Source organism: Aeromicrobium sp. YIM 150415 (assembly GCF_016918125.1).
Lineage (GTDB): Bacteria > Actinomycetota > Actinomycetes > Propionibacteriales > Nocardioidaceae > Aeromicrobium > Aeromicrobium piscarium.
Genome location: NZ_JAERWM010000018.1, coordinates 1 through 106,806, shown reverse-complemented (window position 1 = coordinate 106,806; position 106,806 = coordinate 1). Strand labels below are relative to the sequence as shown.

The window sequence follows — 106,806 nt, the reverse complement described above, 5'->3', positions numbered from 1 at the left end:
AACGCCCAGGACAGCCTGAACGCACGTCCCCGACCTACCCTTGACCTCGACACCCCAGCCACCCGGCTGAACAGGCTCCTCACCCAGGCAGCCTGACCACCCGTTGCTTCGACCACTAGAACCAGCCGGCGGCTGGTACGTGATAGCTCACCTCCGAGTCGCGCGCACCACCTCGGGCGGTGAGTCTTCCCGCACCCAGTCGCCTGGAGTGCGTGATGGCTCACCGCCCCGCGCGTTGGGTGCCGCGATGTCGAACGCCCCCGAGCTCGAGCTCGGGGGCGTTCGCCGTGCTGGTCGGGTCAGCGGCCGGTCCACTGGGGATCGCGCTTCTCCACGAAGGCGCGAGCCCCCTCCTTCGCATCAGCGGATTCGCGGATCGGGTTGACGATCGCCTCCTGGCGGTCGAACTTCTCCGGCAGCGGCCAGTCCACGGACTCCACGAGGATGCGCTTGGAGGCGGCGAGCGCCAGCGGCGCGTTCTGGGCGATCTGTTCGGCGAGCTCGAGCGCCGTGGCCAGCGCCTCTCCGGGGCCGGCGAGGCGGCTCACCAGTCCGGCCGTGTGGGCCTCCGGCGCCGGCCACATCCGTCCGGTCAGCACCAGCTCCATCGCGAGGTGATAGGGGACGCGGTGCTGGAGGCGCAGCAGTCCGCCCGCCGCGGCGGTCAGCCCGCGTTTGACCTCGGGGAGCCCGAAGGTGGCCTCGCTAGAGGCGACGATGAGGTCGCACGAGAGCACGATCTCGAATCCGCCCGCGAGCGCGTAGCCCTCGACGGCGGCGATGATCGGCTTGCGCGGCGGGCTCTTGACGATGCCCGCGAAGCCCCGTCCCTCGACCACCGGTCGCTCGCCCCGCGCGAAGCCCTTGAGATCCATACCCGCGCAGAACGTGCCGCCACCGCCGGTGATGACCGCGACGCTCAGATCGTCGCGCCGGTCGAAGTCCTCGAGCGCCTCGGCGATCTGATAGGCCATCGCCATCGACATCGCATTGCGCGACTCGGGACGGTGCATCGTCAGCACGAGCACACGTCCCCGCTCCTCGACGAGAAGCTCGCGATCGGTCATGGGGGTCTCGGTCATTTCGGGGCCATCCTGATCGCGCCGTCCAGGCGAATCGTCTCTCCGTTGATCATCGCGTTGTCGATGATGTGCAGGGCCGTGCTGGCGTACTCCTCGGGCCGGCCGAGGCGACGCGGGTGCGGGGTCTGTGCCGCCAGCTTGTCGCGCACCTCCTGGCCGAAGCGCGCCAGGATCGGGGTGTCGAAGGTGCCGGGCGCGATCGTCGCGACGCGGATCGCCTTGCTGGCCAGGTCGCGGGCGGCGACGAGCGTCATGCCCACCACGCCGGCCTTCGCCGAGGCATAGGGGATCTGCCCGATCTGCCCCTCGTAGGCGGCCACCGAGGCGGTGAGCACGATGACCCCGCGTTCGTCGTCCACGAGGTCCAGGCGGGCCATGCGGGCGGCGGCCAGTCGCAGCACGTTGAAGCTGCCCACGAGGTTGAGTCGCACCAGCTGCTCGTAGGTCTCCAGCGAGCCGGGCTGCCCGTCGCGTTCGACCACACGGACCGTCCCGCCCTTGCCTGCGCAGTGCACGACGGCCCGCAGTGGGGCCGCAGCCTCGGCCGCGTCGAGGGCGGCGTCGACGGCGGTGGTGTCGGTGACATCGGCGAGCGCGAATGTCCCGCCGATCTCCTCGGCGACGACACGTCCGAGGTCCTCGTTCAGATCGACGATGACGACGTGAGCGCCGCGTGCGGCCAGAGCGCGGGCGGTGGCTTCACCGAGACCGGATGCTCCTCCCGTCACGACCGCCGAACCGTGGGCGATGTCCATGGGCGTCCCTTCTCCTCGCGTGATGGGTCGGGCGCCTAGAGGCGCTCGATGATGGTGGCGTTGGCCATGCCGCCGGCCTCGCACATGAGCTGCAGCCCGTAGCGGCCGCCGTCATCCTCCAGTGCGTGCAGCATGGTGGTCATCAGTCGCGCTCCGGAGGCCCCGAGCGGATGACCGAGCGCGATCGCGCCGCCCCGGGGGTTCACCCGCGCGGGGTCGGCGTCGCCGAACTCGGCCATCCAGGCGAGGGGCACCGAGGCGAAGGCCTCGTTGATCTCGATGTGGTCGATCGCGTCGAGGGCGAGCCCCGAGCGGGCGAGGACGCGATGGGTCGCGGGGATGGGAGCGGTGAGCATCAGCAGCGGATCGTCGCCCACGACCGACATGGTGTGCAGACGTGCTCGCGGCGTCAGGCCCAGGCTCTCGGCCCGTTCGGCGCTCATCAGTAGCAGCGCGCTGGCGCCGTCGGTGATCTGGGAGGAGTTGCCCGCAGTGGTGTGCCAGCCGACCTCGGGGAAGCGCTCCGCGAGCGCATCGGTGCCGAAGACGCTGCGCAGTGTCGCGAGCTTCTCGACCGTACTCCCGGCACGGACGGTTTCGTCTCGGTCGAATACGCCGAAGCGGGTGTCGATCGCGATCGTCTCGCGGGCGAAGGAGCCGCTCTCGAGGGCGACTCCGGCGCGGCGATGCGACTCGGCCGCATAGCGGTCGAGGTCCTCGCGGTCGAGCTTCCACCGCGCGGCCACGAGATCGGCGGCGACCCCCTGCGAGACCAGGCCGGGTGCGTAGCGCTCGGCGACCATCGCGCCGTACGGGTCGGCACCCATGCGCGCCGACCCCATGACCACGCGACTCATCGACTCGACGCCGCCGGCGATGGCGATGTCGTAGGACCCGGCGGCGATGCCCTGGGCGGCGAAGTGCACTGCCTGCTGGCTCGACCCGCACTTGCGGTCGATCGTCGTGGCGGGCACGTGCGCCGGGAAGCCGGCGCCGAGCCAGGCCATCCGGCCGGGGGTCGCGGATTGCTCACCGACCTGCGACACGCAGCCGATGAGCACATCGTCGACCTCGCCGGGATCGAGCTCGGGGGTGCGCTCGGCGAGCTTGATGAAGGTCTGTGCCAGGAGGTCGACCGGGTGCACCTCGGCGAGTCCACCTCCGTTGCGACCCTTGCCGCTCGCGGTGCGGACGGCGTCGACGATCACGATGTCGCGGGGCTGGAGTGACATAGCTAACTATTATCATGATAGTCATCTGTGTGTCACGCCGTCCGGTTGCTGGTTGACCGGGGTCGGCTAAATCAGGATAATCATTACCACTAGAGGAGGTGGTCGTCGTGGCTCACGATGATCTGGCAGAGATCCGGTCGCTCGCGGCGCAGGTGGCACGCGAGCGGTACGCGCCGATCGCAGAAGAGCTGGACGTGCAGCGTAAGGCGATCACACGCGAGCAGCGCATGGAACTGGGAGCGCTGGGATTTCTCGGCATCGCGCATCCCGAGGCCTACGGCGGATCGGGGGCGCCGCTGGAACAGGCGCTCGCCGTCGTCGAGGAGTTCGGCAAGGTCTGCCGTCCGGCGGCCTTCCAGGTCTTCGAGGCCAACACCGGCCCGGCGCAGGTCATCTCGCATCTGGGCACCGAGGAACAGAAGCGACGCTGGCTCCCCGATATCGTCAGCGGCGCCAAGACCATGGCGGTCGCGATCTCCGAACCGGACGCCGGCTCGGCGGCCACCGACATGGTCACGGCCGCCAAGCCCGAGGGTGATCATCTGATCATCAACGGTGCGAAGCGCTGGATCTCCAACGGCGGCGAGGCCGATCAGTATCTCGTCTACTGCCGCCTCTCGGATGCGCCGGGCTCGAAGGGCATCGGTGCGGTCCTGGTCGAGAAGGGCACCCCGGGCCTGAGCTTCGGCGCGGGTGAGCGCCTCATGGGCTTCCGCGGCATCCCGTCGGCCGACATCTACTTCGACAATGTCCGGGTGCCGGTCGAGAACACGGTCGTCCCCGCGGGCGACTTCTCCAAGCTCTTCGGCGTCTTCTCGGTCGAGCGCCTCGGCAACACCACCATGAGCATCGCGATCGGACAGGCGGCCCTCGACAAGACGGTGCAGTACGTCCAGGAGCGCGAGCAGTTCGGCAAGCCGCTCGTGGAGTTCCAGAGCGTGCAGGTGCTCTTGGCGGACATGGCGCTGCAGGTCGAGGCGGCACGCCTTCTGCGGGATCGCGCCGCCGCCTCGGCGGGGGTGGGGCTCCCGGACTCCTATGAGGTCTCGCTGGCCAAGTGCACGGCGAATGAGATGGCCAAGCGCGTCACCGATATCGCCATGCAGTTGCATGGTGGCAACGGCTACACCGAGGAGTACGGCATCGAGCGGCTGCACCGTGACGCCCACGGCTGGGCGATCGCCGGCGGCACGCCGGCGATGCAGCGCATCCGCATCGTTTCCGAGCTGTTGGGCCGCAAGTTCGATCAGCGAGCCTGAGGAGGACCATGTTCGACCTGACACAAGAGCATCGAGACATCCAGGCGCGTGCGCGCGCCGTCGCCGAGGCGGTCGCCCCGTACGCCGCCGAGGCCGACGAGTACACCCAGGTGCATCCCGGCGTGCTCGCCGAGCTGCGCGAGAGCGGACTGGCGCGACATGTGGTGCCGGCGGCCTATGGCGGTGCGAGCGAACGGCTCGATCCGCTGGCGATCGCCGTGGTGCGCGAGGCGCTGATGTACTCCTCGGCGCATCTGGACTCGCTGTTCGGGATGCAGGGGGTCGGCAGCTATTCGCTGTCGGTCGGCGGTTCGGAGGAGCTCAAGGATCAGTGGCTGCCCCGGGTGGCCACCATGGACGCCATCGCCGGCCTGGCGCTCACCGAACCGGACGTCGGATCGGATCTGCGCGCCGTCACCACGACGCTCAGCGCCGACGGCGACGAGGTCGTCATCGACGGCCACAAGTCGTTCATCACCAACGGCGGGGCCGCCGATTTCTATTGTGTCCTCGCGCGTGAGGGCGACGGCTACTCGATGGTGCTGGTGCCGGCCGACAGCGCGGGCCTGAGCATCGAGCCCGGGGCCGACCTGATGGCTCCGCACATCCTCGGTGAGCTCGCCTTCGATCAGGTGCGGGTGCCCGCGACTCATCGTCTGGGCGTGCCGGGGAAGGCCTTCTCGCTCATGCTGCAGACGCTCGCGGTCTTCCGGGTCACGGTCGCCGCCTCGGGCGTCGGCCTGGCTCAGGCGGCCCTCGACGAAGCGGTGCGGCACGCTCAGGAGCGCTCGCAGTTCGGGCGCCCGCTGGCCGAGCTCGGTGCGGTGTCCCAGTCGCTCGCGCTCTCCTGGACCGAGACCGAGGCGGCTCGCTCCTTCGTCTACCGGGCCGCGGCGCTGGCGACCGAGGACCCGCTGGGTCACCTGGACTTCTCGTCCATGGCCAAGGTCAGTGCGACCGAGACCGCTGGCCGCGTCGTCGACCGATCCGTGCAGACCATGGGGCGCTTCGGCCTGGTGCGCGGCAGCACGATCGAACGCCTCTACCGCAATGCGCGGCCCCTCCGGGTCTACGAGGGCGCCACGGAGGTCCTGCTGGACTCGCTGGCGCGACGTCTCGTCAAGAAGGGACGCTGAGATGGAGCTCGGACTGCGCGACACCGTCGTCCTGGTGACCGGCGCGAGCCGAGGGCTCGGCGCGGCCATGGCGATAGCGCTAGCGGAAGAGGGGGCCCATGTCATCGCCGCGGCGCGCTCCGTGGGCAGCCTGGAGGAGGTCGCCGCTCAGGGACACGGCCGGATCAGCACGATCGAGGCCGATATGAGCGACGAGGCCTCGGTCGCCGCAGTCGTGCCCGAGGTCATCGCCCGGCACGGACGGATCGACGGACTCATCAACAATGCCGGCATCGCCCCGGCCGGCAGGTTCGTCGACCAGGACCCGCAGATCTGGAGGGACGCCCTCGCCGTCAACGTCGTGGCGCCGATGCTGCTCGCCCAGGCGGCCGGCCGTCACATGATCGAGCAGGGCGGCGGCCGCATCGTCAACATCGCCTCGACCACCGGTGTGCGGGGCAAGCCCCACCTCGTCGGTTACTCGACGTCCAAGGGCGCCGTCGTCCGGATGACCGAGGCGCTGGCGGCCGAGTGGGCCCGGCACAACGTCCAGGTCAATTGCATAGCGCCGGGTGCCTTCGTCACGGAGGCTCAGAAGGCCGTCACCGAGTCGGCCGACCTGCATGCTCGCCGAGTCGCCAAGATCCCCGCCGGCCGGATGGCCGATCCGGGCGAGCTCGTGCCGCTGGCGGCCCTGCTCGTCTCGCCGGCATCGCCGTTCACCACCGGCGGCATCTTCGTCGTCGACGGTGGAGAGTCAGGAAAGCTGTGATCCGATGATCATCGACGCCCATACCCACGTCTGGCCCGACAAGATCGCCCACGCCGCGCTCAGCGGCAACCGTCTGCCGGGCCTGGTGGCCCGCGGTGACGGGACTGTCGACGGTCTCATGCAGGACATGTCCGGCAGTGGCGTCGACGCATCGTGCTGTCTCGGCATCGCGAACGAGGCCCGGCACGTCGACCGGGTCAACGAGTTCGTCGCCGCGCTGCGCTCACCGGAGCGCTTCGGCTTCGGCACGGTGCACGTCGAGCTCTCGGTCGAGGACAACCTGGCGAGTCTGCGCCGGCACGGCATCACCGCGGTCAAGATCCACCCGTTGTTCCAGCGCTATGCGCTGAACGATCCGCGGCTGTGGTCGATCTTCGAGGCCTTCGGCAGCGACATCGCCGTCATCACCCATGTGGGCGAGGGCGGGTCAGTCGAGGCCAACGCGCTCTCGAATCCCGGCATGATCCGCGACATCGCCCGGCAGTTCCCCGATCTGCGGCTGATGGCGTGCCACTTCGGCGGCTACAAGCTGTTCGACGACGCCCGCGAGATCCTCGAGGGGGTTGATGTCGTCCTGGAGACCTCGTGGCCGCCGAGCCTGGCGACGCTGCGTCCCGAACGCGTCCGCCAGCTGATCCAACGACACGGCGCCGAGCGCATCGTCTTCGGCTCGGACTGGCCGATGACGAGTCCCGTGGAGGAGATCGCGGCCATCGAGGCGCTGGGTCTGAGCGATGACGAGGTCAAGCTCGTGCTCGGCGGCACGATGGCGCGCATGCTCGACATCCCCTCTCCCTGGCGCCGCTGAGTCCCGCCCCTCGGTGATCGCGCTCCGTGGAGGCTATCTCCCTTGTGCCACGGCTCCATCGCGACGTGCTCGCAGAGCTCGCGGTCGCACTCGATCACCGAGTTGCGGCTCCCGGCCCTCGGTGGTCGAGTGCGAGGGAGCGCTAGCGACTGAGCGTATCGAGACCACACCAGGTTGAGGTGATCGCGATACGGCACAAGCTCGCTGTGCTCGCGGTGGCCGCGGAGCTGCTGGAGCGGGGGCGCTGGGGTCAGTGGGCCCAGGTGATGGGCTCGTTGAGCACATCGGGGAACTTGCGTTCGGCGTAGCGCATGTACTGGTCGATGTGATCGGTCATCGCCTCGGTGGCCGCCAGCGGGTCGCGCGCGGCGATCGCCTCGTAGATCTGCGCGTGCGCGTCCTGGACGGCCTCGCGGCGCACCTCGGGATAGTCGATGCCGATGGCGGATCCGTCCAGGATGTCGAGCAGAGCATCGACGAGATAGCCGAACATCGCATTGCCCGAGCCGTGGGCGATCACATCGTGGAAACGCTTGTTCTCCTCCAAGAACACCCGCTGGTCTCCGAGATGGAGCTTCATGGTGTCGACACTCGCCTTGAGATCGGCGAGCTGTTCCTCGCTCATGCGCTCGGCCGCCAGTCGCGCCATGATCGGCTCCAGGCCCACTCGCGACTCGGCGATGGTGCGGAACGGCGCATTCTCGAACTGCAGCAGCAGGGTCAGGGACGTGGCCAGGGCCGTGGAGTCGGGCTGCTGGACGACCGGCCCGCCGCCAGGGCCGGGACGCAGGCGGATGACTCCCTGGAGCTCCAGGAAACGTAAGGACTCGCGGAGCGTGCCGCGTCCGACGTTGTACTCCTCGAGCATCAGACGCTCCGGAGGCAGGCGGTCGCCGACGCGGTTGCCGCGCCGATTGATATCCGCCACGATCTGCTGCGCGAGCAGCATCGCCGTCTTGGGCGGTCGTGAGTTGGCCACAGACACTAGTGTTCTTCCTCCGTTGGACCCTGATATCGAACTGCCGACGGCTGGTCGCTCATCGAATCATATGCATCAATCCGCTCTGGAGGCGAACTATTCGTCGCTCGAGGAACACGGAATCATGCAGGGGACTGCGGATCGGCCGCCGACGGTGACCGGTCGAGGGCGACGAACCTCGCGATGTCCGCGACCAGCCGGTCCCGGGCGGCGCGCACACCCGACGAGATCCGCGAGGAGCGGAGGAACCCGTGACACAGGGTGGGCTCGTGCCGGTGCTCCACGAGGACGCCACGTTCGGTGAGCACCTCGGCGTAGGCGAAGCCCTCGTCGCAGAGCGGGTCGTGTCCGGCGGTGAGCAGATAGGTCGACGGGTGGTCGTTGCGGATGGCCCGCAGCGGACTGATCCGGGGGTCGGTCCGGGCCTCCGGCGGTGCGTAGTGATCGAAGAACCAGGCCATGTCAGAGGCGCCGATCGGGAAGCCCTGCGCGTGATGGCGATAGGACGGGCGCGTGGGATCGTGGTCGACGACCGGATAGATCGCGACGAGCCCCGCGATGCCCGGATGTCGCTGCGCCGCCGTCGCAGCGAGATTGCCGCCGGCGCTGTCGCCGCCCACGAAGACCGGATCGCCATTGGCCAGCGCCATCGCCCACTCGACCGCCGCATCGATGTCGTCGACAGCGGCAGGGAAAGGATGCTCCGGCGCCAGTCGGTAGTCGACGCTCACCACCCGAAGCGACGCCGTCGCGGCGAGATGCCGGCAGAGCTCGTCCGCGTACTGCAGATCCCCGGTGACCCAGCCGCCCCCGTGGGCGTACACCAGGGTCGAGTGCGACGCGCCATTGTCATAGGACCGGATCCGCACCCCTGGAGCGTCGCCGATCGAGAGGTCCTCGACCTCGCGCACGACCGGGCCGCCGTCGCACGCCACGTCACCCCCGCTGACCCGCTCGCGTGCTTCGTCGGGGGTCAGCGCGACCAGCGGCGCGGCGCCGGCGGCCCGGACCTGATCGCGGAGGGCCGCGAGATCGGGGTCGAGGGTCTCACTCCGAGATGACATGGCGCTCGGTGAGGTCGTGCAAGCGGTCGTCGTCGTAGCCGAGCGACCGCAGGATGTCGGCCGTGTGCTCGCCGACGGCCGGCACGCCGTCGTATTGCGGTCCGTCGTATCCGGCGACATGCAGCACAGGGCCGGGCACGAGCGCCGGACCGAGAACGGTGTCGCTGAGGTGCTGCAGTGTGCGTTCGAGGAAGTGCGGGTCCTCGCTGATGTCCCTCGAGTCGTTGACCGCCGCCGCGACGACCTCGTGATCGTCGAGGATCTTCAGCACTTCGTCGCGATCGCGCGAGCGTACCCAGTCGCTGACGATCGTCTGCAATGAGGTGTTGTTGGCCATCCGGGCCGTATTGGTGGCGTAGCGCTCGTCGGTCTGCAGCTCCGGCCGGCCCATCGCCTCGAACAGCCGCATGGCGATCGCCTGGTTCGAGGCGGCGATGGAGAGCCAGCCGTCGTCGGCGGCCTGGTAGATGCCGCGCGGTGACGCGGCGCCCGAGGCATTGCCGTGGCGCTCCATGATCGTTCCGCTGGCGGTGTAGTTGAGCACCGCATCGCCGAGGATGAACATGAGCGGCTCGTACAGGGCGACGTCGACCTCCGAGCCGATGCCCCCGGACATCTCCCGGCGGAACAGCGCCATCGTCGTGCCGAAGGCCGCCGAGATGCCCGCGATCGAGTCGGCGAACCCGAAGGGCGGTGCCGTGGGCGGAGTCTCGGGCCATCCGTTGAGGAAGGCGAAGCCGCTCGCCGTCTCGGCCACCGTGCCGAAACCTGGTCGCTGGCGGTAGGGGCCGGTCTGCCCGAAGCCGCTGACCCGCGTCATCACGAGTCCCGGGTGGTCGGCGCTCAGCTCGGCGTAGGACATGCCCCACTCCTCGAGCCGTCCCGGTCGGAAGTTCTCGATGAGCACATCGGCCTCGCGGACCAGGTCCCGAACGATGTCGCGGCCGGCATCCTCGCGCAGGTCGATGCCGATCGACCGCTTGCCGGAGTTCAGCCGGGCGAAGCCGATCGCCATCCCCTCGTGCGCGGGCTGCCACTGGCGGGCGAAATCGCCCTGGCGCGGGTCCTCGACCTTGATGACCTCGGCACCGAAGTCGCGCAGCATGCGCCCGGTAGTGGGGGCGGCGTACATCGATCCGAGCTCGACGACGCGCACACCGGCGAGGGGTGCGGCGGAAGTAGGGGCGGACATGGGAGCTCCTTGTCAGGTGGTCGCGAAGCCGGCGTAGTCGCGGGCGGCGACGTCATCGCACACCTCGCGATAGCGTCCGACTCCGCCGAGGTACAGCGAGAAGACCCGCGGCTTTCCGGGGACATTGGCACCGAGATACCAGCTATTGCCCTTCATGAACAGGGTCGGCGCGGCGGTCTCGTAGACGTGGTGGGTCCACTCGTCCTGTGCCTCCTCGGTCGCCTCGGACCGGTCGAGATCGTGGTCGCGGAGCCAGGCGATGTGATCGGTGATCCACTCGACGTGCTGCTCGATGGAGATGAGCACGTTGCTGATGACCGATGGACTGCCCGCACCCGCGACGAAGTAGAGGTTCGGGAACCCGTGCGTGGCGACGCCGAGATAGGTTCGCGGACCGTCCTTCCACGCGTCGGGCAGGGTGAGGCCGCCGACCCCGGTGATATTGGCGGAGAACAGCGCCCCGGTCAGCGCGTCGAAGCCCGTGGCGAAGACGAGGGTGTCGAGCTCGATCTCGGTGCCGCTGCGTAAGACGACTCCGTTCGGCGCGATCCGCTCGATCGGATCGGCGCCGACGTCGACGAGGTCGACATTGTCGCGGTTGTAGGTCGTGTAGTAGTCGATCTCGAGGACCAGGCGTTTGGAGCCGAAGGGATAGCCGCGCGGGCAGAGCCGTTCGGCGGTGGCCGGGTCGTGGACGATGCCGCGGATCTTCTCGCGCACCAGCTCGCCGACCCGTTCGGCGGCTCGCTCGTCGGTGCGCAGGTCGGTGTACGCGGCCAGGACATCGGGTCCGCCCCGGTCCCAGTAGGCGTCGAAGGACGCCCGCAGTTCCTCATCGGATACCTCGAGCGCGGAGGAGGTGCCGAACTTGCGGTGCGTGCCACCGGGATGGTGGCGGGCGATCTCGCGATACTCCTCGAAGCGCGTCTTCAGGTCCTCGGCGTACTCCCGATCGAGCGGGTGGTTCTCCGCGGGCATCACGAAGTGCGCGGTGCGCTGGAGCACCGTGAGGTGCCCGGCCTGCTTGGCGAGCTGGGGGATGACCTGCACACCCGAGGAGCCGGTCCCGATGACCCCGACTCGTTCGTCCGTGACGTCCACGCCCTCGTGGGGCCAGGCGCCGGTGTGCAGAGTGCGACCCTCGAAGTCCTCGATGCCGGGGATGTCGGGTAATTGCGGCACCGCGAGCTGCCCGGTCGCCATGATGACGTGGGAGGCCGTGATGTCGTCACCGCGATCGGTGGTGACGTGCCAGCGGCGGTCCTCCTCGTCCCAGGTGACGCTGTCGACCCGGGTGCCGAAGGTGAAGTCCTCGCGCAGCGCGAACTTGTCGGCGACGAAGTTGATGTAGCGCAGGATCTCCGGCTGCGCGGGATAGCGCTCGGTCCAGTCCCACTCGCGGACGAGCTCGTCGGAGAAGGAGTAGCAGTAGTCGACACTCTCGATATCGCACCGCGCGCCGGGGTAGCGGTTCCAGTACCAGACGCCGCCGACGTCCTCGCCGGCATCGATACCGTGTACGCGGAAGCCGAGCTCGCGCAGGCGGTAGACGCTGTACAGGCCGGAGAAGCCGGCGCCGACGACGAGGACGTCGAGATCGCCGGGGACGGCGGTACGGTCGGGAGTGGTCGCCATGGTCATCCTCCTCTAAACATGCATATGAATACTACGGATACCGCGACGTGACGGCAACCATGGGTGTCAGCGGCCCGTGTGGGCGATGTAGACATCGCAAGGTGCGTGGTGTGCGACCGCTGTGGCGATGCTGCCGAGCACCCGTGCCACCGCGCTCTGCACGCGCCGATTCCCGACGACGATGAGGTCGGCTCCCAGTCGCTCGGCCTCGCTCACGAGCGCATCGGCCGGGCGGCCCTTGACCGCGCCCGAGGTGATGTCAGGGGTGATCTCGCGGAGGGCTGTCGCGGCCTCCTGGGCGATCTGCTCGGCCTCGGTCGCGACATCGACCTGGACGTGGTGCTGGCCGTCCTCGTAGTCCACCGTGTCGCGCGGGGTCGCGGAGATGACGTGCAGGCGCGCGCCCGTCGTATGGGCGAGCGTGGCCGCGGTCCGGGCCGCGGCGAGAGCGGTCTCGCTGCCGTCGACGCCGACGATGATCAGGTCCATGTCTTCCTCCTCGGTAAATCTATGACTATCGTATACCTCAAATAGTCTTTGGTGTGAGGAAGGTCTCCTTCAATGCCCTACGTGATCACCCGGAGTTGCTGCAACGACGCCTCGTGCGTGCCGGTCTGCCCGGTCAATTGCATCCACCCGACTCCGAACGAGCCGGACTACCGCACGGCGGAGATGCTGTACATCGACCCGGACGTCTGCATCGAGTGCGGGGCCTGCATGGATGTCTGCCCGGTCTCGGCGATCGCCCCGGACTACGAGCTCCCCGAGTCGATGGAGCGCTATCAGCAGATCAACGCGCGCTACTACCTCGATCCGGAGAATGCCGACTACCCGCAGACCGCCAATGCACCATGCAAGCGTGAGTGGAGCGGTGACTGGGAGGGGCCGCTGCGCGTCGCGGTCGTCGGCTCGGGGCCTTCCGCGTGCTACGTGGCCGAGGAGCTGCTGGAGACACGGGGTCTGGAGGTGAGCGTCGACATGTTCGAGCGGCTGCCCGTCCCCTTCGGCCTGGTGCGGTACGGCGTGGCCCCGGATCATCAGGACACCAAGGTGGTGGCCGAGCAGTTCGGCTCGCTGTTCCGGAGGTCGGGATTCAGGCTGTTCCTCAACGTCGAGATCGGCACTGATATCAGCTTCGAGCAGCTCCAGGATCGCTATCACGCCGTCGTCTACGCGGTCGGTGCGGTGCGCGATCGGCGGCTCGGGATCGAGGGCGAGGACCTGCCCGGCAGCCACGCCGCCACCGACTTCGTCGCCTGGTACAACGGGCACCCCGATGCCGCCGACCGTGAGTTCGATCTGAGCGGTGAACGGGCGGTCATCGTCGGCAACGGCAATGTGGCCCTCGACGTCTCGCGAGTCCTGACGGCAGATCTGTCCACGCTGGAGCGCTCGGACATCGCCGACCATGCGCTGGAGGCGCTGCGTTCGTCGAAGATCCGCGAGGTGGTGGTCCTCGGACGCCGCGGCCCGGCCGAGGCGGCTTTCACCACCCCGGAGCTGCTCGGGCTGCTGGCCACCCGGGGTATCCACGTGCGGGTTGAGGGTGCCGAGGGTGCACTCCGCGAGCCCGCCGATGACATCGCCCGGCTGAAGGCCGAGGTCCTCGATGAGGCGGCGGCCACGGAGCCCGAGGCCGGCGATCGCACGGTCACGCTGCGCTTCCTGAGCTCGCCCGCCGAAGTGCTGGGCGACTCCCGCGTGACCGGCCTGCGTGTCGGCCGCAACGAGTTGGTCGAGGAGGGCGGACGCACGGCCGCACATCCCACGGGGGAGGTGGAGGATCTCGATTGCGGGCTCGTCCTGCGCTCCGTCGGCTACTTCGGCGAGCCGGTGCCCGGGCTCCCCTTCGACGCCGAGCGAGGCGTCGTGCCCAATAGCGAGGGCAAGGTCGTCGACCCGTCGGGCGAATGGGCCGGCCGCGCCTATGTGGTGGGCTGGATCAAGCGCGGGCCCTCCGGGGTCATCGGCACCAACAAGCTGTGCGCCCAGGAGACGGTCGCCGCATTGCTCCACGACGTGCGCGAAGGGGCGATCCCCCGGGAACTGGCCGCCGAGGACGACCTCGAGTCACTCGTGCCCGACCGGCTCGACGCGGCGGCGTGGAAGCGCATCGACCGGCACGAGCGCGCGGCCGGTCGCCCTGAGGGCCGTCCGAGGATCAAGACCGTCCGGGTGAAGGATCTCGTGCAGATCGGACGCGGCGATGCCTGAACCCACTCAGGTGGCGGTGGTGACCGGAGGCGCGCGCGGTATCGGCGCCGCGATCACCCGGCGGGTCGTGGCCGCAGGCGGGTGTGTCGTCCTGGGCGATCTCGCGGCGGACGACGGTGAGCTGTTGGCGCGTGAGCTCGGTCCCGCGGTGCGCTTCGTCTCCGCCGATGCCACCAGCGAGCGCGACACGGTGGCGCTGTTCGAGGCGGCCTCGGCCTTCGGCCCGGTCGACGCCGTCTACGCCAATGCCGGAGCGGTCGGCGTCACGGGACGTGTGGAGGACACTGAGCTGAGCGACGCCCGCGCCACGATGGATCTGCTGTTCACCAGCGTGTTCCTGGCCTTCAAGCACGGGGCGGCGCTGATGCGGCCGCATGGTCGCGGCGCCCTCGTCGCGACCGCCTCGGTCGCGAGCGTGCGCGGCGGACTCGGACCTCATCTGTACACCGCCGCGAAGCACGCGGTGAAGGGTCTCGTGGAGTCCCTGGCCGTCGAGGTCGCGCCCTATGGGCTCACCGTCAATGCCGTAGCGCCCGGAGGCACCGTGAGTTCGCTGTCGGCCGGCCTCGTCGGCAGTGGGCCCGGTGACGTGGAGCGGGCCTACGAACAGTTGGCCTCTCGTTCGTCGTCCGGTGTGCCCACGACGAGCGAGGATGTCGCCGAGGCGGCCTACTTCCTCTCCGGGGCACATCGGATCAACGGGGCGACGCTGGTCGTCGACGGCGGCGATGCGGTCCCCGGATCCGTGGGACGGTCCTACTACGGCTGAGCTCGTCGTGCGACCTGTCGCCGGGGAACTCGTGAGCCGAGGTCATCAAGGTGAGTTGCTGTGCTTGCTCTGACTCGTCACCATGAGCCGGATATCTAATAGATCTAGCGACCTCTAGCGTGTATCGTCATATCTAATAAATCTAATGATTTCTAACGGTGGTTTGATCATGGCGAACCCGTTCACTCCTACTTTCGGGGTCAGTCCGCCGGTGCTCGTCGGTCGCGATGAAGTGATCGAGGATTTCGGCGATGCCCTCGACAGCGGCCCCGGCGACCCGGCGCGGGCGATGCTCTTCACCGGAGCGCGCGGTGCCGGGAAGACGGTCATGCTCAACGCGCTGGAGGACCAGGCGAGACGGCGGAACTGGGTCGTGGTGTCCGAGACGACACGCCCCGGAGTCGCCGAGGAGATAGCTCGCAGTACCCTGCCACGTCTCCTGGCGAAGCACGCTGGTGGCTCCACCGAGTGGCGTGCGACGAGCGCGGAGCTCAAGGTGAGCGGCACCGGTCTCGGGATTTCGAGGGAGTTCACTGAGCGTTATCCGGCCACTGCCACCTTTCGGTCCCAGCTCGAGGATCTCGCCGACCACCTCGCCCCCATTGGCTCTGGCGTCGTCATCTCTCTGGATGAAGTCCACACGGCCGCCCGTGACGATCTACGGGCTATCACTCAGGCAGTGCAGCATGCTTTCCGGGACGGCCGCCAGGTCGCATTCGTTGGTGCTGGTCTCCCGGGGTCGGTCGATGACGTCCTCAGCGATGAGGTCATGACATTCATGCGCCGGGCTGAGCGGTACGGCATGACAAGCGTGTCGCCTGGCGACGTGAGGCGAGCGCTGCGCGAGCCAGTCGAGATGGCCGGCCGAACGATCGGAGACGAGGCCTTGACGATCGCGGCCGATGGCACCCAAGGCTATCCCTTTCTGGTGCAGCTCATCGGGTTTCGCATGTGGGCTGCTACTCCAGACAGCGATGAGATCTCGCCGGAGGATGCCGATAAGGCCGTCGGGGGCGCGATCCGGCGCGTTGGGCAACTGGTCCACGAACCAGCGCTGGCCCCTCTGTCGCCGATCACTCGCTCGTTCCTCCTGGCGATGGCTCAGGATGACGGGCCGAGCAAGATGGCTGACATCGCGCGCCGGCTTGGGGTCGATGCGAACTACGTCAGCCAATACCGGCTCAAGCTCCTGGCTGCGGAACTGATCGTGTCGACGAAGCACGGCTATGTCGACTTCACGCTCCCGTATCTGCGGGACTACCTGCGCAGTCACGTGGCGTCCCGGACATTCGGCACTGGTGAGGGCCACGGCGAGTGAGTGGCAGAGCAACGCGCAGGAACCTGCGTGTTGCTCTCAACGCTGCCGGGCTCAACGGCGGGTGTAGGCCGCGGCTCCGGCGAGCACGAAGTCGACCATCGCGGCGGCATGGCGGGTGAGTGCGGCCTCGGTCAGATGATCGTCCGATACCGCCACGGGATGGAGCATCGCCGCGCCGCACAGGCTGTCGAGGACGAGCGCGACCGGGGCGTCGGTCGCCAGCTCACCTCGCTCGACCGCGCGCCGGACGATCGCGCGCGTGGTGGCGATCTGCTCGGCCCGGACGGTCGCCCATCGCTCTCTCACCGCCTCCGTCACCTCCGATTCGACGACGATGCGCCGCGCCGCCGTTCCGCGCACGCCGTCGGCGTAGAGGGTCAGCAGGAGCGTGGCGAGCTGTTCGAGGTCGCCACGCAGCGTGCCGGAGTCGATATCGGCGATCGGGGCGAACACGGCCGCCATCGCATCGGTCAGCAGCGACTCCTTGTCGCTCCAGCGCAGGTAGATCGAGGCCTTCCCGACCCCGGCTGTCCGTGCCACCGCATCGAGGCTGAAGCCACTCCACCCCTGGCGGCCGAAGACCTCCACGGCGGCCGCGGTGATCCGCTCGCCGACGGCGGGGTCGCGCGGGCGGCCCGGTGACGTGCTCTCCACAGCGTGAGGGTACCGTTTGTATTCCTGACGGCTATCGTTCAGTATCTATTTCATGAACGATAGCCGATCAGGAAATCCCGAGCTACGTGACTTCGCGCGGTCGGTAGGGGGTGCGCTCGACGCTGTGTGGCCCGCCGCCACCGCAGCGCCGACCGCGGACCTGGAGAAGCTCCATGCCGTCGCGGTGCAGCAGGGATGGTTCGAGCTCGGCTCCGCCGGGGCGGTCGACTACCTCGCGGCCGCCGAGGGAGTCCTCGGCGAGCGGGGATGCCCGCTTCCGCTCGCCGACGCCTATGTCGCGGCGCGTCTAGCACCGGGCCTGGCCGTGGGAACCGGCCTCGTCCGTCCCGTCGTCTGCCTCGGCTCGGCCACCGATGCGCTCGTGCCCACCGACGCGACCCACGTCATCGAGCTCGATGTCGCCGGGCCGCGTGCGTGGCTCGTTCCCGTCGCTCGGTCGGTCCCTGCTCCCGGACTCGCCGTGCCGGCCTGGCACCGGTTGACGGCGGGCCTGTCAGAGGAGCTCCACGTCGACGCTCCGCTGATGGAGGAGTGCATCGCCGTGCTGCGGCTGGCGTCCGCCGCGCGTCTCGGCGGCGCCTGCCGTCGGGCGCATCGCCTGGCCGTCGAGCACGCCACCACGCGCCGCCAGTTCGGCAAGGTCATCGGTGCCTTCGGAGCCGTGCAGCAACGGATCGCCACCGGGCAGATCGACGTGCTCGCCCACGATGCCCTCGTGGACGAGGCCGCACGCACCGCGACAGACGGCCCGGCACCGCTCGCCTGCGCCCTCGCCGCACGGCACGCCCGCGATCACGCGATCAGTGTGCTCGCCGGCGCCCAGCACACCCTCGGCGCGATCGGCTACTTCGACGAGCACGAGGTCGCGTGGCTGTTCCGCTTCGTCCACGCCGAGGTGTCGCGGCTGCGGGCCATGGAAAGCGCCGTCGCCCCCTCCCACGGACTCGAACGGCTCCTCCTCGCCGACGATGGCGCACTGCCGCCGCTGGACCTCGGCGAGGACGCCGAACTGCTGCGTGCCGAGGTGCGCGCCCTGCTCGATGCCCACCGACACGATGACGGTTTCGATACGGAGGGCGTACGCGCCGCTGCCGCGGCGGCGGGTCTCTTCGCGCTCTCCTGGCCGGCCGAACACGGAGGCCGCGGAGCCTCCCTGGAGGAGCAGGTCGTCCTCAACGAGGAGATGAAGTACGCCGGTGGCCCTGTCGACCGGGCGATGAGCGCGACGATGCTCATCGGCCACTCGCTGCTGCGGCACGGGAGCGCCGATCAGAAGCAGGAGTTCCTGCCGCTGCTGCGGGAGGGGCGCATGGCCTTCTGCCTGGGCTACTCCGAGCCCGATGCCGGCTCGGACCTCGCCTCGCTCAGCACTCGTGCGGTGCGCGACGGCGATGACTGGGTGATCCGCGGTCAGAAGCTGTGGACCACGCGGGCCCACACCGCCTCGCACGTATGGCTGGCGGTGCGGACCGATCCGGAGGCGCAGCCGCGGCACGCCGGCATCACGATCCTCCTGGTGCCGATGGACACTCCGGGCATCATCGTGCAGCAGCACCGGGCGCTGTCCGGCGAGATCTCCTGTTCGGTCTTCTACGACGATGTCCGTGTCCCCGATGCCGCGCGCGTCGGCGAGGTGAACGGCGGCTGGAGGGTCATCACCGACGCCCTGGCCGCCGAGCGGGTGCTCATGGGTGGCATCGCCGCGACGCTTCTCGGACATCTCGACGCCCTCCTGCGCGATCTCCGAGCCCGCCTGGACATCGATCCGGTCGCGCTCGACCGGCTCGGATCGGTCGCCGCGCGTCTCCAGGCGGCTCGCGTCCTCGTGGTGGAGGCCACCCGCGCGATGGATGGTGACGACGCCCGGATCCTCGGGCCGGTGTCGGCGGTGCTGAGCGGTCACCTCGCCGAGGAGTTCGGCCGGGTAGCCCTCGATCTACTGGGACCGGAGGCCGCCCTCGACGGCCGCTATGAGGCGATGCTGCGCCTGGCGCCGATGTACGTCATCGGTGGCGGCACCAACGACATCCAACGTGGCATCATCGCCCGAGCTCTGGGACTGCCGCGATGAGCGCGATCATCGATACGCGGTTCACGACGATGCTAGGCCTCGATCTCCCCCTTGCCGGTTTCAGCCGATCGCCCGGGGTGGTCGCGGAGGTGAGCGCCGCGGGCGGCCTGGGTGTCCTCGCCGCCACGCCGTACGGGCCCGACGAGCTCGATCGTCACCTGACCTGGATCGCGGAACGGTGCGGCGGAGCGCCCTTCGGGGTGGACCTGCTCGTGCCTCCGGGGCCGATGTCCGCATCGGCGGATCACCCGCTGCCGGCCTCCCATGTGGCATTCGTGCGCGAGCTGCTGGCCGAGTACGGCATCGCCGCTCCCGGACTCGGCGAGCTCGGACACGGTGCCACGACGACCACCTCGCTCTCGGCCGGCGGCGTCGAGGCGCTGCTCGACGTGACCTTCGCCCATCGCCCGGCGCTCGTGGCCAATGCGCTCGGCCCTGCCCCGGCACGTCTGATCGAGCGGGCGCACGCCGAGGACGTGCTGGTGGCCGCGCTCATCGGCTCCTCCACGCACGCCCACCGGCAACTCGACCTCGGCGTCGACGTGCTCGTCGCCCAGGGCACCGAGGCCGGCGGCCACACCGGCTCGATCGCCACGATGGTGCTGACGCCGGAGATCGTCGATCTCGCCGGAGACGTGCCGGTGCTGGCGGCGGGTGGGATCGCCGACGGCCGACAGCTGGGGGCGAGTCTTGCTCTGGGCGCCGCCGGGGCCTGGTGCGGTTCGGTGTGGTTCGCGAGCGAGGAGGACATCACGCCGATGACCGTGAAGCGGCGTCTGCTGCGTGCCGGCAGCGGCGACACGGTGCGTTCTACCGCGCGGACGGGCAAGCCCGCCCGACAGCTCAGGTCGGCCTGGCACGACGCCTGGGCGAGCGCCGATACGCCACCGGTCCTGCCGATGGACCAGCAGCTGCTGTTGTCCAAGGACGCCTGGGCGCTCATCGAGGCCGCCGCCGAGGAGGGGCGGGATGTCGACGAGCTGACCTCCTTCTTCGTCGGTCAGGTGGTGGGCCGGATGACCGAGATCCGACCCACGCGGCAGATCGTCCACGACATGGTCGCCGGCTGCGTCGAGGCGATCGCAGGACTCGGCGGCCGGCGTTGATCGGTCGGCCCCCTGACTCAGTCGTCGACTGCCCGCAGATGAAGCTCCCCGTGTGGTCCACGTCATTGCCTTCGCGGGTCTGCTTCGCCGGGAACGCGCAGAGGACCCAGGTGCGGACGGCCTGACCCGTCGTCGTGCTCTTCGTTGAGCTGCGACCTCCTCGACAGAGTGGACGGACTCCTGAACGAGGAAGATGGCGTCCGCGAGGCCACATTCCGACCTTGCTTTCGGCGGAATGGGAGGCTTATCGGTCGCGGCCTAGCCGCGGACCGTTTTGCTGTATATCGTTAGCATGAATTTAAGGAGGGGCCATATATGCACGGACTGAACGAAGCGGTGGTCGTCGTCACCGGAGGCGCCACCGGGATCGGCGCGGCCACCGTCGCCCGGTTCGTCGAGGAAGGCGCACGTGTCGTCATCGCGGACGTGCAGGCCGAGCCGGCTCGCGAACTCGTCGACCGGCTCGGTGACCGCGCCGAGCTCGTCGTCACCGATGTCACGGACGAGGACAGCATCGCCCGTCTCGTGGACACCGTCGTCGAACGACACGGCCGACTCGACGTCTTCGTCGCCAATGCCGCCGTCTTCGGCGCGATCGGCCCGATCGCCGAGCAGCGCACGGCCGATGTCGATCTGACGATCGCGGTGAACCTGCGCGGCGTCATCCTCTCCCTCAAGCACGCCGCGCGCGTCATGCAGCCCCGGCGCTCCGGCAGCATCATCGTCACCGCCAGCCCCGGCGGGATCGTCGGAGGAGCGGGCCCTCACGTCTACAGCGCCACCAAGGCGGGTGTCATCGGCCTGGTCCGTTCCGTCGCGGCCGAGCTGCGGCCCTTCGGCATCCGTGTGAACACCGTCGTGCCCGGCGCGGTGGTCTCACCCATGACCGCCTCGGCGATCGTCGGCGATGCCCAGGCCCTCGAGCAGACCACCGAGGCGATGACGTCATCGGCCATGCTCGACCGCGCCGGCCAGCCTGAGGACATCGCCGGGGCGATGGCCTTCCTCGCCAGTGACGACGCGCGCTACATGACCGGCAGCGAGATGTTCGTCGACGCCGGCTACACGCATGCCTCGGGATCGGCGGCCTTCGCTCAGCCGACGCACGCCGGCCGCGGCGCTCTGCTCGAAGGCGGACGCACCTCATGACCTCGAAGGGACACGACATGCTCGACGACAAGCGCATCCTCATCACCGGCGCCGCCCAGGGGATGGGACGCGAGATCGCGCTGGAGGCGGCGCGCCAGGGAGCCGCCCACGTGGGGATCGCCGACCGCGATGTGGAGGGTCTGCGCACCCTCGCCGTCGAGATCGAGTCGATCGGCGCGCGGGTCGCCGAGCTCGAGGTGGATCTGGCGCGGGGCGCACAGGTCACCGCGATGGTCGACGACTTCGCCCGGCAGGCCGGCGGCATGGACACCCTCGTCAACAACGCGGGCGTGCTCGACCACGTGTTCACCGATCCCGATCGCGTCCGCGTCCATGAGCTCGAGGAGACGGCCTGGGACGCCGTGATGGACATCAACCTCAAGGCCGTCTGGCTCGCGATCAAGGCCGCCGCGCCCCATCTGATGGAATCCTCCCGGGGTCCGTCCGTCGTCAATGCCGCCTCCGTCGCCGGCATGAACGGATCGCCGATGACCGCGTACTCGGTGAGCAAGGCGGCCGTCCTGCAGCTGACCCGCACGGCGGCCGTGGGCCTGGCCCCGCACGTCCGGGTCAACGCCTTCTCGCCGGGATCGATCCGCACGCCGATGAGCCAGTCGCATCTGGACGCCGCGGACGACAAGGTCGCCCGCGCCCGGGCGATGTACGGCACGCATCTGCTGCCGCGATTCGGCGAAGTGGAGGAGATCGCCGCTGCCGTCTGCTTCCTGGCGAGCGACGCCGCGTCCTTCATCACTGGTGCGAACCTGCCCGTCGACGGCGGCACGACCGCGTGGCGGGGGGTCCGCGACGACGTCGAGGTCGACTGAACGCGACACTGGTGTTCATGCAGAACATCGTCGTGCTCACTGGCGGGGTCGGTGGAGCGCGCTTCCTCGAAGGGATGCGCGCGGCATTTCCGGACGCCCAGATCACCGCCATCGTCAACACGGCCGACGACCTCTGGGTCTTCGGCGTTCGGGTCTGCCCGGATCTCGACTCGGTGATGTACACGCTCGGCGGCGGGATCGACCCCGAGCGGCGCTGGGGACGACAGGACGAGACCTGGAACGCCCGCGAGGAGCTGGAGCGCTATGGCGAGCCCGAGGCATGGTTCGGCCTGGGCGATCGCGATCTGGCGACCCATCTGGTGCGCTCGGACCGCCTGCGCCGCGGCGCCACGCTCTCCCAGGTGACCGACGAACTGTGCGAGCGGTGGCGACCGGGTATCCGCCTCGTTCCGATGACCGACGACGAGGTCGCCACCCGTCTGGTCGTCGAGACGCCTGAGGGTGAGAGTGACGTGCACTTCCAGGAGTACTGGATCCGCTATCGAGCCCAGGTGCCGATCCGGTCGCTGCGATACGAGGGCATCGAGTCGGCCGCCCCTGCTCCGGGTGTCGCCGAGGCCGTAGAGGGTGCCGACGTGATCGTGGTCGCGCCCTCGAATCCGATCGTCTCCATCGCCCCGATCCTTGCCGTGCCGGGCATGCGGGAGCTCCTGCGCACGGCAGCGGCACCGGTGGTCGGGGTCTCCCCGATCATCGCCGGTGGCCACGTGCGCGGTATGGCCGATCAGCTGCTCGGCGGGCTCGGTCTGGAGGTGAGCGCCGCCGGTGTCGCCGAGTTTCACGGCGCCCGATCGGGAGGTGGCGTGCTCGACGCCTGGCTCGTCGACACCGCGGATGCGGGGACGGTGTCGCGGATCGAGTCCGCCGGCATCGCCGCGCGGGCCGTCCCCCTCTACATGAGCGATGACGACACGACCCGAGCGCTGGCCGAGGATGCGCTGGAGCTCGCCCGGCCCCTGGCGGGAGAGCGCTGAGATGGTCGAGTTGATCGCGGTCGACGGTATCGGCGAGATCGCCCCCGGTGATGACCTTGCGGAACTCCTCACCGCGGCCACCGAGCTCGTCGACGGCGATGTCGTGGTCGTGACCAGCAAGATCGTCGCCAAGGCCGCGGGACTGGCCACGCGTCGATCCCGCGATGAGGTGCTCGCCGAGGAGACCGATCGGGTGGTGGCGCGCCGCGGCGGCACATCGATCGTCCGCACCCACCACGGGTTGACGATGGCGGCCGCCGGAATCGACGCCTCCAATGTCGAGGAGGGCTATGTCATCCCCTTGCCCCGCGACCCTGACGGTGATGCGCGACGGTTGCGCGCCCGCATCGTGGAGCTGGCCGGGGTCACCGTGGGTGTCGTGATCGCCGACACCGCGGGGCGGTCATGGCGCAACGGCCAGACGGACATGGCCATCGGCTGTGCGGGTGTCGTCCCGGTCGCGTCCTTCGCGGGGAAGACCGACGGCCACGGCAATACGCTCGTGGTCACCGCCCCTGCCGTCGTCGACGAGATCGCAGGTGCCGCCGAACTGGCATCGGGCAAGCTCGGTGGCCGTCCCTTCGTGGTCGTCCGGGGTCTCGATGCCTCGCTGCTCTCCGCCGATGACGGACCGGGCGCCGCCGCCCTCGTGCGCGACGAGGGCCAGGATCTCTTCGGCCTCGGCAGCCGCGAAGCCGTGCTCTCCGCGGCGCTGCGGGAGTCGAGGCGGGGATTCCTCGACTCCACAGACGAGTGGGAGGGACTCGATGAGGTCCTCGCAGCGGCGTCGGTGCCCTGTCGCCGCGACGGCAGCAGGGTGCTGATCGAGCGTGGTGACGACGATATCGAAGCGGGGGCGACCGCCGAGCGGGTGCGGGCTGTGGCCTTCGCCTATGGGCTCGACGTCGAGATCCTCGTCTCGGCAGATTCGGGGGACTGAGTCGCGGATCGCTTCGGCGACGGACTCCTCGCTGCGGCTATCCGGCCAGCAAGCTCTCGACCTGCGCGCACAGACACTGAAGCCCGAACTCGAACTGCGAGTCCGCCGGAAGGTCGATGATGGAGTCGCGTAGGGCGATCAATCGGGGGAACTCGTCCATCGGCAGGGCAGCGAAGCGATGGCTCTGCTGGCGTCGTCGCTCGTCGCTCTCGGCATCGTCGCCGGCCCAGTTCCTCGGCGCTTGGTAGCTCTCGAAGCCGAGCGTGTAGATGATGATGAACCCATAGCACTGGACGGCGAGCGGGCCGGGGATGCCGCTGGCGATGAGCCGGTCGATGACGGCCTCCATCGCTCCTCGACGGGCCTGCGGGCTCTCGGTGACGCGCGTGACGAGGATCTGCGCGACGGCCGGATGGTCGTGCAGGAGCTGGCGGAAGGCGTTCGCCATCGACACGATCGCCTCGGACGGCGTCTCGTTCGTGCTGCGGTCGGGCAGGACGAGGGACCCGAGCGCGAGATCGGCCATCGCGTCGAGGATCTCCTCCTTCGAGCGGAAGTACCCGTAGAAGGTCATGGTGCCGATCCCGATGCGAGACGCCAGGCGGCGGACGGTGAGCTTCTCCAGCCCGTCCTCGTCGGCGAGGGCGAGCGCGTGAGCGGCGATCGTCTCCGGGGTGAGCCGGGCGCCGTCGGTCGAGTTGGGAGACACCTGCACTGCCTTTCCTCTAGACGTCCGTACGCCGAGTCCGTACATTGTACCGTGTGTGGTTCTTGTGTCGATCACAGGGAACCGTGTGCACCACTCTTGCAGAAAGAGAGCGTCTCATGACATGGAATCAGCCGGTCGAACGGGACAGCGCCAACATGCTGGAGAAGAGCCTGCGCATCCTCCAGGCATTCCGCGCCGGCGATCAGAAGCTTCGGCTCAACGACCTGGTCGAGCGCACCGGGATGCCGAAGTCGACCGTCCACCGGCTCGCGCGGCTGCTCATCGAGCACCAGCTGATCGCTGTCGACGGGGACGGCTACGAGCTCGGCATCGGACTCTTCGAACTCAGCGGCCTGGTGCCGATCAACCGCGGCCTCCGAGAGACGGCGCTGCCGTTCCTGCAGGACCTGTTCCTGAGTACCCAGGAGACCGTGCATCTCGGGGTGCGCGACGGCCTCGACGTGGTCTATGTCGAGAAGATCCACGGTCACTCCGACCTGGGTCTGCCGTCGCGCATCGGCGGGCGGATGCCTCTCACCTGTACCGGCGTCGGCAAGGCGCTGCTGGCCTTCAGCAATGAGCAGGTCCGCCAGAGCGTCCTCGCCCGTCCGCTGCGGCGCATCACCCCCAAGTCGAATACCGACCTGGTCGCCCTCGGGCGGGAGCTGGCCGAGATCCGGGCCACGGGCTTCGCCTTCGAGAGGGAGGAGGCCACCCTAGGCCGGGCGTGTGTCGCGGCGCCGGTCCTCGTGCGGGGCGAAGCCGTGGCCGCCATCTCGGTCTCGGTTCCGGTCACGCAGTACCGTGTTCCACCGCTGGCCGCGGCAGTGAAGACCGCCGCTCTGGGTCTCGCGCGCCGACTCCGGCCCCCCATGGAGGCCGAGCGACTGGCGCCGGCCTCCGCCCGCACGCTTCCGCACCGTGTGGACACGTCGCGCCGCGCACATGCCTTCGGCTAGACGCCCATCCCGCGGCGCGGGATGACGCTTCCGCGGTCGCGAGCGATGCCGTGAGATGGATGCCGAGGCCGCGTGCGCCACGACGACAACTCGCTGTTGACGGGACGGATGCCCGTGACGAGCGCGGCGGCGGTGCGGTGTCTCGCCGCCAGCGACACGAGAGGAAGTCATATCCGTGAGCCAGATCGTCGGCGGTATCGCCGCGTCCCACAGCACGTTGATGAACACCCACTGGGCCGAGGTCGACCACCTGCAAGGACCCCACCGCTTCCGGGAGGGGCTGGACCGAGCGCGCGAGATGGTGGCCGAGCTGCGGCCGGATGCGATCGTGGTGATCGGCTCCAATCACTTCCGGGGCCTGTTCCTCGACCTGATGCCGTCGATCACCGTCGGGGTCGCCGAAGTACTCGGCGCCGGTGAGGCCGGAACCCCCGAAGGGCCGCTGCCGGTGGATCGCGAACTCGCCAAGCGAGTCGTCGACGGCCTCGTCGACGAGGGCTTCGATCCCGCCTTCTCGCTGAGGCTCACCGTGGACCACGGCATCACCCACAGCCTGCAGTACCTCGTCCCCGATCTCGACATCCCGATCGTCCCGGTCATCATCAACATGTTCGCGCCGCCGCTCATCGGTTTGCCGCGCGCCGCCGCGCTGGGTGCCGCGATCGGGGCAGCCACCCGCAGCGACGAGGCGGACAAGCGAGTGCTCGTCATCGCCTCGGGCGGACTCTCCCATCGGCTGCCATGGCCCGACTGGTCGCAGACTCTGTCCGATGACGATCGCTTCCTCGTCGAGGCGTGGCTGCACGGCCGCACCCAGTGGAAGGAGTTCGAGGTCCGCCGGCGGGAGATTATCCGCGCGGCCGAGCCCGATCTCAATCCCGACTTCGATCGCGACTTCCTGGCGCAGCTCGAACGCGGAGATCTCAGCGAGATCCTCTCCTGGTCCAACGACAAGCTCGAGGAGGTCGCGGGCAATGGGGCGCAGGAGATCCGCTCGTGGATCGCGATGACGACCGCGGTCGGCCCCGGCCGAGGACGGACCCTCGCCTACGAACCCATCGATGAATGGCTCACCGGCATGGGTGTCGCCTCCTTCGAGCCCACGCAGCACGATCCCGCCTGAACCGGTACCAGCAATCCGAGGAATGAGAGAGAGCAACGATGACGATCTGGACTGAACTGCGCAATGTCGCGTTCACGGTCGACTATGTGGACGCAGGCGGTCTGCGGACGCGTTCCCTGCGTGCCGGCCAGGGGGAACCGATCGTGATGCTGCACGGCACGAGCGGGCATCTGGAGGCCTTCGTGCGGAATGTCGCGGTGCTCAGCGAGCACTTCGAGTGCCACGCGATCGACATGATGGGCCATGGCTACACCGAGAGCCCTGGAGTGCCCTATCGGATCCCGGGTTATGTGCAGCACGTGCTCGACTACATGGACGCGGTCGGCCTCTCCTCGGCGCACTTCCTCGGAGAGTCGCTCGGCGGTTGGGTCTCGGGCAGGCTCGCGGCCGACCATCCCGAGCGGGTCAAGACCCTCGCCCTGGTCGCGGCAGGGGGCACGGTAGCCAAGCCGGAGGTGATGGAACGCATCAAGGGCAGCACTCGCAAGGCCGTGCTGAGCGATGACATCGCCTTCACCCGCCAGCGTCTCGAACTGCTCATGTTCGACTCGGCCAATGTCTCCGACGAGCTCGTCGAGATTCGACATGACATCTATCACCAGCCCGGCTTCGTGGAGAACATCGACCACCTGCTGTGCCTGCAGGAGATGGAGAACCGCACCCAGGATCTCCTCACGGCCGAGCAGCTGGGACGCATCACCGCGCCGACCCACGTCGTGTGGGGAGCGGAGAATCCTTTCGGCGACGTGCCCGAGGCGCGCGCGATGGCCGATGCCATCGGCGACGCGACGCTCGACATCTACGGCGAGTGCGGGCACTGGCCGCAGCATGAGCACGCGGATCGTTTCAACAAGGAGACCATCGCGTTCATCGAGGCGCACAGCCGATGACCGCACCGTCGTTGGGGATCCGCGTCCCCGCCTGCCGGCCGGCGACCGAGATCGCCGACTTCGCCGCGCGGGTGGAGGAGATGGGCTTCGACGAGCTGTACATCCCGGACTCGCAGCTGCTCTGGCGTGACCCCTATATGGCTCTCTACGGCGCTGCGCTGCAGACCTCGAGGATCAAGCTCGGCACGGCGGTGAGCAATGTCGTCACTCGGCATCCGAGCGTCGTCGCCTCGATCGCCCGGACGATCGCCGAGGTCGCGCCCGGGCGATTCCGGTTGGGCCTCGGGGTGGGCAACAGCTCGGTCGAGCCGGTCGCGCTGCGTCCGAGTAAGCAGGCCGAACTGCGGGCCGGGATGACCCAGATCCGAGGGCTCCTCGAGGGCGCCGAGATCGACTTCGGCACCCGTCGGGGCCGCCTGCGTGATCCCCAGCCTGATGTGCCGATCTACATGGCGGCGACCGGGCCGCGCAATCTCAAGCTCGCCGGCGAGATCGCCGACGGCGTGATCCTCCTCTCCGGTGTGTCGACACCGCTGCTCGAGCGCGCGATCGGTCTGGTGCGTGAAGGTGCGGAGGAGGCGGGGCGCCGACCCGAGGATGTCGGTGTGGTCGTCTCCGCCCACGCGATGGTGACCGATGACGTCGAGCGGGACGCCCGGATCCTCAAGCCGATCTGCGCCGGGATCGCCCAGCAGGGCGGCGGAGCCGCTCTCGCGTCCACGGGCATCGAGATCGACGTCCCGTCCGAGGTGCCGGGGGTCTACCCGGATCTCGTGCATGCGGAGGACTGGGATCTGGCCGTCGAGGTGTGCGGACAGTGGGTGAGTGATGCGGACGCTGTCCGTTTCGCCGAGAATTTCTGTCTCTTCGGCACCGCCGAGCACATTGTCGAGAGGATCGGCGAGGCTCAGCGTCTCGGGGTGACCTCGGTCTTCTTCCAGCACGTGGGCTCCTACCACCTGCCCGAGCAGCTGGCTGCCGACGTGGCCGGTTCGGTGCTTCCCCTCCTGACGGATTGAGAACGTGTCGACGGTCGAGGTCCTGGCCGAGGTCGCTTCCCGCACCGTACGGGAGGCGACCTCGCAGACGCGCGCGGATGCGGCCACGGAACTGCTCGACAGTGTCGGATGCATGATCCGCGGCGGCGACCATGCGATCAGCGGAGAGTTCCTCGACTACGCCAGGTCCTGGCACCCGGGCGAGGACACTGAGGCCATCGCGGTGGATGCCGCGCTTCCGCTCGAGCAGGCGGTGGTTCTCGACGCCCTGGCGTGCCATGTCGACGAGTTCGACAGCCTCCACGCGGGCTCGGCCACCGTCCCGGCTGCGGTCGTGGCGGCTCCGGCTCTCCACCTCGGGCGAGCCATGGGGGTCTCCGGCCGGAAGGTGATCGATGCCGTCATCGCCGGCTATCAGGTGATCGGCACGGTCGCGGCCCGATTCGGCGGATCAGGACTTTACGCGGCCGGGTGGTGGCCGACGTCCACCTTCGGCTCTCTCGGCTCGGCGGCCGCCGCCGCGACATTGCTGGGGCTCGACGAGGAGCGGACCTGCCACGCGCTCGGCATCGCGAGCATCGGCTCCGGCGGGTTGCTGGCCGGGGACCGGCTGGGGGGTGGCCACTATCTGAGCGCGGCACGCGCCGCAGCCGCGGGTGCGGCCGCGGCCCTGCAGGCCAAGGCCGGCGTGCAGGCCTCGTGGAAGGCGCTCGACGATCCGGCTCGTGCCGCCTTCCTCGGTTCCGGCTCGGACCCGTTCCCGGCGCCGAGCTCCACGGCGGTGGTCTCCGAATGCGTGACCAAGTGGTATCCCTGTGCGCGGCCGTTGCACGCGGTCGTGGAGGCGCTGCGATCCCTGCGGGACCGCTACGTCGATCTGTCCACGATCACGCGCGTGGAGATCGGACTGGATCCGGGTGTCCTCGCCTTCGTGACCGATCGGCGGGACGTGGCCGGACCCACCGAGGCGGCCGCGAGCGCGGCCTTCGTCGTCGATGCCGTCTGCGGGGGACACGAGGCCGAGGTCGGCTGGTTCAGGGAGGCGCGGTTGCGTCCGAGCGCGCCCGAGGTCGTCGTCGAGGCCCTGGAGACCGATGGACCGGACACCGCCTGGTCGGCGCGGGTGCGGTGTCGGACATCATCGGGCGCCTGGCAGGAGGTCGCCGCTGCGCCGCGCACGGATGCCGATCGCGAGGGAGTCGGCGCCAAGTTCCTCGCCAATGTCACGGCCGCGGGATTCGACACCGAGGCTGCCGACGACCTCCGTCGCTCACTCGTCGACCTCGACGATGCCGACGATCTCGGCTTCTTCGCTGCGGCCCTGCGCCGGCGACCCTGACGCTCTCGCGACCGGGTCGCCGACGGACGGGGATCAATCGGTCGGACGCGAGCAGACGTCGATCGCGGTGCGAACGAGGTGCCGGGTCAGGCGGGTCATCTCGCGCACATCCACCACGTTCATGCCTGCCGGAAAGTCCAGCGGCATCGGAGCGTCGGCACCGATCCTGTCCATGCCGATGCGCGCGGTGGGGATGCCACGCCCACGCAGGATATTGGCGTCCGTGGCACCGCTATTGGCCACGATGGTCTGATGCGGCCGTCCGTCCTCGGCTTCCCACGCGCTGATCGCTGCCTGCACGACGGGATCGTCGACGGAGGTGCTCGTCCCGGGGATGGCCAGGACTATCTCCCAGGACACCTCCAGCCCCTCATGGCGTCGACGGATGCCGTCGACGGCCTGGCCGAACTCACGGGCCACCTCAGCGGGTGTCACCCCTGGGCTGGTGCGCAGGTCGACCATGAAACGGGCCTGTGAGGCAGAGACCGCCGGCATGTGCATCCAGCCGCTGCGGATAGCCCCGATATTGCCCTGGGGCGCCACCAGGCCACGGGTGTGGCGAGCCGAATACTCGGGGAACCACTCCTCCAGGCCATCGATGACCTTGCCGGCCTCGACGATGGGATTGGCATAGGGCATCCGATGCCGGCTGCCCACATAGTTGAAGGTTCCGCCGACCGTCACCTCGAACCAGCAGAGGCCGACCTCCTCCCAGGCGACGGTCCATCCCGGCTTGGCGATGAGCGCGTGGTCGGGGTAGACACCCTGTTCGATCATGAACGAGCAGCCGGCTCCCTGCCCCGTGTTCTCACGGACGAGGTCCGAGCCTTGGCGCCGGTTCGTCGGCATGCCGCCGGCGCCGAGGCCGAGCCACAGATCTCCGGGCAGTGCGATGCCACTGCGGTGGATGGCCTCGACGGCCGCCAGCACGCAGGCAGCATGCCCCTTGGGGTTGCTGGCTCCGAGGCCGATGACGAACTCCCCGTCGACCGTCGCCGCGGGGCGCATGTCGGGTCGGAGGGTGGCGGCCGCCCACGGTTCGTCCTCGTCGGGGTTGCCCGTCGTCAGCGTGTCGATCGGTGCGTAGAGCAGGAGGCTGCGCCCACCTCCGGTGCCCTCGAGCTTCGCGACGGCATTCGCCTGCCGATCGTCGAGGGGCTGTAGGCGCGCGGGGATCCCCTGGATGTCGAGCTCCTGCACGGCCCATCGGGCGAGCGGCAGCTCCTCGCCGGTGGGGCTCGGGATGTCCACGACGCCGACGGCCAACTCGCGCAGCCGCTCGGGGCGGATCTGGGACAGCGCCGCGTGGGTGAGGTCGTCGAGATCGGGTGCGATGCTCATCGATCGTGCGTCTCTTGGCGGACGACGGTGCTGGTCAGGCGCAACAGCGCGACACGTACGAGGCGGATCGCGAGCAGCGCTCCTCCGATCGCCGCGGCACCGAGGACGGCATCCCTGGGGGTCGGCTTCATTGGTCTTCCTTTCGTTCCAAGAACTCACGGACGATGCGTCCGTAGGCGTGGGGTCGTTCCTCCTGCGGATGGTGCGAGGTGCGTGCGAGCACGGACACGTCGGCGTGCGGCATCGAGGCGGCCAGCGCCACGGCGTAGTCCGGTCCGGCGAAGGGGTCGTGCGATCCCCAGAGCCAGAGGGTCGGATGCTCGATCCCGGCGAGCAGGTCCGAGAGGTCCTGGGGTTCCCCGCGGCCGGAACCATCGGCTCCGGCCATCGCCCAGGGGGTGATGCTGTGCTCGTAGCGCAGCATCACGGTCGAGGAGGGCAGTCGCTCGGGGTGGAACCATTCGAGCCGGGCGATCAGTGCGCGCATTTTCTCCGGCGTCGGGCCCTCACCGCCGTAGTAGCGGCTGCGGGCTTCCCGGACCAGCGCCCCGGCGGTCGCCGCGGAGTCCGGCGCGGGCACGGGCTGGCTCCCGGTGACCACGAGCCGTCCGACCCGATCGGGATGCTGGGCGGCGAGAGTGAGGGCGACTGAGCCGCCCAGCGACTGGGCGACGATGTCGACCTGCCCGAGGCCCTGAAGGTCGAGGGTGTGGAGCAGGCAGGCCGCCTGATGGTCCCAGCCGGGACCGGTGATCGGCCCGTGCGCCGAGTCCCCGTACTGCGCGAGATCGACGAAGAGCCGTCGGCGCTGCGGGGCGGCGATCTCAGCGCTCTGACGGAAGTCGGCCCAACTGGAGCATCCGGGCCCTCCGCCGTGCAGGAACACGACGGGTGGCCCGGATCCCTCCGACCGGACGTGGAGCTCGATGGGGTCAGGCATCGGCCGGGAGAGGACGCTTCGAACCCGGTGTCGTGTCGACCTGCACGGTGGGCTCGACCTGCTCGATGTGGCGGCGGATCGCCGTGAGCGAGAGGTCGGGGCGGTAGAGCTTCTCCGGCGGGGCGTTCATGACATCGACCATCCACGCGTCCTGTCCGGTGAACTGGCCATGGAACAGCCAGCGGATCGCCGCCAGGTACTTGGCCTTGAAGAAGCCGGCCTTCACGCCGTCCTCGAATCTCACCATGATCTGGACATAGCGCACGTGATCCTCGTCCACCGGCACGTACCACTCGTAGTGGATGAACTGCGGGTAGGCGACGCGAAGCAGCCCGGGGAGCCGGAAGGAGACGAAGCCCGGGATGTTCAGCGACTTGATCACCGGGTTGACGTCCTTGCCCTTGCCGGGCGCATCCGGCAACGGCATCCGCTTCCACCAGCGCTTGTTGGTCCAGCGGCCGAGCCCGGGGAAGTCGGCCTCCCAGTGCACGGCGTCCTGGACGCGGATCAGCCAGCCGTCCTCCTCGACCACGCGAGTCTCGTTCCAGGCGGGCATCACCTTGAACAGTCGCCAGAGTGCGGTGTTGTGCAGGTACTTCGCGTGGCCCTCGTCGAAGCCGTTTTCCGCCGCGAAGCGCCAGTTCCCGTCGCGGATGTCCCAGCGACCGCCCATCGCGAAGTCGTGGTCGACCAGTTCGCGCGGGATGTCACGCTCTACCGGTGGCGGGTCCTCGGTGTCGTCGCCGACGTAGACCCAGACCAGGCCCAGCCGCTGTGCCACCGGATAGGTGGACACCGAGACCCGATTGTTGATGGGGGAGTCGGGGCCGTCGGTGAGGGCCGCGCACATCTTGCCGCTGTCGAGGCGGTAGGTCCACCCGTGATACGGGCAGCTGATCGTTCCTTCGTACTGGCGTCGGCCGAGGGACAGGGGGACCCCGCGGTGGGGGCAGCGGTCGTGCAGGGCGAAAATCTCGTCGTTGTCTCGGACGAGCACGATCTTCTCGCCGAGCAGTTCGATCGGCACCGGCTTCTTGCCGACCTGTTCGGCCCACATGATCGGGTACCAGTAGTTCCGGAAGCCGAGTTCGGCCTGGTCGTAGCGGGGCCAGGAGGTCCAGTCGTTGCCGTGCGGGTTGACCTTCTTCTTGCTGCTGGGGCGCGAGCGTGGGGCGCGTCGCTGGGCGACCTTGGGCGCCGGTGCGGCGGATACATCGTTCGTGGTCATCGGGGATCTTCCTTCCTCAGGTGTCAGATGTCGAGGACGAGTTCGGGGGTGCGGGCGCGCGAGACGCAGACCGCCAGGCTGGTGGTGTCCTCGAGCTCGGCGGGTGAGCGGTAGGAGTCGCGGTGGTCCGGTGTCCCGGAGAGGACGGCGACATCACAGGAGCCGCATACGCCCTCGCGGCAGGCGTTCGGTACCCCGAGCCCAGCTCCCTCCAGCGCGTCGAGGATGCTCTCCGCCGCTGAGACGTCGAGCTCGATGCCGGAGCGCTCGCAGGTGACGTGCACGGGTGTGGAGACCAGGTCGGAGAGGTCCTTGGCGACGAAACGCTCGACATTCAGCGAGCCCGTCGGCCAGTGGCCGCTGTGGTCCTCGACGGCATTGATCAGGCCGGAGGGGCCGCAGCAGTAGATGAGCGCGTCCTCCTGGGGATCTCCCAGAAGCGATGCCACGTCCAGTCGACCGACCTCGTCCTCCGGCTGCAGGAGAACCCGGTCGCCGTACTGTCCCAGCTCGTCGACGAAGGCCATCGATGACCTGCGCCGCCCGCCGTAGACGAGGCGCCAGGGCACACCGTCGTTCTCGGCCTGACGCAGCATCGTGAGGATCGGCGTGATGCCGATGCCGCCGGCGAGGAAGAGGTACTCCTTCGCGGGCGCCAAGGCGAAGTGATTGCGGGGGCCTCCGACCTCGACGATCTCGCCGGGATGGGCCACGTCGTGGATATAGGAGGATCCACCGCGCGACTCCTCCTCGAGGAGCACGGCGATCAGGTACCGTTGCCGATCGGTCGGATCCCCGCAGAGCGAGTACTGGCGCACCACGTCGGGCAGTCCCAGGTCGATATGGGCGCCGGGTGTCCACTCCGGCAGCCAGGCTCCGTCGGGGTCGACGAGCTCGATGCTCATCACGCCGTCCGCCTCCAGGCGCATGCCCCGGATCATGAGATCCAGAACGCCGGTCTCCTCGTCCCAGTCGGTCATCGTGTTGTCTCCCCTTCGGTTCGGGTCCAATGTCGTTGCGCGAGCCACAGAGTGGCAGCGGCGAGAAGGGCGGCACCGGCGATCACGGTCCACGAGGGTCCGAAGGGACCCTCGCCGGCGATCGCGGCGAAGACCAGAGGTCCGCAGACGCCGCCGAAGAACACGCCGCCCTGGGTCATCCCGGTCGCCGCGGCGATGCGGTCGGGACGGGCATAAGTGACGCTCAGATTGAAGAGCCCGTTCCAGCCCCAGCCGAGCGCGTAGGCCAGCACGACCCCGGCGACATAGGTCCACGCGACTCCCCAGGCGATCAACAGGTAGCCGACGGAGCCGAGCGCCAAGAGCCAGGCCACGAGTGACAGTGCCCCGGGTCCGTCGCGGCGTCCGCCTCGCCAGGCGACGACGATGCGCACCGAGATACAGGCGAGGCTGCCGGTGATCTGCGCGGCGGCGATCGTGGTCGGCGACAGCGCCAGTTCCTCGCCTGTCACAGCCACGAAGGAAGGCAATGTGGTGGCGGCGAAGGACGCGAGGAAGGCCCCGAGTACGAGACCGATCATCAGCAGCGAACCGCCGGCCTGGATCTGTGCGGGCGCCGGGCCCTCGCCAGGCCGAGTCGCCCGGGCCGGCCGCCGCGGTCCGGCGGGGATGACCAGCTGTGCGACCAGCGTCAGCGCGACGACGATCCAGATCGCCGGTCGCCAGGAGGCCGCGTTCCCGAAGACCGCCAGCAGCAGGCCTGAGGTGAGCGTCGCCAGCGGGATGGCCGACTGGACGAGTCCGAAGGCAAGACCTCGTCGGGGTTGGTCGATGGTGGAGAGCACGTGGTTCGACGATGGCTGCACCAGGCAGTTGGGGAGGCCGAGGAAGGCCAGCGCGATGATCACCGCTTCGGCCGATGAGGCGAGCGCGACGGCCGCGAGGCCGACCGAGCTGCCGGCGGCGGCCAGGCGCAGCGAGTTCTGTGGTCCGAGCAGTGCCACCAGATGGCCGCCGATCGGCGATAACGCGGCCGACACGATGTAGTAGGCCGCGACCGAGAGCCCGAGTTGGGCGGGCGTGAACGAGAAGCTCCGACCGATCTGGATGGCGATCGTGCCGATGAGGAAGGGAGGCAATGATGCGGCCACCATCGTCCAGACGACGCCGGTGACGGCCCTCGTGCCGTTCTGCTGCCGAAGCGCGGACGTTGCCATATCGCACCTCCTCTCGCGACGACGTACAACGTACGGTACGTCACATCACCGGCACGGTAAAGGCGTCCCGCAGTTCAGTCCCGTGTGGTGGAATCGAGGAGCTCTTCCAGCTCGGGTCTCGCCAGGGACAGGGCCAATCCCAGGCTGAGGCCGATCCTCGCCTTCTGCGGGGTCAGGCCATTCGCCCGCAGCGCATCGCCGTCGACCGGTGCCACCGGGCCGAAGGGCGTGCGCGCGGCCCGGCAGATCACCACGCCTGCCTCGCGCGCCTCGTCGAGGGCCTGCTGTTCGGCTCCGGTCACGAAGCCGGCGCCCATCCCCGCGATGACGAGACCCTCCGAGAGCGCGGCGAGCGCTCGTACGCTCGAGCCGTCGCTGTCGAGGTGCGACTCCAGGAGTGAGACACGCGGCAGCGTCGAGGGCAGCTCGCGCCGTGCGAGCGGTGAGGTGGGGGTCGCTCGTCCGGTGATCCGGACCCGGCGATGTGCCTCGATGATGCCCATCGGCGGCGCCGACCGGCTGAAGGTGTCGACCCCGGTGGTGTGCGCCTTGAAGGCTTCGGCCGGATGCAGCACGGTGCCGTCCGAGACCACGGTCACGGGGGACGGCGCCGACCCATCGCGTGCGACGGCGAAGGAGTCCAGGAGATTGGGCAGGGCATCGCTGCCGATGGCGCTCGGAGGTCGCATGGCGGCGGTGACCACGACCGGCACGGGTCCCGGATAGAGCAGCCAGAGCAGATAGGCGATCTCCTCCAGCCCATTCGATCCGCAGCTCACGACGATGCCGGCCGGGGGCGCCGGGTGATCCGCGATCGCCCGTAGATGGGTCACCAGATCCCTCACCTCGTCCCACCCGAGCAGGTGACTCGGGCGGGACGCCCAGGCCTGCACGTCGACGGGTCCGGCGTACTCGGCCACGGGAGCGAGCAGCTCCTCGGGACTGAGGGTCTGTCCGGTGAGGAAGTACCGCTCGGCGTCGAGTGGATCGTGGCCGACCGACTGGATCGTGCCGCCCAGTGCGATCCACCGGACGAGATCCGCGCTCATGGTCGCGACCGGGCGGCGCCGGCGATCTCTGCCACGAACTCCGAGACCAGGCGACCGAACTCCTCCGGTCGGTGATCCACTGCGGGGACTCCGGTGCTCTCGATGATCGCGGTACGGGCGCCGTCGAGGTGTTCGAGGAACCGGGGGATGTCGGGGAGCGAGTAGGAGTCGAGTTCGCCGCAGACCACAAGGGCCTGCGCCGTCACGGAGGTGATCCGCTCCTCCATCCGATAACGGTTCACGGCCTGATGGCCCTCCTCGACCCGGTCGATGACGCGCAGCGCGTCCGCGACGAAGCGATTGACCAGGTCGGGCCGGCCCGGAGGGTAGAAGTCGGCTCGCCGGGCCCATAGCGCGGCGAGGTGGCTGCCGTCGTCGTGGACCTCGACATGGTCGATCGGTGGCGCGAGGCTGACACGGTCCCGCCGTGCCGCGTCGACATAGGGCACGCCGGACAGGACCAGGCCGCGAACCCGATCGGGATGCCGAGCGGCGACCTCCAGGGCGATGACTCCGCCGGTGTGGTGGCCCACGATCACCGGCCGATCGATCGACAGAGCGTCGAGCAGATCATCGACGGCATCGGCGAAGAGCTCGATACTGAAGGGCTCGTCGGTGCGCGCCGAAGCACCGAAGCCGAGGGTGTCCATGGCGATGGCGCGTGCGGAGGAGCCGACCAGGGGGAGGACATCGCGATATTCATCGCTCGATCGCGGAGTCTGGTGGAGCAGGAGCACAGGGACGCCGTCGCCGTGCTCGACGTAGTGCAGCGGCCCGAAACGCGACGGCGCGTAGCCCTTGATCATGCTGTCTCCTCTGTTCCTGAGCGGTCGGCCATCAGCAAGCGGCCGAAGCGGGGGATGGGGTCGTCGATGCGCAGGGTTCGCAGCACGTCCCAGAGCAAGGCCTGGTTGCTGGTGATCAGCGGTAGCCCGGTAGCAGCCTCGATCCAGTGATGCGCCTCCGCGACCCGGGTGCCGGCGCAGCTGAGCAGGATTGCGTCGGCCTCGCGGCGGTCGAATTCGAGGGCCGCGGTGAGCCAGTACTCCGGCGGGATGAGGCCCTGTTCGACGGGGGTGAGGCAGCTGGGGCCGCGGGCGTCCAGGACGGTGAACCCGAGCCTTTCGAGGTGGTCGATCTCCCGTTCCTCCACCTCGGGTGGGTAGGGGTCGAGCAGCAGGATCCGTTCGGCGCGCAGGTGCCGGAGCGCCTCGACCACCGCCTCGATCGTCGTGACGACCGGCAGCGAGGTCTCCGCGGCGATGCGACGCCGCAGGGGTTCCGGACCGAGCAGCATGCTCGCGGCGGTGCAGTTGAAGGCGATGAGGTCGACCGCGGCGTCGGCGAGCAGACCCGCGTGGAGTTCCAGGTCATCGGCCAGCGCGAGGTCATCGGCCACCCCCGTGGCGCGGAAGGGCAGCCGCGTGGTGAGGAACTGCACCCCGGTGGGGGCCATCAGCTGGATCTCGTCATCGCAGAGCCCACCCGATGGATACAGGTGGCCCACCCGTGCGACCCGGGATGCCGGGGTCTTCACCGCTCCGTACATAGTACCGAGCAGTGTACGGCCGGGTGCCCCGCTTGCCTAGGCCCTCGCCGCGGCCCGCTGCCGGCGCCAGAGTTCCCGGCGCTCGCGCTGCTGTTCGGGATCCGCGAAGGGCACCGCCGAGATCAGCTCCCGCGTGTAGTCCTCCTGAGGCGAGAAGAGGATCTGCCGTGTCTCACCCACCTCGACCAGCGCGCCGTGTCGCATCACCGCGACGCGATCGGCGAGCATCGCCACCACCGCCAGGTCATGGGTGATGAACAACGAGGCGAAGCCCAACTCATGTTGCAGGTCTCGATAGACCTCGAGAACGGTCGCCTGCACGCTGACGTCCAAGGCGCTCGTCGGTTCGTCGGCGATCAGCAGCCGGGGTCGCCGGACCAGCGCACGGGCCAGGCTGACCCGTTGGCACTGTCCGCCTGACAGCTCATAGGGCATGCGCTCGGCGAAGGAGCGGGGGATCTCGACGGCGTCCAGCATCTCCTGCGCGCGGGTGTGCATGTCCGCGCGGGACAGGCCGGGGGTGTGGCGCAAGGGAGCGGCCACCGATTCGATCACGGAGTGATACGGATTGAGCGACCCCGCCGGGTCCTGGAATACCATGCCGACCTCTCGGCGGATCGCGCGCAGGTCCCGACCGGAGGCGCCGATCACCGGGTGGCCCAGGATCTCCACGCGACCCGAGTCGGCCGGCTGCAGTCCGGCGATCGCCCGGCCGGTCGTGGACTTGCCCGAACCGGACTCCCCCACCAGCGCGAGGGTCTCACCGGGCAGGACCTGGAAGGAGACCTCGTCGACGGCAGTGACGCCCCCGGGGGAGAGCGCCCCGCCGCCGAACATCACCGTCAGCCGATCGACCGCCACGACCGGGTCACCGGCACCGACCGCGGTGGCGGGCCTCTCGCTGATGGCCTCCTCGGTGACGTGCGGGACATCGCGCAGCAGATGACGCGTGTAGTCGGCCCGGGGCGCGGAGAAGATCTGGTCCACCGTGCCGGTCTCGACGAGCTCCCCGCGGTACATGACGGCGACCCGGTCCGCGATATCGGCCACGACGCCCATGTTGTGGGTGATGAGCAGGATCGACATCGTGAAGCGGTCCTTCAGCTCACGCAGGAGTTCCAGGATCTCCGCCTGCACCGTGACATCCAATGCCGTGGTGGGCTCATCGGCGACCAGCACCTCAGGGTCGCAGCAGAGGGCGAGGGCGATGGCGACCCGCTGCTTCTGCCCCCCGGACAGCTGATGCGGGTAGTAGTCCACCCGCGCCTCCGGGTCGGGGAGGCCGACGAGGGCGAGCAGCTCGCCCGCGCGTCGTCGAGCGTCCTTCGCCGAGATATCCGTATGAGCGCGCAGGGTGTCGATCAGCTGCGCGCCCACCGTGAAGACGGGGTTCAGGGCCCGGGAGGGATCCTGGAAGATCATCGCCACCCGATCGCCGCGCAGCGCGCGCAGCTGCTGCTCGGTCATCGTCGCGACATCGTCCGCGCCGAGCAGGACGCGTCCCTCTCGTTCCGCCGCCGGTGGCAGAAGCCCCAGTGTGGACCACGCGGTCATGGACTTCCCCGACCCGGACTCTCCGACCAGGGCCAGGACCTCACCACGTCGCAGAGACAGGTTCAGCCCGCGCACCGCGGTGACATCGATGCCCGCGGCACGGAATCGGACGCTGAGGTCGTCGATATGCAGGACGGTGGGGGAATCGGGGTGGTGCTCGGGTGGGGTGGTCATGGTGGTCCTTCCGGGAGGCTGGTCTCCGGGGCGGAGTCGGACAGGGGGCCACGTCATCGGCATCGATGGACCGCGCTGTCCTGCCGGTGGCCGACCCCTGCGCGCCGGGCGAGGTGCGTGCCGCCGGGCGCTGTCCAGGGGTGTTGTGGGTCGATACTAGTGAGCCGACAGCGGCAAAGGTCGTTCCGGTTTGACATGTTTCGGGCATATGAACGGGCCGAAAGTCCAGGATCCTGCACGACCGGAGGGATGTTGGCGGAAGTGCCGTCATCTGTGTCCGCCGGGCCTCTGATTCGGGTTCTATGGATCGACACCAGCACGCTCGATCGAGGAGACGGTCCGCTCTTATGGAACTCGGCCCATTGACGGAGATTCGTCGGGATCTGCATCGCCATGCGGAGCTCGGATTCATGGAGTTCCGCACCGCATCGCGCGTGGAGGATCACCTGGCCGGTCTGCCGTTGACCTGGCGGCGGGGAGCCGAGGCCATCGATCTCTCGCAGATCGCCGTGCTGCCTGAGGAGGCCGAACAGGACTTCTGGGCACAGGCCGCGATCGATGCTGGCGTCGCCCCCGATCGTGTCGACTACTTCCAGCGGCATGGCACGGCACTCGTGGCCGAGATCGAGGGGACCCGAGATGGTCCGATCTGGGCCGTCCGCTCGGACATGGACGCACTGCCGATCACCGAATCGGTGCAGCCGGAGCATCGCCCGCAGCAGCTGGACTTCCGCTCCCGGACGCCGGCCATGCACGCCTGCGGTCACGACGCCCACACGGCCATCGGCATCGGTCTGCTGCATCGCCTCGCCGCGGACCGAGACTTCCCGGGCACCGTGCGCGTCCTCTTCCAGCCGGCGGAGGAAGGGGTGCGGGGAGCGCGGGGGATGATCGCCGCCGGAGTGCTCAAAGGCGTCGATGCGATGCTCGCCGTGCACGTCCTCGGTGACCGGCCGCTCGGGACCCTGATCGGCAGTGTCACCGGGGCGATGGCGACCGAGAAGCTGAGGATCCGATTCCGTGGCCGGGCGTCGCACGCGGCCGTCTCGCCGGAGGACGGGCGGAACGCGCTGATCGCGGCGGCGATGGCCTCGCTCGGCATCATGTCGCTCCCGCGGTTCAGCGCCGCCGACACCCGGCTCAATGTCGGCACCCTGCACGCGGGAGACAATGTCAACATCGTCCCCGAGACCGCCGAGCTCACCTGCGAGGCGCGAGCTGCGGACGACGACGTCCTGACCGAGCTCATCCGCCGAGTCCGCCGAGTCGTGGAGGGCGTCGCCCACACGCAGGAGGTCGACCACGACATCGCGGTCGTGGGAGCCTCGTGCACGATCTCACCGACACCGAGCCTCGTCGAGGAGGTGCTCCGTGCGGCGCAGCACGTCGAGGCCCTGCAGGATCGTCTCCCGACGCATTTCCAGCCTGCCAGCGATGACATGCACCTGATGGTGCGAGAGGTCCAGGATCATGGTGGCCGGGGAGCTTATATCAACATCGGGGGCGCGAGCCCCGGGCCACACCACAGTCCGACCTTCGATCTCGAGGAGAGATTCATGCTCGATGCCGTCGACGTCCTCGAGGCGGTCGTCCGCGGACGGGGTGACACCGAGGGCCCGAAGGGTGGAGACCGATGAACACGACACCGCGCAAGGGGTACGCCGACGCGCCGACGGGACAGGTCCACTACGCGGAGTGCGGCACCGGGTTCCCGGTGCTGCTGCTGCATCAGACCCCTCGTTCCTGGCGCGAGTTCGCGGACGTGCTGCCGCTGCTGGGGCAGCACGTCCGCGCCATCGCGGTGGACACCCCTGGCTTCGGGGAATCAACTCTCGAAGGACCGGTGACGATCGAGCGGTTCGCCGACGGGATCGCCGGTCTGATCGACAGCCTGGGATTGGAACGCCTCGCGCTGGCAGGCCACCACACGGGGGGAGTGGTCGCGGTCGAGCTGGCAGCACGACTCGGATCGCAGGTGGAGGCACTCGTGCTCTCGGGTACCTCGTTCATGACCGCCGAGAAGCGCGCGCGTGCCCATGAGCGACCGCTCGTCGACTGGGTGGACCCCCGCGCGGACGGAGGCCATCTCGTGGATCTCTGGCAGCGCCGCCGCGACTTCTACCGACCCGGCGAGGAGCGCTTCTTGAACACCTTCGTCGCCGACGCCCTGCGGGTCCTGGACGAGGTGGAGGAGGGCCATCACGCCTGCCGGCGTTATGTGATGGAACCTCGGCTGCTGGAGATCACCGCCCCGGTCACCGTCGTCTCCGGACGCGACGATCGGTTCGCCGAGCCCTCGCTGGCGCCGATGGCGGAGGCCTTCGGGGTGGAGTTCGACCTGCTCGACGGGCACGTCCCGCTGCCGGAGCAGAACCCGGAGGGATTCGCCCGCGCGGTGCTCGACGCCCTCGAGCGCGCCACGGCGGGCTAGGGGGTCATCAGCCCACCGGTTGGTCGAGCTGCCAGGACGAGGTGACGGTGTCCGGCAAATCCGTGGTCCCGGCATTGCGCCCATCGGGCCCTAACAGGTGCATCACGCGCTTGAAATAGCGGATGCCCACAGCGCGATCGACCACCCTCACCTGGGGGAACTGAGACAGCAGATGGCTCTCCACCGCGCTGGCCTCCGAAGGCTGGTTCACCAGCAGGCTGAAGACCAGGTTGGCCTCCGTGCCGAGGGTCTCCGCCACGATCCGGGTCTGCGGTTCGGCGGCGAGCATCGTGCCGACGTCCGACAGCTGCGGCGCCGGCACCGATGCCCAGAGCGTGATGCTCTGTGAGAGCGGCAGGTACGGCCGCGCGCAGTCGACGCGCAGAGCGATCTGGCCGCACTGGCGCAGGATGTCGATACGCCGTTTGATCAACGTCGGGTTGCCGTCGAGGCGTTCGGCCATCGTCCGTACCGGGGTACGGACGTCGTGGAGCAGGAGCGCGATGATCCGGCGATCCAGCGGGTGGGGTCGGTATCGGCTCACGATCGGCCGCGTGGTGCGGTCGTAGTCGATCCGGCGGTAGGCGGCCTTCTCCAGCGCACCCACCCGCCAGCGCGATCCGTCCTTGAAGGTGCGCAGGATCAGCTGTTTGCGCTGCCTGCGCACGCCGGTGATCGCCGCGAGCTCGCGATCGAGCACCTCCACGGTCGACGGCTCGGCCGATTGGAGCACGGTCAGGTGCAGGTCGTAGTCGCCGAGCACCATCTCGGCGCTGGTCACCGACGGCAGCGCGGACAGCTGCTCGCCGACTGTCGCGGCATGTCCAGGCTGACAGGACAGGTCGATGAAGGACGATGACACGCCCGTGGCGCTGAAGGGCTGGGCGACCAGCCAGGCCAGACGGGTCTCCTCGAGGCGCTTCCAGCGTCGTGCGCAGGTGGTGGCATCGGAGTCGACCGCCCGTCCGATCTCCTTCCAGGTGGCCCGCGGATCCGCCGCGAGTGCATCGATGAGCGTCAGGTCGGACTCTTTCAGGACTACGCTGTTTTCCGGCAACGTCGGCCTCCTACGTTGAGATTTCCTGCGTGAGGTGTCGTCGTTCATGACGATTGGCGCGGATCCCACCAGTGGTGCACGTCACCCACCGCAGAATCATGGACATCCCCCGGCGGACCATTCCGGGACCTGATGAGGAGGAAGCGGTCATGCGTGCACATCGAACGCTCAAGACGATAGCCGTAGGCGCGGCGGCGATGGTGATCCTCGCCGGTTGCGGCGACTCCGGCGCCGATGACGACGAGGACTTCACGCTCGACATCGCCATCACCACCGACCTGCAGGCGTTCAACCCGTTGTCGGTCACGAATGCGACGGACATCCAGGTGATGAACACGATGTACCTCCCCCTGATGCGCCTGAAGGAGGGCGGTGGCCTCGAGCCGGGGCTGATGAGCTCATGCACCTATGAGGACGGCAATCAGCGAGTGGAGTGGACGATCGACGACGGCTACCAGTGGAGCGATGGCGAACCGGTGACCGCCGATGACGTCGTCTTCACGATGCAGACCGGTATCGCGAGCGACATGTACGGTCTCTGGCAGGGCAACGTCGAGTCCGTCGAAGCCCTCGACGAGTCGACCGTCTCGGCGAACCTGCTGACCCCCGCGACCACTGCCTGCGAGGACTCCTCCCAGGTGCTCGTGGTCCCGCAGCATGTCTGGGGCGATGTCGTCGAGGAGCAGGGCGCCGACCAGATGGGCACCTTCACGCTCTCGGAGAAGGACGCCCTGTGGGTCGGCAACGGACCCTACGTGCTCGCCGAGGAGCGCAAGGGGGATCGCTACACCTTCGAGCGGAACGAGCACTGGCCCACGGAGCACGGCGAGGTGAAGGCGTCCTCGGTCGTCTACCGCTTCTTCCCCGATGCCAACACCGCGCAGGTGGCGCTGACGAGTGGGGAGGTCGCGGCGATCGCCCCGGCCGTCTCGGAGTCGGCTCGGCGGACCCTCGAGGGATCCGGGGGCGTGGAGCTGGAGACGGTGGCACCGGGCACCAGCTACGCCAAGCTCACCGTCAACACCGACCGGGTCCCCGAACAGGAGCTGCGCAGCCTGCTGCTCAGCTTCGTCGATCCCGAGCAGGTGGTGAAGAGCGTGCTGTTGGACACCGGAGAGCCGCTCGTGACTCCGCTGGTCTCCGGCGGTCTCACCCCCGATGTCGACGAGCGTGAGTTCTCCACGGCCGAGGCGGAGCGGATCGTCGCGGAGACCGGAGCCGATGCCCGGGAGTTCAGGGTGCTGTGCGACTCCGGTGTCGCGAACTTCGTCAAGATCCTGGACCTCATGACGGAGAAGGCCGCCGAGGTCGGCATCACGCTGGTCAACGACTGCCAGGAGCGGAACTCCGCGCGCAGTGCCAGCAAGGAGGGCAATTTCGACCTCTTCATCAATCCGCTCGGAGCCGGTTACCTGAGCCCGTTGACCTTCACCACGATCAGCTGGGACCCCCGACAGGCCGATCTCGGAGTGTTCTACGGCGGTCACTACGAGGATCCGGTGATCCAGCAGGCTGCCGACGAGGCCAGGGCCTCCGGCACCTCCGAAGCCGGTGAAAAGGCCGCGAAGACGATCGTCGAGCGCGTCTACGAGCAGGGTTACGCGCGGGGGATCTACAGTCCCGAGATGGCGTTCGCGGTCTCGAGTGACTACAGCGGCTGGGAGACGGCCAATTTCGAGTCCTTCTCCATCACCAATGCGTGGTCGCTGGCGAACGTGACACGTGCTGACTGATGGCGTACCGAGCGGCAGGAGGTTGACAGCAGATGCGTAGGTTCATCCTGATGCGCGTGCTGCGCGCGGTCGCGACGATCTGGGCCGCCGTCACGATCACCTTCCTGATGCTGCGCCTCCTCCCCGGCGATCCAGCCGAGCTGATCGCCGGGGAGGGGGCCTCGGAGGCGCTGATCGAGAACCTGCGCAGCTCCTACGGCCTCGACCGGCCGCTGCTGACCCAGTACGTCGACTTCCTCGGCGGGCTGCTGCAGGGCGACTTCGGCATGTCCTATGTGCAGAACGTCGAGGTGGCCTCCCTGATCGTCGACCGGCTGCCGTGGACGCTGCTGCTCACCGGCAGCGCCTTCATCCTGACCATCCTCGTCGGGATCCCCCTCGGGACCATGGCGGCGGTGCGCCGTGACGGGTTCCTCGATCGAGGCCTGAAGAGCTTCGGTATCGCGAGCTCGGCGCTGTTCGTCCCCAGCGTGGCCGTGCTGCTCCTCATCGTCTTCGCCGCCGACCTCGGCTGGTTCGCGATCGGGTCCACCCAGGATCCGAATGCCAGCGGACTCGCCTGGCTGGGCGGCGTGGCCAATCGGCTGGTGCTTCCGGTGCTGACCCTGGTGATCATCAATGTCGGCCCCTACGCGCTCACGCTCCGCACCAATATGGTCGACGTGCTCCAGCAGGAGCATGTCCGTGCCGCCCGGGCCCGGGGCATCGCGGAACGTCGCATCATCTGGCGCTACGCACTGCGCAACGGGATGCTGCCCGCGCTGGCGCTCATGGGTCTGCAGCTCGGGGCGCTGGCCGGCGGATCGGTTCTCACGGAGACGGTCTTCGCCTACCCGGGCATCGGCCAGCTCACCCATGCCGCGGTGATGCAGCGCGACTACCCGGTGTTGCAGGCGGCCTTCGTGGCCCTGGCCGCCTCCGTCGTGCTGGCGAATCTACTCACCGACGTGATGTCCCGCGTCCTGGATCCGAGGGTGACGACATGACCGACGCCATTCAATCCGCTGAGCCCGCTGAGGCCCCGGTAGCCCGCCCCGGCATCCGGCACGAGCTGGTGAGGCGGCCCCTGTGGTGGGTCGGTGCCGTGCTCGTCGTCGGCTTCGTCCTCCTCGGCATCCTGGGACCGTGGCTCGTCGACGCGCCACGCTCGGACCAAGGCCCCCTGTTGGCCGGCCCGAGCGGCAGCGACCCCTTCGGCACCGATGATCTCGGCCGTAGCGTGTTTTCCCAGGTGGCCTGGGGCGCGAGGACGTCCCTCCTCGTTGCCGTGGTGGCCTCGGTGATCGCGACCGTGGTCGGTGCCGCGGTGGGTCTGCTCTCGGCCTTCTTCCCCCGCCTCGACACGATCTTCGGCGTCATCGTCGATGTGATGCTCTCCTTGCCTCCGCTGCCGTTGATGATCGTCGTCGCGGCGTCCCTCGGGGCGAACCTGCGGACCACGATCCTCGTCATCGGCCTGACCGCCTGGCCCGAGGTGGCCCGCCTGATCCGCAGCGGCGCCCAGCAGGTGGTGTCGATGCCCTTCGTCGACGCGGCCCGCATCGTCGGCGAGCGGGCATGGACGATCATCATGCGCGAGATCGTGCCCTCCGTGGTGCCGCTGATCATCGTCGCGGTCCTGATGATCGCCTCACGCGCCATCATCACGGAGGCAGCGCTCTCCTTCCTGGGGCTCGGCGATCCCAGCGCCTGGTCGTGGGGGCGGATCATGCAGAACGCCCAACGATCCAATGTGCTGTCCTTCGCCTGGTGGATGACGCTCTTCCCCTCGCTGGCGCTGCTGCTCACCACCTTGGGTGTCTCACTGGCCGGCAATCAGTACAGCGATGCCCGCAACCGCCGGCTCCACCAGCGTCGATAGGAACGAAGATGCCCGAGTCCCTGTGCTTCCACCACGGCCAGCTCATCGACGGCACCGGGCGAGATCCGGTGCCCGATGGTGTCGTCCTCACCGACACGGACGGACACATCACCTACGCGGGCCCCGCGGACGGTGCGCCCGATGCCGGTGACGCGCGGCGGGTCGACGCGGCCGGGGGGACGATCCTGCCCGGGTTCATCGACTGCCACGTCCACGTCTTCGCCTCGGGCCGGTGGGAGCCGCTGGCGGTCGCCATGGCGAAATTCGACGACTACCGCCACCTGGAGGCAGCGGTGCGGCTGCGGCAGACGCTCCTGGCCGGTGTGACGACGGTCCGCGACCTCGGCGGCACCACGCCCGGCATGCGCCGGGCCGTCGCCGACGGACTCATCGACGGTCCGCGCCTGCTGGTCTCCCATGGCATCCTCAGTCATACCGGCGGGCATGTGGACTGGACCTTCCCCAACGGCCAGGCGGTGGAGCGGTCCGACTACGCCATCAGCGCCCTCAACCACATCGTGGACTCGCCGCAGGAGGCGGTCGTGGCGACACGACAGCTGGTGAGATCGGGTGTCGACGTCATCAAGGTGTGCGCGACGGGCGGCATGGGGAGTGTGTCCGATGACCCGGACGATCAGGGGCTCACGGTCGAGGAGATGCGGGCGATCCACGCGGAGCTGGGCCGCTACCACGGCAGGAGGCTGCCGATCGCCGCGCACGCACAGGGCCGCCGGGGCATCCACAATGCCCTGATCAGCGGCGTGCGCAGTATCGAGCACGGATACGGGATCGGCGAGGAGGAGTGCCAGCTGCTGATCGACTCGGGCGCCTTCCTCGTGCCGACCCTGTCGACCATGGTCTTCGACCCAGAGGACCAGCAGCGCATGCCGGCCGACTATGTCCGCAAGAAGCTCGGATGGATCGAGCGCGGGCGGGAGAACATCGCCAATGCCATCGATCAAGGTGCCTCGGTGGCGCTCGGAACCGATGCGGGTGCCGGCCCGCACGGGCTCAACCTGCGCGAACTCGGGTACCTGTGCGATCTCGGAATGACACCGCACGTGGCCATCCAGTCCGGCACCAGAGTGGGCGCGGAACTGCTGGAACTGGATGACTCCATCGGCACCCTGGAAGCCGGCAAGCTCGCCGATGTCGTGGTCTACGACGGCGACGCGATCGCCGATATCCGTGGCCTCGGCGATGCTGAGCGCATCAGTCACGTGGCGACCTCCGGACGTCTGGTCAAGGACGCCGGCACCTACCGTCCACGCGTCCTGTCGATCTAGACCGAGCGGGACATCGCAACGGTTCTCGCCGAGCCCGGATGCGGTCATCGGCCGCACAGGCGATCCCGTATTCCCCGATGTGCGCGCGATGGAACCGTTCCGTGGCGCGGGATGTGGTCTTTCTATCTGCGCCCGCGCCCGGTTACATCGGGGGCACTTCTCAGCGCGGGCCATCCGCGGTGTGGCGACAACAGAGGAGCCGCGGCGGTCTGCGTCGGTGTCCTCGGACCTGGGAGCCTCTTCTCCGATGGTCCAGTTCACGTGAGGAACCGAAGGAAGTGGTGTCGATGAAGGCAACAGCGATCGATCGCGATGTCGAGCGCGGAAAGGGACACAGCGTGACAGACGGAGAGAGGATCCTGCAGGTCGACGGGCTTCGTAAGCGCTACGCCCCCGATGCGCCGCTCGTGTGCGATGGGCTGGAGTTCGATGTCAAGGAAGGCGAGTTCGTCGCCATCATCGGCCCGTCCGGCTGCGGCAAGTCCACGCTGCTGCGGATGCTGTCGGGGATCCTGGCGCCGACGAGCGGCCAGGTCCGCCTGCGGGGTCAGCTGGTGAACAGCCCGCCACCGGAGATGGCGCTCGTCTTCCAGGACTACACGCGCTCGCTGTACCCGTGGCTCACGGTCGAGAAGAACGTGCGTTTCCCGCTCGCACGGAGGCGCGACATCGCCGCGGCCGACAAGACCTCGCGGGTCGCCGAGGCGATCGCGACGGTCGGGCTCAGCGGTTTCGAGAAGTATCACCCCGGGCAGTTGTCCGGCGGGATGCAGCAGCGGGTGGCCATCGCCCGCGCGCTGGCCTTCCAGCCGGAGATCCTGCTCCTCGATGAGCCCTTCGCATCGGTCGACGCCCTCACCAAGGAGGGCCTCGAGGACACCCTGCTGGGCATCCGCGACCGGCTCGGCGACTCCGGCAACACCATGTTGATGGTCACGCACGATATCGACGAGGCCATCTACCTGGCCGACCGCATCGTCGTGCTCAGCAAGCCTCCGTGCGTCGTGGCCGAGGAACTGATCGTCGACATCGACCGGCCGCGATCGCAGGTGGAGACCCGCAGCCATCCAGAATTCCTCCGGATCCGCGCGCTCGTCCACGACATCATGGGGCTCACGGACCAGCGCCACGGCTCCCACTGAAAACAACACTTCGAAAGATTGGGTCAGACATGTTCATTGCTATGAGGCGTGGTGCGACGGCGGTCGCGGGTGTCGCGGGGCTGCTGGTTCTCGCGGCCTGCGGGGGCGGGTCCGGGGGAGGCGGGGGTATCGAGGAGAGTGAGGACGGCACGACCAAGATCACCATCGCCACGGTCGGCTCGGACTCGGGGTCTCAGGCGTTCTACGCCGACAAGCAGGGCTTCTTCGAGGACGAGGGGCTCGATGTGGAGGTCAAGATCGTGGCCAATGTGCCCGAGCTCGCGGCCGCGGTCGAGTCCGGCGATGCGGAGTTCGCGTTGACCTCGCCGACCTCGGTCACCTCGGCCTCCGTGGCCGGTATCGACTTCCAGATCGTGGCCGGCGGGGCGATCTACACCCAGGACAACCCCGGGGTCTGGGTCATGCTCCCCGAGGACAGCGATGTCACCTCGATCGAGCAGCTCGAGGGACGCTCCTTGGCGGTCAACGCGCTCAACACCATGCCGCACCTCTCCACCCTCGCCACGCTCGAGGACGCGGGTGCGGACATCTCGAAGGTCAATGTCGTCACCTTGGACTTCACCCAGGTGGGGCAGGCCTTCGAGAGCGGTCAGGTCGATGCGGCCACCGTGACGGCGCCGTTCAACTACCAGATCGAGGCCGACGGACTCGGCAGCACCTTGCTGGCCCCCTATGACGCGGTGAACGCCGGGGAGGACTTCTACAACACGATCTGGTTCGGCAGCGAGGAGGTCGTCGACGCCAATCCCGAGGCGGTGGAGAAGTTCCGGGCGGCGCTGAAGGCGGCCAATGCCTGGGCCAACGATCCGGCCAATGAGGAAGAACGCAAGAGCATCCTGCAGGAGTACACGTCGCTGACCGACGAGACCCTGGCGACCATGCAGCTGCTGCAGTTCGGTGACGAGGTCACCGAGGAGATGGTCCAGCCCACGATCGACATCATGGAGCGCTTCGGAGTGATCCCCGAGCCGGTGGAAGCCGCCTCCGTCATCGCCAAGTGACGCTCCGCACCGTCCGAAAGGAGAGGTCATGACCGTGACTTCAGCGCCGGTCGCCGACACGGCCGATGATGGCACCGCGGTGGTGCGACGGCGGTTCTCCTCCGCGAGCTTCAACTGGCGGGGTCTGGTGTTCGTGGTCGCCCTCGTGGCGCTCATCGAGCTGCTGACGATGACCGTCGTGAACTCGATCTACGTCCCGCGTCCGAGCCAGATCGCCGAGGCCTTCGTGGCCGAGATCGGCCGCGGGGAGATGTTGTCGGGGATCGGCGGCACACTGCTGGCCTATGCCCAGGGCTTGGCCATCGCGACCGTCCTCGGAGTGATCCTGGGCGCCGCGCTGGGTGCCTTCCAGCCCGCCTACAACACCTTCAGGATCGTGATCGAGTTCCTGCGACCGCTGCCCTCGGTCGCGCTGATCCCGTTCTCGATCCTGCTGCTGGGCGTCGGACCCACGACGACCGTCGCGATGATCGTCTACGCCTCCTTCTGGCCGATCCTGTTCAACACCTACTACGGGGTCCGCGATGTGAACGATGTCGCGGTCGACACGGCCCGGATCTTCGGGCTGAGCCGGCTGGCGGTGTTCTTCCGGGTGCAGATCCCGAGCGCGGCGGTCAATATCGCCGCCGGCATCAGGATCAGCGCGGCGATCGCGCTCATCCTGGTGATCACGGTCGAGATCCTCACGCGCAGTGGTGGCCTCGGCTACTACATCATCCGCATGCAGGTCGCGATCAGGACCGAGGACATGTACGCGGGCATCTTGCTGGTCGGCATCATCGGCTACGTCATCAATCTTGCGATGGCCGGGCTCGAACGTCGGCTGGTCTTCTGGAACGGCGATATCAGGACGAACGGAGGATCCCGATGAGGTCCACGATGCACAGAGTCGTGCCCTGGGTGCTGCCGGTGCTCATCCTGGTGCTGTGGGAGATCGGTGGCCGGGCCAGTTCGTCGATCTACCTACCGCCGTTGAGCAAGGTGATGACGGTCTTCGCGCAGGACTGGTTGTTCGACCACACGGTGAGCGATCTTCTGCCGAGCCTCCAGCGGTTCGCCATCGGCTATCTGGTGGGGGCGCTGCTCGGCATCGTCATCGGGCTGTCGATCGGCACCTCACGTCGAGTCGCCGAGTACACGGGTCCGACCTTGGAGTTCATGCGATCACTGCCGGCGGTCGCCGTGATGCCGGTGGCGGTGCTGCTCTTCGGTCTCGGTGACGGGATGCGCATCTCCATCATCGCCTTCGGCGTGCTGTTCCCGGTGCTCGTGAACACGGTGTCCGGTGTCCGCAGCTGCAGCCAGGAACGGATCGACGTGGCCCGGTCCTATGGACTGAGCCGCCCCGCCATCATCCGGCGGGTGATCCTGCCGTCGGCCGTCCCGATGATCTCTGCGGGACTGCGGATCGGATTGCCCATCGCCCTGATCATGATGGTCGTCTCCGAGCTGATCGGCGGCCAGAACGGGATCGGCTTCTATCTGACGCAGGCGCAGTCGGTCTTCAATATCGCCGGCATGTTCACGGCGCTGATCATCCTGGGTGTCGTGGGCAATGTCATCAACACCGTGTACACCCGGATCGAGGCACGCCAGCTGCACTGGGCGAAGAACCTGTGACAGCTGACGGCACCCGCTCCCTGCGGGTCAACGGCGATCACGTCGAGGTGGACCTCGGCGGCGCCACGCCGTTGGCGGAGGTGCTGCGCGATGTCCTGGGTCTGCGGGCGACGAAACTCGCCTGCCGACGAGGAGAATGCGGTGCCTGCACGGTATTGGTCGGCGAGCGCCCCGTGATGTCCTGTGTGACGCCGGTGGCGCTGGTCGACCAACCCGTGACGACCCTCGAGGGGCTCGCTGAGGAGATCGCCGACGTGCGTGCGGAGTTCGCGGACCGCGGTGCCTTCCAATGCGGTTTCTGCACGCCCGGCCAGCTGGTCCACATCGCCGCCCTCCTGTCCCGATCGTCCGAGGCGTTGTCCGATGAGGACCTCGCCGAGAGCATCAGGGCCCAGCTGTCCGGCAATATCTGTCGGTGCACCGGCTATCAGGCGATCACCGCCGCCGTCTGTGCGGTGGTGCGGCGACGTGAGGCAGACGAGATGGAGTCACGGTGACCTGGATCGGTGAACGGGTCCGCCCGATCGACTGGGAGGCACGCACCGCGGGCGGCGTGCGGTACACGGCCGATCTCGACCTCCCTGGAACGCTCATCGGCAAGATCCTCCGATCACCGCATCCCTATGCCGAGATCATCGACCTCGATGTGAGCGCGGCGGAACGACTGCCCGGCGTGCGAGCGGTCATCACGATGGCCGACTTCGAGCCGGGTGCACGGTACATCCACCGCGGTCATCCGCTCTCGGATCGACCGCCGCTCGCCGATGGCGTGGTTCGCCACGTCGGACAGGAGGTCGCCGCCGTCGCCGCCGATTCGGCGGCGATCGCCGCGGCGGCGATCAACGCGATCCGCGTCCGCTACCGAGTACGTCGAGCACCGCTGACCCCAGGGGAGTCGCTGCGGGCGCGAGCACGGCGATTGCACGAGCGTACGAGCGGCGAACCCAATGTCTCCGTGTTGTCGGCGATCGACTGGGGCGACGTGGAGGCCGGACGTCGGGCCGGTGTCGTCAGCGTGCACGGCCGCTATGTGTACCCGAGCGTCTCGCATGCGTGTATGGAGACCAACACCACGCTGGCGAGCTGGGATGCCGAGCGCGGCTGCGTCGAACTGTGGACCTCGACGCAGGCACCGTGGTTCATCGCCAAGGAGGTCTCCCATCTGCTCGGTATCGCCCACGAACAGGTGATCTGCCGCGAGGTGGCGGTGGGCGGCGGTTTCGGATCCAAGTCCAAGGCCTCCGAGCACGAGGTGCTGGCGGCGGCCCTCTCGCGGAAGGCGGGCCGACCGGTGCTCGTCGAGCTCACCCGCGACGAGGAGTTCGGGGCGAACAAGCCGCGGCATCGCTTCGAGACGACCCTGACGACCTCGGCTGATCGTGACGGGATCATCCGGCTGTTCGAGGCAGACCTGCTCGTCGACAACGGCTCCTACAATCACATGGGCTCCTCGGTGATGCGGGTCGGCCTGATCACGCTCGGGTCCATGTACCGTCCCGACGGGGTGTCCTTGACATCGCGGCTCGTCGACACGGCGACCCAGCCGGGGGGTCAGTTCCGCGGCTACGGCACGCCGCAGGTCTCCTTGGCGGTGGAGTCCCAGGTCGACGAGCTGGCCGAGCGCCTCGGCGTCGATCCGCTCGACCTGCGGCTCCGCAATACCGGGCCCGAGTTCGCGCCGACCTTGTGTGGATACGAGGTGACGACATCGCGACTGGGTGACTGCCTGGAGTCGGTGCGCGCGGAACTGCGCTGGGACGAGCGGAAGGCCGAGCGGATACCGGACCGGGGAGTCGGTGTGGCTGCCGGCATGCATGGCAGCGGGGCGTTCGCCTATGAGCAGGCCAATCGCAGCGATGCGGCCATCGACGTGTTCAGCGACGGCCGGGTGCGCGTGCGCCATGGCAGTGCGGACGCGGGCACCGGCCAGAACACGATCCTCGCTCAGGTGGCCGCCAGCGAGCTCGGCATCGCGGTGACCGATGTCGAGGTGGTCTCGATGGACAGCGAGAGGACACCGTTCGAGTTGGGCGCGTGGTCGTCCCGGGGGACCCATATGACGGGTTCGTCGGTCGGCAAGGCGGCACGCGAGATGGCGGACATGCTGCGAGCAGTGGCCGCGCAGAAGCTCGGTACCGATGCGGTAGAGCTCCGCGACGGGCGCGCGGTGTCCGAGAACGACGCCGTGGATCTCGGCGATCTGGTCGAGCTGAGCGATGACGCAGTGGATGGCTGTCTCAGCCATGAGACGAGCTATCTCCTGGAAGGCACGGAGATGATCACACCGGGTAAGGACCGGTTCAATCTCTCTCCCTCCTATGCCTTCGCCGCCCACGGTGCCGTGGTCGACGTCGACCGGCGCACCGGCAAGGTGTCGGTGATCGACTATGTGGCGGCCCATGATGTCGGCACGGCGATCAACCCGACGGCGACCGAGGGGCAGATCGTCGGCGGCGCGGTGATGGGCCTGGGTGCTGCATTGGGCGAGGAACTGATCCGCGAGGGCGGTCGGATCGTCAACACGTCGTACCTGCACTATGCGCTGCCGAGATCGGCCGATCTGCCGTCGGTACGGCCGGTCATCGTCAACGGCAGCGATCCTGCCGGTCCCTATGGGGCGAAGAGCGTCGGGGAGATGTCCATCATCCCGCCCGGTGCCGCGATCGCCAATGCCGTCTACGACGCGGTGGGCGTGCGGATCACCGATCTGCCGATCACGCCCGACAAGATCCTGACCGCGCTCGCGCAGCAGGAGGGTCGCCGGCGACGTCATCGACTCTGGCGCCGTCCTTCGCGATGGTGGGTCTCCGGCATTCGAGCCCTCTATCCGCTCGGCTTGCACACGATCCTGCATCGCTACGGCACCAAGCTTGGACGCGGCGTCGGTCATCGAGGTTCCACTCCTGCGGAGGAGCCGCGGATCATCCGCGCCCGGACGGACGATGAGTTGACCTCGCAGCTGGGACGGGACGCTCGCCCGGTGGGCGGCATGACCGATGCGCTGGTGGCGCGCCGCAGCGAGGAGCGCCCGGCCCCCGTGCTGATCTCGACCATCGGCATTCCGGCCCGCCGAGCGATCACGGTCGACGAGCGCGGAGCGTTGCGGATCGGCGCTGCGGTCACGCTGGCGGAGCTCGCCGACCACCTGCGAGACCGACTACCCTTCGTGTCTGAGGCGATCGACTCGATCGCCTCGCCGCAGATCAGGAACACCGCCACGGTGGGCGGGAACCTGGCTCAGGAGAAGCGATGCTGGTTCTTCCGCAATGGCTTCGCCTGTTACAAGCGCAACGGGGCGACGAGCCCCTGTTACGCTGTGGAAGGTGATCATAGATTCCAGCACGCTGTCATCGACGGTCACCGCTGTCAGGCGGTCACCCCGTCCGACCTGGGGACTGTGCTCGCCTCCGTCGATGCCGAGGTGGTCGTGGGACGCGCCGGCGGCCGACGTACCCTCCGGATCGGCGAACTCTACTCGGGACCGGGTGAGCTCAGCCTGGAGCCGGGCGAGGTGATCCTCGAGATCGTGATCGGCGCGGAGGATCTGGACAGGCAGGGAGGGTTCGCCAAGCTCTCGCTTTATCACGGCGATTTCGCCACGGCCTCGGCCACGATCACAGCCCTCGGAAAGGAGGGTCGACTCCGTGATGTGCGGATCGTGCTGGGCGCTGTCGCGCCCACGCCGTGGCGGGCGCGGGAGACCGAGAGGGCACTGGAGGGAACGGTCGTCTCGAGGTTGAGGTTGCGAGCGGAGCTGGATGCGGAGCTGGACCGGATCGCCCACCCGCTTCCGCGCAACGGCTGGAAACTCGATGCGGTCGCCGGGCTCGCCGAACAGGCACTCGAGCAAGGCTGGCCGCCCGGGTGGCGAGGCTCTGAGGATGCCGCGCTCTGCTGAGCTCGCGGCGACGACGTGAAAGGTGAGTGGGAGTACATGACGAGATATCGCATTGCTGTGGTGGGTGGTACGGGTCCGCAGGGGCGTGGGCTGGCGTATCGGTTCGCGTTGGCGGGTCATGAGGTGGTGGTCGGGTCGCGTGATGCGGGTCGGGCGAAGGAGAAGGCCGATGAGATCGCCGAGCGGGCCGGGGTGACGGTCGCGGGTGGCGAGAACGCGGCAGTGGCGGCTGCTGCTGACATCGTGTTGTTGGCGGTGCCGTGGGATGGCCATGGTGAGTTGGTGGCGGGTCTGGCGGACGCGTTGGCGGGCAAGGTGGTGATCAGTTGCGTCAATCCGCTCGGCTTCGACGGTGGCGGTCCGTATGGGCTGGTGTTGGAGGAGTCGGCGGCGCAGGAGGCACAGCGCCTGGTGCCCTCGGCGCGGGTGGTGGGGGCGTTCCATCATGTCGCGGCGCTCTCACTTTGGAAGACGCCGGATGCGCTGAGCCATGAGGATGTGCTGGTGTGTGGTGATGACGTGGAGGCCAAGGAGCTGGTGGCGGGTCTGGCGACCGCGGTGACGGGTAAGCCGGGGATCGATGCGGGTGCTCTGCGGTTGGCGCGTCAGTTGGAGCCGTTGACCGCGGTGCTGATCTCGATGAACAAGCGCTACAAGACCCGCTCGGGCATCGCCATCACCGGCATCCAGGTCTAGACACCCGATTTCGAGGAGGAGGCGGCGATGCCCACGCAGCGGGAGATGACGCGGGCGGTGGCGCGTGCGGAGGCGGCCAAGACGTTGAGTCGCGATGAGGTCGCGGCGTTGTTCGGGGCTCGTGGTGCGGAGTTGTCGCGGTTGATGGTCGCGGCGCGACGGGTGCGTGATGCGGGTCTGGCTGATGCCGGTCGTGCGGGTGTGGTGACGTATTCGCGTAAGGTGTTCATCCCGTTGACCAAGCTCTGCCGGGATCGTTGTCATTACTGCACCTTCGTGGAGTCGCCGGCCGTGCTCGCCGCGAAGGGCGAGTCGATGTTCCTGTCGCCTGATGAGGTGGTGGAGATCGCGCGTCGGGGTGCTGAGCTGGGGTGCAAGGAGGCGCTGTTCACCCTGGGCGACCGCCCCGAGGACCGCTGGCCGGAGGCGCAGCGGTGGCTCGCCGAGGCGGGGTATGACTCGACGTTGGAGTATGTGCGGGCGATGGCGATCCGGGTGTTGGAGGAGACTGGGCTGTTGCCGCACCTGAATCCTGGGGTGATGAGCTGGGCGGAGCTGACTCGTCTCAAGCCGGTCGCACCGTCCATGGGCATGATGTTGGAGACGACGAGCACCCGGCTGACGGAGAAGGGGCAGGCGCATTACAAGAGTCCGGATAAGGATCCGGCGGTGCGCCTGCGGGTGTTGGAGGACGCGGGCCGGTTGGCGGTGCCGTTCACGACGGGGTTGTTGATCGGGATCGGTGAGGATGAGACCGAGCGTGCCGACAGCGTCCTGGAGTTGCGGCGGATCGCTCGGGAGCACGGCGCGATCCAAGAGGTCATCATCCAGAACTTCCGCGCCAAACCCGATACCGCGATGCGTCATGTCGATGACCTCGGTGTGGAGGAGTATCTGGCGGCGATCGCGACGTGTCGGGTGGTGCTGGGGCCGTCGGTGCGGTTGCAGGCACCGCCGAATCTCGTCGAGCTGGACGAGTGCCGCGGGCTGCTGGACGCGGGGGTCGATGATTTCGGGGGGATCAGCCCGCTGACCCCTGATCATGTGAATCCCGAGCGCCCCTGGCCGCAGATCGACCGGCTCGCCGCACTGTGTGAGTCCGAGGGGTTCACGCTGCGTGAGCGGCTGACGGCTCATCCGGGCTATCTCCGCGAGCCGTGGCTCGATCCCCGGCTGCGGGCCCATGTCGACGCGTTGGCTGGACCGGACGGCCTGGCCGATCCCGACGCGCCGGTGACCGGTCGTCCGTGGCAGGAGCCCGATGGCGGATGGGCGGACTCCGGCCGTACCGATCTGCATGCCACGATCGACACCACCGGCCGGACCGAGGACCGGCGGGGTGATTTCGACGAGGTCTACGGCGACTGGTCCGCGCTGCGCGAGCAGGTCCAGGCCACCCCGACATCGTCCCCATCGCCATCGCCATCGCCATCGGCGCCGGCGTTGGCGGGCGAGCACCTGGGGTCGGTCGAGGTCGCGTCGGCGCTGCGCGTGGCCGAGGCCGACCCGGCCGGGCTCAGCGCCGAGCAGGCGTTGGCGTTGATGACCGCCGACGGGCCTGCGTTGGAGGCGGTGTGCTCGCTGGCGGACGACCTGCGGCGTGAGGCCGTGGGTGATGACGTGACCTATGTGGTGAACCGGAATATTAACTTCACCAATGTCTGCTACACCGGTTGCCGGTTCTGCGCCTTCGCGCAGCGCGCTTCCGATGCCGACGCGTACACGTTGTCGTTGGACGAGATCGGCGCGCGGGCGGTCGAGGCCGTCTCGGTGGGCGCGACGGAGGTGTGTCTGCAGGGTGGGATCGATCCGGCGATGCCGGCCACGTCCTATGAGCAGATCGCCCGGGCGGTCAAGGCGGCGGCGCCGTCGTTGCATTTGCACGCCTTCAGTCCGATGGAGATCATGAACGGTGTCGCGCGCACGGGCCTGTCCATCTCGGAGTTCCTGGTCTCGATGCGTGAGGCGGGGGTCGATTCGTTGCCGGGGACGGCGGCGGAGATCCTCGACGACGAGGTCCGCTGGATCCTCACGAAGGGCAAGCTCCCCACCGCGCAGTGGATCGAGGTCGTCACCACCGCCCACCGGCTGGGGCTGCCGACCACCGCGACGATGATGTATGGGCACGTCGATCAGCCGCAGCATTGGGTCGCGCACCTGCGACTCATCGCGGACCTGCAACGTGACACCGGTGGGTTCACCGAGTTCGTGCCGCTGCCGTTCGTGCACCAGTCCAGCCCCATATACCTGGCCGGTGTCGCCCGCCCCGGCCCGACCGCGCGCGATAACCGGGCGGTGCACGCTCTGTCGCGGATCTTGCTGCACGGGCTGATCGACAATATCCAGTGTTCCTGGGTCAAGCTCGGACCACCGTTGTGCGCGCAGGTGCTCGATGGTGGTGTGAATGATCTGGGCGGCACGTTGATGGAGGAGACCATCAGCCGGATGGCCGGCTCGACCAATGGTTCACGCAAGTCCGTCGCCGAGCTGGAGCAGATGGCGGCCCTCGCCGGCCGCCCCGCCCGCCAACGCACCACCCTCTACACCCCAGTCCCGGCATGAGTCCAGCATCGAGGACACCCCACCGGTGGGCGGTAGGCCATCAACCCTTCCGTCCCGTCCGCGGTAGACCATCAACCCCATCGGCCACCGATAGCGTTGACCAGCTACCCCCGGGGGCCGTCCGATGACCCGGGCCGCAACGGGCCCGGGGTGGACAGTCATCGTGCCCATCAAACCCTTCCACCGGGCCAAAACCCGCCTCGCCCTAGAACCAACACACCGCGAGCGCGCCGCACGCGTGTTCGCCGATCATGTCCTCGGCGAGTTGAGGCGGATCCCGACGGTGGAGACCATCGTCGTCGTGGGTATCGCTCACCCGGTCGCGGATATCGGACTGGCCGACCCGGGGACCATGGCCGCAGCGGTCGACCAAGGCCGATCGTGGGCGGCCGAGCATCGCGCGGAGCACCCGATCGCGGTGATCCCCGCTGACCTTCCCGCTCTCACCGCAACCACCCTGGGCGCGGCCCTGGACATGGCGGGCGACCACCCTCGCGCCTTCATGCCCGACCGCAGCGGCGAGGGCACCACCCTGCTTACCTCGTCATCGCCGGCCGAGCTGATCGCCTCCTACGGCCCGGGATCGGCTCGCGCGCATCGCGATCTCGGCATCGTCGAGATCGCCGGCGACTGGCCGGGTGTGCGCGACGATGTCGACACCCTCGCGGACCTGGAGCGCATCGCCCGTCAGGGGCCGGCCCGGGAGATCGACCGTCTGATCGCCTCGTGACGACTCAGGCGAGTTCCAGGACGACCCTGCCCTCGATCTGCCCGGCCTTCATCTCCTCGAAGATCTCGTTGATGTCATCGAGTCGCCGCGTGTGCACGGTGGGGCGGATCTTGCCGGCGGCGAAGAACTCCAGCGCCTCGACCATGTCCTGTCGCGTGCCGACGATCGAGCCGCGGATCGTGAGCCCGCGGAGCACGGTGTCGAAGATGTCCGCCGGGAAGTCGCCGGGTGGCAGGCCGACGAAGACGATCGTGCCGCCGCGCCGCGACATGGCCGCCGCCTGACCGAAGGCGGAGGGGTGGACCGCGGTGACGAGCACGCCGTGAGCCCCACCGATCTCGTCCTGCACCGCCTGGCCCGGGTCGGCTTCGCGGGCGTTGACCACGCACTCGGCTCCGTGGCGCCGTGCGAGCTCGAGCTTCTCGTCGTCGATGTCGACCGCGACCACCCGCATGCCCATCGCGATGGCGTACTGCACGGCGACATGGCCGAGACCGCCGATGCCGGAGATCACGACCCATTCGCCCGGCATCACCTCGGTCTCCTTCAGCGCCTTGTAGACCGTCACTCCCGCGCAGAGGATCGGGGCGACCTCGACCGGGTCGACGCCGTCGGGGATGCGCGCCGCGTACCGCTCGTCGACCAGCATGTACTCCGCGAACGACCCGTCGACGGAGTAGCCGCCGTTCTCCTGCTGCTCGCAGAGCGTCTCCCAGCCTTTGCGGCAGTACTCGCATCGACCGCAGGCCGACCACAGCCAGGCGTTGCCGACGCGGTCGCCTACCGCGAGGTCGGTGACCTCGTCTCCGACAGCCACCACCTCGCCGAAGCCCTCGTGGCCGGGCACCAGCGGTCGTTTGGGAGGGACGGGCCAGTCTCCCTCGACGGCATGGAGGTCGGTGTGGCACACACCGGTCGTGAGCACGCGGACGAGGGCCTCGTGAGGGCCTGGGGTGGGGACGTCGATCTCGTCGATCGTCAGCGGCTCCCCGGCCTCGCTGCTGACGGCTGCGCGCATGCGGAGGGGGATGCTCATGATGACTCCTTCGGTGATACTCCGACGGTACGACCTGAGGGGGGTCAGCCGCGTGGCTCCTGTTGTCGAAGGCCCGGCCGACTAGGCTGGCGGAGTGTACGAGAGCGTGATCCAGGACCTCATCGAAGAGCTCGGCCAGTTGCCGGGCATCGGTCCCAAGAGCGCTCAGCGCATCGCCTTCCATCTGCTCGACGCCGATCCCGAGGATGTCAAGCGGCTCGCGGCCACGCTCGTGGACGCCAAGACGCGCGTGCACTTCTGCGCGATCTGTTTCAACGTGACGGTCGAGACCGAGTGCCGGATCTGCGCCGATCCGCGCCGCGACCCCGCGATCCTGTGCGTGGTCGAGGAGAGCAAGGACGTCATCGCGATCGAGCGCACCCGCGAGTTCCGCGGCCGCTACCACGTGCTCGGCGGTGCGATCAGCCCTCTCGCCGGGATCGGCCCCGATCAGCTGCGCATCAAGGAACTGCTGGGGCGGCTGCAGGACGGGACCGTCACCGAGGTCATCATCGCCACCGATCCCAATCTCGAGGGCGAGGCGACAGCCACCTATCTCATGCGCATGCTCATGCCGCTGGGACTGCGCGTCACCAAGCTCGCGAGCGGTCTGCCGGTCGGCGGCGATCTCGAGTATGCCGACGAGGTGACCCTCGGCCGCGCCTTCGAGCACCGCACCTCCGTCGGAAGCTGAACCTCTTCTCGCCGGGTGAGACGTTCAGGGGCTCTCCGTCGCCTCTCGGACGAACGATGTGACTCGATGGTCGCCAGGGCAGCCGCGGAGTCACATCCTCCGTCCAGCGCCGCCCGTCGCGCGCACGAGGTGGGACGGATATCATGCCCGTCGCTCGGGTGCGTAGACTAGGGGCGGCGCAGCGTGGCGTTCAGTTTCCTCAACGATCCGAAGGAACCTCCGTGGGCATTGTCGTGCAGAAGTACGGCGGCTCGTCCGTGGCCGACGCCACGAGCATCAAGCGAGTCGCCGGGAGAATCGTGGCGGCCAAGAAGGCCGGCCACGATGTCGTCGTCGTGGTCTCGGCCATGGGCGACTCCACCGACGAGCTGATCGACCTCGCCAACGAGGTCTCCCCGATCCCTCCCGCTCGTGAGCTCGACATGCTGCTCACGGCCGGCGAGCGCATCTCGATGGCGCTCCTCGCGATGGCGATCGGCAACCTCGGCCAGGAGGCGCGCTCGTTCACCGGCTCGCAGGCCGGCGTCATCACCGACGACTCCCACGGCCGCGCCAAGATCATCGACGTCACCCCCGGGCGTCTGCAGAATGCGCTGGACGAGGGCGCCGTGGTCATCGTGGCCGGCTTCCAGGGCGTCTCGCAGACCACCAAGGACATCACCACGCTCGGCCGCGGAGGCTCCGACACCACGGCGGTGGCGCTCGCCGCGGCGCTGAAGGCCGATGTCTGCGAGATCTACACCGATGTCGACGGCATCTTCACCGCCGATCCGCGGATCGAGCCGAAGGCCCGGCGCATCCGGGCGATCTCCTACGAGGAGACGCTCGAGATGGCCGCCAACGGGGCCAAGATCCTCCACCTGCGGTGCGTCGAGTACGCCCGCCGCAATGACATGCCCATCCACGTGCGCTCCTCCTTCTCGGAGAAGACCGGCACGTGGGTCGTCGCCGCCGATCAGGTCGCGCGGCACCTCGAGCAGGAAGGTGACTCCGATATGGAGCAGGCCATCATCTCCGGCGTCGCGCACGATCGCAGCGAGGCCAAGATCACCGTGGTCGGCGTCCCGGACCGACCGGGCGAGGCCGCTGCGATCCTGCGTGCCCTCGGCGATGCCGAGATCAATATCGACATGATCGTGCAGAACGTGTCGGCCTCGGCCACCGCGCTCACCGATATCTCCTTCACGCTGCCGCGGGCCGACGGGCAGACGGCGATGACCGCGCTCGCGCGGCTGAAGGACCAGGTCGGCTTCGAGCGGCTGCTCTACGACGACAGCGTCGGCAAGGTGTCGATCATCGGTGCCGGCATGCGCTCGCAGCCGGGCATCACCGCCACCTTCTTCGAGGCGCTGGCGGCAGCCGGTGTCAACATCGCCATGATCTCCACCTCGGAGATCCGGATCTCGGTGACGGTATCCGAGACCCATGTCGACACGGCCGTACGCGCCGCCCACGAGGCCTTCGGCCTCGGGACCGGCGAGGTCGAGGCCGTGGTGTACGGAGGGAGCGGACGATGAGCCTCTCGATCGGAGTCGTCGGCGCGACCGGGCAGGTCGGCGCCGTCATGCGCCAGCTGCTGGAGGATCGCGATTTCCCGGCCGACGAGGTGCGCTTCTTCGCGTCCAGTCGATCGGCCGGAACCACGCTGCCGTGGAAGGGCGGTGAGATCGTCGTCGAGGATGCGGCTACCGCCGATCCGTCCGGGCTCGACATCGCGCTGTTCTCCGCCGGTGCCACGATGAGCAAGGTGCAGGCCCCGCGCTTCGCGGAGGCGGGTGTCACGGTCATCGACAATAGCTCCGCCTGGCGCAAGGATCCGTCGATCCCGCTGGTCGTCAGCGAGGTCAACCCCGGCGACATCCCGTCCGCCGACGGTCCCGGCGGGCGCGGCATCATCGCCAACCCCAACTGCACCACGATGGCCGCGATGCCCGTGCTCAGGCCGCTGCACGAGGAGGCGGGTCTCGAGCGACTGGTCGTCAGCAGCTACCAGGCGGTGTCGGGATCGGGTCTGGCCGGCGTCGAGGAGCTGCATGGTCAGGCGCTCGCGGTGGTCGAGAAGGCCGATGCGCTGACCCACGACGGCCGTGCCGTCGCCTTCCCCGATCCGGTCAAGTACGTCGCGCCGATCGCGTTCAACGTGTTGCCGATGGCCGGTTCGGTCGTCGACGACGGCTCGAACGAGACCGACGAGGAGCAGAAGCTCCGCAACGAGAGCCGCAAGATCCTCGGCATCCCCGAGCTCCTGGTGGCAGGTACGTGCGTGCGCGTGCCGGTCTTCACCGGTCACTCGCTGTCGATCAATGCGGAGTTCTCTCGGGACATCTCGCCGGAGCGGGCCGAGGAGATCCTGGCCGCGGCCCCCGGTGTCACGCTCACCGACGTGCCGACCCCGTTGGAGGCCGCCGGCCGCGATGAGAGCCTCGTCGGCCGCATCCGTCAGGATCAGTCGGTCCCCGGACAGCGCGGTCTCGTGCTCTTCGTAGCTGGCGACAATCTCCGCAAGGGCGCCGCCCTCAACACCATCCAGATCGCCGAACTCCTCGTCTGACCCTCCGGGTCCAGCTTTTGCCGGGTTGTGGCCCTTTTTTCGGCTGACGGAGGGCCGAAACCCGGCGAAAGTCGCACGGGAGCGGATCAGGTGAAGGCGGTGTAGTCGTCGAGGACCTCGGGGTTCTGGAGAGCGCCCTTGGCCGCGGCGTCGTCGACCGGTGTGCCGCGCAGGATCTTCTTGACCGGCACCTCGAGCTTCTTGCCCGACAGGGTGCGTGGGGCGCCCCGGACCTGGTGGATCTCATCGGGAACGTGGCGCGGTGAGAGCCGGCTGCGTAGCTCCGATCCGATGCGCCGGCGGAGCTCCTCGTCGAGCACGGCCCCCTCGCTGAGTGTCACGAAGAGCAGCAGCCGCCCGGCGCCGCCCTCGGCGTCCTCCAGATGCACCACGAGACTGTCGGCGATCTCCGGCAGCGACTCGACGACGACGTAGAACTCCGAGGTTCCCAGGCGCACGCCACCCCGGTTCAGCGTCGCATCGCTGCGGCCGGTGATGACACTGCTGCCGTAGTCGGTGATCGAGATCCAGTCGCCGTGACGCCACACGCCCGGGATGTCCTCGAAATAGGCGGCGCGGTAGCGCGATCCGTCGTCATCGCCCCAGAAGCCGATCGGGAAGGACGGCATCGGTCGGGTGATGACGAGTTCGCCGAGCTGTCCGATCACCGGCCGGCCGTCCTCGTTGTAGGCCTCGACCGCCGCCCCGAGGCAGCGACAGGAGATCTCGCCCGCGTAGACCGGCACGGTGGGTGCGGAGCCGACGAAGGCCGCGCACGTGTCCGTGCCGCCCGACAACGAGCACACCTGGACCTCGGACCCGAACTCCTCGTGCGCCCACCAGAATCCCTCGGCCGGCAGCGGCGCACCGGTCGACCCGATCGTCCGTAGCGCCGACAGATCGTGGTCGCGCGCCGGGTGGAGCCCCTGCTTGCGGCATTCGAGGAGATAGGGCGCGCTGGTGCCGAAATAGGTGACGTCGAGATCATCGGCCATGCGCCAGAGCTCCCCGAGATCGGGAGCGCCCGGGTTGCCGTCGAACATCACGATCGTGGCACCGGCACCCAGCCCCGAGACGAGGAGATTCCACATCATCCACCCGGTCGTGGAGAACCAGAAGAAGCGGTCCTCCGGGCCGAGATCGTTCTGCAGTGCCAGCGCCTTCAGGTGCTCGACCGTGATGCCGCCATGGCCGTGCACGATGGGCTTCGGCAGGCCGGTGGTGCCCGAGGAGAACAGGACGTACAACGGTGCGTCGAAGGACAGCCGCTCGAACTCCAACGGTCCGGTCTCCGACGTGAACTCGGCCCAGCTGATGGACTGATCCGGGGGTGTGGCCGCGGCATCGAGATAGGGCAACCAGACGGTCGTGCGGATGCTCGGCAATGCCTCGCGGATGGTCTCGACCTCGGCGCGGCGATCGATGGCCTTGGCGCCGTACCGATAGCCGTCCACGGTGAGCAGCAGCACCGGTTCGGTCTGCCGCCAGCGGTCGATGACGCTCTGGGTGCCGAACTCCGGGGCACAGGAGGAGAAGATCGCCCCGATGCTCGCCGCGGCGAGCATCAGCACGAGGGTCTCGGGGATATTGGGGGCGTACGCTGCCACCCGATCACCACGCCGCACACCCGCACGAAGGAGTCCGGCCCGTGCCCGGGCCACCTGATCGCGGAGCTCGGCGGCGGTGAGCGCCACGTCCCCGCGCGACTGCGAACGGGCCAGCACCACCACGTCGTCGTCGGCGCGTCCGGGCAGGCGCAGCATCGCCTCGGCGTAGTTCACGGTGATATCCGGGAACCAGCGGGCGCCGGGCATCGAGTCATCGGCGAGGGCCACGGCGGGGTCGCCATCGGCGGGGATCTCCAGGTAGCGCCACACCGCCGACCAGAAGCCGTCGAGATCGGTGGTGGACCAGTGCCACAGCGCCTCGTAGTCGCCGGTGTCGACGATGCCGGTCTCCCGCAGCCAACGCTGGAAGCGCTCCAGCCGGCTCGATCCATCCAATGGCGGCTGCCAGAGCACGGGTGCGGTCACTCGTCATCATCTCCAGGGGCGTCGGCGGCCATGGACAGGACTCGGTCGGCGGCGGCGAAGCATCCGGCACCGAGGAGGGGGAGGAGTAGGAGGGCCCAGGCGGACCCGGCCGGCCCGAGGAAGAAGGCGAGCACCAGTGTCAGGAGGGCGATCATGCCGAGGGCGGGCACGGTCCACGGTCGCCGGAACCCGATCCAGCGCAGGAAGACGGCGCTGGCGGTCACGACGAGGAGGAGCAGAAGGACGATGAGAAGGAGTCCGGCTCCTCCTGCTCCTCCCGCGACGGCGCGGACACCGGAGACGCCCCAGGTGGTGACCGCGCCGAGCGCTGCCAGGAGGAGCCCGGCCGCGGCACCGACGACCGCGGCAGTGACGCTCGGCGGCCAGGCCGGCCAGCGCAGCGCACGAACCTCGCCGATCAGCAGATCGAGTCCGAGTCTGGCGCCCGCAGCGCTCCGGCGGGTGACGGCGGCAGCGCGTTGACGCAAGGGGACGCGTGGCGGCCGCGGTGGTCGTTCCTCGCGCTCGCGGCGTGGAACACGAGGTCGTGTGAGGGTGCGGGTCCGTTCCGGTGCCGGCTTCTCCGGGCTGGGCTGCTCGCGGGTGACACGACGGACGACGACCTTCTTCACGCGAGGGGCGTCGTCCTTCTCGGCCATATCAGCAGTGTGGCATATCGCACGAGTCGCGGGGGTCCGAGGAATCCGCGTGGGGAGCGCAGGGAGTGGCGGTGATGTACGCACGTCTCAGACGGCGTGAGGGGTGCGTCGCTCACCGGAGGTGTCGTCGTCCCGCTCGTCCGCGCCCGGAGAACGACGAAGCCTCCGAACCCTGAGGGTTCGGAGGCTTCTATGTCCTGAGACAAAGCGTCGGGGTGACAGGATTTGAACCTGCGGCCTCGTCGTCCCGAACGACGCGCGCTACCAAGCTGCGCCACACCCCGTGGCCGATTCGATTGCTCGAACCTCATCGAGTCTACCCAGTGAGGGTCAAGAGCGTTGCCTCGGGTCGGCACGCGACGCGGATCGGGGCGTAGGGCGAGGTGCCGAGGCCTGCGGAGACGTGCATCCACGAGGCGTCGTGACCGGGTGTCCGGTGCTGGTGGAGACCTTTGGCGCGGCGGGTGTCGAGATCGCAGTTGGTGACCAGCGCCCCCCAGCCCGGCAAGCACAGCTGGCCGCCGTGGGTATGGCCGGCGAGGATCAGCGGGTAGCCCGAGCGGTTCCAGCGGTCCAGGACACGCAGGTACGGCGCATGGGCGACGCCGATGGCCAGATCGGCGGAGGGGTCGGCGGGCAGATCGTCGAGCTCGTCGTACTCCAGGTGCGGATCGTCGACCCCGACGAAGGCGAGTCGCCGGCCGTCGACGGTGAGATCGTCGTGGCGATTCGACAGGTCGAGCCAGCCGCGGTTCGTGAAGGCAGAACGGAGCTCCTCGAAGGGCATGTCCCGGGGACGCTCCCAGTCACCCCCGGCCTGGGTTCCGCTCCCTCCCCGCAGATAGGCGAGGGGGCTCTTCCGCCGGGGGGAGAAGTAGTCGTTCGAGCCGAAGACGAACACGCCGGGTAGGTCGAGCAGATCGCCGTAGGCGTCGAGGACGGCCGGCGCGGCGTCGAGATGGGCGATGTTGTCGCCGGTGTTGACGACGAGGTCAGGCTCGAGCGCGGCGAGCCCGCGCAGCCACTCCGCCTTGCGATGCTGGCCGGGGAGCATGTGCGCATCGGACAGGTGCAGGACGCGCAAGGGACGGGAGCCCGGTTCGAGGACCGGGACGGTGAATCGTCGCAGCGTGAACGCCCGGACCTCGTACAACGCGCCGTAGGCGAGCGTCGCGGCACCGGCGACGAAGGGCGCGGCGAGGGCGAGAGAGCGGGCGGTCGGCACCCGTTCAGCCTACTGATCGGCTGGAGGTCCGGCTGGCCTCATCGTCTCACCCGGTGGCGGTAGACCTTCAACCCTTCCGATCTCGCGGCGGTAAGTCAGCAACGTTATCCGGGGGGATGAGGTTGATCAGCTACCGCCACACGGGAGGTGAGGTTGATGACGTACCGCCAGAGTTGGCCGCTCAGATCCACCCGTGCTGCCAGGCGATGTCGGCGGCGGCGTGACGGGAGTCCGTGCCGGTCTTGGTCATCGCCGATGACAGGTAGTTGCGCACGGTGCCCTCCGCCAGATGCAGTGTCGCGGCGATCTGCTGGACCGGCAGGTGGGTGCGGGTGAGCCGCAGGGCGTCCAGCTCGCGATCGGTCAGCGGACACGCCTCGCTGTTGAGGGCCTGCGCGGCGAGGTCGGGATCGACGTAGCGTCGGCCCGCCGCGATATCGCGTACGACGACGGCCAGTCGCTCGACCGGTGTCGACTTCGGTACGAAGCCGGTGATGCCGGCCGCCATCGCCCGTCGCAGCACGCCGGGGCGAGCGTGACGCGTCATCAACACGATGTGCGTGTCCACTGAGCCGAGGATCTGACGAGCGGCCTCGATCCCGTCCGTCGGAGGCATCTCCAGGTCGAGCAGCACCACGTCGGGTCCATGTGTGCGGGCGAGCGCGACCGCGTCGGCGCCATTGTCGCTCTGCGCGACGATGTCGAGATCGTCCTCCATCGCCAGCAGAGAGACGATGGCGGTGCGGATCATCTCCTCGTCATCGGCGACCACCAGTCGGATCACGTGTCACTGCCGATCGCGACGAGCTCGAACCGGTCCTCGGTGTGCGCGGTGCGCAGATCGCCCCCGGCGGCGGCGAAACGTTCGGCGAGGGAGGCGAGGCCTGAGCCGGGGTTGGCGGACGTGCCCGTGACGCCGTCGTTGACCACCCGCAGCGTCGGCGGATCGACCGAGCCGGTGATGCTGACCCGGACGGCGTTGCTGTGTCGCAGGATATTGGTGGTCGCCTCGCGCAAGGCCGTGGCGAGCAACGGATCGTCGAGGCCATCGGGAATGTCCACGTCGACGACAGCACCGGCGGCCTCCAGCACCGAGGCCGCGTTCACGATCTCGTCGCGCAACGAGACCTGCCGGTACCCCTGGGCGAGGGTGCGGGTCTCCTCCAGCGCGGTGCGGGCGATCTGCTGCGCCTCGTGGATGGTGCGGCGGGCCTCCTCGGGGTCGCGGTCGATGAGGCGCTCGGCCAGCTCGGTCTTGAGCGCGAGGACCTGCAGGTGATGGCCCTGGATGTCGTGGAGGTCCGCCGCGAAGCGCAGCCGCTCGCGCACCCGCGCGAGCTCGGCGCGGGTGTTGCCGGCATCGCGAACGTCGATCGTCAGCTCCCAGACCCACATCTGGATCCACGCCGCGGACGGGAGGAAGAGGCAGAAGAATCCGAGCAGATACCAGGCGGCGAAGTCATCCGGCAGATAGTCGCCGAGGTCGCCGCCGCTGACCACGAACACGCCGCATCGCAGCGCTGCGAGTGCCACCGCCCAGACGATCAGCCACAGCACATATCGCGCGCGGTCGAAGTCGAGGCCCAGCACAGTGGCGGCGGCCCAGGGGACCAGCAGGTAGCCGATCGGCGATGACGGGTCCCAGCTGCTGACGACGACGAAGACGATCGCCAGCACCGCAGCGCCGAGGAAGGCGATCCGCGGGATCACCTGCCGTCCGCGACCGACGATCAGGGAGCGCACCCACCATCCTGCCCAGCCGATGATCGCCGCCATCAGCGCGACGACCAGGACGCGTCGCGTCGTGCCGAAGGGCGCGAGACTGAGCGCATTGGCGAGCGCCCCGAAGGAGCCGAACCCGAGGTAGATCCACAACGACCAGTAGTTGTACCGCCACGTCTGCTGGAAGCTGTCGCGGCGGGGCGGGCGGTCGAGATCGTCGGAGACGGGCAGCGGCTCGGTCATCGCCCTCAACCGTAGTGCAGATCGGCGATGACATATGTCATCGGAAACGGTGACGGCCGCACACTACGGCCGGGTGCTCTGAGCGGTGAGGCTGGAGACATGACCACGACAACCGACCTCGCGATCCAGGCACACGACCTGCGCTGCGCGTACGGCGACTTCGAGGCCGTGCGGGGGATCGACCTGGAGATCCGCACCGGCGAGATGTTCGCCCTGCTCGGCACCAACGGCGCCGGCAAGACCACCACGATGGAGACCTTAGAGGGTCACCGACGCGCCAGCGGCGGCTCGCTGAGCGTCCTCGGTCACGATCCCTACACCGAGCGTCCCCGTGTGCGCCCGCGCCTGGGGATCATGCTCCAGGAGAGCGGTTTCGCCGGGGAACTGACCGTCGTCGAGACCATCGACATGTGGCTCGCGCTGTCCTCCTCGCCGCTGGGGGAGAAGCACCGGCGCGCCGACACCGTGGCCGAGGCGATGGATCGTCTCGACCTGGCCGACCGGGCCGACACTCGCGTGGTGCAGCTCTCCGGCGGACAGAAGCGCCGCCTCGATCTGGTGCTGGCGACCGTCACCCGGCCCGATCTGGTCTTCCTCGACGAGCCGACGACCGGCCTCGACCCGGAGTCGCGTCGTCGCACCTGGGACCTCATCGAGACGCTGCGCGGGTCGGGCACGACGATCGTCCTGACGACCCACTACCTCGAGGAGGCCGAACGCCTCGCCGATCGCATCGCGATCATGCACGCCGGCCGGATCGCCGTCGAGGGCACCCTCGCCGAACTGGTCGACGACCGGCCGACGCGGATCTCCTTCCGGCGGCCCGAGGGCGTCTCCAGTGCCGACATCGACCGCGCACTGCGCACCGTCATCGGACCGCGGCATCTGGAGACGGTGGGGCGCGACGGGCTCGTGCTCGATGTCGTCGATGCGCAACAGGCGCTCGTGCGTCTCCTCGGGTGGGCCGAGTCCCATGGCCACCGCCTCGACAACATCACGGTCAGCCAGGCCTCGCTGAGCGATGTGTTCGCGCAGATCGCGGCCGGCGAACAGAAGCAGGAGGTGACGGCATGAGTACCGCACAGCAGACCACGGTGATCGCCCGTACCGAGGGGAAGCTGATCGCCCGCAACAAGACGGTGCTGTTCAGCGCCACGCTCTTTCCGTTAGCGCTGACCGCGCTCTATCTCATTCAGGACGCCGAGGGGCCGATGGCGGCCGCGGGTCTGACCTCGATCATGGTGGCGATCTTCTCCAGCATGACGGTGTACATGACCGTCACGCTGACCGCCGTCTCGCGGCGACAGGACCTCTACCTCAAGCGGCTGCGCTCCGGGGAGAGTAGCGATGTGGCGATCTTCGCCGGGATCACACTGCCGACGGCGCTGCTCTGCGTGGCACAGATGATCGTGGTCGTGGTGGTGCTGGCGATCATCGGCTTCGAGGTTCCCTCGGAGCCCTGGTGGATCGTGAGCGCGGCCCTCGGATCGATCATCTCCTGTCTCGCGATGGGCCTCGGTACCGCATCGGTGACCCCGAATGCCTCGGCCGCGCAGATGACGACGGTCCCGTACTTCCTCTTCGTCATCGGCTCGGTCTTCGCGACCCCGTTCGCGGACAGCCAGCTGATGGATCTCACGCCCGGTGGCGCGATCGTCACCTTCGCGCGCATGGCATTCGACGTGCCGACCCCGGGGTCGGCCCTGACCGCGGCAGCCGGACTCGTGATCTGGACCGTCATCGGCATCGAGCTGGCCCGCCGGTTCTTCCGCTGGGAACCGCGCGCCTGACCCCGGCCCGGGCAGCACGGCTCCGTCCCCGGGAGGGACGGGGCCGTGCCGTCATACTGGAGTCATGTCAGCTCTCAAGGACCGCCTCCGCGCGGAACTCACCACGGCCATGAAGGCTCGCGATTCCCTGCGTTCCTCCACCATCCGCATGGTGCTCACGGCCATCACCAATGCCGAGGTCGCCGGGTCCGAGGCGCGGGAGCTGAGCGACGAGGATGTCATCGCCGTGCTGGCGACCGAGAGCAAGAAGCGCCGGGAGGCGGCCGAGGCCTTCGATGACGGCAACCGGCCCGAGCTGGCGCAGAAGGAGCGCGACGAGGCCGCCGTGATCGCGGACTTCCTGCCCGCTCAGCTGAGTGAGGACGAGATTCGCGACCTGGTCGCCGCGGCGGTCGAGCAGACCGGTGCCGCGGGTGAGGGCATGAAGGCGATGGGCAAGGTCATGGGCGTCGTGACACCGCAGACCAAGGGCCGCGCCGATGGTGCGCAGGTCGCCGCCGAGGTGCGCCGCCAGCTGACCAGCTGACGCCGGGCGGTGGCGAGGCGTCCGTTCACGCTGGTGAGCGGTGCGGCAGCGTCCGTCGCCTTGCGGGGATGGTCGCCTCTCCACCGCTGCGAGAGCGGGACGGGTCGACGGGGCCATCTGGTGGGCGATGGCGTACCGCGATCGGGTCACGTGCGTTATCGGTGAGCTATCACCCACCAGATCGGTCGGAGTGGGTGACAGCTCACCGCCCGCTGGCGGGGGCGCCCGACGGTGAGTGGTGAGCCACCGCCGGAGCGGAGTCAGTCGTCGTCGCCGCCGTCATCGGGCTGCGGGGCCTCCTCGGCCGGACGCGGCGGAGGCCGGTTGGCCGGCTGACGTCGCGGCGGCGGAGCGAAGTCCACCGGAGCGAGCTGCCCCTGGATCGCGCGCATCGCCTGGCCCCACATCGGTCCGGCGAGGCCGGAGCCCGAGGCGATGCCGCCCGGCACGCGCCCCTTGATGACGACGCCGCGCAGATCGTGCGGCTGTCCCTGCTGGTTGGCGCCGGCGATCATCGCCGCCGTGGCGAGCTCGGGGGTGTAGCCGGCGTAGGTGACGCTCATGGTGTCGTTGGTGGTACCGGTCTTGGCCGCCGAGGGGATCGACAGGCCGGCGGTCTGATAACCGAAGCCGCCCGGCTCCTGCACGCCGCGCAGGATGTCGTTGATCTGCGCGGCCTCCTCATCGGTCAGCACGCGATCGCACTCGGGCTCGTACTTCTTGACGACATTGCCCTGACGGTCGAGGATCTCGTCGATCGGCTGCGGCTTGCAGTACATGCCGCCGGAGGCCGGCACCGCGTAGGCGGCGGCCAGGTCGAGCGGGCTGACATCGGTGGCGCCGAGCGTGAACGGGCCGACCTTGTCCTGATCGGGCACCTGGATGCCCATCGCCTCGGCCATGGAGACCGTCTCGCACAGGCCGGCGTCGCGCTCGAGCTGCGAGAAGTAGGTGTTCACCGACTGCCGCGTCCCGGTGTACATGTTGAAGGTGCCCGCGCCGGTCGAGTTGGCCAGCGGCCACGGGCCGACGCCGTTGCCCTCGCAGGTGAAGTAGCTGCCCGCCGGCATCGTCATGTTCTGCGGCGAGTTGTAGCTCTTGGTGACCGGGATGCCCTTGCGGAGGGCCGCTGCCACGGTGAACATCTTGAAGGTCGATCCGGCCTGGAAGCCGTTGGCATCGCCCCACTGCTTGGGGACGGTGTAGTTCAGATAGGACTGGCCGGCCTCGGCATTGTCGCCCATCGGCCGCGATTGGGCGAGGGCACGGACCTTGCCGGTGCCCGGCTCGATCATCGCCAGCGCGCCGATCGCCTGATCGGTGGGGTCGACGTGATCGGAAGCGGCCGCGTTGGCCGCGTTCTGCATGCCGATGTCGATATTGGACTTGATCGTGAGGCCACCGCGCTGAAGCTGCCGCAGCCGTTCGTCGCGGGTGTCGCCGAGGGCGGGCTCCTCCAGCAGGAGCCGCTGGATGTAATCGCAGGAGAAGGCCGCCACCGAGCCGTAGCAGCCGTTGGCGAACTCCGTCTCATTGAGCCCGAGCGGCTCCTCGCTGAGCTGCGTGGCCTCGTCGGCGCTGATCTTGCCTCGCTGGGCCATGACGGCCAAGACGGTGTTGCGGCGTTGGAGGGCCCGCTCGGGATAGACCCGGGGGTCGAACTGGACCGGGTTCTGGACCAGGCCGGCGATCAACGCGGCCTGTCCGGCCGTGAGCTCGGCCGGTGAGACGGAGAAGTACCGCTGTGCCGCCGCGTTGACGCCATAGGCGCCGCTGCCGAAGTAGGCGATGTTGAGATAGCGCTCGAGGATCTCGTCCTTGGTGTACTTCTCCTCGAAGTTGATCGCGAGCTTGAGCTCGCGGACCTTGCGGGCCGCCGTCGTCTCCACCGCGGCCGCGCGCTGCTCGGCGGTGGTCGCCTGCTGGAGCGTGGTGAGCTTGACGAGCTGCTGGGTCAGCGTCGAGCCGCCCTGAGTCCCGCCTCCTCCCGCGTTGTTGACGAGCGCGCGCAGGGTGCCCTGGAGGTCGAGGGCGCCGTGCTCATAGAACCGGTAGTCCTCGATCGAGATGATGGCGTCCTGCATCACCGGCGCGATCTCGTCGAGGGGGATGTCCTGACGGTTCTCCTCGTAGAAGTACGCCAGTCGGTCGCCATTGGACGCGAACAGCTCGGTGGTCTGCGGATTGGGGACGTCCTCGAGGGTGAGGGGGAGCTCCATGACGTCCTTGGTGACCTCGCGCGTGGTCATGGTCGCGGCGGTCGCCGCGGGGACCGCCACCGCTGCCACGATCAGGCCGGCGAGGGCGGAGAGTCGCGCGATGGAGAACAGCGCGGACGAGGTGGAGCCGGCCTTGGGCTGCGTCTGCGCGGCCTTCTTCATCGTCGACTCGATATCTCGCCATGCCATGCATCGAGGATAAGCGACGTCGCCAATGTCTCGGCGGCACCGCGGCGGGCAGGTCGTCTTCCCGTGTGCGCAGCGGATCGCCGTCGATGGAACATCGAAGATGGCCCATTCGGACTATGACGAACCATCCCCCCGCATCTCAACTGGACAGCGTTCTCCCCTTAGGCTGATCCGGACGAATCACTTCGGTCGCTGGTGACCGATCTCTCGGGAAGGGTTCGACCATGTGGAATGCCCAGTGGGCCCAGGAGGCCGCGTGCCTCGGTCGTCCGGACGATCTCTTCGTCCAGGGTGCGGAGCAGAACCGCGCCAAGCAGTTGTGCAATACCTGCGAGGTCACCGCCGAGTGCCTTGCCGAGGCGCTCGATCACCGGATCGAGTGGGGCGTCTGGGGCGGCATGACCGAACGGGAGCGCCGCGCCCTCCTGCGCCGCAAGCCCCACGTGACCCGATGGCACGAGGTGCTGAAGCCCGCCGCTGCGGAGCGCGAGCGCGGCGCGAGCCGGCAAGCGGCCCGCTGACCGATCCGCCGGGCGCTCAGCGCGCTGCGGTGAGGTGCTCCGCGATCGTTCGTAGGCCGTCGAGATCGTGCACATCGGTGGAGAGGGCGGGAACGACCGCCGTGGCGACATCGCCGTGAGCGGCGGCGAAGCGACGCCGTACCCGGCCCTCGCGAGCCGCGAGCCGGACACGATCGGCGTGCACGGCCAGCAGATCCGAGGTCAACCGGTCGGTCGCGGAGCCCGAGGCGAGCCGGGGCGATGCCGACTCGGCGTCGGCGGCGGTGATGCCCGCTGCCCGTTCGTCGTGACAGCGGTTGACGACGAGCCCGGCCAAGGGCATCTCATCGGCCTCCAACCGCTCCACGAAGTACGCGGCCTCGCGCATGGGCGCGTCATCGGGCACCGCGACCACCAGAAAGGCGGTCTCCTCGGCCTGCAAGAGGGCGTAGGTGGCCTCGGCGCGCTGACGGAAGCCGCCGAAGAGCGTGTCGAAGGCGGCGATGAAGGTCTGCATGTCGGTGAGGATCTGGGCGCCGATCACCTTGTTGAGCGCCGCCGTCACGACGCCGAAGCCCGCGGTCAGGAACCGGGCCGGGCCCTTGGCCGGAGCGAGCATCAGCCGGATGAAGCGGCCGTCCAGCATGGATGAGAGCCGCTCCGGGGCGTCGAGGAAGTCCAGCGCGGACCGTGAGGGCGGCGTGTCGACGACGATGAGATCCCAGCGCCCCTCGGCGTGCAGCTGTCCGAGTCGCTCCATCGCCATGTACTCCTGGGTGCCGGCGAAGGAACTCGAGAGCGCCACGTAGAACGGGTTCTGCAGGATCTGCTGTGCCTTCTCCGGCGACGCGTGGGCCTCGACGACATCGTCGAAGGTGCGCTTCATGTCGAGCATCATCGCGTCGAGGGAACCGCCTGCGCTCGTGTCGATGCCGTCGACGGGCCGCGGCGTGTTGTCCAGCTCGGTCAGTCCCATCGACTGGGCGAGCCGGCGGGCGGGATCGATCGTGAGCACGCAGACGCGGCGCCCGCGCTCGGCGGCGCGCAGTGCGATCGCGGCGGCCGAGGTGGTCTTGCCGACGCCCCCTGAGCCGCAGCAGACCACGATCTGCGTGCGCTCGTCGTCGATGAGCCGGTCGACGTCGAGGGCGGGTGCCGTGCCGCGGCGTGCCTGTCGTGCGCGGCGCGCGGCGGGTCGCGGCCGGGTCTGAGCGGGCCGGGTCATCGCGTCATCTCCTCGAGGTCGTCGGCGAGATCGTAGAGGGCACCGAGGTCGATGCCATCGGCGAGCCGCGGCAGGTGCACGATGTCGCGTCCGGTCGCGGCCAGCAGGGAGTCCTGCTCGTCCTGCAGTCGTTGACGCTCGAGGTGCGCGCTGCCCTCGTCGAGAAGGTCCTGTGCCGCCGCGGAGGGGAGGCTCACGCGAGCCAGGGAGACCGCCACCTCGTCGACGTCCACGTCCGCGGAGTCCAGCGCCTCGGCCGACTCCTCGCTGAGCAGGCTCGGGCGCACCATGTTGACGACGATGTGCCCGATCGGGAGGGACGCGGCGCTGAGCTCCTCGATCCCGTCGACGGTCTCCTGGACGGGCATCTCCTCCAGCACCGTCACCAGGTGGACCCGGGTCTGCTCCGAACGCAGCATCGTCATGATCGACGTGGCTTGGTTCTTGACCGGTCCGACCTTCGCGAGTCCGGCGACATCGTCGTTCACCCCGAGGAAACGGGCAATCCGACCGGTCGGCGGCGCGTCCACGACGATCGCGTCGTACACGAAGTCGCTGTCGGGTCCGTCGGTCCGTCGGCGAGCCGCCTCGTAGACCTTGCCGGTCAGCAGCACGTCGCGGACGCCCGGCGCGATGGTGGTCGCGAAGTCGATGACCCCGAAGCGGTCGAGGGCCTTGCCCGCGCGGCCGAGGCGGTAGTACATGGCGAGGTACTCCAGGAGTGCCGCCTCGGCGTCGACCGCGAGCGCATAGACCTCGCCTCCTCCTCTCCCGGTGCCGGCGATCGGGCGCTCCTCATAGGGCAGCGGAGCGATATCGAAGAGCTGGGCGATCTGTTGCCGTCCCTCGACCTCGCAGAGGAGCACTCGGCCTCCCTGGGAGGACAGGGCGATCGCGAGGGCAGCCGCCACGGTGGTCTTGCCGGTGCCGCCCTTGCCGGTCACGATGTGCAGAGGGGTCGAGAGAGCCACGTCCCCGAGCGTAGGCGCTCTGAGGTCGTCCCGCTGCGGGACCGGTAGGCGCCCCTCGGTTGTGGCGGTGGCCTACGCACCTCTCGCCAGCTTGGGCGGTGGGTTACGCACGTCTCCACCCATCCGAGAGGTGCGTAACCCACCGCTCCCTTGCCGGCGCGCGCACGTCCCGTCCGACGACAGCCGCCGAAACCGCGGACCGGGCCAGGTCTCGATCATCTAGAGTCGGCACATGACCAAGTGGGAATACCTGACCGCGCCGGTGCTCGTGCATGCCACGAAGCAGATCCTCGACAATTTCGGCCAGGACGGATGGGAGCTCGTGCAGATCGTGCCGGGACCCAATCCTGAGAACCTCGTCGCCTATTTCAAGCGCCCGGTGGCCTGACGTGGCCGCGGTTGAGCAGCGCCTGGCCGAGCTGGGCCTGACGGTGCCCGCCGTCGCGGCGCCGGTGGCCGACTATGTCCCGGCGCTCCGCACGGGTGCCTATGTGTACACCTCGGGCCAGCTGCCCTTCGTGGACGGCGAGCTCGCCGTGACGGGCACGGTCGGTGCGGGCGTCTCGCTCGACGAGGCCGCCTCGGCCGCCCGTCAGTGCGCGCTGAACGCCATCGCCGCGGTGGCATCGCAGGTCGATCTCGATGAGGTCGTGCGTGTCGTCAAGGTCGTGGTGTTCGTGGCGAGCGACCCGGCTTTCACCGATCAGCCGAAGGTCGCCAACGGTGCCAGCGAGCTGATCGGGCAGGCCTTCGGCGAGGCCGGCCGCCACGTCCGCAGCGCCGTCGGGGTCGCGGCGCTGCCGCTGGGCTCCCCGGTCGAGGTCGAGATCGTGGTCGAGGTGGGCTGATGCTGATCCCGCTGCCGGAGCGCCTGCGCGAGCACGTCGCAAGGGCAGCATCACCCGTCCCGGCGAAGGATGCTGCCACGATCGCCGTGGTGCGCGACGGAGCGGACGGGATCGAGGCCTTCCTCATGCGGCGCCAGTCGTCGATGGCCTTCGCGGCGGGCATGTACGTGTTCCCCGGCGGCGGTGTCCACGACGATGACTTCGGGTCGGTCGACTGGGTGGGACCCACGCCCGAGGAGTTCGGCGAGCGGCTCGGCTGCGCGCGGGATCTGGCCCATGCGCTCGTGGTCGCGGCCGTGCGCGAGACCTTCGAGGAGACCGGCGTCCTGCTGGCGGGCCCCGACGCCGACACGGTGTTCGGGGACACGACGATCCCGGAGATGACCCGGGCCCGCGAGGACCTGGAGGAGCACCGGCTCGGCTTCGCGGAGTTCCTGCGGCGCGACCGCCTCGTGCTCCGGGCCGATCTGCTGGGAGTCTGGGCGCACTGGATCACCCCCGCCTTCGAGCCGCGTCGTTATGACACCCGTTTCTTTGTGGCGGCGCTGCCCGAGGGCCAGCGGATCAACAGCGTCAGCGGGGAGGCCGACCGCTCCCTGTGGGCGCCGCTGACACGGGTGCTCGAGCGCGTCGACGCGGGTGGCGCGGCGATGATGCCGCCTACCGTGACCACCTGCCGCGAGCTCGCTGAGCACCGCGCCGATGAGATCCTCACCGCGTCCACGAAGCGGATGGTCGCGCCGATCGAGCCGCGTATCGTCGAGGTCGACGGGGAGCTGTACTTGCAGACCGACAGTCAGGAGCACTTGTGAGCGAGCGAACGATGGGGTTTCTCGTGCCGGGGCCTGCCTATCGTTGTTCTTTCTGGCAGGTGGCGGCATGAGTGAGCGGGTGACCGCGCGGGCCTCGGTCGTGCGAGCCGACAATCCGGGCATCATGACCCTGGACGGCACCAATACGTGGATCCTGCGCGAGCCGGGCGCGGGGCGATCCGTCGTCGTCGACCCGGGTCCGGCCGATGAGGAGCATCTGGCGGCGGTGCTGGAGGCAGCCGGTGAGGTCGGGCTGGTGCTCTACACGCATCATCACGGGGATCACACCGAGGCCTTCGACCGGATGCGGGAGCTGACGGGTGCGCCGGCGCGCGCGATCGGCGAGCAGTTCTGCTCCGATGCCGACCCGATCGCCGACATGGAGGTCATCGAGGTCGACGGGCTGCGCATCGAGGCCGTCGCGACTCCCGGCCATACGATGGACTCGCTGTGCCTCGCGCTCACCGCGGAAGGCTCGCTGCTCAGCGGCGACACGATCCTCGGGCGAGGCACCACCGTGGTGGCGTGGCCCGACGGTGCGCTCGGCCCGTACCTCGACTCCCTCGCGCGCCTGCGCGAGATGACCGAGGAGGGGCTGGTCCGGCGGATCCTGCCTGGGCACGGTGCGGTCATCGAGGATCCCGCCGCGGTGCTGGACTTCTACATCGTGCATCGCCAGGAGCGGCTCGACCAGGTACGTGCGGCGCTCGACGAGGGTGACACCACGGCGCGCGAGGTCGTGGAGCGGGTCTACGCCGATGTCGACCCGGTGCTGTGGCCCGCCGCCGAACGCAGCGTCGAGGCTCAGCTCGCCTACCTGCGCGACTGACCTGCTCTGCCCTGGGCCCCCATCCCTGGGGCGGTGACGTACGCACCCCTCAGCGTCCTCGGCGGTGGGCTGCGCACGTGTCAGCGCTATTGAGAGGTGCGTAAGTCACCGCTCGCGAGGTTGAGGGGTGCGTACGTCACCGCTCCCTCGGGAGCAGGATCAGCGGGCGCGCTTCTGGAGGCGCTCGAGATCGAGGATGACGACGCTGCGCGGCTCGAGGCGCACCCAGCCGCGGGAGGCGAAGTCGGCGAGGGCCTTGTTGACCGTCTCGCGGGAGGCGCCGACGAGCTGGGCGAGCTCCTCCTGCGTGAGGTCGTGGTTGACGTGGATGCCGTCCTCGTCCTCGCGACCGAAACGGTCGGCCAGGTCGAGCAGGGCCTTCGAGACGCGACCGGGGACATCGGAGAAGACCAGGTCGCCGACGACCTCGTTGGTGCGGCGCAGGCGCCCGGCGAGCTGGTGGAGCAGCGCCTTGGCGACATCCGCGTGATCGTTGAGCACCGGACCGAGAGCATCGTGACCGAGGCTGCGCAGCTCGACATCCGTGACCGCGGTGGCAGTCGCCGAACGCGGACCGGGGTCGAAGAAGGAGAGCTCGCCGAACATCTGACCCGGGCCGAGGATCGCGAGCAGGTTCTCGCGGCCATCGGGCGAGGTGCGCCCGAGCTTGAGCTTGCCGTCGACGACGACGTACAGCTTGTCGCCGTCATCGCCCTCATTGAAGAGGATCTCGCCGCGCCTCAGCGACAGCGACTCCATCGAGGACTCCAAGGCGCTCGACGCGGCATCGTCGAGTCCGTTGAACAGGGGCGCTTGGCGCAGTACGTCGTCGGTCACGGTTCTTCCTTCTCGGTCACGGCCCAGTGGGGTCCGTGTCACAGTTTTTCACACTCCACCACATGACGGGAGACGCAACGCCCGCAGTACAGGGGTTGCAGGGGATAACAGCCACGCCGATCCTGGCGGGTCCTCGTCTCGGGGGCGCTGCCTCTTCACGGAACCTCTACGCTATCGGTGTGACCACGACCGACACGGGCCGCCGCGACACCGCGCTGGTGCGCCGCGCCCGCAAAGTCGATCGGGTCCTCGCCGAGACCTATCCCGATGCCCGCCCGGAGCTCGACTTCTCCTCGCCCTTCGAGCTGCTGGTGGTCACCGTGCTGTCGGCGCAGACCACCGACCGCCGCGTCAACGCGGTCAGCCCGGCGCTCTTCGCCGCCTACCCGGACGCCGCAGCGCTCGCCGCAGCCGACCGCACGGAGCTCGAGGAGATCATCCGCCCTACCGGGTTCTTCCGGGCGAAGACCGACAGCCTGCTCGGTCTCGCGGCGGCGCTCGTCGAGCGGTTCGACGGCGAGGTGCCCCCGCGTCTCGACGACCTCGTCACGTTGCCGGGAGTCGGTCGCAAGACCGCCAATGTCGTGCTGGGCAATGCCTTCGGCATCCCCGGGATCACCGTCGACACGCACGTGGCGCGCCTGACCCATCGGCTGGGCTGGCTGGACGAGGCCACCGCGCGGCAGCCGGTCAAGGCCGAACACGCCCTCGGCGCCCTGTTCCCCCGCCGCGACTGGACCGACATGTGCCAGCGGCTGATCTGGCACGGACGGCGCCGGTGCCATGCGCGCACCCCCGCCTGCGGCGCCTGCCCCGTGTCGCGCTGGTGCCCCTCGTACGGCCTCGGACCGACCGACCCGGTCGAGGCCGAGAAGCTCGTGACGACCCAAGGACGCGCATGACCACGACCCTGCCCGGCTGGCTCCAGCCACTGGCCGACCTCGCCGGCTCCGTCGAGGCCGAACAGCTCGCCCCGAGATTCCCGCATCCGCCCGCCGACGCCCGGCCGTCGGCGGTGCTCATGCTGTTCGCGGAGAGCCCGCGGGGCCACGAGCTGCTGTTGACCGAGAGGGCGAGCACGCTGCGCAACCACGCGGGGCAGATCTCCTTCCCCGGAGGTCGCGCCGATCCCGGCGATGTCGACCCGCCTGCAACGGCTCTTCGCGAGGCGCAGGAGGAGGTCGGCCTCGACCCGGTGGCCGTGCAGGTCTTCGGCGAGCTGCCGACCTTGTGGATCCCGCCGAGCAATCACGCGGTGACCCCGGTGCTCGGCTACTGGCGCTCCTGGAGCCCGACCTTGCGTCCGGTGAGCCTCGCGGAGGTCGCCGAGGTGCTCTGGACGCCGATCGAGGAGCTGATCGACCCGGAACGACGCTTCAGCGTCGTGCATCCCTCGGGATGGAAGGGTCCCGCCTTCGACATCGGCACCGAGACCCCGCTGTGGGGATTCACCGCGGGGATCGTCTCGCGGGTGTTCGAGCGAGTCGGCTGGTCGAAGCCCTGGGACGAGTCCCGGGTGCGGCCGCTTCCGGAGATCCGCTGACATGAGCCGGCACCGACCGATCCTCCACGAGGCGGCGGCGTGAACAGCCTCGACCTGATCCTGCTGGCACTCGTGGCGCTCTACGCCGCCTCGGGCTTCGTGCACGGATTCGTCGTCAACCTCATCGAGGGCATCGGGCTGGTCGCCGGCGGCGTGATCGGCATCATCGTCGCCCCGCTGATCTTCGGCGGTGGCGATGCCGCGCATCCGCTGCTCTCGTTGCTGCTGGTGGTCGCCTTCCTGCTGCTGGGGCAGTTCCTCGGGCGTCTGGTCGGCCGCGATCTGCGGGTCACCGAGGGGCCGTGGCGGTCCGTCGACGCCGTCGCGGGCGCCGCCCTCGGCGTCGTGGCCGTCCTCGGCGCGGCGTGGGCACTCGGGTTCGCCGCGAGCGGAGCCTCGCTGCCGTATCTGAGCCAGGCGGTCCGCACCTCGGTGATCCTCGAGCGCGTCGATCGGGTGATGCCGTCCCAGGCCTCCGATGTGCTGGCGGCCTTCAGCCGGTCGCTGACCGAGGACGTCTTCCCGCGGTACCTCGAGCCCTTCGAACCCGAGGTGATCGCCTCGGTGGAGCCCCCGGACGAGGCGACCCTCGCGCAGCCCGGGGTCAGGTCGGCGGCGGGCAGCGTCGTCAAGATCATCGGCTCGGCCGAATGCGGCCGCGGCATCGAGGGGTCGGGATTCGTCTACGCCGACGGGAGGGTCATGACCAATGCCCACGTCGTCGCGGGGGTCAGCGATCCGGTGGTCCAGATCGGCGGCCGGTCGGTGGACGCCGTGCCCGTGCTCTTCGATGCCGAGATGGACATCGCCGTGCTGCGCACACAGCGTCTGGACGTGCCGAATCTGCAATTCGACCTCTCCGGAGCGGCGGGCAGCGAGGCGGCGGTGCTGGGCTATCCGGAGAACGGCCCCTTCGACGCTCGCGCGGCGCGCATCCGCGACCTCACGACGATGCGCGCGCCGGACATCTACGGCCAGGGAGAGCATCCGCGGGACGCCTTCTCCGTGCGCTCGCTCGTGCGTTCGGGCAACTCCGGGGGACCGCTGGTCTCGGCGGCCGGCGAGGTCTATGGCATCGTGTTCGCCGCCTCCATCAGTGACTCGTCGACGGGCTATGCCGTCACCGCCGAACAGGCTGCGGGCAACGCCCGGGCGGGTGTCGAGGCGACCGACCGCGTGTCCACAGGAGGATGTGTCCGATGAGAACCCTGACCTCGGTGATCTGCTGGGTGATCGCCGTGCTGGCCGGGATCGTGGCCCTGCCGGTGACCTGGATCGCCGACAATGTCGCCGAGGAGACCGGTTACGTCGAGCTCGTGCGCGATCTGCGCGATGATCCGCGAGTCGTGGAGGCGGTCGCCGACACGGCGGCCTCGCGTGTCGCCGGCGATCTTCCCGAGGCGGTCCGCGATCAGGTGGCCGCTCAGTTGAGCCAGGCACTCGGCGCCCTCGAGGAGGTGCCCGGCTTCGACGAGGCCTGGGACGACTCTCAGCGTCGCAGTCATCAGCTGTGGTTCGGCGGCCGGTACATCCCCGAGCAGCTGCAGGTCGATGTCACACCGCTGGTCGACCTCGCGCTGCAGCAGGTGACGACGGCGCTGCCCATCGCGATCGAGTCTCCCGAGGAGGTCCGGGTGCCGGTCGCCACGGCTCCGCCGGGACTCCGCTTCGTGGAGACCACGCCGACCTGGAAGTCGATCACGCTGCTGGCCGCGGGCGCCGCCGCGGTGCTGTGCTTCGTGTTCGCGCGGCATCGTTCGACCGGGCTCGCCTGGATCGGGGTGGGGGCTCTCGTGATCGCGGGCGTGACCTACGTCGGCACGCGGGTCACGGTGCCGGCCGTGCTCGACGGTGCCGCTTCCGGGTCCTCGCAGTTCGGCCAGGTGCTGACCGATGCGGTGGGCGACCGTTTCACCGCATCACTCGACGGATGGGTCGAGCAGCTCGCGCTGGCGGGCGGCGCGGCGATCGTGCTCGGCCTGGCGTGCCGGGGCATCCTGGCGCTCTGGCAGCGCCGTCGCCGGTCCGCCTGACCCTCTCGGCTCGGTCAGCTCGCCGAGTGGAGCTGGGGCCGGGTCAGGCGACCTTGCCCTTGAGGGCGGTGGGGATCTGCTTGGTGGTGTCGATCGTCTTCTGCGGGATGGTGACCTTCTTGAAGCGGCGGATGCCGACGAAGGCCAGTAACAGCGCCAGGAGCAGGTAGCCGCCGGTGACGATGAGGAACGCCCACGCGGGGTGGAGTCCGGTCATCGTCAGGAAGAAGCCGATGGTGATCGACGCGAGGATCACCACGAGCAGCAGGATGAACGCGGCGACCGCGAGCAGCGCCGCACCCATCCCGCCGGCACGGACGCTGACCTTCATCTCCGACTTCGCCAGCTGGATCTCATGCTGGATCAGCGAGGAGAGATCGCGCGTGACATCGGCGACGAGGTGGCCGATGGTGGGTTCCTCCGAGACGGGCTGCTGCTCACTCATAGAGCGAGCCTACCGAGAACAGGCCGTGACGACAGCACAGCACTCCGTCTGCCTCACCGGGATCGGTCCCGTTCGCATCGGCACCCCGCCTCGCGGAGCGGTGAGTTACGCACCGGTCCCACGCCAGAGCGGTGGGTTACGCACCTGTCCGAGGTTGCGAGAGGTGCCTAACCCACCGCCCGGCTGGGTGAGAGGTGCCTAACCCACCGCCACCGCGCGGGGGATCAGTCGTCGTCGGAGCCCTTCTTCATGCCGGCGGTGATCTGGTCCATGACCGAGGAGTCCGCGAGCGTGGTGGCGTCGCCGACCTCGCGGTTCTCGGCCACGTCGCGCAGCAGACGGCGCATGATCTTGCCCGAGCGGGTCTTAGGTAGCTCGGCCACGACCATGATCTGCCGCGGCTTGGCGATCGGCCCGATCTGCGTGCCGACGTGGTTGCGCAGCTCCGCGACCGTCTCCTCGCCGCTGTCCACGGCCGACTCCCGCAGGATCACGAAGGCCACGACTGCCTGACCCGTGGTGTCGTCGGTCGCCCCGACCACGGCCGCCTCGGCGACACTCGGGTGCGAGACCAGCGCGGACTCGATCTCGGTGGTCGACAGCCGGTGTCCCGACACGTTCATCACATCGTCCACCCGGCCGAGCAGCCAGATCGCACCGTCCTCGTCCTTCTTGGCGCCGTCACCGGCGAAATAGACATCGGCGAACCGCGACCAGTAGGTGTCGATGAAGCGCTGGTCGTCGCCCCAGATCGTCCGGAGCATCGCCGGCCACGGCTCGGTGAGCACGAGATAGCCGCCCTGGCCGTTGCCGACGGCGTTGCCGGCATCGTCGACGACCTCCGCGCTGATGCCTGGCAGCGGTCCCATCGCCGATCCCGGCTTCGCGGCGGTGACACCCGGCAGCGGGCTGAGCATGTGCGCCCCGGTCTCGGTCTGCCACCAGGTGTCGACGATCGGAGTGCGGCTGCCGCCGATGTTCTCGCGGTACCAGACATAGGCCTCGGGGTTGATCGACTCGCCGACGGTGCCCAGGATGCGCAGGCTCGACAGGTCGAACTCCGCGGGGATCTCGGCACCCCACTTCATGCAGGTGCGGATCGCCGTCGGAGCCGTGTAGAACAGCGTCACGCCGTACTCGGCGACGATCTCCCACCAGCGACCCTTGTGCGGGGTGTCGGGCGTGCCCTCGTAGAGCACCTGTGTGGCGCCCTCGGCCGTCGGTCCGTAGACGATGTACGAGTGGCCGGTGACCCAGCCGATATCGGCCGTGCACCAGTAGACATCGGTGTCCGGCTTGTGATCGAAGACCGCGTTGAAGGTGTACGCGGCCTGGGTCAGATAGCCGCCCGAGGTGTGCAGGATGCCCTTGGGCTTGCCGGTGGTGCCCGAGGTGTACATGACGTACAAGGGATGCTCGGCGTCGAAGGCCTCGGGCGTGTGCTCGGGTGATGCCGAGTCGACGACCTCGTCCCACCACACGTCGCGGCCCTCGGTCATCGCGGTGTCCTGGCCGGTGCGGCGGACGACCAGCACATGCTCCACGATGCCGTCGACCTTGCCGAGCGCCTCGTCGACCGCCGGCTTGAGGCTCGAAGGCTTGCCGCGCCGGTAGCCGCCGTCCGCGGTGATGACGACCTTCGCCTCGCAGTCGGTGATCCGGCTGGAGAGGGCGTCGGAGCTGAAGCCGCCGAACACGACCGTGTGCGGTGCGCCGAGTCGTGCGCAGGCGAGCATCGCGATGACGGCCTCGGGGATCATCGGCAGGTAGATCGCGACGCGGTCCCCGGCGCGCACACCGAGGTCGGTGAGCGCGTTGGCCGCCTTGCTCACCTCGTCCTTCAGATCGGCATAGGTGAGCGTGCGGGTGTCGCCGGGCTCTCCCACGAAGTGGAAGGCGACCTTGTCGCCGCGGCCCGCCTCCACGTGGCGGTCCACGCAGTTGTAGGCGACATTGAGCTTGCCGTCGGCGAACCACTTCGCGAAGGGCGGGTTGCTCCAGTCCAGCACCTCGGTGAACGGGGTCTGCCAGTCGAGCCGCTCAGCCTGCGTACGCCAGAAGCCTAGCCGGTCCGCGGCGGCTTCCTCGTACGCGGCCGCCGTGACGTTCGCGTGCTCGGCGATCGCCGCCGGCGGCTCGAAGACGCGATCTTCGCGGGCGAGGTTGTCGATGCCTGTCTCGGTCACGGGATGTCTCTCCTTGGATGGGTTCCTGTTCATGATTGTGTCGCACACCACGCCGCGGGGCGAGGGGGCCGGGGAGCGCCCACCCCCGACGGGGCGCTCCCCGGGGTCTCACTTCTCCGCGCCCGCTCCGGTGAGGGAGCGCACCTCCAACTCGGAGAACCGCTCGACCGAGCCCTTGTCCGAGGAGGTGACGGTGCCCAGCCAGCCGAGGAAGAAGCCGAGCGGGATCGACACGATGCCCGGGTTCTCCAGCGGGAACCAGCTGAAGTCGACGCTCGCGGGGAAGAGCGAGAGGCTGGCCCCCGTGTCTGGATCGACCTTGCCGGAGACGACCGGGCTGAAGAACACCAGGCCGACCGCCGAGATCAGGCCGCCGTAGATGCTCCACAACGCGCCGCGGGTGTTGAAGCGCTTCCAGAACAGGTTGTAGAGCAGGGCCGGGAGATTGGCCGAGGCCGCCACCGCGAAGGCGAGGGCCACCAGGAAGGCGACGTTGAGGCTCTGACCGGGGATGGCCAGGGCGATCGCGACACCGCCGATGATGAACGCGGAGATCCGCGCCACCTTGACCTCGTCCTTCTCCGTCGCCTTGCCCTTGCGCCAGACATTGGCGTACAAGTCGTGGGCCACCGAGGAGGCGGAGGTCAGGGTGAGCCCGGCGACCACCGCGAGGATCGTCGCGAAGGCGACCGCTGAGATGAGGGCCAGCAGCACGGCGCCGCCCAGGGAACCGGGACCACCGCCGATCGCCTCGGCCAGCAACGGCGAGGCGAGGTTGCCGCCCGAGGCGGCGATCTGGTCCTTCGCATCGCCGGTGACCAGGGCCGCGGCACCGAAGCCGAGGACGAGGGTCATCAGGTAGAAGGTGCCGATCAGGCCGATCGCCCACAGCACCGAGACACGCGCCTGTTTGGCGGTCGGCACGGTGTAGAACCGCACGAGGATGTGAGGGAGGCCCGCGGTGCCGAGCACGAGCGCGATGCCGAGCGACAGGAAGTCGATCTTGCTGGTGGTCGACACGCCGTACTTCAGGCCGGGCTCGAGGAAGGCCTGGCCCTTGCCGCTCGCCTCGGCGGCGGTGCCGAGCAGATCGGAGAGGTTGAAGCCGAACTTCGCGAGCACGAGGACGCTGATCAGCAGCGTGCCGAACATCAGCAGGACGGCCTTGACGATCTGCACCCACGTGGTGCCCTTCATGCCGCCGACGACGACATAGAAGATCATCAGCACGCCGACCGACACGATGGTGATGTTCTTGGCGGCCTGCGAGTCCACGCCCAGCAGCAGCGAGACGAGGGCACCGGCGCCGACCATCTGAGCCAGCAGATAGAAGATCGAGACGACGACGGTCGAGATCGCCGCGGCCTGGCGGATCGGCCGCTGGCGCATGCGATAGGCGAGCTGGTCGGCCATCGTGAAGCGACCGGAGTTGCGCAGCAGCTCCGCGATCAGCAGCAGGGCGACCAGCCAGGCGACGAGGAAGCCGATGGAGTAGAGGAAGCCGTCGTATCCCGAGAGCGCGATCGCCCCGGAGATGCCGAGGAAGGAGGCGGCCGACATGTAGTCGCCGCCGATCGCGAAGCCGTTCTGCACACCGGAGAAGGAGCGGCCGCCGGCGTAGTAGTCCGCGGCGGTCTTGGTATTGCGGCTCGCCCAGAAGGTGATGCCCACGGTGAGCAGCACGACGAGGCCGAACAGCGAGGCGGTCAGGGCCTGATTCGATTCCTCGCTCGCGGCGAGGAGCGCGTCGGTGGAGATCACTGGCCGACCTCCCGCTCGAAGCCGTCGCGCAGATCGTCGGCGAGCGGGTCCATCTTGCGCGCGGAGTACCGGGCGTACCACCACGCGATGCCGAAGGTGGTGATGAACTGCAGCAGGCCGAAGAGCAGCGCGATGTTGATCGTGCCGAAGACCTGGGTGTTCATGAATCCGGGCATCCAGTTCGATGCGATGACGTAGAACAGGTACCAGACCATGAAGGCCACGGTCATCGGCAGCACGAAGCTGCGGTAGTTGTTCTTGAGCTCGGCGAACTCCGCGGTCGCGTGGATGCGCTCGTAGGCGGCGTGGGTCTCAGGTGAGATCGGTTCGGCCATGGCTCCCCCTTCCGTTGTCGGCTCGGCGCGCGGCGATGGCGCCGTGAGCCGACGCTAGGGCCGTCGCGCGGGGGCGTGCCAGGTCGTTCGCGAGCGGGTCGCCCAAGGGCCGATCGAGGCCGATGTGTGGCGTGGATCACGCGATGAGCGGTGTGCTGGAGACGACGAACGGCACCGTCTCGTGGCGATACCTCAGCAACCTTTCGTCGCCGGGGGAGGTAGTTGGTCAACCTGATGACGTGACGATGGGGTTGACGGCCTACCGCTGCCGGTGGGCTGGGCGGACGGGAGGCGGAGCACTGGCCGCGCGGAACGGCGGCTCCTGGCACAACCGCACGAAGGCGGCGGCGGTGGGCGAGAGGTCCTCACCCGGATGGACCAGCCCGGCCCGCCGGTAGAGCGCGGGCTCGAAGTGCACGGTCTCGCAGCCGAGCTGACGGGCGACGAGCGCCTGTTGCCCGTGGACGAGGGTCGCACCGATGCCCTCGGCGACGAGGTGGATGAGCGACGGACGGTGGTCGGCGAGCACGGTGATGTGATCGGAGATCCCGCGGAAGGCGCTCTCCAGCAGCGGATAGGCGGTCGACGTCTTGAAGAAGGGTCCGACGACCAGCCCGATGGCGGCGAACTCCGCCGCCGTGATGGGGCGGCCCTCTCGCCCTGTCCCGGGTGGGAGGGCGGCGACGAACTCCTGCCGGTCGAACTCGATCGCGCGTAGGCCGCGAGTCTCCACCGGGAACTCCGTGATGCCGATATCGGCGTGTCGGGTGCGGACGGCGTTGAGCACCTCGGTGACCGAATGGGTGTGCGGGGCGGTGATGTCCACGCGCACGCCGCGGTACCGGGCCCGGTAGGCGCCGACGAGCTGCGCCACCGGTTGGGCCGACATCGTGGACAGCGTGCAGATGGTGAGCCGCCCGGTGAGGGAGTCGGGGTCGGTCGAGGCCACGGAGGAGAACATGCCGAGGTCGCGCAGCGCCCGGCGGGCGATCGGCTCGGCCGCACGCCCGGCGACTGTGAGCCGGAAGGGGCGGGCCGAGCGGATGAACAGCTCGGCCCCGACGACCCGTTCCAGCTGCCGCAGCGCCTGCGCGACCGCCGAGGGGGTCTTGCCGAGCCGGTGGGCGGCGGCGGTGAAGCCTCCGTGGTCGACCACTGCCAGGAAGGCCTCGAGGTGGCGGCGTTCGGGAAGCTGGCCGGCGACCGTGCTCATCGGCTCGCCCCCTCCGTCGCCAGGGAGATGAACTCCGCGGCCGCCGCCGTCGGGGTACCCGTCGGCATCGCGATCGCGACGTCCAGCTCGGCGCGCGGGACCAGCTCGCAGACGGTCAGACCCGGCAGCGATGCGGCCGCGGCAGCATGCCGCGCGGGCACGATGGCTGCTCCCGCGCCGTTGATCACCAGCGGCAGGATCGCCTCGGTGTACTCCACCTCGACCGCGACGGCCTCGTCGACCGCCGCCGACTCCAGGTGCCGGGACAGGAAGATCCGCGAGGCGCTGTCGACCGGGGTCGTGACCAGGCCGTGGGCGATGACCTCCTCGAGGGTCGTGGTGCGATCGGCGGGTCCGGGCAGCACGGCGGCGAGCTCCAGCGGAGGCAGCGGCACGGTGGTCGTGGACGGGCCGGCGAGCTCGCCGAACACGATCGCCAGGTCCACGCCGAGGTCGAACAGCTCCCGCTCGGTGAGGTCGCGCTCGGGCACGTCCCTGACCCGCACCGTGACGTCGCTGAAATTCCGGTGGAAGCGGCCGACCAGGGTGGCGGTGGGGTCGATGGCGAGGGTGGAATGGCAGGCGATCTCGAGTGCTCCGCTCTCGATGCGGTCCGCCCGCCGGGCGGCGTCGGCGGCATCGCGCAGGGCTGCGAGCGCGGCACGGGCGGGCACCTCGAACTCCCGGCCGGCCCTCGTCAGACGCACCCCGTGAGGTGAGCGAACGAAGAGCGCGGTCCCGACCCGGCCCTCCAGGGACGCGATGGCCTGCGACAGGGCGGGCTGGGAGACCCCGAGCTCCGTGGCGGCCCCCGAGAACGTGCCGCAGGTGGTCACCGCCAGGAAGAACTCGAGATGCCGGGTGTGCACGGGCCCTCCCCTCCTCGCGCTATAAGAAGAACTTATCTCTACTGGCACTAGTAACAGATTGAAGCCTAGACGAGTGTGATGGACGCTACTCGGAGCACCCCATCCAAGGAGCCCACGTCCATGCATCCAGCCCTTCACACCACGATCTGCGAGCGTCTCGGCGCCCGGATCCCGATCTTCGGTTTCTCCCACTCCCTCGAGGTCGTCGCCGCGGTGACCGCGGCCGGTGGCATCGGGGTGTGGGGCGCGACGCGCAGCACACCGGAGGAGATCCGCGACGGCCTGGCCTGGCTCACCGAGCAGGCCGATGGACGACCCTTCGGTATCGACCTCGTCCTCCCCCAGGGCATGCCCGAGACCGACGACCGGGCGCAGATGGAGGCAGCGATCCCCGAGGAGCATCGGGCCTTCGTCACCGGCCTGCGCGACAAGTACGGCGTGCCCGATGACGGACTGCCGGGCACGCGCTCGCGGTTCGTGCGGTCCGAGGAGATGGCCGACCGACAGTTCGCGGAGATCCTCGCCTCACCGGTCGCGATCCTGGCGATGGGCGTGGGCTCGCCGCCGGCGAAGGTCACCGAGGCCAAGGAGCACGGCAAGACCGTCATCAGCCTGGTCGGAGCGCCCAAGCACGCCGAGCGTGCGCTCGCCGCGGGGGCGGACATGCTCGTCGCGCAGGGGTACGAGGCGGGTGCCCACACCGGAGACATCGGCACCTTCGCCCTCGTGCCGCAGATCGTCCGGCTCGCCGGCGATGTCCCCGTGGTCGTGGCCGGCGGCGTCGCCGGTGGCGAGCACATCGCTGCCGCACTGGCCCTCGGGGGCGCGGGAGTCTGGATGGGAACCGCCTGGCTGTTCACCCGCGAACACGGGATGGACCCGGTGATCCGGGCCAAGCTCGAGGCCGCGGGCTCGGCCGACACGATCCGCTCACGGGCCGACAGCGGCAAGACGCTACGTCAGATCAAGACCGCCTGGACCGAGGAGTGGGAGGCCCAAGCCGCGCCCACACCGTTGAAGATGCCCTTCCAGGACATCCTCGTCGGCGACTTCCTCGGCGCAGTCGAACGCCACCACATCGAGCCGCTCCTGAAGTCCGAGGCCGGCCAGAGCGTCGCCTACTTCGACCAGCTCACCGATGTCCGCTCGATCATCGACTCGCTGGAGCGCGACGCTACCGCCGCCCTCCAGCGCCTCGACCAGTAGTCCCCTCACCGACAGGAAACACCGACATGACCTCATCCCTGCGCCGTTGCCTCGCTCTCGGCTCGGCCCTCGCGATCGGCTCCCTGGCCCTGGCGGCCTGTGCCACCAGCACGGGCGGCTCCGAGAGCGACTATCCGACCAAGTCGATCACGCTGACCATCCCCTACGCGCCGGGCGGCGGCACCGACACCGCCGGCCGACTGCTCGCCACGGCCCTGGAGCAGGAGCTCGACACCTCCGTCGTGGTGGTCAACAAGGAGGGCGGTGGCGGCGCCATCGGCGTCGGCGAGGTCGCGAAGGCGAAGGCGGACGGCTACTCGATCGGCGTCGCGACCGACTCGAATATCGTCCTGCAGCCGATCATCAACGAAGACCTGCCCTACGGGCCCGATGACGTGGAGACCTGGGGCGTCGCGCCCTCGCGCTTCATCATCGTGGCCTCCGCGGACAGCCCGTACCAGTCGCTCGGCGATATCGTCGACGCGGCCAAGCAGAACCCCGGCACGATCCGCATCGCCCACCCGGGCACCGGCGGCTCCAATGACCTCACGGCCCAGGCCTTCGCCCTGGCGGCGGACATCGACATCGTGCCGGTGCCGATCACCGGCGGCGGCGCCGAGATCAACAAGGCCGTCGCCTCCGGGCAGGTCGAGCTCGCGATGACGACCGTGCCGGTCGCCCAGGGATTCGTGGACGCCGGCAAGCTCGTCATCGCCGGCACGATGGGCGACGAGCCCGCCGAGGGCGCCGAGGATGCCGAGACCCTGGCGTCCATCGACGTGCCGACCGATCTCATCCCGAAGGCCCAGCTCGTCATGCTGGCCCCCGCCGGTATCGACGACGAGGTCGCCGACAAGCTCAGCGAGGCGCTGGAGACGGCGACCAAGGGCGACTTCGGCGATCAGATGGCCAAGATCGGCTTCCCGGTCTCCTACCTCGATATCGACGACAGCTCCGCGGCGATGAGCGAGGTGCAGCGCCAGTACGAGCAGATCATGGAGCAGTTCGGCGGGGAGCAGTGATGACGGCCGAACCGCTGGAGACCGCCTCCCCGAGCGCGCCCGAGGGGAGGGGCAACCGAGGACGCATGATCATCTCGGCGGTGACCGTCCTCGGCGGGTTCGGGCTCGTGGCGGCCAGCTGGGGTGTCGAGCGCGGCGACCTCGCCCATCCGGGCCCGGGCCTCTACCCGTTGGTGGTCGGCGTGCTCGCGATCCTCGCCGGAGCGACGGGCCTCGTCGAGGAACGGCGTTCCGCGCCGGCCGTCGCGGGTCCCCCGGTGTCCGCCGACCCGAAGCCCTGGATCTTCGTCGCCGCGATGTCGGTCGGCATCATCGCGCTGCCGACCCTCGGCTATCTGATGAGCGCGCTCATCACCGGCACGGCCGTCAGCTGGGCCGCGGGCCAGCGAACCTGGTGGAAGGCCCTGCTCACCGGTGCCGTGCTCGCGGTCGTCTCGTCGCTGATCTTCCGCGACCTGCTCGACGTCTACCTGCCGGCCTCCGTCCTCGATGAGCTGATCTGATGGACATCCTGCAGCAGCTCATCTACGGCTTCGAGGTCGTGCTCACGCCGGAGAACCTCGCCGCCGCGCTCATCGGCTGCCTGGCCGGCACCATCGTGGGCGTCCTGCCCGGGCTCGGCCCGACGGCCGGCGCCGCGGTGCTCCTGCCGCTCACCTTCACCCTCGGCCCCGTAGCGGGACTCATCATGATCGCCGCGATCTACTACGGCGTGCAATACGGCGGCTCCCTCACCTCCGTGCTGCTGAACATCCCCGGCGAGACCAGCTCGGTGATGACGACGGTCGACGGCTATCAGCTGACCCGACAAGGGCGCGCCGGAGCGGCGTTGTTCATCATGACGATCGGCTCGTTCATCGCCGCCACCGTCGCGGTCATCCTCGTCACCTGGATCGGCCCGCCGGTCGCGGAGTTCGCGATCAACTTCGGTCCGCCGGAGTTCCTCGCCCTCGCGGTCATCGGCCTGATCTTCCTGGTGCGGATCATGGGCGGCAGCCTCGCGAGCGGACTGATCCCGATGGTGATCGGGCTGGCTCTCGGCACGGTCGGCATGGACGCCGTCTCGGGTACCAATCGCCTCGAGTTCGGCATCCCGGCGCTCGCGCAGGGCATCGACGTCGTCGCGGTGGCGGTCGGCGTGTTCGGCATCGCCGAGGTGATGCGCCTCGTCGCCGACGACGCCCGCCTGCCGACGCCGCAGAAGGTCAGGATGCGTGACCTGCGCCCGACCCGCGAGGACGTGCGCCGCTCCTGGGCTCCGTGGGGGCGGGGCACGATCACCGGCTTCATCTTCGGCCTGCTGCCCGGCCCCGGGCCGACGGTCTCGACCTTCGTCGCCTACAAGTTCGAGCGGATCTTCTCCAAGAACCGCGATCAGCTGGGCAAGGGCGCGATCGAGGGCATCGCCTCGCCGGAGGCCGCCAACAATGCGGCAGCCACCTCGGGCATGGTGCCGCTGCTGTCGTTGGGCATCCCGTTCACGCCGGTCCTCGCGCTGATGGTGGCCGCGATGATGATCCAGGGCGTCACGCCCGGACCGCTGCTGTCGGTCCAGCATCCGGAGATCTTCTGGGGCGTCATCGCGTCGATGTACATCGGCAATGTGGTGCTCGTGATCCTGAACCTGCCGCTGATCGGCGTGTGGGTGCGCCTGCTGCAGATTCCGCGCAGCATCCTGATCTCGGTCATCACCGTGGTCTCGATCGTCGGCACCTATGCGCTCAACAGCAGCATGCTCGATGTCATCGTGCTGGTGCTCGCCGGCGTGCTGGGCTATGTGCTCAGTCACTACGGCTACCACATGGCGCCGCTCGCGCTCGGGCTCATCCTCGGCCCCTTCGCGGAACGGTATCTGCGTGAAGGACTGTTCATCAGCCAGGGCGACGTGACGTATTTCGTCACGAGTCCGATCGCCGCGGTCCTGTGGGTGCTGCTGGTCCTCGGACTCGTCGCCCAGGCGGTCTTCTCGATGCGCGCCCGTCGCGCGGGCCGCACGCTCGTGGAGGTGGTGCCCGAATGACGCGCGATGCTGGAACTGGCAGCGGTCCGCTGGCGGGGGTCCGCGTCGTCGACGTCACGCAGTACATCGCCGGCCCGGGGGCGACCTCGGTACTCGCCGATCTGGGCGCCGATGTCGTCAAGGTCGAGCCGCTGCGCGGTGAGGCCACGCGCCACCTCGGGTCCTTCGGGCAGGGCATGTTCCATGCGTACAACCGGCGCAAGCGCTCGCTCGCGGTCGACCTCTCGACGGCTCGCGGCCGAGCGGTGGTGGCCGAGCTGATCGCCGATGCCGATGTCGTCGTGCAGAACCTACGTCCCTCGGCGATGGCGGCGATGGGTCTGGACGCTGCTGGGCTGCGGGAACGGAATCCTCGGTTGATCTATGTGTCGATCAGCGGTTTCGGCGCGGAGGGCCCGGGCGCTCGCCGTGCCGGTCTCGACATCGCCGCGCAGGCCGAGAGCGGCATCATGTCGATCACCGGCGAGGCCGCGGGGGAGCCCCAGCGGGTGGGCTTCGCCGTCGTCGACGTCGCCACGGCGCAGGCCGCCGCTCAGGCGATCCTCGCCGCGCTCTACGACCGGGAACGTGGCGGCACCGCGGCCGACATCGAGCTGTCGCTCATCGAGACGGCGGTCAACATCCAGGCCGCGAATGTGACCGAGTATTTCGTGACGGGGCGCGCCCCGGTCCGCAGCGGCAACGGGCAACCCGGGGCGGCTCCGGCCGCCGACCTGATCCGCACCAAGGACGGCTTCGTGGTGCTCTCGGCCTACACGCCGCCGCACTGGGCACGGCTCTGCGAGCTCATCGGTCGACACGACCTGGTCACCGATGAGCGGCTCGCGACGGTGGAGGCGCGGGTCGCGCATCGGTCGCTCCTGCATGAGGTCCTCGACGATGCGTTCTCGGCGATGACGACCGATGAGTGCGTGGAGCGGCTCACCGGCAACGGGCTGGTGGCCGGCGCGGTCCGCGACTACGACGGGATGGTCGGCGACGAGGTGGTCGAGCGGCTCGGCGTCGTGGGCCGGTTCGACCGCGCTCCCACCGGCACGCCGGGCCGTTACATCCGGTTGCCGTACCGCATGTCGACCCTCGAGCCGACTCTCGGCGGGGTGCCTGCGCCGGCCGTCGGCGAGCACACACGGTCGCTGCTGACCGAACTGGGATACGAGCCGGCGGACATCGTGACATTGGTCGACGAGGGTGTGGTCGCCGATCACCCCACTGCCGGAACGGCCGGCACTCGGATCGCGAACGGAGGGGTCGTGTGAGCAGCCCAGAGGGTCAGGTGGCGATCGTCACGGGGGCGAGCCGGGGAATCGGCCGGTCCTGTGCGGAGGTACTCGCTCGTAGCGGCATGCGGGTCGTGCTGGCGGCGCGCTCCGTCGACGCGGTGGAGCGAATCGCCGAACAGTTGCGTGCGGAAGGCCATGAGGCGGTGGCGGTCGGCTGTGATGTCGACGACCGCGAGGCCTGTGAGCGACTGGTCGCCACCACGATCGAGGCCTTCGGCCGCGTCGACGTGCTGATCGCCAATGCCGGGGTGGAGACCTCGCGCACCGTGGTGCGCTCCGATCCGGATGCCTGGATCGGCACGATCTGGACCAACACCATCGGCGCATACCTGACGGCTCGCCCGGTCGTGCAGGCGATGAAGGATGCCGGCGGGGGACAGATCCTGTTCGTCGGATCGGGGGCGGGACATTCCGTCGTGCCCGGTATGTCGGCCTACGGTGCCTCAAAGGCCGCGGTGAGCTACCTGTCGGCGGCGCTCTCACAGGAGGTGTGGCGCTACGGGATCTCCGTCAACGAGCTGGTGCCGGGGCCCGTCGCGACCGAGATGACGAAGGATCTCTTCGAGCCCGGCGAGGCCCCGGAGCATCTGCCGAGCGAGCGCGTCAAGGAGCCCGAGGAGGTGGCGTCCTTCGTGCTCGACCTGTTGCGTCTGGGACCTGCGGGACCGACCGGCCAGATCTTCAGCCTGGCGCGCCGCCCGCTCTGAGCGGATCGTTCACGTGCGGCGCCGGCGGGTGGCGGTGATCGGCGCTCGCGTCAGCTGGCGGTACCTGGTCAACCTCACCCGCCAGCTGGCGGTACCTGATCAACTTCATCGAGGCCCGATCAGGTTGATGGTCTACCGCCACCGGAGGGGTGAGGTTGATGGTCTACCGCCACCGCCACCGCCACCGCCACGGCTCAACGCGAATCAGCTGCGATCGAGGCGGAGGCCTTCGGGGGTGTGCAGGCGCACCATCGTGCGGCTCACATCGGCCGGGACCCGTGAACGCGTCAGGAGGGAGCCGCCGATCATGAGGGCGAAGCCCAGCGGCACCGACCAGGCGGCTGGCTGCGCGAGGAGTGTTCCGAGCCAGCCCCCGGGGGCGATCGTGAGGGTCAGCAGAGGTGCGGCCGTCGCCGCGAGCCCACCGCCCACGAGCCCGGCGACGGCACCGGGCGCGGTCAGGCCTCGCCACCAGATCCCCAGGACCAGCAGCGGACAGAAGGTCGAGGCGGCCAGGGCGAAGGCGAAAACGACCGAGTTGGCGACCGGGATGGGCTGCGCGAGCAGACCGAGCGCGAGCGGCACCGTCACACATGCCGCGGCGGCCCACCGCAGCGCAGCGACCGCGGAGAGCCTCCCGCGCCATGGTCCGCGCCGGCCCAGCCCCTGTCCGACCACGCCGGCCAGCGCCATCGTGACCCCCGACGAGGTCGAGAGGAAGGCGGCGAACGCGCCACCCATCAGCAACGCCGCGAGCGCGTCTCCGCCGACCCCATCGATCATCCGTCCCGGCAGCTCCAACACCACGGTGTCGGCGTGGCCGGCGTCCACGAGATCGGGCGCGTAGATCCGTCCGAGCACCCCGTACGCGGTCGGCAGCAGGTAGAACATGCCGAGCAGCGCGAGGACCAGCAGCGTGGTGCGGCGCGCCGCGCGGCCGTCGGGATTGGTGTAGAACCGCACCACCACGTGCGGCAGCCCCATCGTCCCGAGGAAGGTGGCGATGATGACCGCATAGGTCGTATAGAGGCTCTGCGGGGTGACCGCGCCGAGCGGGGCGAACCATTGCTCCGCGGCCACCGGGCTGGGCGAGCCGTCGGCCCGCCACACCAGCGCCAGGAAGGCGAGCGGCACCAGCATCGCCGTGAGCTTGACCCAGTACTGGAAGGCCTGCACGAAGGTGATGCTGCGCATTCCTCCCGAGACGACGTTGACGAGCACCACCACCGCGACGAGCGCCGTGCCGACCCACTGCGGAGCGCCGGTCGTGGCCTGCACGGTCAGCCCGGCCCCCTGGAACTGTGGCATCAGATAGAGCCAGCCGACCCCCACGACCAGCCAGGTCGAGGTCAGCCGGACCCCGCTCGACCCCAGCCGCAGCTGGGCGAAGTCCGGGATCGTGTAGGCCCCCGATCGCCGCAACGGGGCCGCCACGAAGACGAGCAGCAGGAGATAGCCGGTGGTCCAGCCGATCGGGTACCAGAGCATGTCGGCGCCGAAGGTCAGCACCAGACCGGCGATGCCCAGGAACGATGCGGCCGACAGGTACTCGCCGCTGATCGCCGAGCTGTTCAGGCCCGGCGAGACCGATCGCGAGGCGACATAGAAGTCGCTGGTGGTGCGACTGATCCGCAGGCCGAGGGCGCCGATGGTCACTGTCGCGGCGGTGACCACCACGATCGCGGCGATCGCGGCGCCGGGGCTCACGACTCCTCCTCCGTCGCGGAGGCCTCCACGAGAGCGGCGAAGTCGACCTCGGCGCGCTCGGCGAAGCGGACGTAGAGCCATCCCAGGACGAAGACCGCCGGGTAGACGGCGATGCCGAGCACGATCCACGGCAGGCCGATGCCGCCGACGGTCACCCTCGACAGGTCGCCGAAGACCACGAACACGATCGGCAGCATGCCGATCGTCAGGGCCACGCTCGCCACGACCGTCAGCGCGGCGCGCAACTGCGATCGGACCAGGCTGCGCACGTACACCTCGCCCACACCAGTCGACTCGTGGATCTCCTGGCGGACCGTGCGTGGCACATGGGTCCGCGCGCTCGTCAGTGGGCTGGTGATCCGCTCCCGCCGAGGCTCGCTCATGGGCTGAACTCGCCGATCATCTCGCGGAGGTCGCGGAGGTGGCGTCGCGAGACCGGTACCGAGGTGGTTCCCTCACCCGACGGCACCACGAGCGACGCTCCACCGCCCTGCGAGCGTGCCTCGATCAGGTGCGCACGGTTGACGACGATGCTGCGATGGACCCGCCGGAACCCGGCCTCGTGCCATTCGTCGGCGAGCGAGGTGAGAGCGGCGCGGATGAGATGGCTCGTGCCGTCGAGAAGATGCAGGCGCACGTAGTCGCCCTGCGCCTCGACGTAGGTGACATGCGACCGGGACACGAAGCGGGTCACCCCGGCGAGCTCCACGGCGATCGTGTCGTCGGCATCGCCTCCGGCATCGCGCTCGGCCGCGGCGCGACGGATGCTCTCACGGAGACGCTCGGGGCGCAGCGGTTTGAGCAGGTAGTCCACGGCATGCAGCTCGAAGGCCTCGACGGCGTGCGCGTCGTGGGCGGTGACGAAGATGATCTGCGGAGCCTGCGTGAACCGGCCCAGCAGCCGCGCGATCTCGATGCCGCTCAGCCCCGGCATCGCGATATCGAGGAACACGAGGTCGATGTCGCCGTGCTCGAGCCGGCGCAGAGCCTCGGTGCCCGAGTGCGCCGTGGCGATCGGGTCGGCGATGCGATCATCGCGTTCGAGCAGCCAGACGAGCTCGTCGAGCACCGGTTGCTCGTCGTCGACAACGAGAGTGCGCAGAGCGGTCACCCTCGTGATGGTAGTCACATGAGGTCGTTGTCGCCTCGACCGTGCGGGGATAGGCTCCGCCGTGGAACATCACTCGAAGGCGGCGTCACCATGTCCCAGGTTCGTGTCCACAATCTCTCGATCTCCCTCGACGGTTTCGGTACCGGGGAGGATCTGAGCTTCGAGGCGCCCTTCGGTCATGCGGGCCAGCGGTTACACGGTTGGATGTTCGCCACGGGTTTCGGGCGGGCGATGTTCGGCGGTTCGGGAGGAGGTGAGGGTCTCGACAACGCCTTCGCTCGCCGGCACCAGGATGACGATATCGGTGCCGAGATCATGGGACGGGGCAAGTTCTGGCCACTCAGCGGTCCGTGGCCCGACCTCGGCACTGAGCAGGAGTGGCGCGGCTGGTGGGGCCCGAATCCGCCGTTCCACACGCCGGTCTTCGTCCTGACCCATCACCCCCGGCCGTCGATCGAGATGGAGGGCGGAACCGTGTTCCACTTCATCGACGCGTCTCCGGCCGATGCCTTGGCCCTCGCGCGGGAGGCGGCCGGTGGCCGCGATGTGCGGATCGGTGGTGGGCCGACGACCGTGGGTGAGTTCCTGGCCGCCGACCTGATCGACGTGATGCATGTGGTGCAGGTGCCCGTACTGCTCGGCCGCGGCGTGCGCCTCTGGGATGGCCTAGAGGGGCTCGAGGACCGTTACGACATCGAGGCGGTCGCCTCGCCGAGCGGCGTGGTCCACCTGACCTTCACGCGGCGCTGATCCTCAATCGTCGAGGCCGCGGGCGGCGAGGGCGTCGCCGGTGGCGTAGGCGTGTGCCACGACCCGGATGACGAAGGGCACGAGCAAGGCCCGCGGACTGCGGTCCAGCCCACGGGCGCGCGCCGCCGCGCGGGTCTCGCGCGCGACATCGAGCACGGCGGGCAGAGCGCGAAGGACGAGCGCGAAGGCGAGGGCGATCCGTTCCGGCCGGATGCCGACGAAGCGCAGGGGAGCGACGAGCCGTTCGACGGTGCTCAGCAGGTCATCGGCCGCCGTCGTCGCGGTGAAGGCCAGGCCGACGAGGAAGAGGGCCAGCAGACTCGAGACCACCGCGATGGCGACCTCGGGCCCGCGCTGCCAGGTCTGGAAGGCCGCGACCAGGGCGAGCATCAGGAGGAATCCGCGCATCGTCCGCAGCGACCGTCGCAGGTGGAGCCCGGACCACGCGGCGATCGCGATCGCGATGACGAGGAAGGCCGGGGAGGCGATCGGCCCGCGCAGGATCACGACCGCGATCGACCAGAGTGCGAGGAAGGCCAGCTTCGGTCCGGGGCCGATGCGGTGCAGGAACGTCGTCCCGGGGCGGTACACGCCCAGCAGCTCGCTCATGCCCGTCCCGTCTCGGTTCTGGGTGCGGTCATGGGGTCGCCTCGGCCAGGGCGATGTAGTGATCGACGGCGGCGTCCGGTGCCCCGTCGAAGACCACCCGGGCCTCGTCGACCACCAGGACCCGGTCGCAGCGGCGGGCGAGGTCGAGATCGTGTGTCACGAGCACGAGTCGCTGGCGGAGCCCGAAGAGCCGGTCGGCGACGAGGCGGGCATTGCGCAGATCGAGCAGGGTGGTGGGCTCGTCGGCCACGACGATCTCGGGGTCGGTCGCGAGCACCCCCGCGAGGGCGAGCAGTTGCTTCTGGCCGCCCGATAGCGCGTGCACCGACACCTCCGCGCGGTCGGCGAGGCCGATCTCCGCGAGCACCTCGCGGGCTCGTTCGCGCCGTTCGCGCTTGTCCGCGACGCTCCGGCGCAGCGAGAGGGTCACGTCCTCCAACGGTGTCGGCATGACGAGCTGGGCGTCGGGGTGGGTGAAGACGAAGCCGACCCGGCGGCGCACCTCACGACCCTCGTGGCCGGTATCGAGTCCGTTGATCAGCACCTGGCCCGCCGCCGGGAGGACCAGACCGTTGAGCAGGCGGGCCAGTGTCGACTTGCCCGATCCGTTGGGGCCGATGATGCCGATCCGGTGCTCGGTCAGGCTCAGACTCGTCGGTTCGAGCAGCGTGATCGGGCCCTGGGGGGAGTCGACCACGACGCTCGCGCTCTGCAGCTCGATCACGGGTCGACGTTACCCGCGGAGCAACTGGGGGAAGGCCCGGTGCACCGCCGCGGCCACGACGGCGGCGATCACGCCCTTGACGATGTCGGCCAGGAAGAACGGTGTCGCATAGCCCCAGGCCACGCCGAGGGGGACGTCCATGGCGCGGGCCATGCCGAGGGTGCCGAGCGTGCCGACCACGCCGACCGTCACGATCGCCGCTACGACGGCCACGGTCACCGTGAACACCGCCGGGCTGCGGCGTGCCACGAGGGCGGCCGCGGCACCGACCAGCAGCGCGGCGAAGGGGAAGGCGAGCAGATAGCCGCCGGTGGTGCCGGCCCACACGCCCGGTCCGGCCTGGCCCTGCGTGAAGATCGGCACCCCTGCGGTCGCGACGGCCAGGTAGAGCACGACGGCGAGGAACCCGCGGACCGGCCCGAGCAGTGCACCGGCGACGAAGATGCCGAACATCTGCAGGGTGAAGGGGACCCCGGCCACGCCGGTGATCGCGGGGAGCACCGCGCAGACGCCGATGATCGCGGCGAAGGTGGTGATGAGGGCGAGGTCGGCCGCCGACGAGCGGCGACGGACCGGGCTGCGGGTCGTCATGGGGTCTCCTCGCGAGAACTGAACAGTGTTCACCTGAACGGTGTTCAGGCTACCCGATAGGATGCTCGCATGGCCAACAGCCTCCCCGATGTCGTCGCCGCGGCCCTGCGCGTGCTCGACTCCTACGGGCTGGAGTTCTGCTCGATGCGCCGGGTCGCGGCCGAGCTCGACGTCCAGCCCAGCGCGCTCTATCACCACGTGCCGAACAAGCAGACGCTGCTGGCGTTGATGGCCGATGACCTGGTGTCCGAGGTCGACGGCGACGACGCACGTTCGCTGTGCCACGCCCTACGGCGCTCGATGCTCGCGGTCCGCGACGGCGCCGAGGTCGTCGCCACCGCCTCGGCGTTCCGGCTCGGGGTCTCCGGAGTCGAGAAGCAGCTCGCCGATCTCGTGGGCGATGACGGGGCCCGCACGCTGTTGCTGTTCACCTTCGGTCACACGCAGTCCACGCAGACCCATCGCCAGGCCAGCGCCGTCGGCGCCATCGACGAGGACGCGGACCTCGATGCCTCTTTCGACCGCGGCCTCTCGATCATCCTCACCGGACTCACCCACGCCCCCTGACCTGCGCCGTCGTCGTCTCACGAAGATGGATTTGTGGTGGCCCAGGATCTCGTCGACGGGTGCCATAAGTGGCCGCGCGCAGTGCCGTCGATGACCGGTTCGATGAAGACCAGGCAGTGATGCAGCAGATCGCCGAAAAGCTCCGGTGTGGTGTCTTCGAGGCGCTCTGTCTGCTTCGCCAGACCGTCCATCTGCGTTGCGCGAGATCGGGCATGCCCGCAAGCAGCGGACCCAGCGGACGCAGATCTACCCGGCGATGGGCGGCGACTGTCTCGATGGCGGTGCGGACATCGGCATAGTCGAGCCGGCGGTTGTCGGTGATCGCGACGATGTCGACGAAGTCGCGCCAGCGCGTGGTGAGCTGGCCGCGGTCGACCGTAGTGACGATCTTCTCCGCCAGGACCATGTGGTCGGGGTAACCGCGCAGCTCGAGGGTGCCGCCGAGGAGCAGAGGCAGGGTCGTTCGATCCGGCGCGGGCCAGATCGGGTCGCCGAAGTTCACGTCCACATGCAAGGCGATCCGCGCAGATGCGAGCAGCGCGGTGACTCTGACCCGCACGCCGGTGTAGTCCGCCTCGTCGCGGATGGGCTCGGCGACGATGGAGGTCTCGTCGAAGGTGAGACCATCGCCGACGTCACCGGCGACGATGTCGCGTACGCGCCGCTCGATTTCCGACAGATCGTTGCTGATGCCGATCGCCGCGAGGTCGATATCCCTCGTCGGACGTCGGGCAGCGAAGGCGGCCATGAGTACACCGCCCTTGAGGATGAGGTCGTCGGCGTGGGCTGCGGCGGCAAGGCGGATAAGGAATCCCTCGAGCGCGTAGAGGGTGAACAGCTCCGCCGGGTCCCGCCCTCCACGCCGGGCGAGATTGCGCAGGTCGTTGTAGGCCCTCCCTGCCGTGCTGTCTCGAGCCGGTGCGGGACTCACAACAGCACCTCCAGCGCGCGCCGCAGGCGCGATTCGGCCGGGGGAAAGTAGGCGGCGACGTCCATCAGTGCCGATGGGGAGTTGCCGCGCCTGCGCAGCCAGCGGCGGAGCGCTCCATGGGCGACGTCATCGCCCTCGCGGTGTATCAGGCGGAAGCAGTCGACGATGGTCCGTTCGGGTGAATAGATCGCTACGGTGGTGTGCTCGGCGATCTGTAGGTGCTCGCGGCCGACGGTGAACGTGGCGCGGTCGAAACTGTGCCAGGCTATGTGCGCGAAGCCGGCGGATCGACGGACTCCGCGGGGTATGGCGATGTCGCTGTCGAACGCTATGGCGTCACTCAGCCCATGGTGCACCAGCGCGCTGGTCAGGCACAGGGTCGCATCCGGACGGACCGCGGTGACGGCCGCGAGCGGAGCGAATGCGGGGTCGATCGCTTCTGGGCGCAGGTACACCCCGCGTCCAACGCGCTCGATCCCGCCGCTGCTGAGCATGGCGTACACCTGGTCTTTACGAAGCCCGCGCACCTCGGCGTCGGCCAGGGTGAAGGCAGGCGGAAGCCCTTCGGAATCCATCGTCAGTTCCTAACTGTTGACAGGAGTAGCCTACCTGTCAACAGTTAGGAAAGTATCGCTGTTTCGTGGCGGTCACCAGCTGGCGTGCAGGGGACGGCCTTCGTCGTAGCCGGCGGTCGACTGGATGCCCACGATCGAACGCTCGCGGAACTGCGCCAGGCTGCGCGCACCGGCGTAGGTGAAGCTCGACCGGACGCCCGCGGTGATCTGGTCGATGAGGTCCTCGACCCCCGGTCGTTCGGGGTCCAGGAACATCCGCGAGGTCGAGATGCCCTCCTCGAACAGCGCCATGCGGGCCTTCTCGAAGCCCGCCGCGTCACGTGTGCGGTTGGCGACGGCGCGCGACGATGCCATGCCGAAGGACTCCTTGTACGCGCGGCCGTCCGAGGCGATCTTCAGGTCACCCGGGCTCTCGTGCGTGCCGGCGAACCACGAGCCGATCATCACGCTTCCCGCCCCGGCGGCGAGGGCGAGGGCGACATCGCGCGGGAAGCGCACGCCGCCGTCGGCCCACACGCTCGCGCCGAGGGCATCGGCGGCCTCGGCGCACTCGAGCACGGCCGAGAACTGCGGGCGCCCGACGCCGGTCATCATGCGGGTGGTGCACATGGCGCCCGGGCCGACGCCGACCTTGACGATGTCGGCTCCCGCGTCGACCAGCTCGCGGGTGCCGTCGGCGGAGACGATATTGCCGGCCGCGATCTGGACCCGACGCCCGGTGCGCTCGGCGAAGGCGTCCCGCGCATCGGCGACCACGCGCAGCGCCTCGATCATCTTCTCCTGGTGCCCGTGGGCCGTGTCGACGACGAGGACGTCGATACCCAGGTCCAGCAGCGCGTCGGCCTTGCCGCGCACGTCGCCGTTGATGCCGACCGCGGCGCCGATGAGGAGCCGTCCCTCGGCGTCGACGGCCGGGGTGTAGATCGTCGATCGCAGAGCGCCCTTGCGGGTGATGACGCCGAGCAGGTCCCCGCCGTCGAGCACCGGCGCGAAGGGCACGTGCTGGGCGGAGAGCTCGTTGAAGTACTCACGCGGGTCGAGGCCGGCGTCGACCGTGAACGTGTCGGTGCGCATGACCTCGCGCACCTGTGCGAAGCGGTCGATCTCGGCGCCGTCGCGGGGGGTGAGGACGCCGACCAGCTTGCCCTCGTCGACGACGACGGCTCCGCCGTGCGAGCGCTTGGGGATCAGGCTCAACGCCTCGCCGATCGTCATCGACGGGGACAGCGTGACGGGGGTGTCGAAGACCGTATGGGCGCCCTTGACGCGGCGAACGGTCGCGGCGACGACGTCGACGGGAATGTCCTGCGGGATGATCGCGATGCCACCGCGGCGCGCGACGGTCTCGGCCATGCGGCGCCCGGAGATGGCCGTCATGTTCGAGACCACCAGCGGGAGAGTCGTGCCGGTTCCGTCGGTCGCCGAGAGATCGACATCGAAGCGGCTGGTCACGTCCGATCGGCTCGGCACCATGAAGACGTCGTTGTACGTCAGATCGTGCGTCGGCTGCTGCCCGTTGAGGAACTTCACCCAGCGAGTCTACGGCCAGGCGGCTGATGGGGACCGTCCTCTCCTCCCAGCGCTTGGCGGTGCGCTGTCAACCTCTCCCGGCCCGCGGCGGGGGGGGGGGGGGCCCCCCCGGGGGCCGGGGTGGTTGACCCCCTACCCCCACAGGACGATTTCGCCCC

The 106,806-nt window shown here is 69.0% G+C and carries 102 protein-coding genes and 1 tRNA gene; 56 read left to right on the top strand and 47 right to left on the bottom strand.

What is annotated here, in order from left to right; translation table 11 throughout:
• Positions 1-299: 299 nt before the first annotated feature.
• Genes JL108_RS12275 through JL108_RS12265 form a run of 3 tightly spaced genes read right to left on the bottom strand, consistent with a single transcriptional unit; the run spans position 300 to position 3,069 of the window.
• Positions 300-1,082, bottom strand: a complete 783-nt coding sequence (locus JL108_RS12275) for a crotonase/enoyl-CoA hydratase family protein (protein WP_205198550.1) — start codon at positions 1,080-1,082, stop codon at positions 300-302.
• Positions 1,079-1,837, bottom strand: coding sequence for an SDR family NAD(P)-dependent oxidoreductase (locus JL108_RS12270; RefSeq protein ID WP_205198549.1), 759 nt, complete (start codon positions 1,835-1,837; stop codon positions 1,079-1,081). Before JL108_RS12270 ends, JL108_RS12275 begins: the two co-directional genes overlap by 4 nt.
• Before the next feature lie 35 nt (positions 1,838-1,872).
• Positions 1,873-3,069 carry an acetyl-CoA C-acyltransferase gene (locus JL108_RS12265; RefSeq protein WP_205198548.1) on the bottom strand — a complete coding sequence of 399 codons (1,197 nt, stop codon included), beginning with the start codon at positions 3,067-3,069 and terminating at the stop codon, positions 1,873-1,875.
• A 107-nt stretch (positions 3,070-3,176) separates the two neighbouring features.
• Between JL108_RS12265 and JL108_RS12260 the strand changes: the two genes are divergently transcribed.
• From JL108_RS12260 to JL108_RS12245, 4 genes are read left to right on the top strand one after another with little or no spacing between them, the layout of a single operon-like run.
• Positions 3,177-4,328, top strand: a complete 1,152-nt coding sequence (locus tag JL108_RS12260; RefSeq protein ID WP_205198547.1) for an acyl-CoA dehydrogenase family protein — start codon at positions 3,177-3,179, stop codon at positions 4,326-4,328.
• Between the two features lie 8 nt (positions 4,329-4,336).
• Positions 4,337-5,464 carry an acyl-CoA dehydrogenase family protein gene (locus tag JL108_RS12255; RefSeq protein WP_205198546.1) on the top strand — a complete coding sequence of 376 codons (1,128 nt, stop codon included), beginning with the start codon at positions 4,337-4,339 and terminating at the stop codon, positions 5,462-5,464.
• Position 5,465: 1 nt separating this feature from the next.
• Positions 5,466-6,215: an SDR family NAD(P)-dependent oxidoreductase gene (locus JL108_RS12250; protein ID WP_205198545.1), complete on the top strand. Its 750-nt coding sequence runs from the start codon at positions 5,466-5,468 to the stop codon at positions 6,213-6,215.
• Positions 6,216-6,219: 4 nt separating this feature from the next.
• Positions 6,220-7,023, top strand: a complete 804-nt coding sequence (locus JL108_RS12245) for an amidohydrolase family protein (protein ID WP_205198544.1) — start codon at positions 6,220-6,222, stop codon at positions 7,021-7,023.
• 250 nt (positions 7,024-7,273) lie between these two features.
• On the opposite strand, the gene JL108_RS12240 is transcribed toward JL108_RS12245, so the two are convergent.
• The 5 genes from JL108_RS12240 to JL108_RS12220 all read right to left on the bottom strand — a co-directional run bounded on the left by JL108_RS12240 (position 7,274) and on the right by JL108_RS12220 (position 12,382).
• Complete coding sequence (locus JL108_RS12240; protein ID WP_205198543.1) at positions 7,274-8,002, bottom strand: FadR/GntR family transcriptional regulator; 729 nt, start codon at positions 8,000-8,002, stop codon at positions 7,274-7,276.
• A gap of 122 nt (positions 8,003-8,124) precedes the next feature.
• The gene (locus JL108_RS12235; RefSeq protein ID WP_205198542.1) at positions 8,125-9,066 is read right to left on the bottom strand and encodes an alpha/beta hydrolase; all 942 of its coding nucleotides are present in this window, start codon (positions 9,064-9,066) and stop codon (positions 8,125-8,127) included.
• Entirely contained in the window at positions 9,050-10,258 is a 1,209-nt protein-coding gene (locus tag JL108_RS12230; RefSeq protein ID WP_205198541.1) for a CaiB/BaiF CoA-transferase family protein, read from the bottom strand. The genes JL108_RS12235 and JL108_RS12230 overlap by 17 nt, the downstream gene beginning before the upstream one ends.
• 12 nt (positions 10,259-10,270) lie before the next feature.
• Positions 10,271-11,893: an NAD(P)/FAD-dependent oxidoreductase gene (locus JL108_RS12225; protein ID WP_205198540.1), complete on the bottom strand. Its 1,623-nt coding sequence runs from the start codon at positions 11,891-11,893 to the stop codon at positions 10,271-10,273.
• A 66-nt stretch (positions 11,894-11,959) separates the two neighbouring features.
• Positions 11,960-12,382 carry a universal stress protein gene (locus JL108_RS12220; RefSeq protein WP_205198539.1) on the bottom strand — a complete coding sequence of 141 codons (423 nt, stop codon included), beginning with the start codon at positions 12,380-12,382 and terminating at the stop codon, positions 11,960-11,962.
• A gap of 72 nt (positions 12,383-12,454) precedes the next feature.
• Here JL108_RS12220 and JL108_RS12215 point away from each other — a divergent pair, with 72 nt between their 5' ends.
• The 3 genes from JL108_RS12215 (at position 12,455) to JL108_RS12205 (ending at position 16,194) form a co-directional block, all read left to right on the top strand.
• The gene (locus JL108_RS12215; RefSeq protein ID WP_205198538.1) at positions 12,455-14,107 is read left to right on the top strand and encodes a 4Fe-4S binding protein; all 1,653 of its coding nucleotides are present in this window, start codon (positions 12,455-12,457) and stop codon (positions 14,105-14,107) included.
• Positions 14,100-14,876: an SDR family NAD(P)-dependent oxidoreductase gene (locus JL108_RS12210; RefSeq protein ID WP_205198537.1), complete on the top strand. Its 777-nt coding sequence runs from the start codon at positions 14,100-14,102 to the stop codon at positions 14,874-14,876. Before JL108_RS12215 ends, JL108_RS12210 begins: the two co-directional genes overlap by 8 nt.
• Positions 14,877-15,045: 169 nt before the next feature.
• On the top strand, positions 15,046-16,194 hold the full coding sequence (locus JL108_RS12205; protein WP_205198536.1) for an ATP-binding protein: 1,149 nt from the start codon (positions 15,046-15,048) through the stop codon (positions 16,192-16,194).
• 51 nt (positions 16,195-16,245) lie between these two features.
• On the opposite strand, the gene JL108_RS12200 is transcribed toward JL108_RS12205, so the two are convergent.
• On the bottom strand, positions 16,246-16,848 hold the full coding sequence (locus JL108_RS12200; protein ID WP_205198535.1) for a TetR/AcrR family transcriptional regulator: 603 nt from the start codon (positions 16,846-16,848) through the stop codon (positions 16,246-16,248).
• Between the two features lie 52 nt (positions 16,849-16,900).
• On the opposite strand from JL108_RS12200, the gene JL108_RS12195 reads away from it, so the two are divergent.
• The 6 genes from JL108_RS12195 (at position 16,901) to cofE (ending at position 23,957) form a co-directional block, all read left to right on the top strand.
• On the top strand, positions 16,901-18,940 hold the full coding sequence (locus JL108_RS12195; RefSeq protein WP_205198534.1) for an acyl-CoA dehydrogenase family protein: 2,040 nt from the start codon (positions 16,901-16,903) through the stop codon (positions 18,938-18,940).
• A complete protein-coding gene (locus JL108_RS12190) occupies positions 18,937-20,046 on the top strand; it encodes a nitronate monooxygenase family protein (protein ID WP_205198533.1) in 1,110 nt (369 codons plus the stop codon). The genes JL108_RS12195 and JL108_RS12190 overlap by 4 nt, the downstream gene beginning before the upstream one ends.
• A 315-nt stretch (positions 20,047-20,361) precedes the next feature.
• A complete protein-coding gene (locus JL108_RS12185; protein WP_205198532.1) occupies positions 20,362-21,195 on the top strand; it encodes an SDR family NAD(P)-dependent oxidoreductase in 834 nt (277 codons plus the stop codon).
• Positions 21,192-22,022, top strand: coding sequence for an SDR family NAD(P)-dependent oxidoreductase (locus JL108_RS12180; protein ID WP_205198531.1), 831 nt, complete (start codon positions 21,192-21,194; stop codon positions 22,020-22,022). Before JL108_RS12185 ends, JL108_RS12180 begins: the two co-directional genes overlap by 4 nt.
• A gap of 17 nt (positions 22,023-22,039) precedes the next feature.
• Complete coding sequence (gene cofD, locus JL108_RS12175) at positions 22,040-23,017, top strand: 2-phospho-L-lactate transferase (RefSeq protein ID WP_205198530.1); 978 nt, start codon at positions 22,040-22,042, stop codon at positions 23,015-23,017.
• A 1-nt stretch (position 23,018) separates the two neighbouring features.
• Positions 23,019-23,957 carry a coenzyme F420-0:L-glutamate ligase gene (gene cofE, locus JL108_RS12170; RefSeq protein WP_205198529.1) on the top strand — a complete coding sequence of 313 codons (939 nt, stop codon included), beginning with the start codon at positions 23,019-23,021 and terminating at the stop codon, positions 23,955-23,957.
• Between the two features lie 37 nt (positions 23,958-23,994).
• Here cofE and JL108_RS12165 read toward each other — a convergent pair whose 3' ends face one another.
• Positions 23,995-24,666: a TetR/AcrR family transcriptional regulator gene (locus tag JL108_RS12165; protein WP_205198528.1), complete on the bottom strand. Its 672-nt coding sequence runs from the start codon at positions 24,664-24,666 to the stop codon at positions 23,995-23,997.
• Positions 24,667-24,782: 116 nt separating this feature from the next.
• On the opposite strand from JL108_RS12165, the gene JL108_RS12160 reads away from it, so the two are divergent.
• From JL108_RS12160 to JL108_RS12140, 5 genes are all read left to right on the top strand, one after another.
• A complete protein-coding gene (locus tag JL108_RS12160) occupies positions 24,783-25,625 on the top strand; it encodes an IclR family transcriptional regulator (RefSeq protein ID WP_205198527.1) in 843 nt (280 codons plus the stop codon).
• A gap of 175 nt (positions 25,626-25,800) precedes the next feature.
• A complete protein-coding gene (locus JL108_RS12155; protein WP_205198526.1) occupies positions 25,801-26,748 on the top strand; it encodes a hypothetical protein in 948 nt (315 codons plus the stop codon).
• Between the two features lie 38 nt (positions 26,749-26,786).
• Positions 26,787-27,638 carry an alpha/beta fold hydrolase gene (locus JL108_RS12150; RefSeq protein WP_205198525.1) on the top strand — a complete coding sequence of 284 codons (852 nt, stop codon included), beginning with the start codon at positions 26,787-26,789 and terminating at the stop codon, positions 27,636-27,638.
• Positions 27,635-28,657: an LLM class flavin-dependent oxidoreductase gene (locus JL108_RS12145; protein WP_205198524.1), complete on the top strand. Its 1,023-nt coding sequence runs from the start codon at positions 27,635-27,637 to the stop codon at positions 28,655-28,657. Before JL108_RS12150 ends, JL108_RS12145 begins: the two co-directional genes overlap by 4 nt.
• Positions 28,658-28,661: 4 nt before the next feature.
• On the top strand, positions 28,662-29,975 hold the full coding sequence (locus tag JL108_RS12140) for an MmgE/PrpD family protein (protein WP_205198523.1): 1,314 nt from the start codon (positions 28,662-28,664) through the stop codon (positions 29,973-29,975).
• A 33-nt stretch (positions 29,976-30,008) separates the two neighbouring features.
• Here JL108_RS12140 and JL108_RS12135 read toward each other — a convergent pair whose 3' ends face one another.
• The 10 genes from JL108_RS12135 to JL108_RS12095 form a co-directional block, all read right to left on the bottom strand.
• Positions 30,009-31,316 (bottom strand): M20 family metallopeptidase, encoded by a 1,308-nt coding sequence (locus tag JL108_RS12135; RefSeq protein WP_205198522.1) that lies wholly within the window; start codon positions 31,314-31,316, stop codon positions 30,009-30,011.
• A complete protein-coding gene (locus JL108_RS20255) occupies positions 31,313-31,447 on the bottom strand; it encodes a hypothetical protein (protein WP_275888656.1) in 135 nt (44 codons plus the stop codon). The genes JL108_RS12135 and JL108_RS20255 overlap by 4 nt, the downstream gene beginning before the upstream one ends.
• Positions 31,444-32,256, bottom strand: a complete 813-nt coding sequence (locus JL108_RS12130) for an alpha/beta fold hydrolase (protein WP_205198521.1) — start codon at positions 32,254-32,256, stop codon at positions 31,444-31,446. Before JL108_RS12130 ends, JL108_RS20255 begins: the two co-directional genes overlap by 4 nt.
• Entirely contained in the window at positions 32,249-33,484 is a 1,236-nt protein-coding gene (locus JL108_RS12125; protein WP_205198520.1) for an aromatic ring-hydroxylating dioxygenase subunit alpha, read from the bottom strand. Before JL108_RS12125 ends, JL108_RS12130 begins: the two co-directional genes overlap by 8 nt.
• A 23-nt stretch (positions 33,485-33,507) precedes the next feature.
• A complete protein-coding gene (locus tag JL108_RS12120; protein WP_205198519.1) occupies positions 33,508-34,464 on the bottom strand; it encodes a PDR/VanB family oxidoreductase in 957 nt (318 codons plus the stop codon).
• Entirely contained in the window at positions 34,461-35,660 is a 1,200-nt protein-coding gene (locus tag JL108_RS12115) for an MFS transporter (protein WP_205198518.1), read from the bottom strand. The genes JL108_RS12120 and JL108_RS12115 overlap by 4 nt, the downstream gene beginning before the upstream one ends.
• Before the next feature lie 74 nt (positions 35,661-35,734).
• Positions 35,735-36,709: an asparaginase gene (locus JL108_RS12110; protein WP_205198517.1), complete on the bottom strand. Its 975-nt coding sequence runs from the start codon at positions 36,707-36,709 to the stop codon at positions 35,735-35,737.
• Positions 36,706-37,515: an alpha/beta fold hydrolase gene (locus JL108_RS12105; protein ID WP_205198516.1), complete on the bottom strand. Its 810-nt coding sequence runs from the start codon at positions 37,513-37,515 to the stop codon at positions 36,706-36,708. Before JL108_RS12105 ends, JL108_RS12110 begins: the two co-directional genes overlap by 4 nt.
• Entirely contained in the window at positions 37,512-38,246 is a 735-nt protein-coding gene (locus tag JL108_RS12100) for an aspartate/glutamate racemase family protein (RefSeq protein WP_205198515.1), read from the bottom strand. The genes JL108_RS12105 and JL108_RS12100 overlap by 4 nt, the downstream gene beginning before the upstream one ends.
• Before the next feature lie 48 nt (positions 38,247-38,294).
• The gene (locus JL108_RS12095; protein ID WP_205198514.1) at positions 38,295-39,986 is read right to left on the bottom strand and encodes an ABC transporter ATP-binding protein; all 1,692 of its coding nucleotides are present in this window, start codon (positions 39,984-39,986) and stop codon (positions 38,295-38,297) included.
• A 302-nt stretch (positions 39,987-40,288) separates the two neighbouring features.
• Between JL108_RS12095 and JL108_RS12090 the strand changes: the two genes are divergently transcribed.
• On the top strand, positions 40,289-41,623 hold the full coding sequence (locus JL108_RS12090) for an amidohydrolase (protein WP_307837254.1): 1,335 nt from the start codon (positions 40,289-40,291) through the stop codon (positions 41,621-41,623).
• The gene (locus tag JL108_RS12085) at positions 41,620-42,417 is read left to right on the top strand and encodes an alpha/beta fold hydrolase (protein WP_205198512.1); all 798 of its coding nucleotides are present in this window, start codon (positions 41,620-41,622) and stop codon (positions 42,415-42,417) included. The genes JL108_RS12090 and JL108_RS12085 overlap by 4 nt, the downstream gene beginning before the upstream one ends.
• Before the next feature lie 7 nt (positions 42,418-42,424).
• On the opposite strand, the gene JL108_RS12080 is transcribed toward JL108_RS12085, so the two are convergent.
• The gene (locus JL108_RS12080) at positions 42,425-43,474 is read right to left on the bottom strand and encodes an AsnC family transcriptional regulator (RefSeq protein WP_185973031.1); all 1,050 of its coding nucleotides are present in this window, start codon (positions 43,472-43,474) and stop codon (positions 42,425-42,427) included.
• A gap of 149 nt (positions 43,475-43,623) precedes the next feature.
• Between JL108_RS12080 and JL108_RS12075 the strand changes: the two genes are divergently transcribed.
• The 13 genes from JL108_RS12075 to cofC all read left to right on the top strand — a co-directional run bounded on the left by JL108_RS12075 (position 43,624) and on the right by cofC (position 60,024).
• On the top strand, positions 43,624-45,207 hold the full coding sequence (locus JL108_RS12075) for an ABC transporter substrate-binding protein (protein WP_205198511.1): 1,584 nt from the start codon (positions 43,624-43,626) through the stop codon (positions 45,205-45,207).
• 32 nt (positions 45,208-45,239) lie between these two features.
• On the top strand, positions 45,240-46,193 hold the full coding sequence (locus tag JL108_RS12070) for an ABC transporter permease (RefSeq protein ID WP_205198510.1): 954 nt from the start codon (positions 45,240-45,242) through the stop codon (positions 46,191-46,193).
• On the top strand, positions 46,190-47,068 hold the full coding sequence (locus JL108_RS12065) for an ABC transporter permease (protein ID WP_143912724.1): 879 nt from the start codon (positions 46,190-46,192) through the stop codon (positions 47,066-47,068). The genes JL108_RS12070 and JL108_RS12065 overlap by 4 nt, the downstream gene beginning before the upstream one ends.
• Positions 47,069-47,076: 8 nt before the next feature.
• On the top strand, positions 47,077-48,354 hold the full coding sequence (locus JL108_RS12060; RefSeq protein WP_205198509.1) for an amidohydrolase family protein: 1,278 nt from the start codon (positions 47,077-47,079) through the stop codon (positions 48,352-48,354).
• A gap of 287 nt (positions 48,355-48,641) precedes the next feature.
• Complete coding sequence (locus tag JL108_RS12055) at positions 48,642-49,496, top strand: ABC transporter ATP-binding protein (RefSeq protein WP_143912722.1); 855 nt, start codon at positions 48,642-48,644, stop codon at positions 49,494-49,496.
• Positions 49,497-49,537: 41 nt separating this feature from the next.
• The gene (locus tag JL108_RS12050) at positions 49,538-50,518 is read left to right on the top strand and encodes an ABC transporter substrate-binding protein (protein ID WP_205198508.1); all 981 of its coding nucleotides are present in this window, start codon (positions 49,538-49,540) and stop codon (positions 50,516-50,518) included.
• A 28-nt stretch (positions 50,519-50,546) separates the two neighbouring features.
• Positions 50,547-51,389: an ABC transporter permease gene (locus JL108_RS12045; RefSeq protein WP_143912720.1), complete on the top strand. Its 843-nt coding sequence runs from the start codon at positions 50,547-50,549 to the stop codon at positions 51,387-51,389.
• Complete coding sequence (locus JL108_RS12040; RefSeq protein WP_205198507.1) at positions 51,386-52,138, top strand: ABC transporter permease; 753 nt, start codon at positions 51,386-51,388, stop codon at positions 52,136-52,138. Before JL108_RS12045 ends, JL108_RS12040 begins: the two co-directional genes overlap by 4 nt.
• Positions 52,135-52,635: a (2Fe-2S)-binding protein gene (locus tag JL108_RS12035; protein ID WP_205198506.1), complete on the top strand. Its 501-nt coding sequence runs from the start codon at positions 52,135-52,137 to the stop codon at positions 52,633-52,635. The genes JL108_RS12040 and JL108_RS12035 overlap by 4 nt, the downstream gene beginning before the upstream one ends.
• Positions 52,632-56,036: a molybdopterin cofactor-binding domain-containing protein gene (locus JL108_RS20495; RefSeq protein ID WP_205198505.1), complete on the top strand. Its 3,405-nt coding sequence runs from the start codon at positions 52,632-52,634 to the stop codon at positions 56,034-56,036. Before JL108_RS12035 ends, JL108_RS20495 begins: the two co-directional genes overlap by 4 nt.
• 36 nt (positions 56,037-56,072) lie before the next feature.
• Positions 56,073-56,732, top strand: a complete 660-nt coding sequence (npdG, locus tag JL108_RS12025) for an NADPH-dependent F420 reductase (protein WP_205198504.1) — start codon at positions 56,073-56,075, stop codon at positions 56,730-56,732.
• Positions 56,733-56,759: 27 nt separating this feature from the next.
• On the top strand, positions 56,760-59,294 hold the full coding sequence (locus JL108_RS12020; protein WP_205198503.1) for a bifunctional FO biosynthesis protein CofGH: 2,535 nt from the start codon (positions 56,760-56,762) through the stop codon (positions 59,292-59,294).
• 163 nt (positions 59,295-59,457) lie between these two features.
• Entirely contained in the window at positions 59,458-60,024 is a 567-nt protein-coding gene (cofC, locus tag JL108_RS12015) for a 2-phospho-L-lactate guanylyltransferase (RefSeq protein WP_205198502.1), read from the top strand.
• A gap of 4 nt (positions 60,025-60,028) precedes the next feature.
• Here cofC and adhP read toward each other — a convergent pair whose 3' ends face one another.
• Positions 60,029-61,060 (bottom strand): alcohol dehydrogenase AdhP, encoded by a 1,032-nt coding sequence (adhP, locus tag JL108_RS12010; RefSeq protein ID WP_240190991.1) that lies wholly within the window; start codon positions 61,058-61,060, stop codon positions 60,029-60,031.
• A 94-nt stretch (positions 61,061-61,154) separates the two neighbouring features.
• Between adhP and recR the strand changes: the two genes are divergently transcribed.
• From recR to JL108_RS11995, 3 genes are all read left to right on the top strand, one after another.
• Positions 61,155-61,754 carry a recombination mediator RecR gene (gene recR, locus JL108_RS12005; RefSeq protein WP_143912712.1) on the top strand — a complete coding sequence of 200 codons (600 nt, stop codon included), beginning with the start codon at positions 61,155-61,157 and terminating at the stop codon, positions 61,752-61,754.
• 221 nt (positions 61,755-61,975) lie between these two features.
• The gene (locus JL108_RS12000) at positions 61,976-63,271 is read left to right on the top strand and encodes an aspartate kinase (protein ID WP_185973026.1); all 1,296 of its coding nucleotides are present in this window, start codon (positions 61,976-61,978) and stop codon (positions 63,269-63,271) included.
• Positions 63,268-64,305, top strand: a complete 1,038-nt coding sequence (locus JL108_RS11995; protein WP_143912711.1) for an aspartate-semialdehyde dehydrogenase — start codon at positions 63,268-63,270, stop codon at positions 64,303-64,305. The genes JL108_RS12000 and JL108_RS11995 overlap by 4 nt, the downstream gene beginning before the upstream one ends.
• A gap of 86 nt (positions 64,306-64,391) precedes the next feature.
• Here JL108_RS11995 and JL108_RS11990 read toward each other — a convergent pair whose 3' ends face one another.
• The 6 genes from JL108_RS11990 to JL108_RS11965 all read right to left on the bottom strand — a co-directional run bounded on the left by JL108_RS11990 (position 64,392) and on the right by JL108_RS11965 (position 70,187).
• Positions 64,392-66,338 carry an acetoacetate--CoA ligase gene (locus JL108_RS11990; RefSeq protein ID WP_205198501.1) on the bottom strand — a complete coding sequence of 649 codons (1,947 nt, stop codon included), beginning with the start codon at positions 66,336-66,338 and terminating at the stop codon, positions 64,392-64,394.
• Entirely contained in the window at positions 66,335-66,997 is a 663-nt protein-coding gene (locus JL108_RS11985; RefSeq protein WP_205198500.1) for a hypothetical protein, read from the bottom strand. Before JL108_RS11985 ends, JL108_RS11990 begins: the two co-directional genes overlap by 4 nt.
• Positions 66,998-67,207: 210 nt before the next feature.
• Positions 67,208-67,281, bottom strand: a tRNA-Pro gene (locus tag JL108_RS11980).
• 32 nt (positions 67,282-67,313) lie between these two features.
• On the bottom strand, positions 67,314-68,222 hold the full coding sequence (locus JL108_RS11975) for a metallophosphoesterase (protein ID WP_205198499.1): 909 nt from the start codon (positions 68,220-68,222) through the stop codon (positions 67,314-67,316).
• A 181-nt stretch (positions 68,223-68,403) separates the two neighbouring features.
• Positions 68,404-69,006, bottom strand: a complete 603-nt coding sequence (locus JL108_RS11970; protein ID WP_143912708.1) for a DNA-binding response regulator — start codon at positions 69,004-69,006, stop codon at positions 68,404-68,406.
• Positions 69,003-70,187 (bottom strand): sensor histidine kinase, encoded by a 1,185-nt coding sequence (locus tag JL108_RS11965; protein ID WP_205198498.1) that lies wholly within the window; start codon positions 70,185-70,187, stop codon positions 69,003-69,005. The genes JL108_RS11970 and JL108_RS11965 overlap by 4 nt, the downstream gene beginning before the upstream one ends.
• A 99-nt stretch (positions 70,188-70,286) precedes the next feature.
• Between JL108_RS11965 and JL108_RS11960 the strand changes: the two genes are divergently transcribed.
• The 3 genes from JL108_RS11960 (at position 70,287) to JL108_RS11950 (ending at position 72,503) form a co-directional block, all read left to right on the top strand.
• A complete protein-coding gene (locus JL108_RS11960) occupies positions 70,287-71,261 on the top strand; it encodes an ABC transporter ATP-binding protein (RefSeq protein ID WP_205198497.1) in 975 nt (324 codons plus the stop codon).
• Positions 71,258-71,977: an ABC transporter permease gene (locus JL108_RS11955; protein WP_205198496.1), complete on the top strand. Its 720-nt coding sequence runs from the start codon at positions 71,258-71,260 to the stop codon at positions 71,975-71,977. Before JL108_RS11960 ends, JL108_RS11955 begins: the two co-directional genes overlap by 4 nt.
• Before the next feature lie 64 nt (positions 71,978-72,041).
• Positions 72,042-72,503: a GatB/YqeY domain-containing protein gene (locus tag JL108_RS11950; protein WP_143912704.1), complete on the top strand. Its 462-nt coding sequence runs from the start codon at positions 72,042-72,044 to the stop codon at positions 72,501-72,503.
• Positions 72,504-72,763: 260 nt separating this feature from the next.
• Here the strand turns inward: JL108_RS11950 and JL108_RS11945 are convergent, their stop codons facing one another.
• Positions 72,764-74,911, bottom strand: a complete 2,148-nt coding sequence (locus tag JL108_RS11945) for a transglycosylase domain-containing protein (protein ID WP_205198495.1) — start codon at positions 74,909-74,911, stop codon at positions 72,764-72,766.
• A gap of 224 nt (positions 74,912-75,135) precedes the next feature.
• Between JL108_RS11945 and JL108_RS11940 the strand changes: the two genes are divergently transcribed.
• Positions 75,136-75,432 (top strand): WhiB family transcriptional regulator, encoded by a 297-nt coding sequence (locus JL108_RS11940; protein ID WP_205198494.1) that lies wholly within the window; start codon positions 75,136-75,138, stop codon positions 75,430-75,432.
• 16 nt (positions 75,433-75,448) lie between these two features.
• Here JL108_RS11940 and JL108_RS11935 read toward each other — a convergent pair whose 3' ends face one another.
• Together JL108_RS11935 and JL108_RS11930 are read right to left on the bottom strand one after the other, a co-directional pair.
• Positions 75,449-76,636 carry an ArsA-related P-loop ATPase gene (locus tag JL108_RS11935; RefSeq protein ID WP_205198493.1) on the bottom strand — a complete coding sequence of 396 codons (1,188 nt, stop codon included), beginning with the start codon at positions 76,634-76,636 and terminating at the stop codon, positions 75,449-75,451.
• The gene (locus JL108_RS11930; RefSeq protein WP_307837253.1) at positions 76,633-77,607 is read right to left on the bottom strand and encodes an ArsA-related P-loop ATPase; all 975 of its coding nucleotides are present in this window, start codon (positions 77,605-77,607) and stop codon (positions 76,633-76,635) included. The genes JL108_RS11935 and JL108_RS11930 overlap by 4 nt, the downstream gene beginning before the upstream one ends.
• 232 nt (positions 77,608-77,839) lie before the next feature.
• Here JL108_RS11930 and JL108_RS11925 point away from each other — a divergent pair, with 232 nt between their 5' ends.
• From JL108_RS11925 to JL108_RS11910, 4 genes are all read left to right on the top strand, one after another.
• Positions 77,840-77,995, top strand: coding sequence for a DUF4177 domain-containing protein (locus tag JL108_RS11925; RefSeq protein ID WP_087623594.1), 156 nt, complete (start codon positions 77,840-77,842; stop codon positions 77,993-77,995).
• Between the two features lies 1 nt (position 77,996).
• Complete coding sequence (locus JL108_RS11920; protein WP_205198554.1) at positions 77,997-78,455, top strand: RidA family protein; 459 nt, start codon at positions 77,997-77,999, stop codon at positions 78,453-78,455.
• The gene (locus JL108_RS11915) at positions 78,455-79,267 is read left to right on the top strand and encodes an NUDIX hydrolase (RefSeq protein WP_205198492.1); all 813 of its coding nucleotides are present in this window, start codon (positions 78,455-78,457) and stop codon (positions 79,265-79,267) included. Before JL108_RS11920 ends, JL108_RS11915 begins: the two co-directional genes overlap by 1 nt.
• A gap of 67 nt (positions 79,268-79,334) precedes the next feature.
• On the top strand, positions 79,335-80,096 hold the full coding sequence (locus tag JL108_RS11910) for an MBL fold metallo-hydrolase (RefSeq protein WP_205198491.1): 762 nt from the start codon (positions 79,335-79,337) through the stop codon (positions 80,094-80,096).
• Between the two features lie 159 nt (positions 80,097-80,255).
• On the opposite strand, the gene JL108_RS11905 is transcribed toward JL108_RS11910, so the two are convergent.
• The gene (locus tag JL108_RS11905) at positions 80,256-80,933 is read right to left on the bottom strand and encodes a Crp/Fnr family transcriptional regulator (protein WP_087623590.1); all 678 of its coding nucleotides are present in this window, start codon (positions 80,931-80,933) and stop codon (positions 80,256-80,258) included.
• Positions 80,934-81,112: 179 nt separating this feature from the next.
• Between JL108_RS11905 and nth the strand changes: the two genes are divergently transcribed.
• From nth to JL108_RS11885, 4 genes are read left to right on the top strand one after another with little or no spacing between them, the layout of a single operon-like run.
• Positions 81,113-81,835, top strand: coding sequence for an endonuclease III (gene nth / locus JL108_RS11900; RefSeq protein WP_307837252.1), 723 nt, complete (start codon positions 81,113-81,115; stop codon positions 81,833-81,835).
• A complete protein-coding gene (locus JL108_RS11895; protein WP_205198489.1) occupies positions 81,832-82,476 on the top strand; it encodes a CoA pyrophosphatase in 645 nt (214 codons plus the stop codon). The genes nth and JL108_RS11895 overlap by 4 nt, the downstream gene beginning before the upstream one ends.
• A gap of 39 nt (positions 82,477-82,515) precedes the next feature.
• The gene (locus JL108_RS11890; RefSeq protein WP_205198488.1) at positions 82,516-83,679 is read left to right on the top strand and encodes a MarP family serine protease; all 1,164 of its coding nucleotides are present in this window, start codon (positions 82,516-82,518) and stop codon (positions 83,677-83,679) included.
• Positions 83,676-84,509 (top strand): hypothetical protein, encoded by an 834-nt coding sequence (locus JL108_RS11885; RefSeq protein ID WP_205198487.1) that lies wholly within the window; start codon positions 83,676-83,678, stop codon positions 84,507-84,509. The genes JL108_RS11890 and JL108_RS11885 overlap by 4 nt, the downstream gene beginning before the upstream one ends.
• A 43-nt stretch (positions 84,510-84,552) precedes the next feature.
• On the opposite strand, the gene JL108_RS11880 is transcribed toward JL108_RS11885, so the two are convergent.
• From JL108_RS11880 to JL108_RS11855, 6 genes are all read right to left on the bottom strand, one after another.
• Complete coding sequence (locus JL108_RS11880; RefSeq protein ID WP_143912694.1) at positions 84,553-84,954, bottom strand: phage holin family protein; 402 nt, start codon at positions 84,952-84,954, stop codon at positions 84,553-84,555.
• A 224-nt stretch (positions 84,955-85,178) separates the two neighbouring features.
• Positions 85,179-87,173, bottom strand: coding sequence for an acetate--CoA ligase (gene acs, locus JL108_RS11875; protein ID WP_205198486.1), 1,995 nt, complete (start codon positions 87,171-87,173; stop codon positions 85,179-85,181).
• Between the two features lie 75 nt (positions 87,174-87,248).
• Entirely contained in the window at positions 87,249-88,898 is a 1,650-nt protein-coding gene (locus JL108_RS11870; RefSeq protein ID WP_205198551.1) for a cation acetate symporter, read from the bottom strand.
• The gene (locus tag JL108_RS11865; RefSeq protein ID WP_205198485.1) at positions 88,898-89,236 is read right to left on the bottom strand and encodes a DUF485 domain-containing protein; all 339 of its coding nucleotides are present in this window, start codon (positions 89,234-89,236) and stop codon (positions 88,898-88,900) included. The genes JL108_RS11870 and JL108_RS11865 overlap by 1 nt, the downstream gene beginning before the upstream one ends.
• 259 nt (positions 89,237-89,495) lie before the next feature.
• Positions 89,496-90,449 carry a LysR family transcriptional regulator gene (locus tag JL108_RS11860; protein WP_205198484.1) on the bottom strand — a complete coding sequence of 318 codons (954 nt, stop codon included), beginning with the start codon at positions 90,447-90,449 and terminating at the stop codon, positions 89,496-89,498.
• On the bottom strand, positions 90,446-91,318 hold the full coding sequence (locus tag JL108_RS11855) for a LysR family transcriptional regulator (protein WP_205198483.1): 873 nt from the start codon (positions 91,316-91,318) through the stop codon (positions 90,446-90,448). Before JL108_RS11855 ends, JL108_RS11860 begins: the two co-directional genes overlap by 4 nt.
• 120 nt (positions 91,319-91,438) lie before the next feature.
• Between JL108_RS11855 and JL108_RS11850 the strand changes: the two genes are divergently transcribed.
• From JL108_RS11850 to JL108_RS11825, 6 genes are read left to right on the top strand one after another with little or no spacing between them, the layout of a single operon-like run.
• Positions 91,439-92,524 (top strand): nitronate monooxygenase, encoded by a 1,086-nt coding sequence (locus tag JL108_RS11850; protein ID WP_205198482.1) that lies wholly within the window; start codon positions 91,439-91,441, stop codon positions 92,522-92,524.
• Between the two features lie 26 nt (positions 92,525-92,550).
• Complete coding sequence (locus tag JL108_RS11845; RefSeq protein ID WP_205198481.1) at positions 92,551-93,546, top strand: tripartite tricarboxylate transporter substrate binding protein; 996 nt, start codon at positions 92,551-92,553, stop codon at positions 93,544-93,546.
• Positions 93,546-94,049: a tripartite tricarboxylate transporter TctB family protein gene (locus JL108_RS11840; RefSeq protein ID WP_205198480.1), complete on the top strand. Its 504-nt coding sequence runs from the start codon at positions 93,546-93,548 to the stop codon at positions 94,047-94,049. Before JL108_RS11845 ends, JL108_RS11840 begins: the two co-directional genes overlap by 1 nt.
• Complete coding sequence (locus JL108_RS11835) at positions 94,049-95,566, top strand: tripartite tricarboxylate transporter permease (protein WP_205198479.1); 1,518 nt, start codon at positions 94,049-94,051, stop codon at positions 95,564-95,566. The genes JL108_RS11840 and JL108_RS11835 overlap by 1 nt, the downstream gene beginning before the upstream one ends.
• Positions 95,563-96,822, top strand: coding sequence for a CaiB/BaiF CoA-transferase family protein (locus JL108_RS11830; RefSeq protein WP_205198478.1), 1,260 nt, complete (start codon positions 95,563-95,565; stop codon positions 96,820-96,822). Before JL108_RS11835 ends, JL108_RS11830 begins: the two co-directional genes overlap by 4 nt.
• On the top strand, positions 96,819-97,553 hold the full coding sequence (locus JL108_RS11825) for an SDR family NAD(P)-dependent oxidoreductase (protein WP_205198477.1): 735 nt from the start codon (positions 96,819-96,821) through the stop codon (positions 97,551-97,553). Before JL108_RS11830 ends, JL108_RS11825 begins: the two co-directional genes overlap by 4 nt.
• 204 nt (positions 97,554-97,757) lie before the next feature.
• On the opposite strand, the gene JL108_RS11820 is transcribed toward JL108_RS11825, so the two are convergent.
• Genes JL108_RS11820 through JL108_RS11810 form a run of 3 tightly spaced genes read right to left on the bottom strand, consistent with a single transcriptional unit; the run spans position 97,758 to position 100,371 of the window.
• Positions 97,758-99,260 (bottom strand): cation acetate symporter, encoded by a 1,503-nt coding sequence (locus tag JL108_RS11820; RefSeq protein ID WP_307837250.1) that lies wholly within the window; start codon positions 99,258-99,260, stop codon positions 97,758-97,760.
• Positions 99,257-99,643: a hypothetical protein gene (locus tag JL108_RS11815; protein ID WP_205198475.1), complete on the bottom strand. Its 387-nt coding sequence runs from the start codon at positions 99,641-99,643 to the stop codon at positions 99,257-99,259. The genes JL108_RS11820 and JL108_RS11815 overlap by 4 nt, the downstream gene beginning before the upstream one ends.
• Entirely contained in the window at positions 99,640-100,371 is a 732-nt protein-coding gene (locus JL108_RS11810) for a LytTR family DNA-binding domain-containing protein (protein WP_205198474.1), read from the bottom strand. Before JL108_RS11810 ends, JL108_RS11815 begins: the two co-directional genes overlap by 4 nt.
• A gap of 90 nt (positions 100,372-100,461) precedes the next feature.
• On the opposite strand from JL108_RS11810, the gene JL108_RS11805 reads away from it, so the two are divergent.
• Positions 100,462-101,121, top strand: a complete 660-nt coding sequence (locus JL108_RS11805; protein ID WP_205198473.1) for a dihydrofolate reductase family protein — start codon at positions 100,462-100,464, stop codon at positions 101,119-101,121.
• A 3-nt stretch (positions 101,122-101,124) separates the two neighbouring features.
• Here JL108_RS11805 and JL108_RS11800 read toward each other — a convergent pair whose 3' ends face one another.
• The 3 genes from JL108_RS11800 to JL108_RS11790 are packed head-to-tail and all read right to left on the bottom strand — an operon-like array spanning position 101,125 to position 103,045.
• A complete protein-coding gene (locus JL108_RS11800) occupies positions 101,125-101,730 on the bottom strand; it encodes an energy-coupling factor transporter transmembrane protein EcfT (protein WP_205198472.1) in 606 nt (201 codons plus the stop codon).
• 28 nt (positions 101,731-101,758) lie between these two features.
• Positions 101,759-102,454, bottom strand: coding sequence for an energy-coupling factor ABC transporter ATP-binding protein (locus JL108_RS11795; protein WP_205198471.1), 696 nt, complete (start codon positions 102,452-102,454; stop codon positions 101,759-101,761).
• Positions 102,455-102,463: 9 nt separating this feature from the next.
• Positions 102,464-103,045 carry a biotin transporter BioY gene (locus tag JL108_RS11790; protein ID WP_143912678.1) on the bottom strand — a complete coding sequence of 194 codons (582 nt, stop codon included), beginning with the start codon at positions 103,043-103,045 and terminating at the stop codon, positions 102,464-102,466.
• A 69-nt stretch (positions 103,046-103,114) separates the two neighbouring features.
• On the opposite strand from JL108_RS11790, the gene JL108_RS11785 reads away from it, so the two are divergent.
• Positions 103,115-103,612 carry a TetR family transcriptional regulator gene (locus tag JL108_RS11785; RefSeq protein ID WP_205198470.1) on the top strand — a complete coding sequence of 166 codons (498 nt, stop codon included), beginning with the start codon at positions 103,115-103,117 and terminating at the stop codon, positions 103,610-103,612.
• Here JL108_RS11785 and JL108_RS11780 read toward each other — a convergent pair.
• From JL108_RS11780 to JL108_RS11770, 3 genes are all read right to left on the bottom strand, one after another.
• Positions 103,596-104,543, bottom strand: coding sequence for a nucleotidyl transferase AbiEii/AbiGii toxin family protein (locus JL108_RS11780; protein ID WP_205198469.1), 948 nt, complete (start codon positions 104,541-104,543; stop codon positions 103,596-103,598). The genes JL108_RS11785 and JL108_RS11780 overlap by 17 nt on opposite strands.
• Entirely contained in the window at positions 104,540-105,118 is a 579-nt protein-coding gene (locus tag JL108_RS11775; protein ID WP_205198468.1) for a type IV toxin-antitoxin system AbiEi family antitoxin, read from the bottom strand. Before JL108_RS11775 ends, JL108_RS11780 begins: the two co-directional genes overlap by 4 nt.
• Before the next feature lie 72 nt (positions 105,119-105,190).
• Positions 105,191-106,648, bottom strand: coding sequence for a GuaB1 family IMP dehydrogenase-related protein (locus tag JL108_RS11770; RefSeq protein ID WP_205198467.1), 1,458 nt, complete (start codon positions 106,646-106,648; stop codon positions 105,191-105,193).
• Positions 106,649-106,806 lie beyond the last annotated feature (158 nt).

Bases quoted from the DNA above. Each gene is read 5' to 3' on its own strand.
- JL108_RS11985 (WP_205198500.1), bottom strand. From the start codon at position 66,997: ATGGCCGAGAAGGACGACGCCCCTCGCGTGAAGAAGGTCGTCGTCCGT.
- JL108_RS11815 (WP_205198475.1), bottom strand. From the start codon at position 99,643: ATGAGCGAGCCTCGGCGGGAGCGGATCACCAGCCCACTGACGAGCGCG.
- JL108_RS12195 (WP_205198534.1), top strand. From the start codon at position 16,901: ATGAACGATAGCCGATCAGGAAATCCCGAGCTACGTGACTTCGCGCGG.
- cofD (WP_205198530.1), top strand. From the start codon at position 22,040: ATGCAGAACATCGTCGTGCTCACTGGCGGGGTCGGTGGAGCGCGCTTC.
- JL108_RS12095 (WP_205198514.1), bottom strand. From the start codon at position 39,986: ATGACCACCCCACCCGAGCACCACCCCGATTCCCCCACCGTCCTGCAT.
- JL108_RS11850 (WP_205198482.1), top strand. From the start codon at position 91,439: ATGCATCCAGCCCTTCACACCACGATCTGCGAGCGTCTCGGCGCCCGG.
- JL108_RS12180 (WP_205198531.1), top strand. From the start codon at position 21,192: ATGACCTCGAAGGGACACGACATGCTCGACGACAAGCGCATCCTCATC.
- JL108_RS11950 (WP_143912704.1), top strand. From the start codon at position 72,042: ATGTCAGCTCTCAAGGACCGCCTCCGCGCGGAACTCACCACGGCCATG.
- JL108_RS11995 (WP_143912711.1), top strand. From the start codon at position 63,268: ATGAGCCTCTCGATCGGAGTCGTCGGCGCGACCGGGCAGGTCGGCGCC.
- JL108_RS11775 (WP_205198468.1), bottom strand. From the start codon at position 105,118: ATGGATTCCGAAGGGCTTCCGCCTGCCTTCACCCTGGCCGACGCCGAG.
- JL108_RS11910 (WP_205198491.1), top strand. From the start codon at position 79,335: ATGAGTGAGCGGGTGACCGCGCGGGCCTCGGTCGTGCGAGCCGACAAT.
- JL108_RS12115 (WP_205198518.1), bottom strand. From the start codon at position 35,660: ATGGCAACGTCCGCGCTTCGGCAGCAGAACGGCACGAGGGCCGTCACC.
- JL108_RS12055 (WP_143912722.1), top strand. From the start codon at position 48,642: ATGAAGGCAACAGCGATCGATCGCGATGTCGAGCGCGGAAAGGGACAC.
- JL108_RS12255 (WP_205198546.1), top strand. From the start codon at position 4,337: ATGTTCGACCTGACACAAGAGCATCGAGACATCCAGGCGCGTGCGCGC.
- JL108_RS12065 (WP_143912724.1), top strand. From the start codon at position 46,190: ATGACCGACGCCATTCAATCCGCTGAGCCCGCTGAGGCCCCGGTAGCC.
- JL108_RS12235 (WP_205198542.1), bottom strand. From the start codon at position 9,066: ATGTCATCTCGGAGTGAGACCCTCGACCCCGATCTCGCGGCCCTCCGC.
- acs (WP_205198486.1), bottom strand. From the start codon at position 87,173: ATGAACAGGAACCCATCCAAGGAGAGACATCCCGTGACCGAGACAGGC.
- JL108_RS12045 (WP_143912720.1), top strand. From the start codon at position 50,547: ATGACCGTGACTTCAGCGCCGGTCGCCGACACGGCCGATGATGGCACC.
- JL108_RS12050 (WP_205198508.1), top strand. From the start codon at position 49,538: ATGAGGCGTGGTGCGACGGCGGTCGCGGGTGTCGCGGGGCTGCTGGTT.
- JL108_RS12265 (WP_205198548.1), bottom strand. From the start codon at position 3,069: ATGTCACTCCAGCCCCGCGACATCGTGATCGTCGACGCCGTCCGCACC.
- JL108_RS11860 (WP_205198484.1), bottom strand. From the start codon at position 90,449: ATGAGCACGGTCGCCGGCCAGCTTCCCGAACGCCGCCACCTCGAGGCC.
- JL108_RS12130 (WP_205198521.1), bottom strand. From the start codon at position 32,256: ATGCCTGACCCCATCGAGCTCCACGTCCGGTCGGAGGGATCCGGGCCA.
- JL108_RS20255 (WP_275888656.1), bottom strand. From the start codon at position 31,447: ATGAAGCCGACCCCCAGGGATGCCGTCCTCGGTGCCGCGGCGATCGGA.
- JL108_RS12225 (WP_205198540.1), bottom strand. From the start codon at position 11,893: ATGGCGACCACTCCCGACCGTACCGCCGTCCCCGGCGATCTCGACGTC.
- JL108_RS11935 (WP_205198493.1), bottom strand. From the start codon at position 76,636: ATGACCCGGCCCGCTCAGACCCGGCCGCGACCCGCCGCGCGCCGCGCA.
- JL108_RS11845 (WP_205198481.1), top strand. From the start codon at position 92,551: ATGACCTCATCCCTGCGCCGTTGCCTCGCTCTCGGCTCGGCCCTCGCG.
- JL108_RS12105 (WP_205198516.1), bottom strand. From the start codon at position 37,515: ATGATCAAGGGCTACGCGCCGTCGCGTTTCGGGCCGCTGCACTACGTC.
- JL108_RS12245 (WP_205198544.1), top strand. From the start codon at position 6,220: ATGATCATCGACGCCCATACCCACGTCTGGCCCGACAAGATCGCCCAC.
- JL108_RS12190 (WP_205198533.1), top strand. From the start codon at position 18,937: ATGAGCGCGATCATCGATACGCGGTTCACGACGATGCTAGGCCTCGAT.
- JL108_RS11960 (WP_205198497.1), top strand. From the start codon at position 70,287: ATGACCACGACAACCGACCTCGCGATCCAGGCACACGACCTGCGCTGC.
- JL108_RS11880 (WP_143912694.1), bottom strand. From the start codon at position 84,954: ATGAGTGAGCAGCAGCCCGTCTCGGAGGAACCCACCATCGGCCACCTC.
- JL108_RS11785 (WP_205198470.1), top strand. From the start codon at position 103,115: ATGGCCAACAGCCTCCCCGATGTCGTCGCCGCGGCCCTGCGCGTGCTC.
- JL108_RS12275 (WP_205198550.1), bottom strand. From the start codon at position 1,082: ATGACCGAGACCCCCATGACCGATCGCGAGCTTCTCGTCGAGGAGCGG.
- JL108_RS11945 (WP_205198495.1), bottom strand. From the start codon at position 74,911: ATGGCATGGCGAGATATCGAGTCGACGATGAAGAAGGCCGCGCAGACG.
- JL108_RS12220 (WP_205198539.1), bottom strand. From the start codon at position 12,382: ATGGACCTGATCATCGTCGGCGTCGACGGCAGCGAGACCGCTCTCGCC.
- JL108_RS12145 (WP_205198524.1), top strand. From the start codon at position 27,635: ATGACCGCACCGTCGTTGGGGATCCGCGTCCCCGCCTGCCGGCCGGCG.
- JL108_RS12215 (WP_205198538.1), top strand. From the start codon at position 12,455: ATGCCCTACGTGATCACCCGGAGTTGCTGCAACGACGCCTCGTGCGTG.
- JL108_RS12210 (WP_205198537.1), top strand. From the start codon at position 14,100: ATGCCTGAACCCACTCAGGTGGCGGTGGTGACCGGAGGCGCGCGCGGT.
- JL108_RS11955 (WP_205198496.1), top strand. From the start codon at position 71,258: ATGAGTACCGCACAGCAGACCACGGTGATCGCCCGTACCGAGGGGAAG.
- JL108_RS11965 (WP_205198498.1), bottom strand. From the start codon at position 70,187: ATGACCGAGCCGCTGCCCGTCTCCGACGATCTCGACCGCCCGCCCCGC.
- JL108_RS11925 (WP_087623594.1), top strand. From the start codon at position 77,840: ATGACCAAGTGGGAATACCTGACCGCGCCGGTGCTCGTGCATGCCACG.
- JL108_RS11840 (WP_205198480.1), top strand. From the start codon at position 93,546: ATGACGGCCGAACCGCTGGAGACCGCCTCCCCGAGCGCGCCCGAGGGG.
- JL108_RS11835 (WP_205198479.1), top strand. From the start codon at position 94,049: ATGGACATCCTGCAGCAGCTCATCTACGGCTTCGAGGTCGTGCTCACG.
- JL108_RS12270 (WP_205198549.1), bottom strand. From the start codon at position 1,837: ATGGACATCGCCCACGGTTCGGCGGTCGTGACGGGAGGAGCATCCGGT.
- JL108_RS12040 (WP_205198507.1), top strand. From the start codon at position 51,386: ATGAGGTCCACGATGCACAGAGTCGTGCCCTGGGTGCTGCCGGTGCTC.
- JL108_RS11865 (WP_205198485.1), bottom strand. From the start codon at position 89,236: ATGGCCGAACCGATCTCACCTGAGACCCACGCCGCCTACGAGCGCATC.
- JL108_RS12185 (WP_205198532.1), top strand. From the start codon at position 20,362: ATGCACGGACTGAACGAAGCGGTGGTCGTCGTCACCGGAGGCGCCACC.
- npdG (WP_205198504.1), top strand. From the start codon at position 56,073: ATGACGAGATATCGCATTGCTGTGGTGGGTGGTACGGGTCCGCAGGGG.
- JL108_RS11800 (WP_205198472.1), bottom strand. From the start codon at position 101,730: ATGAGCGAGCTGCTGGGCGTGTACCGCCCCGGGACGACGTTCCTGCAC.
- JL108_RS11830 (WP_205198478.1), top strand. From the start codon at position 95,563: ATGACGCGCGATGCTGGAACTGGCAGCGGTCCGCTGGCGGGGGTCCGC.
- JL108_RS11790 (WP_143912678.1), bottom strand. From the start codon at position 103,045: ATGACGACCCGCAGCCCGGTCCGTCGCCGCTCGTCGGCGGCCGACCTC.
- JL108_RS12125 (WP_205198520.1), bottom strand. From the start codon at position 33,484: ATGACCACGAACGATGTATCCGCCGCACCGGCGCCCAAGGTCGCCCAG.
- JL108_RS11805 (WP_205198473.1), top strand. From the start codon at position 100,462: ATGTCCCAGGTTCGTGTCCACAATCTCTCGATCTCCCTCGACGGTTTC.
- JL108_RS12205 (WP_205198536.1), top strand. From the start codon at position 15,046: ATGGCGAACCCGTTCACTCCTACTTTCGGGGTCAGTCCGCCGGTGCTC.
- adhP (WP_240190991.1), bottom strand. From the start codon at position 61,060: ATGAGCATCCCCCTCCGCATGCGCGCAGCCGTCAGCAGCGAGGCCGGG.
- JL108_RS12075 (WP_205198511.1), top strand. From the start codon at position 43,624: ATGCGTGCACATCGAACGCTCAAGACGATAGCCGTAGGCGCGGCGGCG.
- JL108_RS12085 (WP_205198512.1), top strand. From the start codon at position 41,620: ATGAACACGACACCGCGCAAGGGGTACGCCGACGCGCCGACGGGACAG.
- JL108_RS11895 (WP_205198489.1), top strand. From the start codon at position 81,832: ATGACCACGACCCTGCCCGGCTGGCTCCAGCCACTGGCCGACCTCGCC.
- JL108_RS12070 (WP_205198510.1), top strand. From the start codon at position 45,240: ATGCGTAGGTTCATCCTGATGCGCGTGCTGCGCGCGGTCGCGACGATC.
- JL108_RS12160 (WP_205198527.1), top strand. From the start codon at position 24,783: ATGACATGGAATCAGCCGGTCGAACGGGACAGCGCCAACATGCTGGAG.
- JL108_RS12230 (WP_205198541.1), bottom strand. From the start codon at position 10,258: ATGTCCGCCCCTACTTCCGCCGCACCCCTCGCCGGTGTGCGCGTCGTC.
- JL108_RS12250 (WP_205198545.1), top strand. From the start codon at position 5,466: ATGGAGCTCGGACTGCGCGACACCGTCGTCCTGGTGACCGGCGCGAGC.
- JL108_RS12120 (WP_205198519.1), bottom strand. From the start codon at position 34,464: ATGACCGACTGGGACGAGGAGACCGGCGTTCTGGATCTCATGATCCGG.
- JL108_RS11885 (WP_205198487.1), top strand. From the start codon at position 83,676: ATGAGAACCCTGACCTCGGTGATCTGCTGGGTGATCGCCGTGCTGGCC.
- JL108_RS11915 (WP_205198492.1), top strand. From the start codon at position 78,455: ATGCTGATCCCGCTGCCGGAGCGCCTGCGCGAGCACGTCGCAAGGGCA.
- JL108_RS12020 (WP_205198503.1), top strand. From the start codon at position 56,760: ATGCCCACGCAGCGGGAGATGACGCGGGCGGTGGCGCGTGCGGAGGCG.
- JL108_RS12150 (WP_205198525.1), top strand. From the start codon at position 26,787: ATGACGATCTGGACTGAACTGCGCAATGTCGCGTTCACGGTCGACTAT.
- JL108_RS11940 (WP_205198494.1), top strand. From the start codon at position 75,136: ATGTGGAATGCCCAGTGGGCCCAGGAGGCCGCGTGCCTCGGTCGTCCG.
- JL108_RS12110 (WP_205198517.1), bottom strand. From the start codon at position 36,709: ATGAGCGCGGATCTCGTCCGGTGGATCGCACTGGGCGGCACGATCCAG.
- JL108_RS12060 (WP_205198509.1), top strand. From the start codon at position 47,077: ATGCCCGAGTCCCTGTGCTTCCACCACGGCCAGCTCATCGACGGCACC.
- cofE (WP_205198529.1), top strand. From the start codon at position 23,019: ATGGTCGAGTTGATCGCGGTCGACGGTATCGGCGAGATCGCCCCCGGT.
- JL108_RS12090 (WP_307837254.1), top strand. From the start codon at position 40,289: ATGGATCGACACCAGCACGCTCGATCGAGGAGACGGTCCGCTCTTATG.
- JL108_RS12135 (WP_205198522.1), bottom strand. From the start codon at position 31,316: ATGAGCATCGCACCCGATCTCGACGACCTCACCCACGCGGCGCTGTCC.